The organism is Microbacterium sp. sgz311019, from assembly GCF_056135325.1.
The window spans coordinates 1-113,882 of the sequence record NZ_JBWAXO010000001.1; the positions used below are offsets into that span (position 1 = coordinate 1).

At 70.2% G+C, this 113,882-nt stretch carries 105 protein-coding genes (1 of these 105 running past the window's edge); 68 read left to right on the forward strand and 37 right to left on the reverse strand.

Going from position 1 to position 113,882, the window contains the following annotated elements; genetic code table 11:
• Positions 1-120: 120 nt before the first annotated feature.
• Entirely contained in the window at positions 121-687 is a 567-nt protein-coding gene (rsmD, locus tag AC0NZN_RS00005; RefSeq protein WP_474590216.1) for a 16S rRNA (guanine(966)-N(2))-methyltransferase RsmD, read from the reverse strand.
• A 72-nt stretch (positions 688-759) separates the two neighbouring features.
• Here rsmD and AC0NZN_RS00010 point away from each other — a divergent pair, with 72 nt between their 5' ends.
• From AC0NZN_RS00010 to mutM, 7 genes are all read left to right on the forward strand, one after another.
• On the forward strand, positions 760-2,097 hold the full coding sequence (locus AC0NZN_RS00010; RefSeq protein ID WP_474590217.1) for a serine hydrolase domain-containing protein: 1,338 nt from the start codon (positions 760-762) through the stop codon (positions 2,095-2,097).
• Positions 2,094-4,265, forward strand: a complete 2,172-nt coding sequence (locus AC0NZN_RS00015; protein WP_474590218.1) for an ATP-dependent DNA helicase RecG — start codon at positions 2,094-2,096, stop codon at positions 4,263-4,265. Before AC0NZN_RS00010 ends, AC0NZN_RS00015 begins: the two co-directional genes overlap by 4 nt.
• 31 nt (positions 4,266-4,296) lie before the next feature.
• On the forward strand, positions 4,297-4,794 hold the full coding sequence (coaD, locus tag AC0NZN_RS00020) for a pantetheine-phosphate adenylyltransferase (RefSeq protein ID WP_474590219.1): 498 nt from the start codon (positions 4,297-4,299) through the stop codon (positions 4,792-4,794).
• A gap of 115 nt (positions 4,795-4,909) precedes the next feature.
• On the forward strand, positions 4,910-5,401 hold the full coding sequence (locus AC0NZN_RS00025) for a YceD family protein (RefSeq protein ID WP_474590736.1): 492 nt from the start codon (positions 4,910-4,912) through the stop codon (positions 5,399-5,401).
• An 18-nt stretch (positions 5,402-5,419) separates the two neighbouring features.
• The gene (gene rpmF, locus AC0NZN_RS00030) at positions 5,420-5,629 is read left to right on the forward strand and encodes a 50S ribosomal protein L32 (RefSeq protein WP_005050211.1); all 210 of its coding nucleotides are present in this window, start codon (positions 5,420-5,422) and stop codon (positions 5,627-5,629) included.
• A gap of 10 nt (positions 5,630-5,639) precedes the next feature.
• Positions 5,640-6,338: a ribonuclease III gene (gene rnc, locus AC0NZN_RS00035; protein WP_474590220.1), complete on the forward strand. Its 699-nt coding sequence runs from the start codon at positions 5,640-5,642 to the stop codon at positions 6,336-6,338.
• Entirely contained in the window at positions 6,338-7,252 is a 915-nt protein-coding gene (gene mutM, locus AC0NZN_RS00040) for a bifunctional DNA-formamidopyrimidine glycosylase/DNA-(apurinic or apyrimidinic site) lyase (RefSeq protein WP_474590221.1), read from the forward strand. Before rnc ends, mutM begins: the two co-directional genes overlap by 1 nt.
• Positions 7,253-7,329: 77 nt before the next feature.
• Here mutM and AC0NZN_RS00045 read toward each other — a convergent pair whose 3' ends face one another.
• From AC0NZN_RS00045 to AC0NZN_RS00055, 3 genes are read right to left on the reverse strand one after another with little or no spacing between them, the layout of a single operon-like run.
• The gene (locus AC0NZN_RS00045; protein WP_474590222.1) at positions 7,330-8,418 is read right to left on the reverse strand and encodes an N-acetyltransferase family protein; all 1,089 of its coding nucleotides are present in this window, start codon (positions 8,416-8,418) and stop codon (positions 7,330-7,332) included.
• Positions 8,415-9,500 (reverse strand): GNAT family N-acetyltransferase, encoded by a 1,086-nt coding sequence (locus AC0NZN_RS00050; RefSeq protein WP_474590223.1) that lies wholly within the window; start codon positions 9,498-9,500, stop codon positions 8,415-8,417. Before AC0NZN_RS00050 ends, AC0NZN_RS00045 begins: the two co-directional genes overlap by 4 nt.
• Before the next feature lie 51 nt (positions 9,501-9,551).
• Positions 9,552-9,812 (reverse strand): hypothetical protein, encoded by a 261-nt coding sequence (locus AC0NZN_RS00055; RefSeq protein ID WP_474590224.1) that lies wholly within the window; start codon positions 9,810-9,812, stop codon positions 9,552-9,554.
• A gap of 895 nt (positions 9,813-10,707) precedes the next feature.
• Between AC0NZN_RS00055 and smc the strand changes: the two genes are divergently transcribed.
• From smc to AC0NZN_RS00070, 3 genes are all read left to right on the forward strand, one after another.
• Positions 10,708-14,229 (forward strand): chromosome segregation protein SMC, encoded by a 3,522-nt coding sequence (gene smc, locus AC0NZN_RS00060; RefSeq protein WP_474590225.1) that lies wholly within the window; start codon positions 10,708-10,710, stop codon positions 14,227-14,229.
• Positions 14,230-14,259: 30 nt separating this feature from the next.
• Positions 14,260-15,132 (forward strand): signal recognition particle-docking protein FtsY, encoded by an 873-nt coding sequence (ftsY, locus tag AC0NZN_RS00065; RefSeq protein WP_474590226.1) that lies wholly within the window; start codon positions 14,260-14,262, stop codon positions 15,130-15,132.
• 107 nt (positions 15,133-15,239) lie between these two features.
• Complete coding sequence (locus AC0NZN_RS00070; protein ID WP_474590227.1) at positions 15,240-15,740, forward strand: DUF2004 domain-containing protein; 501 nt, start codon at positions 15,240-15,242, stop codon at positions 15,738-15,740.
• 12 nt (positions 15,741-15,752) lie between these two features.
• On the opposite strand, the gene lipA is transcribed toward AC0NZN_RS00070, so the two are convergent.
• Genes lipA through AC0NZN_RS00085 form a run of 3 tightly spaced genes read right to left on the reverse strand, consistent with a single transcriptional unit; the run spans position 15,753 to position 18,139 of the window.
• Positions 15,753-16,751 (reverse strand): lipoyl synthase, encoded by a 999-nt coding sequence (gene lipA / locus AC0NZN_RS00075; RefSeq protein ID WP_474590228.1) that lies wholly within the window; start codon positions 16,749-16,751, stop codon positions 15,753-15,755.
• A complete protein-coding gene (lipB, locus tag AC0NZN_RS00080; RefSeq protein WP_474590737.1) occupies positions 16,748-17,431 on the reverse strand; it encodes a lipoyl(octanoyl) transferase LipB in 684 nt (227 codons plus the stop codon). Before lipB ends, lipA begins: the two co-directional genes overlap by 4 nt.
• 21 nt (positions 17,432-17,452) lie before the next feature.
• Positions 17,453-18,139 (reverse strand): ArsR/SmtB family transcription factor, encoded by a 687-nt coding sequence (locus AC0NZN_RS00085; RefSeq protein ID WP_474590229.1) that lies wholly within the window; start codon positions 18,137-18,139, stop codon positions 17,453-17,455.
• Positions 18,140-18,217: 78 nt separating this feature from the next.
• Between AC0NZN_RS00085 and AC0NZN_RS00090 the strand changes: the two genes are divergently transcribed.
• Positions 18,218-19,186 (forward strand): TetR family transcriptional regulator, encoded by a 969-nt coding sequence (locus tag AC0NZN_RS00090; protein WP_474590230.1) that lies wholly within the window; start codon positions 18,218-18,220, stop codon positions 19,184-19,186.
• 96 nt (positions 19,187-19,282) lie between these two features.
• Entirely contained in the window at positions 19,283-20,842 is a 1,560-nt protein-coding gene (ffh, locus tag AC0NZN_RS00095) for a signal recognition particle protein (protein WP_474590231.1), read from the forward strand.
• A gap of 97 nt (positions 20,843-20,939) precedes the next feature.
• Here the strand turns inward: ffh and AC0NZN_RS00100 are convergent, their stop codons facing one another.
• Positions 20,940-21,695 carry an SGNH/GDSL hydrolase family protein gene (locus tag AC0NZN_RS00100; protein ID WP_474590232.1) on the reverse strand — a complete coding sequence of 252 codons (756 nt, stop codon included), beginning with the start codon at positions 21,693-21,695 and terminating at the stop codon, positions 20,940-20,942.
• 86 nt (positions 21,696-21,781) lie between these two features.
• Positions 21,782-22,945 carry a glutamate--cysteine ligase gene (locus tag AC0NZN_RS00105; protein WP_474590233.1) on the reverse strand — a complete coding sequence of 388 codons (1,164 nt, stop codon included), beginning with the start codon at positions 22,943-22,945 and terminating at the stop codon, positions 21,782-21,784.
• Between the two features lie 185 nt (positions 22,946-23,130).
• Here AC0NZN_RS00105 and rpsP point away from each other — a divergent pair, with 185 nt between their 5' ends.
• The 5 genes from rpsP to AC0NZN_RS00130 all read left to right on the forward strand — a co-directional run bounded on the left by rpsP (position 23,131) and on the right by AC0NZN_RS00130 (position 29,245).
• Positions 23,131-23,553, forward strand: coding sequence for a 30S ribosomal protein S16 (gene rpsP, locus AC0NZN_RS00110; protein WP_474590234.1), 423 nt, complete (start codon positions 23,131-23,133; stop codon positions 23,551-23,553).
• Positions 23,554-23,555: 2 nt separating this feature from the next.
• Positions 23,556-23,786 (forward strand): RNA-binding protein, encoded by a 231-nt coding sequence (locus AC0NZN_RS00115; RefSeq protein WP_474590235.1) that lies wholly within the window; start codon positions 23,556-23,558, stop codon positions 23,784-23,786.
• Positions 23,786-24,421 (forward strand): ribosome maturation factor RimM, encoded by a 636-nt coding sequence (gene rimM, locus AC0NZN_RS00120; RefSeq protein WP_474590236.1) that lies wholly within the window; start codon positions 23,786-23,788, stop codon positions 24,419-24,421. The genes AC0NZN_RS00115 and rimM overlap by 1 nt, the downstream gene beginning before the upstream one ends.
• A gap of 40 nt (positions 24,422-24,461) precedes the next feature.
• A complete protein-coding gene (gene trmD, locus AC0NZN_RS00125; RefSeq protein WP_474590237.1) occupies positions 24,462-25,151 on the forward strand; it encodes a tRNA (guanosine(37)-N1)-methyltransferase TrmD in 690 nt (229 codons plus the stop codon).
• A 95-nt stretch (positions 25,152-25,246) separates the two neighbouring features.
• On the forward strand, positions 25,247-29,245 hold the full coding sequence (locus AC0NZN_RS00130; protein WP_474590238.1) for a molybdopterin-dependent oxidoreductase: 3,999 nt from the start codon (positions 25,247-25,249) through the stop codon (positions 29,243-29,245).
• Between the two features lie 133 nt (positions 29,246-29,378).
• Here AC0NZN_RS00130 and AC0NZN_RS00135 read toward each other — a convergent pair whose 3' ends face one another.
• The 5 genes from AC0NZN_RS00135 to nirB form a co-directional block, all read right to left on the reverse strand.
• Positions 29,379-30,803: an MFS transporter gene (locus tag AC0NZN_RS00135; RefSeq protein ID WP_474590239.1), complete on the reverse strand. Its 1,425-nt coding sequence runs from the start codon at positions 30,801-30,803 to the stop codon at positions 29,379-29,381.
• Between the two features lie 150 nt (positions 30,804-30,953).
• On the reverse strand, positions 30,954-32,087 hold the full coding sequence (locus tag AC0NZN_RS00140; protein WP_474590240.1) for a uroporphyrinogen-III synthase: 1,134 nt from the start codon (positions 32,085-32,087) through the stop codon (positions 30,954-30,956).
• Positions 32,084-32,854 carry a uroporphyrinogen-III C-methyltransferase gene (gene cobA, locus AC0NZN_RS00145; protein WP_474590241.1) on the reverse strand — a complete coding sequence of 257 codons (771 nt, stop codon included), beginning with the start codon at positions 32,852-32,854 and terminating at the stop codon, positions 32,084-32,086. Before cobA ends, AC0NZN_RS00140 begins: the two co-directional genes overlap by 4 nt.
• On the reverse strand, positions 32,851-33,216 hold the full coding sequence (gene nirD / locus AC0NZN_RS00150; RefSeq protein ID WP_474590242.1) for a nitrite reductase small subunit NirD: 366 nt from the start codon (positions 33,214-33,216) through the stop codon (positions 32,851-32,853). The genes cobA and nirD overlap by 4 nt, the downstream gene beginning before the upstream one ends.
• Positions 33,213-35,792: a nitrite reductase large subunit NirB gene (gene nirB, locus AC0NZN_RS00155; RefSeq protein ID WP_474590243.1), complete on the reverse strand. Its 2,580-nt coding sequence runs from the start codon at positions 35,790-35,792 to the stop codon at positions 33,213-33,215. Before nirB ends, nirD begins: the two co-directional genes overlap by 4 nt.
• Positions 35,793-36,070: 278 nt before the next feature.
• Between nirB and pyk the strand changes: the two genes are divergently transcribed.
• Both pyk and glgX (AC0NZN_RS00165) read left to right on the forward strand, forming a co-directional pair.
• Positions 36,071-37,492: a pyruvate kinase gene (gene pyk / locus AC0NZN_RS00160; RefSeq protein WP_474590244.1), complete on the forward strand. Its 1,422-nt coding sequence runs from the start codon at positions 36,071-36,073 to the stop codon at positions 37,490-37,492.
• A 10-nt stretch (positions 37,493-37,502) separates the two neighbouring features.
• Complete coding sequence (gene glgX / locus AC0NZN_RS00165) at positions 37,503-39,704, forward strand: glycogen debranching protein GlgX (protein WP_474590245.1); 2,202 nt, start codon at positions 37,503-37,505, stop codon at positions 39,702-39,704.
• A 15-nt stretch (positions 39,705-39,719) separates the two neighbouring features.
• Here glgX (AC0NZN_RS00165) and map read toward each other — a convergent pair whose 3' ends face one another.
• Positions 39,720-40,502, reverse strand: coding sequence for a type I methionyl aminopeptidase (map, locus tag AC0NZN_RS00170; RefSeq protein ID WP_474590246.1), 783 nt, complete (start codon positions 40,500-40,502; stop codon positions 39,720-39,722).
• Between the two features lie 117 nt (positions 40,503-40,619).
• On the opposite strand from map, the gene AC0NZN_RS00175 reads away from it, so the two are divergent.
• Together AC0NZN_RS00175 and rplS are read left to right on the forward strand one after the other, a co-directional pair.
• Entirely contained in the window at positions 40,620-41,126 is a 507-nt protein-coding gene (locus AC0NZN_RS00175; RefSeq protein WP_474590247.1) for an MFS transporter permease, read from the forward strand.
• Between the two features lie 169 nt (positions 41,127-41,295).
• Positions 41,296-41,646, forward strand: a complete 351-nt coding sequence (rplS, locus tag AC0NZN_RS00180) for a 50S ribosomal protein L19 (RefSeq protein ID WP_474590248.1) — start codon at positions 41,296-41,298, stop codon at positions 41,644-41,646.
• 55 nt (positions 41,647-41,701) lie between these two features.
• Here rplS and AC0NZN_RS00185 read toward each other — a convergent pair whose 3' ends face one another.
• Positions 41,702-41,893 (reverse strand): hypothetical protein, encoded by a 192-nt coding sequence (locus tag AC0NZN_RS00185; protein ID WP_474590754.1) that lies wholly within the window; start codon positions 41,891-41,893, stop codon positions 41,702-41,704.
• Between AC0NZN_RS00185 and lepB the strand changes: the two genes are divergently transcribed.
• The 7 genes from lepB (at position 41,802) to AC0NZN_RS00220 (ending at position 47,887) form a co-directional block, all read left to right on the forward strand.
• Positions 41,802-42,584, forward strand: coding sequence for a signal peptidase I (lepB, locus tag AC0NZN_RS00190; protein WP_474590249.1), 783 nt, complete (start codon positions 41,802-41,804; stop codon positions 42,582-42,584). The two genes, AC0NZN_RS00185 and lepB, sit on opposite strands and share 92 nt — an antisense overlap.
• 12 nt (positions 42,585-42,596) lie before the next feature.
• A complete protein-coding gene (locus AC0NZN_RS00195; RefSeq protein WP_474590738.1) occupies positions 42,597-43,256 on the forward strand; it encodes a ribonuclease HII in 660 nt (219 codons plus the stop codon).
• 58 nt (positions 43,257-43,314) lie between these two features.
• The gene (locus AC0NZN_RS00200) at positions 43,315-43,635 is read left to right on the forward strand and encodes a DUF2469 family protein (RefSeq protein ID WP_474590250.1); all 321 of its coding nucleotides are present in this window, start codon (positions 43,315-43,317) and stop codon (positions 43,633-43,635) included.
• Between the two features lie 92 nt (positions 43,636-43,727).
• Positions 43,728-44,084, forward strand: a complete 357-nt coding sequence (locus tag AC0NZN_RS00205) for a YraN family protein (RefSeq protein ID WP_474590251.1) — start codon at positions 43,728-43,730, stop codon at positions 44,082-44,084.
• Positions 44,081-45,613 (forward strand): YifB family Mg chelatase-like AAA ATPase, encoded by a 1,533-nt coding sequence (locus AC0NZN_RS00210; RefSeq protein WP_474590252.1) that lies wholly within the window; start codon positions 44,081-44,083, stop codon positions 45,611-45,613. The genes AC0NZN_RS00205 and AC0NZN_RS00210 overlap by 4 nt, the downstream gene beginning before the upstream one ends.
• Positions 45,610-46,839 carry a DNA-processing protein DprA gene (gene dprA / locus AC0NZN_RS00215; protein ID WP_474590253.1) on the forward strand — a complete coding sequence of 410 codons (1,230 nt, stop codon included), beginning with the start codon at positions 45,610-45,612 and terminating at the stop codon, positions 46,837-46,839. The genes AC0NZN_RS00210 and dprA overlap by 4 nt, the downstream gene beginning before the upstream one ends.
• A gap of 127 nt (positions 46,840-46,966) precedes the next feature.
• Positions 46,967-47,887: a tyrosine-type recombinase/integrase gene (locus AC0NZN_RS00220; protein ID WP_474590254.1), complete on the forward strand. Its 921-nt coding sequence runs from the start codon at positions 46,967-46,969 to the stop codon at positions 47,885-47,887.
• Between the two features lie 17 nt (positions 47,888-47,904).
• Here AC0NZN_RS00220 and AC0NZN_RS00225 read toward each other — a convergent pair whose 3' ends face one another.
• Positions 47,905-48,441 (reverse strand): murein hydrolase activator EnvC family protein, encoded by a 537-nt coding sequence (locus AC0NZN_RS00225; RefSeq protein WP_474590255.1) that lies wholly within the window; start codon positions 48,439-48,441, stop codon positions 47,905-47,907.
• A 310-nt stretch (positions 48,442-48,751) separates the two neighbouring features.
• On the opposite strand from AC0NZN_RS00225, the gene rpsB reads away from it, so the two are divergent.
• The 9 genes from rpsB to AC0NZN_RS00270 all read left to right on the forward strand — a co-directional run bounded on the left by rpsB (position 48,752) and on the right by AC0NZN_RS00270 (position 55,722).
• On the forward strand, positions 48,752-49,756 hold the full coding sequence (gene rpsB, locus AC0NZN_RS00230; protein WP_474590256.1) for a 30S ribosomal protein S2: 1,005 nt from the start codon (positions 48,752-48,754) through the stop codon (positions 49,754-49,756).
• Positions 49,757-49,853: 97 nt separating this feature from the next.
• A complete protein-coding gene (tsf, locus tag AC0NZN_RS00235) occupies positions 49,854-50,681 on the forward strand; it encodes a translation elongation factor Ts (protein ID WP_474590257.1) in 828 nt (275 codons plus the stop codon).
• A gap of 76 nt (positions 50,682-50,757) precedes the next feature.
• Complete coding sequence (gene pyrH, locus AC0NZN_RS00240; protein ID WP_474590258.1) at positions 50,758-51,477, forward strand: UMP kinase; 720 nt, start codon at positions 50,758-50,760, stop codon at positions 51,475-51,477.
• A gap of 89 nt (positions 51,478-51,566) precedes the next feature.
• Positions 51,567-52,121 (forward strand): ribosome recycling factor, encoded by a 555-nt coding sequence (frr, locus tag AC0NZN_RS00245; protein ID WP_474590259.1) that lies wholly within the window; start codon positions 51,567-51,569, stop codon positions 52,119-52,121.
• Positions 52,122-52,412: 291 nt separating this feature from the next.
• Complete coding sequence (locus tag AC0NZN_RS00250) at positions 52,413-53,336, forward strand: phosphatidate cytidylyltransferase (protein ID WP_474590260.1); 924 nt, start codon at positions 52,413-52,415, stop codon at positions 53,334-53,336.
• On the forward strand, positions 53,333-53,902 hold the full coding sequence (locus AC0NZN_RS00255) for a DivIVA domain-containing protein (RefSeq protein WP_474590261.1): 570 nt from the start codon (positions 53,333-53,335) through the stop codon (positions 53,900-53,902). Before AC0NZN_RS00250 ends, AC0NZN_RS00255 begins: the two co-directional genes overlap by 4 nt.
• 228 nt (positions 53,903-54,130) lie before the next feature.
• Positions 54,131-54,718: an aggregation-promoting factor C-terminal-like domain-containing protein gene (locus AC0NZN_RS00260; protein ID WP_474590262.1), complete on the forward strand. Its 588-nt coding sequence runs from the start codon at positions 54,131-54,133 to the stop codon at positions 54,716-54,718.
• Between the two features lie 3 nt (positions 54,719-54,721).
• The gene (locus AC0NZN_RS00265; RefSeq protein WP_474590263.1) at positions 54,722-55,006 is read left to right on the forward strand and encodes a hypothetical protein; all 285 of its coding nucleotides are present in this window, start codon (positions 54,722-54,724) and stop codon (positions 55,004-55,006) included.
• Positions 55,007-55,008: 2 nt separating this feature from the next.
• Complete coding sequence (locus tag AC0NZN_RS00270) at positions 55,009-55,722, forward strand: alpha/beta hydrolase (RefSeq protein ID WP_474590264.1); 714 nt, start codon at positions 55,009-55,011, stop codon at positions 55,720-55,722.
• Here AC0NZN_RS00270 and AC0NZN_RS00275 read toward each other — a convergent pair whose 3' ends face one another.
• Positions 55,723-56,787, reverse strand: coding sequence for an AI-2E family transporter (locus AC0NZN_RS00275; RefSeq protein WP_474590265.1), 1,065 nt, complete (start codon positions 56,785-56,787; stop codon positions 55,723-55,725).
• Positions 56,788-56,952: 165 nt separating this feature from the next.
• On the opposite strand from AC0NZN_RS00275, the gene AC0NZN_RS00280 reads away from it, so the two are divergent.
• A complete protein-coding gene (locus AC0NZN_RS00280) occupies positions 56,953-58,821 on the forward strand; it encodes a DUF8094 domain-containing protein (protein ID WP_474590266.1) in 1,869 nt (622 codons plus the stop codon).
• Positions 58,818-59,777 (forward strand): tetratricopeptide repeat protein, encoded by a 960-nt coding sequence (locus tag AC0NZN_RS00285; protein WP_474590267.1) that lies wholly within the window; start codon positions 58,818-58,820, stop codon positions 59,775-59,777. Before AC0NZN_RS00280 ends, AC0NZN_RS00285 begins: the two co-directional genes overlap by 4 nt.
• A gap of 19 nt (positions 59,778-59,796) precedes the next feature.
• Here the strand turns inward: AC0NZN_RS00285 and glgB are convergent, their stop codons facing one another.
• From glgB to glgX (AC0NZN_RS00300), 3 genes are read right to left on the reverse strand one after another with little or no spacing between them, the layout of a single operon-like run.
• Positions 59,797-61,980: a 1,4-alpha-glucan branching protein GlgB gene (gene glgB / locus AC0NZN_RS00290; protein ID WP_474590268.1), complete on the reverse strand. Its 2,184-nt coding sequence runs from the start codon at positions 61,978-61,980 to the stop codon at positions 59,797-59,799.
• On the reverse strand, positions 61,977-64,049 hold the full coding sequence (locus tag AC0NZN_RS00295; protein WP_474590269.1) for an alpha-1,4-glucan--maltose-1-phosphate maltosyltransferase: 2,073 nt from the start codon (positions 64,047-64,049) through the stop codon (positions 61,977-61,979). The genes glgB and AC0NZN_RS00295 overlap by 4 nt, the downstream gene beginning before the upstream one ends.
• Positions 64,050-64,094: 45 nt before the next feature.
• Positions 64,095-66,248 carry a glycogen debranching protein GlgX gene (gene glgX / locus AC0NZN_RS00300; RefSeq protein ID WP_474590270.1) on the reverse strand — a complete coding sequence of 718 codons (2,154 nt, stop codon included), beginning with the start codon at positions 66,246-66,248 and terminating at the stop codon, positions 64,095-64,097.
• A gap of 53 nt (positions 66,249-66,301) precedes the next feature.
• On the opposite strand from glgX (AC0NZN_RS00300), the gene AC0NZN_RS00305 reads away from it, so the two are divergent.
• The 5 genes from AC0NZN_RS00305 (at position 66,302) to AC0NZN_RS00325 (ending at position 73,003) form a co-directional block, all read left to right on the forward strand.
• Positions 66,302-67,450 (forward strand): cysteine desulfurase family protein, encoded by a 1,149-nt coding sequence (locus AC0NZN_RS00305; protein WP_474590271.1) that lies wholly within the window; start codon positions 66,302-66,304, stop codon positions 67,448-67,450.
• 59 nt (positions 67,451-67,509) lie between these two features.
• Positions 67,510-69,159 carry an FAD-dependent oxidoreductase gene (locus tag AC0NZN_RS00310; protein ID WP_474590272.1) on the forward strand — a complete coding sequence of 550 codons (1,650 nt, stop codon included), beginning with the start codon at positions 67,510-67,512 and terminating at the stop codon, positions 69,157-69,159.
• A 99-nt stretch (positions 69,160-69,258) separates the two neighbouring features.
• Positions 69,259-71,430: a RecQ family ATP-dependent DNA helicase gene (locus AC0NZN_RS00315; protein WP_474590273.1), complete on the forward strand. Its 2,172-nt coding sequence runs from the start codon at positions 69,259-69,261 to the stop codon at positions 71,428-71,430.
• A 55-nt stretch (positions 71,431-71,485) separates the two neighbouring features.
• Positions 71,486-72,568: an NAD(P)-binding domain-containing protein gene (locus tag AC0NZN_RS00320; RefSeq protein WP_474590739.1), complete on the forward strand. Its 1,083-nt coding sequence runs from the start codon at positions 71,486-71,488 to the stop codon at positions 72,566-72,568.
• Between the two features lie 45 nt (positions 72,569-72,613).
• Positions 72,614-73,003 carry a hypothetical protein gene (locus AC0NZN_RS00325; RefSeq protein WP_474590274.1) on the forward strand — a complete coding sequence of 130 codons (390 nt, stop codon included), beginning with the start codon at positions 72,614-72,616 and terminating at the stop codon, positions 73,001-73,003.
• A gap of 15 nt (positions 73,004-73,018) precedes the next feature.
• Here the strand turns inward: AC0NZN_RS00325 and AC0NZN_RS00330 are convergent, their stop codons facing one another.
• From AC0NZN_RS00330 to AC0NZN_RS00350, 5 genes are all read right to left on the reverse strand, one after another.
• Complete coding sequence (locus tag AC0NZN_RS00330; protein ID WP_474590275.1) at positions 73,019-73,792, reverse strand: FAD:protein FMN transferase; 774 nt, start codon at positions 73,790-73,792, stop codon at positions 73,019-73,021.
• On the reverse strand, positions 73,789-74,265 hold the full coding sequence (locus tag AC0NZN_RS00335) for an FMN-binding protein (protein WP_474590276.1): 477 nt from the start codon (positions 74,263-74,265) through the stop codon (positions 73,789-73,791). Before AC0NZN_RS00335 ends, AC0NZN_RS00330 begins: the two co-directional genes overlap by 4 nt.
• Before the next feature lies 1 nt (position 74,266).
• Complete coding sequence (locus AC0NZN_RS00340) at positions 74,267-75,640, reverse strand: ferredoxin reductase family protein (protein WP_474590277.1); 1,374 nt, start codon at positions 75,638-75,640, stop codon at positions 74,267-74,269.
• Positions 75,641-75,709: 69 nt separating this feature from the next.
• Entirely contained in the window at positions 75,710-77,014 is a 1,305-nt protein-coding gene (locus AC0NZN_RS00345) for a DUF6114 domain-containing protein (RefSeq protein WP_474590278.1), read from the reverse strand.
• Positions 77,015-77,084: 70 nt separating this feature from the next.
• A complete protein-coding gene (locus tag AC0NZN_RS00350) occupies positions 77,085-77,678 on the reverse strand; it encodes a DUF6230 family protein (protein ID WP_474590279.1) in 594 nt (197 codons plus the stop codon).
• 136 nt (positions 77,679-77,814) lie between these two features.
• Between AC0NZN_RS00350 and AC0NZN_RS00355 the strand changes: the two genes are divergently transcribed.
• Positions 77,815-78,429: a TetR/AcrR family transcriptional regulator gene (locus AC0NZN_RS00355; RefSeq protein ID WP_474590280.1), complete on the forward strand. Its 615-nt coding sequence runs from the start codon at positions 77,815-77,817 to the stop codon at positions 78,427-78,429.
• A gap of 45 nt (positions 78,430-78,474) precedes the next feature.
• Here AC0NZN_RS00355 and AC0NZN_RS00360 read toward each other — a convergent pair whose 3' ends face one another.
• Positions 78,475-78,858 carry a DUF3054 domain-containing protein gene (locus tag AC0NZN_RS00360; RefSeq protein ID WP_474590281.1) on the reverse strand — a complete coding sequence of 128 codons (384 nt, stop codon included), beginning with the start codon at positions 78,856-78,858 and terminating at the stop codon, positions 78,475-78,477.
• Between the two features lie 149 nt (positions 78,859-79,007).
• Between AC0NZN_RS00360 and AC0NZN_RS00365 the strand changes: the two genes are divergently transcribed.
• The 5 genes from AC0NZN_RS00365 (at position 79,008) to AC0NZN_RS00385 (ending at position 84,364) form a co-directional block, all read left to right on the forward strand.
• Positions 79,008-79,175 carry a hypothetical protein gene (locus AC0NZN_RS00365; protein WP_474590282.1) on the forward strand — a complete coding sequence of 56 codons (168 nt, stop codon included), beginning with the start codon at positions 79,008-79,010 and terminating at the stop codon, positions 79,173-79,175.
• The gene (locus AC0NZN_RS00370) at positions 79,172-79,822 is read left to right on the forward strand and encodes a PH domain-containing protein (protein WP_474590283.1); all 651 of its coding nucleotides are present in this window, start codon (positions 79,172-79,174) and stop codon (positions 79,820-79,822) included. The genes AC0NZN_RS00365 and AC0NZN_RS00370 overlap by 4 nt, the downstream gene beginning before the upstream one ends.
• Positions 79,823-79,995: 173 nt before the next feature.
• Positions 79,996-81,447, forward strand: a complete 1,452-nt coding sequence (rpsA, locus tag AC0NZN_RS00375) for a 30S ribosomal protein S1 (RefSeq protein ID WP_474590284.1) — start codon at positions 79,996-79,998, stop codon at positions 81,445-81,447.
• Positions 81,448-81,533: 86 nt separating this feature from the next.
• Complete coding sequence (locus tag AC0NZN_RS00380; RefSeq protein WP_474590285.1) at positions 81,534-83,213, forward strand: sensor histidine kinase; 1,680 nt, start codon at positions 81,534-81,536, stop codon at positions 83,211-83,213.
• The gene (locus AC0NZN_RS00385) at positions 83,210-84,364 is read left to right on the forward strand and encodes a hypothetical protein (RefSeq protein ID WP_474590286.1); all 1,155 of its coding nucleotides are present in this window, start codon (positions 83,210-83,212) and stop codon (positions 84,362-84,364) included. The genes AC0NZN_RS00380 and AC0NZN_RS00385 overlap by 4 nt, the downstream gene beginning before the upstream one ends.
• A gap of 3 nt (positions 84,365-84,367) precedes the next feature.
• Here the strand turns inward: AC0NZN_RS00385 and AC0NZN_RS00390 are convergent, their stop codons facing one another.
• Complete coding sequence (locus tag AC0NZN_RS00390) at positions 84,368-85,111, reverse strand: response regulator transcription factor (protein ID WP_474590287.1); 744 nt, start codon at positions 85,109-85,111, stop codon at positions 84,368-84,370.
• 113 nt (positions 85,112-85,224) lie between these two features.
• Here AC0NZN_RS00390 and coaE point away from each other — a divergent pair, with 113 nt between their 5' ends.
• The 3 genes from coaE (at position 85,225) to AC0NZN_RS00405 (ending at position 88,288) form a co-directional block, all read left to right on the forward strand.
• A complete protein-coding gene (coaE, locus tag AC0NZN_RS00395; protein WP_474590288.1) occupies positions 85,225-85,824 on the forward strand; it encodes a dephospho-CoA kinase in 600 nt (199 codons plus the stop codon).
• Positions 85,825-85,894: 70 nt separating this feature from the next.
• Complete coding sequence (gene uvrB, locus AC0NZN_RS00400) at positions 85,895-87,973, forward strand: excinuclease ABC subunit UvrB (protein WP_474590289.1); 2,079 nt, start codon at positions 85,895-85,897, stop codon at positions 87,971-87,973.
• 141 nt (positions 87,974-88,114) lie between these two features.
• A complete protein-coding gene (locus AC0NZN_RS00405) occupies positions 88,115-88,288 on the forward strand; it encodes a hypothetical protein (protein WP_474590290.1) in 174 nt (57 codons plus the stop codon).
• Between the two features lie 25 nt (positions 88,289-88,313).
• On the opposite strand, the gene AC0NZN_RS00410 is transcribed toward AC0NZN_RS00405, so the two are convergent.
• Positions 88,314-88,568: a hypothetical protein gene (locus tag AC0NZN_RS00410; RefSeq protein WP_474590291.1), complete on the reverse strand. Its 255-nt coding sequence runs from the start codon at positions 88,566-88,568 to the stop codon at positions 88,314-88,316.
• A gap of 36 nt (positions 88,569-88,604) precedes the next feature.
• Between AC0NZN_RS00410 and AC0NZN_RS00415 the strand changes: the two genes are divergently transcribed.
• The 11 genes from AC0NZN_RS00415 (at position 88,605) to AC0NZN_RS00465 (ending at position 100,517) form a co-directional block, all read left to right on the forward strand.
• Positions 88,605-89,045: a MarR family winged helix-turn-helix transcriptional regulator gene (locus tag AC0NZN_RS00415; RefSeq protein WP_474590292.1), complete on the forward strand. Its 441-nt coding sequence runs from the start codon at positions 88,605-88,607 to the stop codon at positions 89,043-89,045.
• A gap of 58 nt (positions 89,046-89,103) precedes the next feature.
• Positions 89,104-92,022: an excinuclease ABC subunit UvrA gene (uvrA, locus tag AC0NZN_RS00420; RefSeq protein WP_474590293.1), complete on the forward strand. Its 2,919-nt coding sequence runs from the start codon at positions 89,104-89,106 to the stop codon at positions 92,020-92,022.
• A gap of 3 nt (positions 92,023-92,025) precedes the next feature.
• Positions 92,026-93,933 (forward strand): excinuclease ABC subunit UvrC, encoded by a 1,908-nt coding sequence (uvrC, locus tag AC0NZN_RS00425; protein WP_474590294.1) that lies wholly within the window; start codon positions 92,026-92,028, stop codon positions 93,931-93,933.
• A gap of 42 nt (positions 93,934-93,975) precedes the next feature.
• A complete protein-coding gene (gene rapZ, locus AC0NZN_RS00430) occupies positions 93,976-94,845 on the forward strand; it encodes an RNase adapter RapZ (protein ID WP_474590295.1) in 870 nt (289 codons plus the stop codon).
• Positions 94,846-94,944: 99 nt separating this feature from the next.
• Positions 94,945-95,913 carry a DNA-binding protein WhiA gene (gene whiA / locus AC0NZN_RS00435; protein WP_474590296.1) on the forward strand — a complete coding sequence of 323 codons (969 nt, stop codon included), beginning with the start codon at positions 94,945-94,947 and terminating at the stop codon, positions 95,911-95,913.
• Between the two features lie 160 nt (positions 95,914-96,073).
• Positions 96,074-96,700 (forward strand): superoxide dismutase, encoded by a 627-nt coding sequence (locus AC0NZN_RS00440; RefSeq protein ID WP_474590297.1) that lies wholly within the window; start codon positions 96,074-96,076, stop codon positions 96,698-96,700.
• A 107-nt stretch (positions 96,701-96,807) separates the two neighbouring features.
• Complete coding sequence (gene gap, locus AC0NZN_RS00445; RefSeq protein ID WP_474590298.1) at positions 96,808-97,818, forward strand: type I glyceraldehyde-3-phosphate dehydrogenase; 1,011 nt, start codon at positions 96,808-96,810, stop codon at positions 97,816-97,818.
• 6 nt (positions 97,819-97,824) lie between these two features.
• The gene (locus tag AC0NZN_RS00450; RefSeq protein ID WP_474590299.1) at positions 97,825-99,039 is read left to right on the forward strand and encodes a phosphoglycerate kinase; all 1,215 of its coding nucleotides are present in this window, start codon (positions 97,825-97,827) and stop codon (positions 99,037-99,039) included.
• On the forward strand, positions 99,030-99,818 hold the full coding sequence (gene tpiA / locus AC0NZN_RS00455) for a triose-phosphate isomerase (RefSeq protein WP_474590300.1): 789 nt from the start codon (positions 99,030-99,032) through the stop codon (positions 99,816-99,818). The genes AC0NZN_RS00450 and tpiA overlap by 10 nt, the downstream gene beginning before the upstream one ends.
• Before the next feature lie 74 nt (positions 99,819-99,892).
• Positions 99,893-100,159, forward strand: coding sequence for a preprotein translocase subunit SecG (secG, locus tag AC0NZN_RS00460; protein ID WP_474590301.1), 267 nt, complete (start codon positions 99,893-99,895; stop codon positions 100,157-100,159).
• 1 nt (position 100,160) lies between these two features.
• Positions 100,161-100,517: an RNA polymerase-binding protein RbpA gene (locus tag AC0NZN_RS00465; RefSeq protein WP_474590302.1), complete on the forward strand. Its 357-nt coding sequence runs from the start codon at positions 100,161-100,163 to the stop codon at positions 100,515-100,517.
• Positions 100,518-100,575: 58 nt separating this feature from the next.
• Here the strand turns inward: AC0NZN_RS00465 and pgl are convergent, their stop codons facing one another.
• Genes pgl through tkt form a run of 6 tightly spaced genes read right to left on the reverse strand, consistent with a single transcriptional unit; the run spans position 100,576 to position 108,737 of the window.
• A complete protein-coding gene (gene pgl, locus AC0NZN_RS00470; protein ID WP_474590303.1) occupies positions 100,576-101,355 on the reverse strand; it encodes a 6-phosphogluconolactonase in 780 nt (259 codons plus the stop codon).
• The gene (locus AC0NZN_RS00475; protein ID WP_474590304.1) at positions 101,348-102,307 is read right to left on the reverse strand and encodes a glucose-6-phosphate dehydrogenase assembly protein OpcA; all 960 of its coding nucleotides are present in this window, start codon (positions 102,305-102,307) and stop codon (positions 101,348-101,350) included. The genes pgl and AC0NZN_RS00475 overlap by 8 nt, the downstream gene beginning before the upstream one ends.
• A complete protein-coding gene (gene zwf / locus AC0NZN_RS00480) occupies positions 102,304-103,854 on the reverse strand; it encodes a glucose-6-phosphate dehydrogenase (RefSeq protein ID WP_474590305.1) in 1,551 nt (516 codons plus the stop codon). Before zwf ends, AC0NZN_RS00475 begins: the two co-directional genes overlap by 4 nt.
• Before the next feature lie 13 nt (positions 103,855-103,867).
• The gene (locus AC0NZN_RS00485) at positions 103,868-105,493 is read right to left on the reverse strand and encodes a glucose-6-phosphate isomerase (RefSeq protein ID WP_474590306.1); all 1,626 of its coding nucleotides are present in this window, start codon (positions 105,491-105,493) and stop codon (positions 103,868-103,870) included.
• Positions 105,490-106,596, reverse strand: coding sequence for a transaldolase (gene tal, locus AC0NZN_RS00490; protein ID WP_474590307.1), 1,107 nt, complete (start codon positions 106,594-106,596; stop codon positions 105,490-105,492). Before tal ends, AC0NZN_RS00485 begins: the two co-directional genes overlap by 4 nt.
• Before the next feature lie 32 nt (positions 106,597-106,628).
• Complete coding sequence (tkt, locus tag AC0NZN_RS00495) at positions 106,629-108,737, reverse strand: transketolase (RefSeq protein ID WP_474590308.1); 2,109 nt, start codon at positions 108,735-108,737, stop codon at positions 106,629-106,631.
• A 316-nt stretch (positions 108,738-109,053) separates the two neighbouring features.
• On the opposite strand from tkt, the gene AC0NZN_RS00500 reads away from it, so the two are divergent.
• The 3 genes from AC0NZN_RS00500 (at position 109,054) to AC0NZN_RS00510 (ending at position 111,872) form a co-directional block, all read left to right on the forward strand.
• Positions 109,054-109,980 carry a heme o synthase gene (locus tag AC0NZN_RS00500; RefSeq protein WP_474590309.1) on the forward strand — a complete coding sequence of 309 codons (927 nt, stop codon included), beginning with the start codon at positions 109,054-109,056 and terminating at the stop codon, positions 109,978-109,980.
• Positions 109,981-110,205: 225 nt separating this feature from the next.
• Positions 110,206-110,559, forward strand: a complete 354-nt coding sequence (locus AC0NZN_RS00505) for a YciI family protein (protein WP_474590310.1) — start codon at positions 110,206-110,208, stop codon at positions 110,557-110,559.
• A 5-nt stretch (positions 110,560-110,564) separates the two neighbouring features.
• Complete coding sequence (locus AC0NZN_RS00510; RefSeq protein ID WP_474590311.1) at positions 110,565-111,872, forward strand: RNA polymerase sigma factor; 1,308 nt, start codon at positions 110,565-110,567, stop codon at positions 111,870-111,872.
• A 26-nt stretch (positions 111,873-111,898) separates the two neighbouring features.
• Here AC0NZN_RS00510 and AC0NZN_RS00515 read toward each other — a convergent pair whose 3' ends face one another.
• A complete protein-coding gene (locus AC0NZN_RS00515) occupies positions 111,899-112,363 on the reverse strand; it encodes a dinucleotide-utilizing enzyme (protein ID WP_474590312.1) in 465 nt (154 codons plus the stop codon).
• A gap of 128 nt (positions 112,364-112,491) precedes the next feature.
• A complete protein-coding gene (locus AC0NZN_RS00520; protein ID WP_474590313.1) occupies positions 112,492-113,466 on the reverse strand; it encodes a COX15/CtaA family protein in 975 nt (324 codons plus the stop codon).
• Positions 113,467-113,708: 242 nt separating this feature from the next.
• On the opposite strand from AC0NZN_RS00520, the gene sufB reads away from it, so the two are divergent.
• Positions 113,709-113,882 carry the beginning of a Fe-S cluster assembly protein SufB gene (sufB, locus tag AC0NZN_RS00525; RefSeq protein ID WP_474590314.1) on the forward strand. 1,245 nt of this gene lie beyond the right edge of the window, so only the first 174 of its 1,419 coding nucleotides appear in the window; the start codon lies at positions 113,709-113,711; the stop codon falls past the right edge of the window.

Below are 113,882 nucleotides of genomic sequence, written 5' to 3' on the forward strand. Positions count from 1 at the left end.
CCGGCTCAAGCAGTGGCGCGGCATCGCGATGCGATCCGACAAGCTCGTCCGCAGCTACCGAGCCGCCGTCAGCCTCGCCGCCACGCTGATCTGGATCAAATCAGACTTGATCAACACGGCCTAGACGCGCTCGGCCCACCAGAGCGTCGTGTCGCCGTACTTCTTGGACCGAGTGAGCCGCAGCGTCTCGGGCAGCGACGGCTCAGGGGAGCGGCTCGCCCGTTCGATCACGACGAGCGCTCCCTCCGACAGCCGCGGGGCGAGCCGGCCGAGGGTCATGGCCAGCTCGACCTCGCCGAGATCGTAGGGCGGATCGACGAAGGCGAGGGACCACGTCGGTGCACCGGCCGCGCCGGCGAGGAATGTGTCGGCCGGGAGGCGATGCACGCGGATCGCGGCCTGTCCGCCCGCCGACTTCGCGACGCGGGCCGCGTTGCGCTGCGCGACGCCTGCGGCCCGCGGGGACTTCTCGACGAGGTCAGCCGATGCGGCGCCACGGCTGATCGCCTCGAGCGCCAGCGCACCCGAGCCCGCGTACAGATCGAGCACGACGCTGCCGCGGAGGGCGTCGGCGGATTCGAGAGCGCCGAAGAGGGACTCGCGCACGCGGTCGCTCGTGGGTCGCGTCCCGGCGTCCGGCACATCGAGGCTCAGGGATCCGGCGCGTCCGGCGATGATGCGGGTCACAGCGACAACCTACCCGGGCGCCGACTCCGGCACGCACGGCCAGGTGTCGCGAGTCGCGGATAGTCTGGCGCGATGACTCAGCTTCTCCTGCCTCGCGCATCCCCCGAGTCGCAAGGCGTGGCATCCGCGGCCGTCGCCGACGTCGTCGCGCGGCTCGACGCCGTCCCCCACGTCCACACGGTCACCATCGTGCGCCACGGTCACGTCATCGGCGAGACCACCTGGGCGCCGTACGAACGGGATGCGCCGCAGCTGCTGTTCTCGGTGAGCAAGAGCTTCACCGCGACGGCGGTGGGGCTGGCGATCGCCGAGGGGCTCGTCGCGCTCGACGGCCGGGTCGTCGAGCTGCTGGCGGATGCGGCGCCCGCCGAGCCGTCGGCCGAACTGCAGGAGGTCCGCGTCCGCCACCTTCTGGAGATGACGGTCGGGCATGAGACGGAGCCCGCCGATTGGCAGGAGGGCGATTGGGTGCGCACCATCCTCGCCGCACCCCTCGCACATCGTCCGGGGATGCACTGGACGTACAACACCGCCGCGACCTACCTGCTCGCGGTGATCGTCCAACGGGCGGCGGGAATGCGCCTGGTCGACTACCTGCGACCGCGGCTCTTCGCGCCGCTGGGCTTCGGCGAGGTCACGTGGGAGCAGAGCCCGCAGGGCTATGACGTCGGAGGGTACGGGATGTCGGCGCGGCCGGAGGAGCTCGCGGCGTTCGGGCAGCTTCTCCTTCAGCGCGGAGTGTGGAACGGCGAGCAGATCGTGCCTGCGGCGTGGATCGACACCGCCACGAGCATGCACGCCGACAATTCGGCGGGCGGGCGCGTTCCGGACTCGCGGCAGGGTTACGGCTATCAATTCTGGCGCTGCCGTCACGGCGGCTATCGCGCCGACGGGGCCTTCGGGCAGTTCGTCATCGTGCTGCCGGAGCATGACGCGGTCATCGCGATCACGGCGGGCATGGAAGAGACGCAGGTACCCCTCGACATCCTGTGGGACGCGCTGCTGCCCGGCCTGGAGGGTGTCGGAGCTGGCCGGGTCGAGGTGCCGACGCGACTCGAGATCGCCCCGCTCGGCGGCGCCCTGCGCGCAGAGCCCGTCGAATACGCGTACGACCACGAGGTCCCGCGGATCCGCATCGCGGGCGGCTCCCTGCAGATCGGGCGGCAGGTGCTGGAGTTCGCTCCGCATGCGTGGGTCCCCGGAATCCGCCACGGGCGACCGGTCGCCTCCTCGGGAGGGTGGCAGGGCGACGAGTTCGTCGTCGACATGCGCCTGCTGGAGGAGCCCTTCACTCAGCGGCTCGCGATCGCTGCGGACGGCAGCGCGCAGCTTCGGACCGACGTCGGCTTCGACGGGCGCACCCTGCTGTGGGAGGGCACGCCACACGCGGCGGGAGCGGTGCGGGTGTGACCGGGTACACGCTCGACGCGCGCCTGGACGGCATCGTCGGCGGCAAGACGTCCAAAGCGCTCGAGCGCGCCTTCGGCATGCGCAGCGTCGGCGACCTCCTGTCGCACTACCCGCGCCGGTACGCGACCCGCGGCGAGCTCACACCCATCTCCTCCCTCAACGTCGGCGATCAGGTCACGATCGTCGCCCAGATCAAGAGCGCCGGCGAACGACGGATGCAGAACCGCAGAGGCAGCATCCTCGAGGTCGTCATCGGCGACGGCCGCGGCGAGGTCTCGTTGACGTTCTTCAATCAGGCGTGGCGCCTGGGCGAGCTGCGCCCGGGCCGCCGCGGCATCTTCGCCGGCAAGGTGGGGGAGTACCGCGGCGGCAAGCAGTTCGCGCATCCCGACTATCAGCTGTTCGACGACGAGGCCGAGGCGCAGATGAACGCCGAGGCGTACGCGAATCTGCCGATCCCGATCTATCCGGCGACCTCGGCGATGTCGACCTGGCAGATCCAGAAGGTGATCGCGCTCGTCCTCGAGGGACTCGGGGAGGTCGCCGACCCGCTGCCCGACGAGCTCCGGCAGCGGCACAAGCTCCTGTCGGCGCGCGACGCCATCGAGCGCATCCACCGGCCGGACTTCGAGGATCAGATCCCGCCCGCACGCCGGACCCTCCGCATGCACGAGGCCCTCGTGCTGCAGACCGCGCTCCTGCAGCAGCGGCAGTTCGTCCGCGCGCTGTCGGCCGTCTCGCGCGCGCCGGGCGGGCTGCTCGAGCGCTTCGACGCGGGCCTGCCGTTCCCGCTGACGCCCGACCAGCAGGCTGTCGGCGCCCAGGTCGCCGCCGACCTGCAGGGCGACTGGCCGATGAATCGTCTCGTTCAGGGTGAGGTGGGCTCCGGCAAGACCCTCGTGGCGCTGCGCGCCATGCTGCAGGTCGCTCAGTCGGGCGGGCAGTCCGCGCTCATCGCCCCGACCGAGGTGCTCGCGGCGCAGCATCTGCGCTCGATGACGCGGATGCTGGGACCTCAGCTGGCCCCCGAGCTCATGCCGACGCTGCTCACGGGACAGATGGGGGCGGCGGAGCGCAGGAAGGCGGCGCTCCGCGTGGCCGCCGGTCAAGCGCTCATCGTCGTGGGAACCCACGCGCTTCTCAGTGACCGCACGACGTTCGCCGACCTCGGTCTCGTCGTCGTCGACGAGCAGCACCGCTTCGGCGTCGAACAGCGCGAGACGCTGCGGGCCAAGGGCACGAGCCCGCACGCCCTGGTGCTGACGGCGACGCCCATTCCACGCACCGTCGCGATGACCGTCTTCGGCGACCTCGACGTCTCCACGATCCGCACCATGCCCGCTGGCCGTGCGGGAATCGAGACGTTCGTCGCGCCGCTGGACGAGAAGCCCGCGTGGTTCGCTCGGGTGTGGGAGCGTGTCGCCGAGGAGGTCGGCAAGGGCCACCAGGTGTTCGTCGTGTGCGCCGCGATCGATGCCGAGGCCTCATCGGCATCCGCCTCCACCGACGACGTGGAGGCGCCGGAGGCGACGGTCGCGGGGGAGTCCGCACGAGCCCGCTGGGGGGTCGTGCAGGCGGCTGATCTGCTGTCGCGGCATCCGCTGTTCGCCGATGTGCGCATCGCGATCCTGCATGGACGGATGTCGGCGGACGAGAAGGACACCACGATGCGCGCCGTCGCGGCGGGAGAGATCGACGTCCTCGTCGCCACGACCGTGATCGAGGTCGGCGTCGACGTGCCGAACGCCTCGACGATCGTCATCCTCGAGGCCGACAGATTCGGCGTCTCGCAGCTGCACCAGCTGCGCGGGCGCGTCGGGCGCGGTGAGGTTCCCGGTCTGTGCCTGCTTGTGACCGAGGCCCCGACGGGCTCGCCGGCGCGGGAGCGGGTGGACGCCGTCGCCGCGACCCTCGACGGCTTCCAGCTCGCCGAGGTCGATCTCGAGCTGCGCGGTGAGGGGGATGTGCTAGGCGATGCGCAGTCCGGAGCCCGCACGTCGCTGCGGCTGCTGCGCGTCGTCAAGGACGGCGATCTCATCGCCCTCGCGCGGCAGGAGGCGGAGCGCATCCTCGAGGCCGACCCCGCGTTGAAGTCCCATCGGGGTCTCGCCGCCGCCATCGAGCGGCGACTGGATGCCACCGAGCGCGCGGCGATGGCGCGCAGCTGAGCGCTCCGGACGTCCCGATAGGGTGGATGCCGTGAGCAACCGCATCGCGGTCGTGCCGGGATCGTTCGACCCGCCGACTCTGGGCCATCTGGACGTCATCCGGCGCGCGGCATCGCTGTACGACACGACCCACGTCGTGGTGGTGCACAACCCGGGCAAGGAGGCGATGCTGCCGATCGCGCAGCGCCTGACCCTGCTCGAGCAGTCGATCGCCGAGGGGGGCATCGACGGCGATGTGGTCGTCGCATCCTGGGCCATGGGGCTCCTGGTGGACTACGCATCCGACGTCGGAGCCGGGATCCTGGTCAAGGGCATCCGGTCGCAGGTCGATGTCGCCTACGAGACCCCGATGGCCATCGTGAACCGTCACCTCGCCGGCATCGAGACCGTGTTCCTGCTGCCCGACCCCGCGCACGCGCTGGTCTCCAGCTCGCTCGTCCGCCAGGTCGCCGGCCTCGGCGGCGACGTGTCGCCTTTCGTGCCGCCCGCCGTCGCGCGATTCCTGGACACGGGCTCTCGCGGCATCTGAGCCGCCTCCCCTCCGCCTTCGCACGCACAGCCCCCGCTAGAATTCCGGGGTGAGGAATCGCAGACCCGGCCCCTTCAGCGTCAACGTGCGCGACATCGTCCGACACCCCGGTGAGATGCGCGAAGTGGAACTCGACCCGGTGCTGACCGCGAAGTGGGGCGAGGGACTCGTCTCCATTCCGGGCGGCTCGACGCTCGAGATCGATGCGCGACTCGAGTCCGTGCACGAGGGCATTCTCGTCACCGCGGACATCCGTGGAACGTATGCCGGAGTGTGCGGTCGGTGCCTGACCGCGATCGCCGCGCCCGTCGAAGTCGAGTTCCAGGAGCTTTTCGCGTATCCTGGAGAAGAAGCGAGTGACTTCGAGGTTCAAGACGACCACGTGGATCTTGAAACCGCGGTCAGGGACACCATCGTCCTCTCGCTTCCGTTTCAGCCGGTCTGTCGGCCGGATTGCCCGGGACTCGATCCCGTCACGGGCGAACTGCGTGCCGACAACGCCGACGCGGAACCGCGAGAGCCCCTCGATCCACGCTGGGCAGCGCTCGCCGGATTCGCCGAGGAGCCGGCTGACGGCTCGGACCCCGAGCCGACACCCCGGACCTAGGAACGAAAGAGAAGAACCATGGCAGGCAACCCCCCGAAGCGCAAGGTTTCGCGCTCCAACACCCGCTCGCGTCGCGCGCAGTGGAAGGCCGAGGCCCCCACGCTCGTCAAGACCGTCGAGAACGGCAAGGTCGTCTACAGCCGCCCTCACCAGGCGAAGGTCGTCACCGACTCGCAGGGCACCGAGCTGTTCCTGGAGTACAAGGGCCGCAAGGTCGCCGACATCTGATCGGGCTCCGTTGACGGACAGAGCGCATCAGCGCGAACTCCTCGAGAAGCTCGGGGTCGATATCGACCCCGAGCTTCTTTCTCTTGCTCTGACGCACCGCTCCTGGGCGTACGAGCACGGCGGCGTGCCGCACAACGAGCGCCTCGAGTTCCTCGGCGACTCGGTGCTCGGGCAGGCGGTGACCGTCCTGCTGTACACGACGCTCCCCGACCTCGATGAGGGATCGCTGGCGAAGCGCCGCGCCAGTGTCGTGTCCACCGCGGCCCTCGCCGAGGTCGCTCGAGGCATGGGCATCGGTGCGTTCGTGCGCCTCGGCCGCGGCGAGAACCAGACCGGCGGCCGCGACAAGGATTCGATCCTCGCCGACACGACCGAGGCGCTCATCGGCGCGACGTACCTGTCGGCGGGTCCGGATGCCGCCGCCGGACTCGTGCAGCGACTGGTCGAGCCGCTGCTCGCGGACCCGGAGCGCTACGGCGCCGCGGTGGATCCGAAGACCGCGCTGCAGGAGGTCGCCGCCCGGCTCGGCCGGCACGCTCCGATCTACACCGTCACGTCGACCGGCCCCGACCACGACCGTACGTTCACCGCAGTGGTGACCGTGGGCGACCTCACGACGGACGGGATCGGGTCGAGCAAGAAGCACGCCGAGATGGCCGCGGCGCTGCGCGCGTGGCATCAGCTCAGCGGCCGCGCGACCGGAACCTGATGCCCGAGCTTCCCGAGGTCGAGGTCGTCCGCGCCGGCCTCGCGCCGGCGGTCATCGGCGCCACCGTGGTCGCGGCATCCGTCTTCGACGCGCGCGCCATCACCCGTCACGAGGGCGGTGCGGCCGACTTCGAGGCACGCCTCACCGGCCGCTCCTTCACCTTCGCCGCGCGCCGGGGCAAGTTCCTGTGGCTCGGCATCGACGACGGGACGCACGCGCTCATCGGCCACCTCGGCATGAGCGGCCAGCTGCTCCTGCGCCCCGCGGGTGCTCCGCCCGAGCGGCACGAGCGGGTGAGGCTCGACATCTCGCACCCCCAGCACGGCGAGGTGGCCGTCGTCTTCGCCGACCAGCGCACCTTCGGGTCGCTCGCGATCGATGGCCTGGTGCCGACTGCCGACGGTGCGGCCGCGGGATGGGGGACCGATGCTGCGCTCCTGCCCGGCCAGGTGTCGCATATCGCCCGCGACCCGCTCGATCCGGCGTTCGACGACCGGCTCTGTCGGGAGCTCCTCGCGCACAAGAGCTCCGCGATCAAGCGCGTGCTGCTGGACCAGACCGTCGTGAGCGGTGTCGGCAACATCTACGCCGACGAGTCGCTGTGGGCTGCCCGCATCCATCCCGAGACGCCGGCGAACCTGCTCTCGACGCGCGCCGTCCGGCGCCTGCTCACCGAGGTTCGCGCGGTGCTCGAGAAGGCGCTCGCCGAGGGCGGCACCAGCTTCGACGCCCAGTACGTCAACGTGAACGGCCAGGCGGGGTACTTCGCCCACTCGCTGAACGTCTACGGCCGCGCGGGCCAGCCGTGTGCGCGGTGCGGCCGGCCCATCGTCCGGGATGCGTTCATGAACCGCTCGAGCCACTTCTGCCGGCACTGCCAGCGGCTCGCGCTCGCCACCCGCGCGCTCGTTTGAGTGCGCGGGCGGCGCTCGCCACCCCAGCGCTCGCCTGAGCGCGCGGGCGACGTCCGGGGGGGTGAGCTGAATGCTCCTCAGGACAGCTCCTTCTCCCATGCGCCGGCGTACGAGATCGGGAGGAACCCGATGGCCTCGTTGATGTCGAGCATGGGCCGATTCTCCTCAGCGTTGAAGGTCGAGATCCGGGGCGATTGAGGGAACAGCCCACGCCAGCGCAGGATGTTGCCGCACTTGACGACCATCCCGAGGTGGTGGCCGCGGTGCTCCCGGAGCACCAAGGTGCCGAACTGAGAGGTCGCCGCCGTGGGGTCGCCGCCGATCACGAGCTCGTTGAACGCCACGATCCGGTTCGACGGCACGTGGATGACCGCGGCCACGGAGACGTTCAGGCCCTGCGCCTTCTGGCGGACGTCGCGCCGCCGGATGCGGTCGGCATCCCAGTGCTGGGGCTCGATGACCAGCGAGCCGGCGGGGATGTCCGTATCCATGCGAGAGATCGCGTACGCGAACCCGTCGAGATGCTCCTCCGGGGTCGGCGCGCTCCAGTCGACGTACCGGTAGTCCGGGCCCGCGAAGGCGACGGCCTCGTCGAAGGCGCGCTGGACGGGGGTGGGATCCGCCTGCAGATCGAAGGCGCTGGTGCGCTCGACCTGCCCGAGCCGGAAGCCGCTGGCGAGCATGAAGCGCGTCTGCGGATCGTCGGCCGGAATGGCGCCCCACCCGCTCGGCGGTCGCAGTTCGTGCTGCGGCGCATCCGGGCGGTGCAGGGTGAAGTTCTGCAGCCTCGTGCGGCCGTGCTCCCGCGCGGTGCGCTCGATCTCGGCCAGCAGCGCCTCCTCCGCACCCGATCCGCGGCTCCCAGGCAGCACGCACAGGTCCGCCTCGGCAGTGGTATGCCCCTCCTCGGTGGCGATCCGCACGACGGCGGCACCGACGATGGTCCCGTCGACACGGGCGATGAACGGGATGCTGGCCCAGTCGTCGGTCGCCCGCCAGAAGCCGAGGACCGACTCGGGCTCCTCCTGGAGCGCGTCGTGGCCGGCATCCGCCTCCGCACTCGCGTTCCAGATGCGCACCCACTCGCGCAGGTCGGCCGCATCCTCGGCATCCAGGGATTCCGGGACGGTCACCCGGCTGGTCTCGATCGTCGTCGTGACGCTCATGAGAGATCCTTCTTCCATTCGCCTTCGTATGAGACCGGAGTGAAGCCGAGCGCCTCGTTGATGTCGAGCATCGGTCGGTTCTCCTCCGCGTTGAACGTGATGACCCGGCGCGACTCGGGTGCGATGTCGCGCCAGGCGAGCAGGGCGGCCGACTTGACGAGCATCCCGAGCCGGTGACCCCGATGCGCCCGCGCGACGAGCGTGTCCTCCTGATGGGTCGTCGCCGACAGGTCGTGCCCGATGACGAGCTCGGTGAAGGCGACGAGCTCTCCCGTCGCGATGTGCTGGGCCGCGGTCACATGCAGCCGTCGGCCTGCGTCGACGTACCGGCGGGCGTGTGCGGCGACGCGATCGGCATCCCACACCTCCTCGTCGTACTCGATTCCGGCGGCGGGCGCATCGGTGCTCATCGCTGCCTTCACCGCGCCATAGCCGGCGGCGAACGCCGCAGGAGTCGGCGCATCCCACGACACGAGTCGGTAGTCTCGCGAGACCTCCTTCGCGACAGCCAGGTGGGCCGCGACTCGGGCGAACGTGTCGTCGTCGAGCGTGAGTGCACTCATGCGCACGACCTGCTCGAGCGAGTAGCCGCGGTCGCGCAGGAAGCGCGCGGCGCGGTCGGCGGGGATGCTGCCGAAGCCCGTCGGAGCCTCGAGGCGCGGGCCGTCCGCCTGTGGGTGCTCGGCCGACGTCTGGAGCACGGAGCGCCCGCGCTCCCGTGCGATGCGCTCGATGAGCTCGTACGCCGCGGTGCCCGCGCCCCGGCCCCAGGAATCGCGCCGCAGCTCCACGCGCCAGAAGCCGACGCGCGAGCCGTCCTCGAGCGGCAGATCGAGACCCGCCCGCCCGACGAGCTCGCCGTCGACCAGAACGTTCCAGAACATCCGGTCGGTGTACGGGGTCGGCTGCAGCGCGGGCAGCAGCTCGCCGGGCGTGACGTCGAAGTCGCCGTGCCCCGAGATCTCGCGGTAGACGAGGTTGCGGACGCGGACCATGTCGACGAAGTCGGCGGCATCCTCGGCATCGAGGGTGGCGGGTACAGGCATCGGCCGCAGTTCGAGGCCGAGAGTCGTGGTGTGCATGGATCGCTTCTTTCGTGTGGGGATGCGGCGGCGCGGTGCCGCGCCGCCGCATCAGTCGAGGTGACTGCCGAGGACGGTGGCGCGCAGCGCGTAGTGCTCGCGGTGCTCGCGGTCCCGGGAGTTCTCGTGGTGGCGGGACCGGTTCTGCCGGTCGGCCTGCGCGAGATGCGCGCTGTGGACGAGCAGCCAGACCGCCAGGCGCAGCGACAGGCGCTCGCCGAGGGGCAGGTGATGGTCGATGGTCGTGGGATCCACGACGTAGACGGTGGTGTCCTGATCGCTCGATCGGACGGTGGACAAGGCGGTATGCATGGGAATCCTTCAGAAGGTGAGGGCGACGGGCCCTCGGAGAGACGAGGTGGGTCGTGTCCGCTCGGAGCGAGCGGGAGGATACGCAGAAGCTGCGTGCTCAGCCGGAACGGCGATGCCGGGTCGCCGAGTGGCGACGGGCGGAGCGCTCCTGACGAGTCGTCAGATCGCGGTCAGAGCTGCGGAGCGGAACGCAGAGGTCACCGGGCAGACTCCTCCTGCGACGGCAAGGAATGCCGGCGGCGTCATACGCCGCGTGCGGGGAATGTTCGTGAGCATCATCGGTGACCTCCTTTCAACGCTGGATGCGGTCACCGACGCTAGCGCAGACATTCACAGGTCGTCAAGAGGTTGGATGAACGCCCGGCGTGTCGCGAGCGGCCGCGTAAGGCGCGTTCCGGTCAGCGGGATGCGGCAGTACGGCCGGTCGAGCCTGTGGCAGCAGTTGCGAAGGTATCGCCGAAACCTGCGCGCCCGACGATAGGGAGCGGCGATGACGGACCGATGACGTGGTGGGCGTCGGCAGATGGCCGATTTCCGCTGACGGGTTGCTGCATGCGCCACGAGAACCTGGAGCCACTGCCCATGTGCATCCGAGACGGAACGCCACCCGGGGCCCAGGATCCGGCACGCGCCGCCCGCCACGCGGCTGAGGCCGCCGACATCCGTCGTGGGCGGGATGCCGGGTGCGCAATCGAATTCCTGTTCGTCATCGTCGACGCCGCCCGACACGACTCGGGACGCAGAACCGCTCTCGAATGCGCTGCGCGCGAAGCGAGGCTCATCGGCGTGTCGCGCCGATCCGCGGGGGCGCGGGAGGCGTCCGGTACCGTGGTGAGCGGCCGACGCAGACCGCGCCGGTGCGGTTGTGCGCGCGGCGGTGAGGGAGGGCGCATCCATGCACCTCAAGAGCGTGACGCTCAAGGGCTTCAAGTCCTTCGCCCAGCCGACGACGTTCGCGTTCGAGCCCGGCGTCACGTGCATCGTCGGCCCCAACGGCTCCGGCAAGTCCAATGTCGTCGACGCCCTCGCGTGGGTGATGGGCGAGCAGGGCGCCAAGACGCTGCGCGGCGGCAAGATGGAGGACGTCATCTTCGCCGGGACGTCCACGCGCGGACCGCTCGGGCGCGCGGAGGTGCAGCTCACGATCGACAACAGCGACGGTGCGCTGCCGATCGAATACGCCGAAGTGACGATCAGTCGCACCCTCTTCCGCAACGGGACGAGCGAGTACGCCATCAACGGCGACACCTGCCGCCTGCTGGACGTGCAGGAGCTGCTGAGCGACTCCGGGCTGGGCCGAGAGATGCACGTCATCGTCGGGCAGGGGCGACTGGACTCCGTCCTGCAGGCGTCGCCCGAGGATCGCCGCGGATTCATCGAGGAGGCCGCCGGCATCCTGAAGCACCGTCGCCGCAAGGAGAAGACGCTCCGCAAGCTCGAGGCGATGGAGGCGAACCTCACGCGCCTGAGCGACCTCGCCGGCGAACTCCGTCGTCAGCTGAAGCCGCTCGGGCGCCAGGCCGAGATCGCCCGGGAAGCGGCGACCATCGCCGCGGTCGTCCGCGACGCGAAGGCGCGGCTGTTCGCCGACGAGCTGGTGGGCCTGCGCTCCGAGCTCGCCGCATACGCGCACACCGAGCAGGAGCGCCATGCCGACCGCCTCGTGCTGCAGGAGCAGGTCGAGACGGTGCGCGTGCGCATCGAGCACCTCGAGGAGCAGCAGCGCGCCGAGGGGGTCGACGACGCCCGGCGCGTCGCTTTCGCTCTGGAGCAGGTGCAGGAGCGCCTGCGGGGCCTCTACTCGCTCACGGGCCAGCGTCTGGCACTGCTCGCCGCCGACGACGACGGGATCGGCCCGCAGACGACCGTGACGCAAGCCGTCATCGACGAGGCGCGTGCGGAGATCGACGAGATCTCCGCCGGCCTCGGCGCGGCCCAGGATGCGGCGGCCGCTGCCGCGCGCGACGTCACGCGGGCTCGGGCAGAGCTCGACGCACTGGATGCCGACATCGCCGCGCAGAGCGCACTCGTCTCCGAGCACGACATGCGGATCACGTCGCTGCGCGGACAGGCGGATGCTGCGGCATCCGCCCTCGCCGCCGTCGAGGCCGCCGTCGCCCGCCAGCAGACGGCTCTCGACCAGGCGCTCACGCGTCGCGCGCAGGCGGAGGATGCGCTCGAAGGGCTCGACCCCGATCTCGTGCCCGAGGGCACGTCCGCCGAGCACGCCGCGACGTACGAGCGCGCTCAGCGCGCCGCGACGGAGGCTGAGACAGGTGTCGGCCAGCTGCGCGAGCGGCTGCACGCCACCGAGCGTGAGATCGATGCGCTGCGCGCGCAGTCGACGGCGCTCGGGCGTGCGCTGGACGTGCGCAACGGCGCCACCGAGCTCATCGCCGCCGGCGGCCACGGCATCCGCGGTCTGGTCGGCGATCACGTCCAGGTGCGTCCCGGGTACGAGGCAGCCATCGCCGCCGTCCTCGGGCCGCTGGCCGAGGGCGTCCTCGTCGGCACGCCCGCGGACGCGCGCTCTGCAGCGGACGCCGTGCGCGGCTCCGACATCGGCGTCGTCGAGATCGCCCTCGCCGAGCCCGGCGCGGTCCCCGCGACCACAGGCATCGAGGGGATCGAGGGTGCGGTCGCCGCAGGCGACGTCGTCGCGGCCCCGGACGGCGTGCTCGGACTCCTGTCGCACGTGGCGATCGTCGATGACCTGGATGCGGCGCTCACCGCCATCGCGCGACTCGCCGAGGCGGGATCGGGCCGCCCCGTCACCGTCGTCACACGGGCGGGCGAGGTCATGACCGAGTACGCCCTCCGCGTCGGATCGGGCGCCGGCAGGTCGCGCCTGGAGCTCACGGCGGAGAGGGATGCTGCGACCGAGCGCCTCGAAGAGATCACCGTCGTCGCCGACTCGCTGCGCGAGGCGCTCACCGAGCGCTCGCAGGAGTTGGAAGCCGCCCGCCGGCACACCAAGGAGGCGCTCGAGGCGCTCCGCGCCCACGACGCCGCGCTCGCCGCGCACACGGAGCGGGTCAACCGCGCGAGCGTGACCTACGAGGCGGCGGTGTCGGAGTGCGAGCGCCTGGAGGCGGGTCTGCGGCAGGCGCAGACGGCGGTAGCGGATGCCGAGGCTGCCGCGCACGCCGCACGGACGCGCCTGAACGCGGCGCTGGAGGCGCCGCGTCCGATCCTCGACGCCTCGGCGCGCGACGGCGTTCTCGACACACTGGAGCAGACGCGGGACGCGGACATGCGCGCGCGGCTGGACGTCGAGACGATGAAGGAGCGCATCCGCGCCGGCGAGGCCCGCGTCACGGGCCTGGAGCGCCAGCGCGAGCGCGAGCGGGCGGCTGCAGAGGAGTCGGCGCGCCGCTCGGCCATCCGCCGCCTGCAGCGGGAGGTCGCGGCATCCGTCGCCGAGCGCCTGCCTCCGCTCCTCGACTCGGTGGACCGCTCCGTCACCCAGGCCCGTATCGAGCTCGCGACGGCCGAGAGCGCCCGGACCGCGGTGACCGCCGAGCTGTCCCAGTTGCGCGGTCAGGAGCTCGCGGCGCGGGAGCGGCTCAGCGGCCTGACCGAGAGCGTGCACGGGCTCGAGCTGCAGATCCACGAGAAGCGGTTGCACGTCTCGAGCCTGATCGAACGCATCCAGTCCGAGCTCGGGCTCGAGGAGAGCGTGCTCATCGCGGAGTACGGCCCCGACCAGGAGATCCCGGCGGGGGAGGAGGATGCCGAGCCCGTCGCGTTCGACCGAGCCCAGCAGCGCCGCCGCCTGCAGGACGCCGAGCGCAAGCTCGCTCAACTCGGGCGGGTCAATCCGCTCGCTCTCGAGGAGTTCGCGGCGCTGGAGCAGCGCCACAAGTTCCTCGTCGAGCAGCTCGCCGACCTCACCCAGACGCGCAAGGACCTCCTCACGATCATCGAGGAGCTGGACGAGCGGATGGTGGCGATCTTCCTCGCCGCGTTCGACGACACCAGGGCCGCGTTCACCCAGGTCTTCCCGATCCTGTTTCCCGGCGGCACGGGGCAGATCGCCCTCACCGACCCGGAGAACCCGCTGACGACCGGCATCGAGGTGTCGGTGCGCCCCGTCGGCAAGAAGATCGAGCGGCTGTCGCTGCTCTCCGGCGGCGAGCGGTCGCTTGCGGCCGTGGCCCTGCTGACCGCGATCTTCATGGCACGGCCGAGCCCGTTCTACATCCTCGACGAGGTCGAGGCAGCCCTCGACGACGCCAACCTCGGGCGCCTGCTGGGCGTCTTCGAGGAGCTCCGCGCCTCGAGCCAGCTGATCGTCATCACGCACCAGAAGCGGACCATGGAGATCGCAGACGCCCTCTACGGCGTCTCGATGCGTCAGGACGGCGTCTCGGCCGTCGTTGGTCAGCGCGTCGCCCGCGAGCGCGCCTCGGCCTGACGCTCAGGCGCGCTCTCGTAGGCTGGGGGGATGGCAGAGAGCTCCTGGTCGCTCGGCCGCGCGCTGCGTGGCCTGTTCGTCAAGCCCACGATCGATGAGACCACCTGGGACGACCTCGAGACGGCGCTCATCACGGCCGACTTCGGTCCCGACATCACCGAGCGGATCGTCGACGAGCTCCGCGCGAAGGTCGACCGGTACCGCACGACGGATCCGAAGGACCTGCAGCGCATGCTGAAGGAGACCCTCGAGGAGCACTTCGCGAAGTTCGACACGACGCTCAAACTCACGGAGCGCCCGGCGGTCGTGCTCGTCGTCGGGGTCAACGGCGTCGGGAAGACCACGACGATCGGAAAGTTCGCGAAGTTCCTCCGCCGGTACGAGCGAAGCGTGGTGGTCGGCGCGGCCGACACGTTCCGTGCTGCGGCCGTCGACCAGCTCGCGACGTGGGCCCAGCGTTCCGGGGTCGCGATCGTGCGGCCCGAGCGCGAGGGGCAGGATCCGGCATCCGTCGCCTTCCAGACCATCGAGTACGCCCAGCGCACCGGCACCGAGATCGTCATCGTCGACACCGCGGGTCGCCTGCACACCAAGGGCGGCCTGATGGATGAACTCACCAAGATCCGCCGCGTCATCGAGAAGCAGGCGCCGATCAGCGAGGTGCTGCTCGTCCTGGATGCCACGACCGGCCAGAACGGCGTGATGCAGGCCGAGGCGTTCCTCGAGCATGCCGGTGTGACGGGCCTCGTGATCACCAAGCTCGACGGCTCCGCGAAGGGCGGCTTCGTGCTCGCTGTGCAGGAGCGCACCGGCATCCCGGTGAAGCTGCTGGGGCAGGGCGAGGGCATCGACGACCTCACCGGATTCACGCCGCACGTGTTCGCGGCATCCCTCGTCGACTGATCCCCATCGTTTGTCCGAATAGGCCTGTCGCGGGCCCGTTCGGAATGAGGGCCGACGCGCCGAGCGACGGTCTACCGCATCCGGCCCGACCCTGGTTCTATGGGGTCATGGCCATCGAGCACGACTTCTTCGGACTCCTCGAATCCGGACCCGACGGGTCCATCTTCTGGTCCGAGACCGTCGAGCTCGGCGACCAGGCGGTGACGGTCGATCTCACCGCGCCGGATCAGGACGACGTCTCGCAGGCGGCGCTGGATGTGGCCGCGGCCATGGTGTCATCGCTCGAGTCGCTCGATGTCGCCGCACGCAACGCGATGGTGTCCGAGCTCGACGACCGCACGAGCGAGGTGACCGAGTACATCCTGCAGCAGCAGGAGGAGCTCGGCGACGACATCGAGGGCCTGCTCGTCGACGTCTCGGGCGACCTCCACATCGACGTCATCCGCTCGCTGCAGTTCATGAGCATGACGATCCTCGCCGACGAGCACGGCGGATCCGACCCGTTCGCGGTGCTCGAGTACGCGCTCGATCCGGATGCCACGGACGACGTGCTGCTGGTGAACCTCGACTCCGACGGATCGGTGCTCTCGGTCACGAGCGCCGACTGAGTCCGCCGGGTCTCAGACGGCCTGCGCGAACCCGAGGCCGTGCTCGGCGATGTCGCGCGCGAGGTGGGACAGGTGCGGCGGGATGTCGCGGCCCTTCGAGATCATCGACTGCGCCCACAGGCGCCCCGCCCGGTACGACGAGCGCACGAGCGGACCGGCGAGCACACCGAGGAAGCCGATGCGCTCCGCCTCCTCCTTGAAGCCGACGAACTCGTCCGGGCGCACCCAGCGCGCGACGGGCAGGTGGCGCGGCGAGGGACGCAGGTACTGCGTGATCGTGACGATGTCGGTGCCGGCGTCGTGCAGGTCCTGGAGGGCCTGGACGACCTCCTCCGGCTCCTCGCCCATCCCGAGGATGAGGTTCGACTTCGTGATCAGCCCGGCATTGCGCGCCTGCGTCAGCACGTCGAGCGAGCGCTCGTAGCGGAACGCGGGGCGGATGCGCTTGAAGATGCGCGGGACCGTCTCGACGTTGTGCGCGAAGACCTCCGGCCGCGCCTCGAACACCTCGCGCAGCAGCGCGGGGTCGCCGTTGAAGTCCGTCGCCAGCAGCTCGACCCCGGTGCCGGGGTTCTGCGCGTGGATCTGGCGCACCGTCTCCGCGTTCAGCCACGCACCGCCGTCGGGCAGGTCGTCGCGGGCGACGCACGTCACGGTCGCGTAGCGCAGCTGCATCCGCTGCACGCTCTCGGCCACGCGCCGCGGCTCGTCGACGTCGTAGTCGGCGGGCTTGCCCGTGTCGATCTGGCAGAAGTCGCATCTCCGGGTGCACTGCGAGCCTCCGATGAGGAACGTCGCCTCCCGGTCCTCCCAGCACTCGTAGATGTTCGGGCAGCCGGCCTCCTGGCACACCGTGTGCAGGCCCTCGTCCTTCACGAGGGAGTGCAGCGCCTGGTACTCCGGTCCGAGCTTCGCCTTGGTCTTGATCCACTCGGGCTTGCGCTCGATCGGCGTCTCGGCATTGCGTACCTCGAGGCGCAGCATCCGGCGCCCCTCGGGTGCGGCGCTCACGCCGCGACCCCTGCGTACTCGGTCTCGAACGCACGCGAGACGGTGTCGAGCACGTCGGCGGGGGAGATCTCCGCGCCGGCGACCTCGCTGAGCGTCGTCACGCCGGCGTCGGAGATGCCGCACGGGACGATGCTGCGGAACGCGGCGAGCGAGTTGTCGCAGTTGAGCGCGAAGCCGTGCATCGTCACCCCCCGCTGCACGCGGACGCCGATCGCGGCGACCTTGTCCTCGCCGAGCGGCCGGCGCACCCACACGCCGCTGCGTCCCTCGACCCGGTAGCCCTCGACTCCGTAGGTCGCGAGCACGCCGATGAGGACGTGCTCGAGCGTCCGCACGTGCGCCACGACGTCGATCGGCTCGTGCAGGCGGACGATCGGGTAGCCGACGAGCTGTCCGGGGCCGTGCCACGTGATCTTGCCGCCGCGGTCGACGTCGACGACGGGAGTGCCGTCGGCCGGGCGCTCATGCCGCGCCGTGCGCGCGCCCGCGGTGTAGACGGGCTCGTGTTCGAGGAGCAGCAGCGTGTCGGGTCGCGTTCCTGCGACGACATCGGCATGGATGCTGCGCTGCAGCGCCCATCCGTCGAGAAAGGGGATGTAGTCCGGGGCGAGGCCGACGGTCTGGATCTCGAGCACGCTGCTCCTTCGCTTGTGGCGCGTTTGTGGATCGCGTCCAACAATACCCCTGGCGACGGAGCCCGGTCAGGCTGCGAGAGCGGCGAGCTCGACGCCCCACAGCTCGCGCAAGGCGTGTCGGCCTTCGTCGGTGACGACGAGCCCGCGTCCGCCCGGTACCCGCCGCACCCAGTCCTCGGCGAGGAACCTGTCCCCGATCGCGGCGCCGAGGGCGCCGGCGAGGTGCGGTCGGCGCTCGGTCCAGTCGAGGCAAGGCCGGGTGATGCGCCTGCGCGTGGCCGGCACGGAGACGTCGACCCCGAGTTGCTCCAGGGCGGCACGGCCCGCATCCGTCAGATCCAGGTCCTGCGGTGTCAGCCATCCCCGGCTGACCATCGCCCCGGCCAGGTTCACGCCGAGCCGTCCGGCGAGGTGGTCGTAGCAGAATCGCGCCTCTGCCAGCGACGCCGCCTCCCTCGAGCGACGGTACGTGAGGGGCGCGGTGTCCGGGCACAGATGCCCGAGGTGCTCGAGCGCGGCAGCGACCTCCCCGTCGGCGAGGCGGTACATCCGGTGCCTCCCCGCCGGGGAGCAGTCGACGAGCCCCGCGTCCAGCAGCACGGAAAGGTGCTCGCTCGTCGCGGAGGCGCCCAGGCCCGCCGCCTGCGCCAGTTCGCTCGCCGGACGGCTCGAGCCGTCGAGCAGGAGATTGAGGATGTCCGAGCGGGCCGGCGCGGAGAGCGCGCGCCCGATGGCGGTGAGATCCTTCGTCATGCACGTGACGATAGTCCGGAACGTTTCGGTCGACGCCGAAGCATCACCGCCCGCACTGCACGGTCCTAGGGTGGGAGCATGTCGAGCGAGTCCCGGGCGGGCCGGCCGAAGGCGTCGTCCCGCGAGACCCTGGCGGAGGCCGCCTGCGAGCTCTTCCTCGAGCGCGGCTACGCCGCCACCTCGGTGGGCGACATCGCTGCGCGCGCGGGCGTCAGCCGCTCCAGCTTCTTCAACTACTTCTCCTCGAAGTCCGACATCCTGTGGTCCGGTCTCGACGAGCGGCTCGCGGATGCGGCGGCCCGGCTGGACGCGGCCGATGCCCAGCCCGTCGGCACCGCCCTGGCCGATGCACTGAGGGGGTTCGTGCCGGACAGCCTGGCTCTCGCGATCGTGAACGCCGAGGCGATGGGGCTCGAGGAGGAGCTGTCGCGCGAGGCGTCGGTGCGCCGGACGCGCATCGCCCATGCCGTGTCGCGACACCTGGAGCGCGACGGTGCCGAGACGATGCGGGCGGAGATCGCCGGAGCGGCGTACGCCGCCGCGGTCCTCGCCGCCGTCTGGTCGTGGGCGCACGACGGCGCCGGCCGCGCGCCGCTGGAGCCGACCGTCCTGCGCGCCCTGGCCATCGCGGCCGAGGCGGCACCGAGCCGCGTGTCGCAGCTGCGGGTCGTGGTCGCCGCCGACGACCTGGACGCAGCCCTCGCGTTCTACCGAGACACGCTGGGACTCGTGGAGCAGGAGTCGTACGACGGCGAGGGCGGCGCGCGCGTCGCGATCCTCGGTGCGGGTCGGGCGACGCTGGAGCTCGCCAACGCGGCCCAGGTGCGCTTCATCGATCGCGTCGAGACCGACGGCGTGGCGAGCCCGCACATCCGCCTGGCGTTCGAGGTCGCCGACTCGGTCGAGGAGACGCGGCGGCTGGAGGCTGCCGGGGCGACGGTCCTCGCCCCCGTCCGTCAGACGCCCTGGCGATCGCTCAACGCGCGCCTCGCAGGCCCGGCGGACCTGCAGCTCACGCTCTTCCAGGAGCTCGGCGCCGGCGAGTGAGTGCGGGCTGAACGCGGATCGAGCACAGCACGGCCCCTTCGGGTCCGAATCCGGTCCGACAGGGCGCCCGGAAGGCTCCCGTAGAATCGGGGGATCATGGCTACCTTCGGCACGCTCTCCGATCGGCTCACCGAGACCTTCCGCAACCTCCGCACCAAGGGCAAGCTCACGCCCGCGGACGTCGACGGCACCGTGCGCGAGATCCGGCGCGCGATGCTCGACGCCGACGTCGCGCTGCCGGTCGTCAAGGAGTTCACCGCGAAGGTGCGCGAGCGCGCCCTCGGCGACGAGGTCAACCGAGCGCTGAACCCTGCGCAGCAGGTCGTGCAGATCGTCAACGAGGAGCTCGTCGCGATCCTCGGTGGCCAGCAGCGCCGTCTGCAGTTCGCGAAGAACCCGCCGACCGTGATCATGCTCGCCGGACTCCAGGGGTCAGGCAAGACGACCTTCGCGGGCAAGCTCGCGAAGCAGCTGGAGAAGGACGGGCACACGCCGCTCCTGGTCGCCGCAGACCTCCAGCGACCGAATGCCGTCAACCAGCTGCAGGTCGTGGCGCAGCAGGCAGGGGCCGCGATCTACGCGCCCGAGCCCGGCAACGGCGTCGGCGACCCGGTGAAGGTCGCCAGGGACGGCGTAGAGCAGGCGCGTCGGGCGCAGCACGACATCGTCATCATCGACACGGCCGGGCGCCTCGGCGTCGACGCCGACATGATGAAGCAGGCGGCCGACATCCGCCGTGCCGTCGACCCGGACGAGGTGCTGTTCGTCATCGACGCGATGATCGGCCAGGATGCCGTCAACACCGCCAAGGCCTTCCAGGAGGGCGTCGACTTCACCGGCGTCGTCCTCTCCAAGCTCGACGGCGACGCGCGCGGCGGTGCCGCGCTCTCGGTCGCCTCGGTGACCGGCCGCCCGATCATCTACGCGTCGATGGGTGAGGGACTCGACGACCTCGAGCCCTTCTACCCGGATCGCATGGCCAGCCGCATCCTGGATCTCGGCGACATCCTCACCCTCATCGAACAGGCACAGGCCGCCTTCGATGAGGACGAGGCCCGCAAGGTCGCCGAGAAGCTCGCCAACGAGCAGTTCACCCTCGAGGACTTCCTCGACCAGCTTCAGCAGATGAAGAAGATGGGGTCGATGAAGAAGATGCTCGGGATGCTCCCGGGCATGGGCCAGATGAAGCAGCAGATCGAGAACTTCGACGACAGCGAGATGGACCGCACCGAGGCGATCATCCGTTCGATGACGCCGGGCGAGCGCCGCAACCCGAAGATCCTCAACGGCTCGCGCCGGCTGCGCATCGCGCGCGGTTCGGGGATGACGGTCACCGACGTCAACCAGCTCGTGCAGCGCTTCGACCAGGCCGCGAAGATGATGAAGACCGTCGCCCGAGGCGGCATGCCGAACATCCCCGGCATGGGTCCGGTGGGCAAGCCCGGCGCGTCGAGCAAGCGCGGCAAGGCGCAGCAGAAGGGCCGTTCCGGATCGCGCTCGGGCAACCCGGCGAAGCGGGCAGCGGAGAACGCCGGCATCGCGGCGGCTCCCGCCACCCCGACCGGCTCGGGCTTCGGGCTCGGGGGAGCGGCTCCCCAGGGCGCGCCGACCGAGGCCGACATGGCCGAGATCCAGAAGCTGTTCGGCAACCGCTGAGCATCTTGCCGTCTTCCCCCGCGAGCCCGCGGCCGACCTGAAGGCGGCTGCGAACCGGCGGAGGCTGCCGCGGTCGCGAGTTTGATCCGATCCCGCGTCAGAGAGCGAGACCGACCTCGGCGAGCGCCCGGCGCACCGAGTCGGCGAGGACGCGCTGTCCGTCGATCGTCGGGTGCACGTCGTCGGACTGCATCCATTCCGGGTGCCCCTCGAGGGGCTGCCCGAGATCCAGGTACAGGGCGTGCTGGACGGATGCGGCGCGCTCGATCGACGTCGATGATGACGTGACCTCCTCGGGCCACGAGTCCTCGTCGTTCCACACCGTGCTCAGCGCGACGATCGTCGCATCGGGCACGGCGGTGCGGAGCGCCGCCATCGTCGCCTGCGTCGCCTTGTCGATCGCGGCGTCCGTCTGCCCGATGTCGTTGCTCGAGGACTCGACGATCACCAGGTTCGGCCGGGCCTGCGCGGCCTGCCCGATGAGGCCGGCATAGTTCGTGCCGCACCCGCCGACCGCGATGAAGCCGGCGCCGCTGCAGGCGAGGTTGACCAGCTTCGTCGGCGTTCCCGTCGCCAGCAGCGACGGCCACGCGTACTGCTCGTCGAGGCCGAGGCCGGCCATGATCGAGTCGCCGATGGTGACGACGACCTGGGTCTGCGCCACGGATGCCGGTGCCGATGGGACGCTCGCGGACGACGAGGGCGACGGCGTCGTGCCCCCTGCCGCGGAGCGCGCGACAGCGGCGGCCGTGCCCGTGGGTGAGCTGGTGGCGACGGTGGTCGCGCAGCCGGTGAGGATCACGGCGAGGGCGGCGAGGACGACGGTGGTACGGGCGCGGCGGGGGAACAGCACCTGCTCCACGGTACGCCTGGATGGGGGACAGGACCGCACCCGGCCGGCCATCCATAGCGGACGCGTAGGAGCGGGATGGCTCGCGCTCAGCGCCCGAGTGCGGCGAGGTGAGCCCGCAGCGTCGGACCCTCACGGAACTCCCCGATGAGGTGCTGGACGACGGCGCGCAGATCGCCTTCCGTGGCATCGGCGACCATCGTCTGACGCGCGTAACTCGCGCCCTGGGTCATGATCTCCTGGAGCCCGGCGAACTCCCGCGAGCACTTGAGCTCCGCTGCGACGTCGGCGAGATCCTCCATCGTCTCCGCAAGATGATCGCGCACAGAGCGCTGCGTGCCCACGGCGTCGACGATCACCCGCGCGTCCAGGCCGTACCGGGCCGCGCGCCACTTGTTCTCACGCAGGAACCACGGCTGCAGGGAGGGCAGGAGCGCGCCGTCGTCCAGCTGCCGCGAGAAGTGCTCAACAAGCACCTGGGTGAGTGCGGCTACGGCGGCCAGCTCCGGCAGCGTGGACATGCCGTCGCACGCGCGCACCTCGATCGTGCCCCAGCGCGGCGCGGGCCTGATGTCCCAGCGCACCTCCGTGGCATCCGCTATGACCCCGGTGCGGACCATGTCGTCCAGATACCCCTCGAACTCCGCCCAGTTCTGGAGCGGCCAGGGCAGCCCTGCGGTCGGCAGCTGCTGGAAGACGAGGGCGCGATTCGACGCATATCCGGTGCGCTCGCCGGCCCAGAACGGGCTGGATGCCGACAGCGCCTGCAGGTGCGGCAGGTACATGGCGAGGGCGTTCATGATCGGGAACACCTTCTGCACGTCGTCGACGCCGACGTGCACGTGGATGCCCCAGATCATCATGTTGCGGCCCCACCACTGCGTGCGCTCGATGAGCTTGTGGTAGCGCGACTTGTCGGTGACGCCCTGGTCGAACCATTGCGCGAACGGGTGGCTTCCCGCGCACAGCAGCTCGACCTCGAGCGGATTCGTGACGCGCCGCACAGCCGAGATCGCATCGGCGATGTCGTCGACGGCGGTGGCGACCGTGTCGCCGACGCCGCTCGTCACCTCGACCGTGTTCGTCAGCAGCTCGGCCGTGACGCTGAACCGCTCGTGGGCCGTCTCCTCGGCCAGGGTGGTCAGGATCTCGGGGGCGTGGGGGACCAGGGCTCCGGTCTCGCCGTCGGCGAGCATGATCTCCCACTCGATCCCCACGGTCGAGCGCGCGGATGGCGCGAATGGCACCGTCATGCGCACAGTCTGACACGCGGGAAGTCGCCGGTTCGCGGCATCCGTCATGATCTGGCAGAATTGATGGTTGGACCGCCGCCCGACCCTCTAATCCGGCGCGCGGACCGACCCACAGAGCTTCCGCCGGGTGTGCACCCCACGCTTCTGGCGACGTTCGTCGTTCACACACACCATTCAGGAGAACCGTGGCTGTCAAGATCCGCCTCAAGCGGCTCGGCAAGATCCGTGCCCCGTACTACCGCATCGTCGTCGCCGACTCGCGCACCAAGCGCGACGGTCGCGTCATCGAAGAGATCGGCAAGTACCACCCCACCGAGGAGCCCTCGTTCATCGAGGTCGACTCCGAGCGTGCGCAGTACTGGCTGGGCGTCGGCGCGCAGCCGACCGAGCAGGTGCTCGCCATCCTCAAGCTCACGGGCGACTGGGGCACCTTCAAGGGCGACAAGAACGCCGTCTCGACCGTGAAGACGGCCGAGGTCAAGGGCGAGTTCCAGGTCGACGCGGCCAAGAAGTCGGTCATCAAGCCCAAGGCTGAGAAGAAGGCCGAAGCGCCTGCTCCCGCCGCGGACGAGGCCGCTGAGGCCGAGTCGACCGAGTCGGCCGAATAGTCGTGCTGGCCGCCGCGCTCGAGCACGTCGTCAAGGGGATCGTCGATCACCCCGATGACGTGCGGATCGTCTCGTCCACGTCGTCCCGCGGGGACGTGCTTCAGGTGCACGTGCACGCCGACGACCGTGGTCGCGTGATCGGGCGCGGCGGCCGTACCGCCAAGGCCCTGCGCACGCTCATCGGCGCTCTCGCGGATGGGCGGCGGGTGCGCGTCGACGTCGCGGACGACTGATGGCCGAGGTCAAGGTCCCGCGTCCCTCCTCCGAGTCCAAGCCCGCGCGCACGCAGCTGCGCGTCGGGCGGCTCCTCAAGGCCCACGGCCTCAAGGGCGCCTTCAAACTCGAGCTGTACACCGACGACCCGGATGGGCGCTTCGTCCCCGGTGCCGTCTTCACCCTGCAGGTGCCCGAGTCCTCGCCGTGGCACGGCAGGTCGGTCACCGTGCGCGAGTTCCGCTGGATGAACTCGCATCCCGTCGTCTTCCTCGAGGACGTCGACGACCGCACGGCCGCGGAGAGCCTCGTGCGCGCCATCCTCTGGATCGACCAGGATGCGACCGCGGAGTCATCTGAGGACGACGCGTGGTACGACCACCAGCTGGTGGGTCTCGACGTGGTCCGCGACGGCGAGACCATCGGCCGCGTGCTGCGCGTCGACCACTTCCCGGCGCAGGATCTGCTGATCGTCCGCAGCGGCGACCGCGAGGTGCTCGTGCCGTTCGTGAAGGCGATCGTGCCCGAGGTCGACATCGCCGCCGCTCGTGTCGTCGTCACGCCGCCTCCTGGCCTCTTCGAGGAGCTGGCCGGCGACGAAGACGAGCCGGATTCGTCTGAGGCCCCCGCGGACGAGGCCGCCGACGAGGACTGAGCCACCCGGCCAGCCCCCGACTCCCGGCTAGCATCGTCGGGTGCGCATCGACGTCCTGACGATCTTCCCCTCCTTCTTCGACGTGCTCGAGGTGTCGCTCCTCGGAAAGGCGCGCGGGGCAGGGCTCCTCGACGTCCGCGTGCACGACCTGCGCGACTGGACGCACGACCGTCACCGCACCGTCGACGACACGCCGTACGGCGGGGGCGCGGGCATGGTCATGAAGCCGGAACCCTGGGGCGAGGCGCTGGATGCCGTGACGGCAGGCTCCGAGCATCCTGTGATCGTCTTCCCCTCGCCGGCCGGTGAGGTTTTCACGCAGCGCACCGCGAGGGCCCTCCTCGACGCCGACCATCTCGTCTTCGGCTGCGGCCGGTACGAGGGCATCGACGAGCGCGTCTTCGCGTACGCCGCGACGCTCGGCGAGGTGCGGCTGCTGAGCCTCGGCGACTACGTCCTCAACGGGGGAGAGGTCGCGGCCATGGCCATGATCGAGGCCGTCGGGCGACTCATCCCCGGCGTCGTCGGCAACCCCCACAGCCTCGTGGAGGAGTCGCACGAGGACGGCCTGCTCGAGTACCCGTCGTACACGAAGCCCTCGGCCTGGCGCGGCTACGAGGTGCCGCCCATCCTGTTGAGCGGCAACCACGGTGCGATCGCCGCGTGGCGGCGCGAGCAGCAGGTGATCCGCACGCGGGAGCGCCGGCCCGACCTGTTGGCGGAGGAGTGACCTCACATTCCCGAGAGGGCGACTGTGGGATGGAGTTGATGCCGGGGTAATCCGGCACACGATAGGCCGGAACGTTCGGCGCCCATCATCGGAGCATGCCGGAGGCCCGCACCGTCTGCTCATACTGCGGGGTCGGTTGCGGCATCGCCGTGGTGACAGCGCCCGCCCCTCTTTCGCTGAAGGTGACGGGCGACAAGGCGCACCCGACCAATCGCGGGCGGCTCTGCACGAAAGGCGCGACGCACGCCGACCTGATGAAGGCACCGGGGCGGCTGGCATCCGCTCTCGTCCGTCCCGCGCGCGGCGAGGAGCCTGTTCCCGTCCCGCTTGACGATGCCGTCTCGGATGCCGCGGCGCGGCTGAGCGCGATCGTGGCGGAACACGGTCCGGATGCGGTCGCCCTCTACGTCTCGGGGCAGCTGAGCACCGAGGCGCAGTACCTGGCGAACAAGCTCGTCAAGGGATACCTACGCGGTATGCACATCGAGTCCAACTCGCGCCTGTGCATGGCGTCGGCGGGAACCGGCTACAAGCAGTCGCTCGGAGCGGACGGGCCGCCCGGCTCCTACGAAGACCTCGACCGCGCCGACCTGTTCTTCGTCATCGGCTCCAACATGGCGGACTGCCACCCGATCCTGTTCCTGCGCATGGCCGATCGACTGAAGCAGGGAGCGCGCCTCATCGTCGTCGACCCGCGCCGGACGACCACCGCGGAGCGGGCCGATCTCTTCCTCCAGATCCGCGCAGGCACCGATCTCGCCCTGCTGAACGGCCTGCTCCACCTGCTCGTCGAGTCCGGGTCCATCGACCGCGAATTCATCGCCGCCCACACCGAGGGATGGGATGCCATGCCCGCATTCCTCGCCGAGTACCCGCCGGCGCGGGTCGCCGAACTCACGGGGCTCGCCGAGGAGGACGTCCGGACGGCCGCGCGCTGGATCGGGGAAGCAGGCGAGTGGATGACCCTGTGGACGATGGGTCTCAACCAGTCGACACACGGCACGTGGTCCACGAACGCGATCTGCAACCTGCACCTGGCGACCGGCGCGATCTGCCGGCCGGGAAGCGGCCCGTTCTCCCTCACCGGCCAGCCCAACGCGATGGGCGGCCGCGAGATGGGCTACATGGGACCGGGGCTCCCCGGACAGCGATCCGTGTTCAGCGCCGACGACCGAGCCTTCGCGGAGGAGGTGTGGGGCCTGGAGCCGGGCGCCATCCGCGCGGACTCGGGCACGGGGACCATCGACATGTTCCGGCGGGTGGCGGCGGGCGAGATCAAAGCCGTCTGGATCATCTGCAGCAACCCCGTCGCATCCGTCGCCAATCGCAGCACCGTGATCGAGGCGCTCGAGGCGGCCGAGCTCGTGATCGTCCAGGATGCGTACGCCGAGACCGCGACGACCGCCTACGCGGACATCGCACTGCCGGCCGCGATGTGGATCGAATCCGACGGGGTCATGGTCAGCAGCGACCGCACGCTCACTCTGGTGCACGAGGTGCTGGAGGCCCCGGGCGACGCCCAGCCGGACTGGCTCACGATCTGCCGGGTCGCGCACGCGATGGGCTACGCGGAGGGATTCGACTTCACGACCACTGCGGAGGTGTTCGAGGAGATCCGCCGGTTCTGGAACCCACAGACCGGGTGGGACCTCCGCGGCGTGACGTACGAGCGTCTGCGGCGGGGCCCGGTCCAGTGGCCGGCGCCACCGGACGATGCCGGCGACCGGCACCCCATCCGCTACCTGAACGACGGCGTGAGCCAGACGCTGCGCGTCGCCGAGGACGGATCGATCCCGGCGCTCGCCTTCCCGACGCCGTCACGGCGCGCGCAGTTCCTCGCACGTCCGCACATGGACGCTGCGGAGCTGCCCGATGACGACCACCCGTGGGTGCTGAACACCGGCCGGCTGCCGCACCAATGGCACACGATGACGAAGACCGGCAAGATCGCGGCGCTCACCAAGCTGAACCCCGGTCCGTTCGTCGAGCTGCATCCGATGGATGCGCAGGCCCTCGGCATCGCCGACGGCGACCAGGTCGAGGTCGCCTCGCGCCGGGGGCGATTCGTCGTCCCGGCGGTCCTGACCGATCGCGTTCTGCCCGGCAACCTCTTCGCACCCTTCCACTGGAACGACGAGCACGGCGAGCACCTCGCCGTCAACGCCGCCACGAGCGACGCCGTCGACGAGCACTCGGCGCAGCCCGAGCTCAAGTACGCGGCCGTGTCCGTTCGGCGCGTCGCTCCCGCCGCGGAGGCGACGGATCCGGCGCAACCGGGGGTGGCGTCGACGACACCGGTGCTCGCGGCCGCCGGGCTCGCCCCGCCGCCGCTCACCGAGGTCGAGAGGGCCTACCTCGCCGGGTTCCTGACGTCGGCGGATGCCGCCGAGGGTGCGCCTGTCATCCCCGGCCCTGCGCCGCTGTCGCCGCTCGCGCGCGCGTGGGCGGAGGGGCTGCTCGCCGGTGCACGGGCCGGCTCGCGCGACGCTGTCGAGGCGCTGGACGAGGTGATCCTCGCGTGGGGATCGCAGACCGGCTCGGCGGAGGAGTTCGCGGCCGGGGCAGCCGAGACCATGCGGGCCAACGGCATCCCGGTGAGCGTTCGCAGCATGGCGGATCTCCGCGCGCACGAGCTTGTCGAAGCACGTCGCCTCCTCGTCGTCACGTCGACCTTCGGCGACGGCGGGCCGCCGGACAACGCGGCGGCGCTGTGGAGCGAGCTCGCCGCCGAGAACGCACCCCAGCTGTCCGGCCTGAGCTATGCCGTGCTGGCGCTCGGCGACTCGAACTACGACGACTTCTGCGCGCACGGCCGCCGGCTGGACGAGCGTCTCGGCGCGCTCGGGGCATCGGCCCTCCTGGAGCGCGTGGAAGTCGAGCCGGACTCGACCGGCTCGCGCGACGCGTGGCTGGAACGGGTTCTCGGAGTGCTGGGCGCCGGCGTTACTCCCGTCGAAGCCGCACGATCGACCCAGCGGCTCTTCACTCGCGCGAACCCCGTTCGCGCCTCGCGGGTGCGCAACGACCTGCTGAGCGGCCCGGGGTCGGCGAAGGAGGTGCGGCGCATCGCCCTCGACATCGCCGACACCGGCGCGGCCTACGCGGCGGGCGACTCCCTCGGCGTCGTGTGCGCGAACGCCCCCTCCGTCGTCGCGGAATGGCTCGAGGCCACCGGCATCCCGGCAGGAACCATCGTCGAGGTCGACGACCGGGAGCGCTCGTTCGGCGATGCGCTGCGGACCCGGCTCGACATCACCCGCACCCCGCTCGACCTCGTGCGGTTCGTCGCGGACCGCAGCGGCGACAGCACGCTCGCGACCCTCCTGCGCCGGGAGAACAAGGGGCGGCTGGAGCAGTACCTGTGGGGGCGCCAGGCGATCGACCTCGTGCGCGAGTTCCCCGTGGACGCCTCGGCTGCGGAGTGGGTCGGTGTGCTCAAGCGCCTGCAGCCGCGGCAGTACTCGATCTCGTCGAGCCCGAAGTCCGGCGCCGACACCGTCGAGCTCACCGTGTCGGTCGTGCGATTCGACACGGATGCGGGCACCCGGCGCGGCGGCGTGTGCTCGACCTTCCTCTCCGACGGCGAGGAGGCGGGGATTCCCGTCTTCCTGCAGCGCTCCACGGATTTCCGGCCTCCGAGCGACCCCGGCGCGCCGATGATCATGATCGGCCCGGGCACGGGGGTCGCCCCCTTCCGCGGATTCCTCCACGACCGCCGCGCCGACGGCCACGGCGGGCGCAACTGGCTCTTCTTCGGCGAGCAGCACGAGTCCACCGACTTCTACTACCGGGACGAGCTCGACTCGATGCGCGCCGATGGGTTCCTGACGCGCCTCGACGTCGCGTTCTCACGGGATCAGCGCCAGAAGGTCTACGTGCAGGACCGCATGGTCGAGCACGGCTCGGAGTTGTGGCGCTGGCTCGAGGACGGCGCCCACGTCTACGTGTGCGGGGATGCGGCCCGAATGGCGCCCGACGTCGAGGCGGCGCTCGTCTCGATCGCGCAGCAGCATGGCGGCCTGTCGTCGGACGGGGCGGCGGAGTACATCCAGCGGATGGCATCCGACCGCCGCTACGTCCGCGACGTCTACTGATCTCCGCGAGCCTCTACCGCAAAGCCTCGTGCCTGTTGGTCACTCGTCCGCCCCCGACGCGACGGCAGGGCGCGGGCACACGAGAAAGAGGGATGCGCCGGTGCGACGCATCCCTCTTCCGCCGGAAGTCGGGTCAGATGCGCTGGTTCGCGAGCGACGCGCGCGGGATGACGTAGACGACCACGGTCAGCGCGAACAGCGCCGCGTACGCGATGACGAAGCCCGTGAAGGCCGCCGTGTAGCCGCCCGTCGCGGCCTGCGACGCGTTCAGGATCTGCGGGACGATGAAACCTCCGTAAGCGCCGATGGCGGCGACGATGCCGAGGGATGCCGCGGCCCGCCGCTGCACCGTCACGGCTTCGGGGGATCCGCCGACGATGCCCTTCGCGTGCGCACGGGCGGCGAAGATGCTCGGGATCATGCGGTAGGCCGCCCCGTTGCCGAGGCCGGTCGCGGCGAAGAGCACGAGGAAGCAGACGAGGTAGGCGCCGAAGGCGTGCAGCGGCATCATCAGCATGAGCGCCACCGTGGCCGCGGCCATCAGGGCGAACGCGCCGGCGGTCACACGAGCGCCGCCCCAGCGGTCGGCCAGTCGGCCGCCGAACGGCCGGGCGAGCGAGCCGACGAGCGCGCCGAGGAAGGCGAGCGAGACGATGGCGCCGCCGACGTGGATGGTCGACATCGCCGGGAACTGATCGGTCATGAGCTTCGGGAAGACGCTCGCGAAGCCGATGAACGACCCGAACGTGCCGATGTACAGGAGCGCCATGATCCACAGGTGCGGCTCGCGCAGGGCACCGGCGGATCCCCGGATGTCGGCCTTCGCCGACGACAGGTTGTCCATGCAGCGCCAGGCCCCGACCATCGCGACGAGGATCAGGGGCACCCACATCCATCCCGCCAGCGGGAGGCGGATCGTCGCGGCGGCGCCGATCGTCACGACGATCGGCACGGCGAACTGCGCGACGGAGGTGCCGAGGTTGCCGCCGGCCGCGTTGAGCCCGAGTGCCCAGCCCTTCTCGCGCTGCGGGAAGAAGTAGGTGATGTTCGCCATCGAGCTCGCGAAGTTGCCGCCGCCGACACCCGCGAGGGCCGCGACGAGCAGGAGCACCCCGAACGGCGTCTCGGGGTTCGACACGACGATCCCCAGCAGCACCGTCGGGATGAGGAGCAGGCCGGCCGACACGATCGTCCAGTTGCGGCCGCCGAAGATCGCGACCATGAACGTGTACGGGAACCGCAGCGTGGCGCCGACGAGGCTCGGCAGGGAGATCAGCCAGAACGCCTCGGAGGTGGTCAGGTGGAAGCCTGCCGCGGGCAGCATCACGACGACGATGCTCCACAGCTGCCAGACGATGAAGCCGAGGAACTCGGCGAAGATCGACCAGCGCAGGTTGCGGTGGGCGATCGCCCGGCCTCCGGACTGCCAGAAGTCGGTGTTCTCGGGGTCCCATCCGTCGATCCAGCGGCCGGGCCGTCGGGTGAGGGACAGGCCGGCAGCGGCCGGTGTCGAGCCGGGTGCGGTGCCGGGTGCGGTGGGTGTGGCGGTGGTGGTCATTGCGCCTCCTCGAGGGTCAGCGGGTGAGTTCAACTCACGCTACGAACCGCGCGTTTCCGCCGATCGGGCGCCGTCTTGCGTCGACGTCACGTCTTCGTCACCGGATGCGGCGGCATCCCGTGGGGGATTCGTCACACGCGCGAAACACGCTCACGCGGCCTCGACGACGTCGAGCCGGTAACCCCGTTTGATGACCGTGCGCACGAGTCCGGGCGCGTCGAGCGACTCGCGCAGGCGCGCGATGGCCATCTCGACGGCGTGCGTGCTGTCGCCCGAGCGGGGCAGGACGGCGTGCAGGCGGTGGCGGGTGACGACGGCGCCGGATGCGTCGAACAGGGCCGCCATGATGCCGGTGGCGCTGGGGGAGAGCGGGATGTGCCGGCCGTCGAGCACGACCCCGGCACTGCGCAGCTCGAGCGTCCCCGCGGTGGTCGGCAGAGAGGCGGCGGAGCCGCCGCTGTAGTGCGTCACCACCGCCCGCACGAGCGATCCGAGTCGGCCGCGCTCGGCGATGAGCGTCTCTGCGCCGGTCGACTGGAGCGGGCCGGCGGTGATGGGACCGACAGCGGCCAGGAGCAGTCTGCCGCGGAGCGACCGCGCCACGATGTCCTCGAGCGCATCCTCGCGCTCGGCGGCCGCGACCCACTCCGCTGCCCCGGGCGCGGAGGTGAAGAGCACCGCGTCGACCTCCCCGCGCGCTGCCGCCGCGACCGAGCGCGACACGGCCACCGCATCCGGCGGCGGCCCCCAGCGGTACACGGTGAGGCTGACGACGTCGGCGCCGGCGTCGGAGAAGAGCTCGTCCAGCCCGTCCGCGCCGGATCCGTGGTGCTGCACGGCGATGCGCCGTCCGGCCACGCCCGCTGCGATCAGGTATTCGCCGAGCTCGGCGGAGGTCTCCGACTCGGCGACCCAGTCGGCCGTGAATCCGGCCTGCTGGATCGCGCCCCGCGCCTTCGGCCCGCGCGCGACGATCTGCGCCCGCTCGAGCACCGTGTGGAGCTCATCCACGAGGCCGGCTTCGTCAGCCGCCTCCATCCAGCCGCGGAATCCGACCCCGGTCGTCGCGACGACGATGTCCGGCGGTCGCGCGATGAGCTCGCGCGTCGCCGCCAGCAGGGCGTCGTCGTCGATGTGCGGCACGATCGACAGTGCGGGCGCGTGGCGCACCACAGCCCCGTGCCGCTGCAGCGCGGCCGCCAGCTCGCTCGAGCGCCGATCGACCGCGATGACGATCGTGCATCCCTCCAGGGCGGAGGACAGCGCAGGCCGTGGATCGCTCATCGGGCCCCCAGATCCAGGGTGGCTTCGCTCGCGAGGTCGATCGCGTCCAGGAGCCCCGCGCGCGCGACCTCCCCGATCACGATCACCGCGGGGTTGCGCACCCCGGCGACGGCTGCGGCCGTCACGGCCTCGCCGATCGTCGTGCGGGTCGTCCGCTGCGATGGGGTGTGCCCGCCCTCGACGATCGCGACCGGGCGCTCCGGCCGCGCCCCTGCGCGCAGTGCCGCGGCGATCAGCCGCGGCAGCGCCGACACGCCCATGAGCACCACTGTCGTGACCGCCTCGTCGGCGAGGGCGGACAGGGTCGACGAGGTGAGTTCCGCCTGGCCGTTGACCACGTGGAAGCCGCACGAGAGCCCGCGGTGCGTGACGGGGATGCCGGCGGCCTCCGGCACCGCGACGGCGCTCGTCACGCCGGGGACGACCTGGACGGGCACGCCGGCGACTTGGCACGCCGCGACCTCCTCGCCGCCGCGGCCGAAGACGAAGGGGTCTCCGCCCTTCAGCCGTACGACCCGCATGCCCTCCCGCGCCCGCGCGACGAGGATCGCGTTGATCTCGTCCTGGGGGACGGGGTGGTGGCCCGGGTGCTTGCCGACGTCGATGATCTCCACGCCGGGACCGAGCAGTTCGTCGATATCGGTCGGACCGAGGCGGTCCATGACCACGACGTCGGCACGCGCCAGCAGGCGCCAGGCGCGCACGGTCATCAGATCGAGCGCGCCCGGGCCGCCGCCCACGATGTCCACACGTCCCGTGACCGTCATCCGGCGCCTCCCCACTTCACCAGCACCCGGTCGCCGTCGACGGCCACGGGCCAGACGACGAGGGATGCCGCATCCTTTCCCTGCGTGTCCACGCACATCCCCGTGCGGAGGTCGAAGATCTGCTTGTACATGGGCGACGCGACGGTCGGGGCATCCCCGCGGGTGCCGACGATCCCGCGGGACATGACGTTCGCGCCGCTGTAGGGGTCGAGATTCGACACGGCATGCACGCGGCCGCCGTGGACGAGGAAGAGGGCGATCTGCGTCCCCTCGACAAGGGCGGCCCGGCCGCGCTCGAGCTCCAGGTCGTCGAGGCTGCACACCTCGATCCAGGTCGTCACGCGCTCGGCCACATCGGTCATCGCCGCACCTCCAGGGTCGTGCCGGCAATGAGGACGCGTCCGCTGTCGCGCTCGTCGGCGGTGGCCGGCCGCGGCTGTCCGCGCTCCGCGGTGTACGCGAGGGACGGATCCGGGGTCGTCGGCTCGTTGACGAACGAGGCGAACCGACGGAGCTTGTCCGGGTCCTCGAGCGTCGCCTTCCACTCGTCCTCATAGCTGTCGAGGTGAGCGGCCATGGCCGCATCGAGGTCGGCGCAGATGCCCAGGCTGTCCTCGAGGACGACCGCGCGCAGGCCGTCGACGCCGCCCTCGAGCTCCTCCAGCCACGGGGCGGTGCGCTGGAGGCGGTCGGCCGTGAAGATGTAGTACATCAGGAACCGGTCGATCGTCGTCACGAGCTCGTCGTCGCTCAGGCCCTCGGCGAGGAGCACCGCGTGACGGGGCGTGAAGCCCCCGTTGCCGCCGACGTAGAGATTCCAGCCTGCCTCCGTCGCGATGACGCCGACGTCCTTGCCGCGCGCCTCGGCGCACTCGCGGGCGCACCCCGACACGCCGAGCTTGAGCTTGTGGGGGGAGCGCAGCCCGCGGTAGCGCAGCTCGAGCGCAACCGCCATGCCGACGGAGTCCTGGACGCCGTAGCGGCACCACGTCGACCCGACGCACGACTTCACCGTGCGCAGCGATTTGCCGTACGCGTGGCCGGACTCGAACCCGGCGTCGACGAGCCGCCGCCAGATGTCGGGCAGCTGCTCGAGCCGGGCGCCGAACATGTCGATGCGCTGACCGCCCGTGATCTTCGTGTACAGCCCGAAGTCGCGGGCGACCTCGCCGATGACGAGCAGCCCCTCGGGGGTGATCTCGCCCCCCGGAATGCGCGGCACGACGGAGTAGCTGCCGTCCTTCTGGAGGTTCGCCATCACGTGATCGTTGGTGTCCTGCAGTGTCGCGTTCTCGCCGTCGAGCACGTGCCCGTGGACGAGGGTCGAGAGGATGCTGGCCAGCACGGGCTTGCAGATGTCGCAGCCGCGCCCGCGGCCGAAGCGCTCGATGACGGCGCTGAACGTCGCGAGCCCCGAGACGCGGACCGCGTCGAAGAGCTGACGGCGGGACAGATCGAAGTGCTCGCACAGCGCGGTGCTCACGGTGGCGCCCGCCTTCACGAGCTCCACCCCAACGATCTTCTTGACCGTCACGAGGCACGACCCGCAGGCGGCGCCGGCCTTGGTGCACGCCTTCACTCCGGCGACATCGGTGCAGCCGTCCTCGTGCACGGCGGCCCTGATCGTTCCCGCGCTGACGCTGTTGCACGAGCACACGAGCGCGGCATCGGGCAGTTCGCCCGTCGGGGCCGCGCCGGCAGCCTCGGGCAGGAGGTAGGCGGCAGGGTCCGCGCCGAGTCCGGCGCCGAGCAGCGGTCTCAGCGATCCGTAGGCCGCCGCGTCGCCCACGAGGATGCCGCCGAGCAGCGTCTTCGCGTCATCGGAGAGCACGAGCTTCTTGTAGACCCCGGCGATCGGGTCGGCGTACACGACGTCGAGCGCGCCGGGCGTCTCGGCGAAGGCGTCGCCGAAGCTCGCCACGTCGACGCCCGACAGCTTGAGCTTCGTCGACAGGTCGTAGCCGGGGAATGATGCGTCGCCTCCGAGGAGCCGCGTCGCGGCCACCTCGGCCATCGCGTACCCGGGCGCGACGAGCCCGACGCACATCCCCGCGTAGTTCGCGACCTCGCCGATCGCCAGGATGCGCGGGTCCGACGTCTGGCAGCCGGCATCGATGAGGACGCCGCCGCGGGGGTGCACGTCCAGCTCCGCCCCCCGGGCGAGCTCGTCCCGCGGACGGACGCCGACCGTGAACACGACGACGTCGGTCGCGGCGTAGCCTCCGTCGCGGAACTCCAGCCCGGCGACCGATCCGCCGCTGTCCGGGTCGAGCCGGGTGGTGACGGCATCCGTCTTCACCGCGATCCCTCGCGCCTCGATGAGCCGGCGCAGCGCATCCGCCGCCGGCTGGTCGAGCTGTGCCGACATCAGGCGGCTCGACGACTGCACGACGGTGCAGTCCACTCCGAGCCCCTGCAGCGCCCCCGCCGCCTCCAGCCCCAGCAGTCCGCCGCCGATGACCGTTCCGACGAGGGGCCGGCCGAGCTCGGCCGACCGCCGCTGCACGAAGTCCTCCAGCGCCTCGACATCGGCGAGCGTGCGGTAGACGAAGCATCCCGGGAGGCCATAGCCCTCGACCGCGAGCCGCGCCGGCGATGACCCCGTGGCGAGAACGAGGGCGTCGTAGCCGACGCTCATACCGGCCTTCGTCGTCACGCGTCGAGCGCGCCGATCGATGCGCGCCACCGCGTCGCCGCGGAGGAAGCCCACGCGCTCGTCGTCGAAGAGGCTGCGGTCCAGGGTGAGGTCCTGCGCGCTCGCCCCGGCGAAGAACGAGGTGAGCCCGACGCGATCGTACGGGTCGCGGTCCTCCTCGCCGATCAGGGTCAACCGCCAGTCGTCGCCGGCTCGGCTGAGGAGGCTCTCGGCGAAGCGGTGCGCGACCATGCCGGCGCCCACCACGACGATGCGTGGTCCGGGGCCGGAGGGGCGTCGCATCCCGTCACCGTAGTCAAGCGATGTTGCCTGGTTGTCAGCGTCATGTTTCCGGCTCTTGACGTGCGCGTGCCGTGCCATGGTTCCTCCTCCGTGGGCGGTGCTCGTGCAGCGACCGTACGGCGACGGTGTTTCCGGCCCGGCGGAGCCTCGATTACCTCGAGGCAACGATTCGTTCACAGCACCGGCCGCACGGTTGTGAGGCGCCCTCCCCGCACGCGTGCGCAGATGGAAGACTGAACGGATCGTCGGCTATGGCGCCGACGGGAGGGGACGGCGGGATGCGACGCGCGAAGATCGTGGCGACCCTGGGGCCGGCGACGACAGATGAAGAGACCGTGGATGCCCTCGTGCGTGCGGGGATCGACATCGCGCGCATCAATTTCGGCCACGGCGACAACGACCGGCATCGAGAGCTGTACGACTCGGTGCGCCGGGCCTCCGCCGCCAGCGGCCGGCCGGTCGGCATCCTGGCGGACCTGCCCGGCTCCAAGATCCGCATCGGCACGTTCGCCGAGAACCCGCAGCACCTCGTCGAGGGTGCCGTGTTCACGATCACGACCGACGATGTACCAGGCACGAACGAGGTGGTCAGCACCGCATTCCCCGCACTCATCACGAGCGTCGCGCCGGGAGACGACATCGTGCTCAACGACGGCCGGGTGCGCCTGCGCGTGCTGGAGACCGACGACCGGAGTGCGCGGACCGCGGTGGTCCTCGGCGGAATCGTGCACGACCACACCGCGGTCAACCTCCCCGGCGTCGATCTGACGTCCCCGCCGCTCACCGAGAAGGACGTCGCCGATCTGCGGTGGGCGCTCCGACTGGGCGTCGACATGGTCGCGCTTTCGTTCGTGCGCGGCCCGAAGGATGCTCTGCGCGTGCAGGTCGTGATGGCGGAGGAGGGGCGCCAGATCCCCGTCATCGCCAAGATCGAGCGCCCCCAGGCCGTCGATCAGCTGCAGGAGATCATCGACGCCTTCGACGGGGTCATGATCGCGCGGGGCGATCTCGGCGTCGAGCTGCCGCTCGAGTCCGTCCCGATCGTGCAGAAGCACGCGATCGAGCTCGCCCGGCGCTGGGCCAAGCCCGTGATCGTCGCGACGCAGATGCTCGAGTCGATGCTCGCCAGCCCCGTCCCGACGCGGGCCGAGACGAGCGACGTCGCGAACGCCGTCATCGACGGGGCGGATGCCGTCATGCTCTCGGGCGAGACCAGCATCGGGCTGCATCCGGTGCGGGCGGTCGAGACGATGGCCCGCATCATCGAGTCCACCGAGCAGCGCGGGCTCGACCGCATCCCGCCGCTCGGCACCCGCCCGCACACGCAGGGAGGTGCTCTCACGCTCGCGGCGCTCGAGATCGCGGAATTCGTGGATGCCTCGTACCTGTGCGTGTTCACCCACGCCGGCGACTCCGCCCGGCGTCTCTCGCGGCTGCGTCACGCGACCCCGATCGTGGCCTTCTCCGACCTCGCATCGACGCAGTCGCAGCTCGCCCTGGTCTGGGGTGTCGAGCCGCTCCTCATGCCGCGTGCGCAGAGCACGGACGACCTCATCCGCGGTCTCGACGAGATGATGCTCGCCGCCGGCCATGTGCGGGAGGGCGATCGGGTGGTCGTCATCTCCGGAGCCCCGCCGGGAATCTCGGGGTCGACGAACAATGTCCGGGTCCACACGATCGGCGCACTGGGTGGCGCGTGAGGGGATGACGATGCACACGTGGCCGGGATCGCCGTACCCGCTCGGAGCGACGTTCGACGGGAGCGGCACGAACTTCGCGCTGTTCAGCGAAGGCGCCGAGCGCGTCGAGCTGTGCCTCTTCGGGGCGCGCGCGGCGGAGTCGCGCATAGAGCTCGACGAGGTCGACGCCTTCGTCTGGCACACGTATGTGCCGAACGTGCAGCCGGGCCAGCGGTACGGCTACCGGGTCCACGGCCCGTACGATCCCGCGAAGGGCGTGCGGTTCAACCCCGCCAAGCTGCTGCTCGACCCGTACGCCAAGGCCGTCGAGGGTGAGATCACGTGGGGGCAGCCGGTGTACGGGTACACCTTCGGCGACCCCGACTCGCGCAACGACGAGGACTCTGCGGCGCACATGATGAAGGGCGTCGTCGTCAACCCGTACTTCGACTGGGCCGGCGACCGCCGGCCCGCGACCCCGTACTCCGAGACGTTCATCTACGAGGCCCACGTGCGCGGCCTCACGATGCGGCATCCCGACATCCCGGCGGAGATGCGCGGCACCTTCAGCGGGATCGCTCACCCGGCGATCATCGAGCACCTGACGAAGATCGGGGTCACGGCCATCGAACTCATGCCGGTGCACCAGTTCGTCAACGACTCCGTGCTCCAGGACAAGGGTCTGTCGAACTACTGGGGCTACAACACGATCTCGTTCTTCGCACCGCACAACCGCTATGCCGCCACCGGCGATGCGGGGCAGCAGGTGCAGGAGTTCAAGGCGATGGTCCGTGCGCTGCACGCCGCCGGCATCGAGGTCATCCTCGACGTCGTCTACAACCACACCGCCGAGGGCAACCACCTGGGGCCGACGTTGTCGATGCGAGGCATCGACAACGCGGCGTACTACAAGCTGGAGGACGACCAGCGGTACTACACGGACTACACCGGCACTGGAAACAGCCTCAACGTGCGCAACCCGCACTCCCTGCAGCTCATCATGGACTCGCTGCGGTACTGGGTGCTCGACATGCACGTCGACGGCTTCCGGTTCGACCTCGCGTCGGCGCTGGCCCGCGAGTTCTACGACGTCGACCGCCTGGCCGCGTTCTTCGAGCTTGTGCAGCAGGATCCCGTGGTGTCGCAGGTGAAGCTCATCGCCGAGCCGTGGGACGTCGGCCCCGGCGGCTACCAGGTGGGCAACTTCCCGCCGCAGTGGACGGAATGGAACGGCAAGTATCGCGACACCGTGCGCGACTTCTGGCGCGGCGAGCCCCAGGCCCTGGGCGAGTTCGCGTCGCGCCTCACCGGGTCGAGCGATCTCTACGAGCACTCGGGACGCCTGCCCGTGGCGTCGGTCAACTTCGTCACCGCGCACGACGGATTCACCCTGCGCGACCTCGTGAGCTACGTCTCGAAGCACAACGAGGCCAATGGCGAGGACAATCACGACGGCGCCGACGACAACCGCTCGGAGAACTTCGGCGTCGAGGGCCCCACGGACGATCCGTCGGTGCTCGCGGCGCGCGCCCGGCAGCAGCGCAACGTCATCGCGACGCTGCTGCTCAGCCAGGGCGTGCCCATGCTGCTGCACGGCGACGAGCTCGGCCGCACCCAGCAGGGGAACAACAACGCCTATGCCCAGGACAACGAGATCACGTGGATCGACTGGGAGGCGGCCGATCGCCCGCTGCTCGAGTTCACCGCGGCGATGTCCCGCCTTCGGCGCGATCACCCCACATTCCGCCGCCGCCGATTCTTCGAGGGACGACCGGTGCGGCGCGCGGAGGGAGCGCCGGTGCAGGACATCGCGTGGCTCCGGCCCGACGGCACGCTCATGCAGCCGGAGGACTGGGACTCCGGGTTCGGACGGGCCATCGGCGTGTTCCTCAACGGCCTCGGCATCCAGGAGCGCGACCGTCGCGGTGAGCCGATCCGCGACCGCCACTTCATCATCCTGTTCAACGGCGGCGACGACGGCATCGACTTCCATGTGCCGGAGGTCGAATTCAGCCCCGATTGGGAGGTCGTGATCGACACCGCGGGTCAGCGGGCGGATTCGGCACTGGTCCGACCCGGCGACGATGTCCGACTCGCGGCGCGCTCGCTCATCCTGCTGTGCGAGCACCCGCGCATCGAGCACGAGCCGGACCATTCGGTCGCCGCCTCGCTGGCGGCCCTGGCCGCGATCACGACGCCCGTGCACGCCCCGAAGACCGAGGCGCGCGTCTGAGGCCGAAACCGGGTGTCAGTCGACGCCGAGCCAGGAGCGGTCGGTGAGGATGATGGGGCCGTCGTCGGTGATCGCGACGGTGTGCTCCGAGTGGGCTCCGCGGGAGCCGTCGACGCTGCGCAGCGTCCAGCCGTCGGGGTCGGTCACGAGCTCGTCGGTCGTCGCGAGCAGCCACGGCTCGAGGGCGAGCACCAGGCCCGCGCGCAGGGGGTAGCCGCGGCCGGGCTTGCCGTCGTTGGGCACGTGCGGGTCGCCGTGCATGACGCGACCGACGCCGTGTCCGCCGAAGTCCGTGTTGATCTCGTAACCGGCGCCGTGCGACACGGCGGCGATCGCCGCGGAGAGATCCCCGATGCGGTTGCCCACCGTTGCGGCCGCGATCGCCGCAGCCAGCGCCCGCTGCGTCGTGTCGATGAGCCGCAGGTCCTCGTCGCGGGGGGTGCCGACGATGAACGAGACCGCCGAGTCGGCGACCCATCCGTCCACCGACGCCGCGAAGTCGAGGGAGACGAGGTCGCCGTCGCGGAGGGCGTAGTCGTGGGGGAGGCCGTGCAGCACCGCGTCGTTGATGGAGGTGCAGATGACCTTGCCGAAGGGGCTCGCCCCGAATGACGGGTGGTAGTCGATGTAGCAGGACTCCGCGCCGGCACGGCGGATGAGATCATGCGCGCGGCGGTCGATCGCGAGCAGGTTCGTGCCCACCTTCGTCTCGTCGCGCAGGGTGGCGAGCGTCTCGGCCACGAAGCGGCCGGCGGGTCGCATCTGCTCGATCTCGGCGGGCGTGCGCAGCTCGATCATCGGTTTCCTTCCGTCGTCATTCCATTCTCCCGGATGCGATGCGGCCTCGCTGTGAGGATGCCTCGCGCCACGCGGCACGGGGTCCGCGGAGGACCGCTCCGGCGTAGCATCTAAGGCATGTGGCTGCGGCGTGCGTTCTTCGGGTGGCTCATCCCTGCCGCCTTCCTGCTGCCGTTGTGGCTTCTCGTCGGCTGGGGCGTCTTCAATGCGGGCGGGTGGGCCTTCCTCTGGGTGCTGTTCCTCGCGATCCCGTCGGTCTTCATCGGCGAGCTCGTCCTCACACTGCTGGTGCGCGCGCGGGGAACCGTGCGGGCGCAGCGGGCCGTGTCGTGGTGGGATGTGCTGGGCTTCACCGTCTGGCACTGCCTGACGATCGCACTCGGCTTCTACAACCCCGCGTGGTGGGCGCCGGTCTTCGTGCTCACGATCGCCGTCTTCGTGGGTCTGTTCTGGCTCGTGCTGTGGGAGCTGTGGCGCGAGGCCCGGCCCGCCGGCATCGTGCAGTACACGCGCGCCGGCGTCGGCTTCATCGCCGCCGAGCAGCCCGCCGAGGCTCCGGGGGACGTACGGGCGGAGCCCGAGATCATCGTCATCACCGAGGCCAAGAAGCCCACGGCTCCCTAGCGTTTTTGCCGCGCGCAGCATCCATGGCAGAATGGATGCTTGTGCCCTGAAAGGTTCTGCCTCAGGGGAATACAGCTGCCAGGCCTGTGCCGGTGGCGCCGGGCACACGAATCCTTTCCGAATACGAATCTCGCAGCCGACCTGTGGCGGTTGCAGGAAGTGATCGATCATGCAGATCCTCGACGCCGTCGATGCGGCTTCGCTCCGCTCCGACATCCCCGAGTTCGCCGCGGGCGACACCGTCAAGGTGCACGTCAACATCACCGAGGGCAACCGCTCCCGCATCCAGGTCTTCCAGGGAGTCGTCATCGGCCGCTCCGGCGACGGTGTGCGCGAGACCTTCACGGTTCGCAAGATCAGCTTCCAGGTGGGCGTGGAGCGCACCTTCCCGGTGCACAGCCCGGTGATCGACCACATCGAGCTGGTCACGCGTGGTGACGTGCGCCGCGCGAAGCTCTACTACCTGCGCAGCCTGCGCGGCAAGAAGGCCAAGATCAAGGAGAAGCGCGACCACTCCTGAGTCCGCCTCCACGAACGCCCCGGCATAGCCGGGGCGTTCGTCGTTCCTAGCTGCTTCACAGCCGGATGACGGCCGCCGCGGTGCGTCGCACGCCGATCGATGTGGGACGCTTGAGAGGCTGGCTGCGCGACGCCGCCGCATGCACGAAGGATGCCATGACGACCGAGAACTCGGCTGAGCCTGCCGCGACGCCCACACGGGCGAGCCGCTCATCCTCCGCGGCCGTGAGAAGGCGCGGATGGGTCACGCTGCTGCGGGACATCGTCGTCATCGTCGCCATCGCGATCCTCGTGTCGCTGGTCGTCAAGACGTTCCTCGTCCGCTCGTTCTACATCCCGTCTGCGTCGATGGAGAACACGCTCCAGATCCAGGACCGCATCCTCGTCGACGAGATCACGCCCCGCGTCGGCGGCTACCAGCGCGGCGACGTGGTCGTGTTCCGCGACCCGGGCGGCTGGCTGCCGCCCTCGACGGCGCCCGCGAGGCCGTTCATCGTCGAAGCGGGGGATTGGCTGCTCTCGCTCGTCGGGCTGTCCGCCCCCGACAGCGACGACCACCTCATCAAGCGCGTGATCGGAGTGGCCGGCGATCACGTCGTGTGCTGCAATGCACTCGGGCAGATCACCGTGAACGGGACGCCGCTCGACGAGTCCGCCTACGTCAAGCTGTCGCCGGGGGAGACGGCACCACGGCCGGTGCCGTTCGACGTCGTGGTGCCGAACGACTCCCTGTGGGTGTTGGGCGACAACCGCGACCGCTCGCAGGACTCCCGGTACCACATCGACCAGCCCGGCAAGGGGTTCGTGCCTCTGGACAACGTCGTCGGCCGTGCCTTCGTCGTCACGTGGCCCTTCGACAGATTCGGCCTCATCGACTTCCATCATGAAGTCTTCGCCTCCGTCCCGTCGCAGTCCGCGAGTCCGAAGCCCTCGCCGTAAGCTGGCGACGTGATGACCGTCGTAGAGCCGCGCCTCACCGTCGAGCGGCGACTCCTGCGCGAGCATGCGCTCGTGATCGCGTGCGACGAGGTCGGCCGGGGCTCGCTCGCCGGGCCGGTCGCCGTTGGTGCGACGGCAGTGGATGCGGCGCGCGCCCGCAAGCGCGTGCCGTCGGGCCTGCGAGACTCCAAGCTCGTGCCGGAACTGCGCAGACCCGGGGTCGCAGCGCTTGCGGCCGCGTGGGTGGGGGCGAGCGCCGTCGGCTGGGCCAGTGCGGCCGAGATCGACGAGGTCGGCATCATGCGGGCCCTCGGCAACGCCGCCCTGCGGGCCCTCGCGGACCTGCGCGCACAGGGCGTCGTCCCCGAGGACGCGATCGTGCTCCTCGACGGCAACCACGACTACATCACCCCGGCCGGCGCGAGCGGTCTGACCGTCCGCCCCATCATCAAGGCCGACCGCGACTGCGCGAGCGCGGCCGCGGCATCCGTCATCGCCAAGGTGGCACGCGACGACGTCATGCGCGACCTGCATGTCCAGGCGCCGGTGTACGGCTGGGATCGCAACAAGGGGTATGCCAGCGCCGATCACCGGGAGGCGATCCGCGTGTACGGGCTCAGCGAGCATCACCGCGCATCCTGGGCGATCGCGGATGCGCCCACCCTCTTCTGACCACGGTCGCCGCGGCAGCGCATCGCGGGCGTTCGGGTCGCCGTAGGATGGACAGACCATGGACGAGGATTTCGACGACTACGACCGTGAACTCGAGTTGGCGCTCTACAAGGAGTACCGGGACGTCGTCTCGCAGTTCCAGTATGTGATCGAGACCGAGCGCCGGTTCTACCTGGCGAACGAGGTCAACGTCGTCCGCCGCGACACCGAGCACGATTTCTACTTCGAGATCTCGATGAACGACGTGTGGGTGTGGGACATCTACCGCGCCGACCGGTTCGTGAAATCCGTGCGGGTTCTGACGTTCAAGGACGTCAACGTCGAGGAGCTGTCGCGCCGCGACTTCCACCTGCCCGAAGAGCTGTCGCTCGACAACTGACGTCTCCTCCCCGTCCCTGGGGTCGTCCCCGGTTTCTGACAGCCGGTTCGACGGGAGCCTCCGGGGACTCGCTGACCGGCGAGCATCGTCTCATGGCAGCGAAGGACGACCTCGGGCGCGCGGGCGAGGACCGCGCGGCCGCGCATCTCGAAGCGGCGGGCTACCGCATCCTCGATCGCAACTGGCGGACGCGCGGGGGTGAGATCGACATCGTCGCCGAACGTGACGAGGCCATCGCCGTCGTGGAGGTGAAGACCCGTCGCGGCGACCTCTTCGGCGACCCGCTCGAGGCGATCGATGCGCGCAAGCGCGCACGGCTGTGGCGTCTCGCCGTCGCATGGCGGCAGGCGCATCCCGATTCGACGGGTGAGCTGCGCCTCGACGCGATCGCGATCACGGGTCCCGATCCCGCGTCCGCCGCCCTCGTGCACCTCGAGGACCTGCGGTGAGCGTCGCACGCACCTGGTCGGTCGCTCTGACCGGCATCGACGGCGCGATCGTCGAGGTCGAGGCCGACCTCACCAAGCAGACGCCCGACTTCCGCCTGATCGGCCTTCCCGACAAGGCGCTCGGCGAGGCGGTGCAGCGCGTACGCAACGCGTGCGACAACAGCGAACTGGCGCTCCCGCGCCGCCGGCTGACCGTCAATCTCTCGCCGGCGAGTCTTCCCAAGCAGGGATCGGGCTTCGATCTCGCCATTGCGATCGCATCTCTGGCGACGGAGGGGATCATGGATGCCGCCTCGGTCGGCTCGACGGTGCACCTGGGCGAGCTCGGTCTCGACGGGCGCCTGCGCCCGGTGCCGGGCGTGCTCCCCGCAGTGCTGGCCGCCGCACGGGCGGGGTTCGACAAGGTCGTGGTGCCCGAGGCCAACCGGCGCGAGGCCGAGCTCGTGGACGGGATCCGCGTCATCGGCGCGGCCTCCCTTGCGGAGGCCGCCCGTTTCCACGGTGCGAGCGTCGAAGTGCCGGTCGTCGCCCCCATCGCGCCCGGCGGAGCACCGGTTCAGCCCCTCGATCCCGAGACGCTGGACCTCGCCGACGTGATCGGCCAGCCGGAGGCCGTCGAAGCGCTCCAGGTGGCGGCCGCGGGCGGCCACCACGTCATGATGAGCGGGCCGCCGGGCGCCGGCAAGACGATGCTGGCTCGGCGGCTGCCCGGCATCCTCCCGCCGCTCGAGGACGACGCCGCGCTGGCCGTCGCTTCCGTGCGATCGCTGTCCGGCGACACCGTGACCGACCTCTCGCGAACGCCGCCCTTCGAAGCTCCCCATCACACGGCGAGCGTCGCGGCTCTCGTCGGCGGCGGCTCGAAGATGATCCGGCCGGGCGCAATCGCGCGGGCCACCGAGGGCGTCCTGTTCCTCGATGAGGCGGGCGAGTTCACGAGCAGCGCGCTCGACGCACTCCGGCAGCCTCTCGAGAGCGGGTCGATCGTCATCCATCGCTCGGGGCTCACCGCCGAGTTCCCGGCGCGATTCCAGCTCGTGCTCGCCACGAATCCGTGCCCATGCGGCGATTACGGCGTCCGGGGCGGAAGCTGCACCTGCGCTCCCTACTCCATCCGCCGCTATCACAGCAGGCTCTCCGGGCCCCTGCTCGATCGCGTCGACATCGAGTTCGCGATGACCCGCGTGTCCGTCGCGCACACCCCCCGCGGGTCGTCGGGCGTGACGACGGCGACGGCTCGTGAGCGGGTGAGCGAAGCGCGGGCGCGGACCGCATCCCTGCTGCGCGAGACGCCGTGGCGGCTCAACGCTCAGGTGTCCGGAACATGGCTGCGACAGGGACCGTACGCCCCGCCGCCGGCGGTCCGCCGCCCCCTGGACAACGCCCTCGCGCGCGGTTCGCTGACGCTGCGCGGGTACGACCGTGTCCTGCGCCTGGCCTGGAGTGCCGCGGCGCTCGACGGCCGAGACCGACTCGCGATCGATGACATCGGCAGCGCCCTGTTCCTCAAGAAGGGAATCCGCACGTGACCCGTTTCACCTTCTCGCCCAGCCACGCTCGTGCGATGGTCGCGCCGCTCGTCGCCGACGGTTCCGGCGATCACGAGGACGTCTACGCGGCCGCCGTCTGGAGCGCGATCGCCGAGGCGGGCGACCGCGTCGCGGGATCGCTCGTCGCAGCCCTCGGCGCCGTCGAGGCCCTGCGCCAGGTGCTCGCCGGAGAGGACGCCCGCGAGGCGGCAGGAGTGGGGGAGAGGGAGTGGTCCGACGCGACGAAGCGCTGGCATCCGCGGCTCCTCCAGGGCGAGCTCGACGCACCGTTCGAGGCCGCCCGTCGGAATGCGGTCGGGCTCGTCGCGCCGGGTGATCCGTGGTGGCCTTCGGCTCTCGACGATCTGGGCGTCCACGCTCCGGCGTGCCTCTGGATCCGCGGTGAGCGCGACGCGCTGATGCGCCTGCATCCGGCCGTCGCCCTCGTCGGCGCCCGTGCCGCGACCGCGTACGGCGAGCATGTGGCGCGTGAACTCGCATCGGACCTCGCCGGCCGCGGGGTCGCCATCATCTCCGGCGCGGCCTACGGCATCGATGGCGCAGCCCACCGCGCCGCACTCGACGCGGGCGGACTGACGGTGGCGTTCCTCGCCGGCGGAGTCGAGCGACCGTACCCAGCGGGTCACCTCGAACTTCTGGAGCGCATCGCACTGTCCGGGGTCGTTGTCAGCGAGGTGCCTTGCGGCGGGGCTCCCACCAAGTGGCGCTTCCTCGCCCGCAACCGCCTGATCGCAGCGGTCTCCGACGCGACTGTGGTCGTCGAGGCGGGTTGGCGCAGCGGTGCTCTGAACACCGTGAACCACGCTTCCGACCTCGTCCGGCCCGTCGGAGCGGTGCCGGGTCCCGTCACAAGCCCTGCCTCCGCGGGGTGCCACCGCCTCCTGCGCGACACCGACAGGGACGTGAGGTGCATCACCGGCGCGAGCGACGTCCTCGAACTTCTGGAGGGCGACGGCCTGTTCCGGATGCCGGCAGCCGACGGCTCGGGCTCCTCGACCCCTCCCGCGGATCGACGTCCGCCGACGGACGACAGGACGCGCGTGGGCGACGCGCTGAGCCTGCGCGGCAGTCGCACGGTGGCTGAGATCGCACGACGCAGCGGCATGGCGATAGACGACGTCCGGGTCCATCTCGGCCTCATGCACCTCGACGGCGAGGCCGAGGCGGATGCCGCGGGGTGGCGCCGGCTCATCCCGAGTCGCTGACTGCGGCCGTTCGGCGCGCGCCGTCCGCGATCGCGGTGGCCGCCCGACCTCGACGGCGTGTCATCGGGACCCCCGAAAGACCGCGCGCCCCCCTGCGTCACCGCCGGGCGGGTCGCAAGATGGAGGCATGCAAGTCATGGCCGCGGTCGACCGCTACACGGCGCACCTCGCCGATGTGCGCCGCCTCTCGCCGGCGACGGTGCGGGCGTATCGGTCCGACCTCGCGGGCCTGGCGGCCTCGACCGGGGACGTCCCGCTCGAAGAGATCGACCTCGAGCATCTCCGCTCCTGGCTGTGGGAGCGCACGCAGCATGGTGACGCGCGCTCGTCCATCGCCCGCCGCGCTGCCGCCGCACGCGGTTTCTTCGGCTGGGCGCTCGAGCAGCAACTGGTGCCATCCGACCCCTCGCTGCGCCTGGTCGCACCGAAGCGCAGCAGGCCCCTGCCGAAGGTCGCGACGGCCGCGGGCGTCTCCGGTGCGCTCGACGCGCTCGCCCGCACGGCGCAGGGCGGGGATGCGGTCGCCCTGCGCGATCACGCGATCCTCGAGCTGCTGTACGCGACCGGTGTGCGCGTCTCGGAGCTCTGCGGCCTGGACATCGAGGACCTCGATCGCGGCCGCGCCACGGCGCGCGTGCTCGGCAAGGGGTCGAAGGAGCGGGTCGTGCCGTACGGGATGCCGGCGGCCCACGCCCTTGATGCGTACATCGTCCGGGGACGACCGACTCTGTTCGCGCGCGCCGAGGCTGCAGACACCCGCCGCGTGGATCGCGCAGCGCTGTTCCTCGGAGTCCGGGGCGGTCGCTTATCGCCGCGGACCGTCTACGACCTCGTCACCCGCGTCATCGGTCCGGTCGTCGGATCCGCCGGCGTGGGCCCCCACCTCATGCGTCACTCGGCGGCCACCCACCTCCTCGACGGGGGAGCCGACCTCAGGAGCGTGCAGGAGCTGCTCGGACACGCGAGCCTCGGCACCACGCAGGTCTACACGCACGTGTCGGGCGAGCGGCTCGCCGCCGCGTACAGGCTCGCGCATCCTCGCGCCTGATACCGACCCCGACCCCGCTAACCGCAGCAGGGCAGCAGGATCGCCCTCGGCGCGCCCCCGAGCAGCAGCAGCGGGTTGATGTACTCGCCGTTCCGCCGAACCCCGAAGTGGATCGTCCCGGGCGCCGCATGACCGCCGAGTGCGATCTCGCCGACCACCTCACCGCTGCTCACGGTGTCGCCGGGGTGGAGCTCCGACGCTATCGGCTCGAGTGTGGTGACGAGACCGCCGTCGTGCTCGATCGTGAGGATTCCTCGGCCCGCGATGGTGCCCGAGAACGCCACGACGCCGTCGGCCGGGCTCCGAACGTGCACGTCGTCGCGCCGCGGCTCGAGGTCGATGCCGCGGTGGCCCGGACCGTAGGCACGGGCCGGGGCGGCATAGGCCGCCGTGATGCGCGGCTCGCTCACCGGCCACAGCCACCGGTGCGCCGCGAGCCCGTCGGACGGCGCCGCGCCGTCACGCACAGCCGACGATGCCGCCGCGCCGCCGGGAACAGCGACCAGTCCGATGAGCACCAGAACGAGCACGAGGGCTCGGGTGAGCGAGGTCATCTGGCGATCCTCCTCGCCGGGGCCTCCGACGGAGCGATCGGCGCTCGATCGGTGGATGGCAAGCACGGGGACGGAGCGGGGGAGAGATCATGTGCCAAGGCCTCGACTGCTACACTTGTCATGCACCCCGCTCGTCGGGGTGACTCCGCGTGCCCAGAGTCCGAGCGGAACCCGCCTCGGATGGCATCCACTCCCCACGGTCCCCAGCATTGCTGCGGGTGGGAGTGCGCCGGGCACCAGGCGTGGCGATCGCCGATCGTCTCGAACAACCGCACAAGGCGCCGCGAGGCGCCGGAACAGGAGAACGGCCATGGCCGTCGTCACCATTCGCCAGCTGCTCGACAGCGGCGTCCACTTCGGACACCAGACCCGCCGGTGGAACCCGAAGGTCAAGCGCTTCATCCTCACGGAGCGCAGCGGCATCCACATCATCGACCTCCAGCAGTCGCTGGCCTACATCGACAAGGCCTACGAGTTCGTCAAGGAGACGGTCGCCCACGGTGGCACCATCCTCTTCGTCGGCACGAAGAAGCAGGCGCAGGAAGTGCTCGCCGAGCAGGCGACGCGCGTGGGCCAGCCCTACGTCAACCAGCGCTGGCTCGGTGGTCTGCTCACCAACTTCAGCACGGTCAGCAAGCGCCTCGCGCGCATGAAGGAGCTCGAGGAGCTCGACTTCGAGGACCCGGCTGCAAGCGGTCTCACCAAGAAGGAGCTCCTGCTCAAGCGTCGTGAGCTCGACAAGCTGCACAAGTCGCTCGGCGGAATCCGCAACCTCCAGAAGACGCCGTCGGCGCTGTGGGTCGTCGACGCCAAGCGCGAGCACCTCGCCATCGACGAGGCCAAGAAGCTCGGCATCCCCGTGATCGGCATCCTGGACACCAACGCCGACCCGGACGAGTTCCAGTACCCGATCCCCGGCAACGACGACGCGATCCGCTCCGTGTCGCTGCTGACCCGTATCATCGCCGACGCCGCCGCCGAGGGCCTCATCCAGCGCCACCAGCCGGCCGCCGACGAGACCCCGGCCGAGCCGCTGGCCGAGTGGGAGCGCGAGCTGCTCGAGCAGGGTGCCGCCGCCGCTGAGGCCGACGCCGTCGAGCTCGCCACCGAGGCCGTCGTGGCCGAGGAGGTCGCGGAGGAGCTGGCTGCCGAGGCCGTCGCCGCCGCCGAGGCGGGCGACGAGGAGGCTGCCGAGGAGCTGGCTGTCGAGGCCATCGTCGCCGAGGAGATCGCCGAGGAGCTGGCCGCCGAGGCCATCGCCGACGAGATCGTCGCCGAGGAGCTCGCCGCCGAGGCCGAGAGCACCGAGGCCTGATCGGACCCCTCAACCCGTCTTGCGCCCGGCGGAGTCGTCTGCGGACGGCTCCGCCGCGGCATCCATGAGAACTGACACGAACAAGGAGCCGCCACCCATGGCAAACTTCACCATCGCCGACATCAAGGCTCTCCGCGAGCAGCTCGGCACGGGCATGGTCGACACGAAGAAGGCCCTCGAAGAGGCCGACGGCGACATGGACAAGGCCGTCGAGATCCTCCGTCTCAAGGGCGCGAAGGGCAACGCGAAGCGTGCCGACCGCTCGACGAGCGAGGGGCTGGTCGCCGCCCGCGAGAGCGACGGCAAGGTCACGCTGATCGAGCTGAACACCGAGACCGACTTCGTCGCGAAGAACGAGAAGTTTATCGCCCTCGCCGACAAGGTCGCCGACGCCGCCGCCGCGGCCGCCGCCGACTCGGCCGAGGCCGCCCTCGCCGCGCCCGCCGGTGCGCAGACCGTCGCCGAGCTCATCTCGGACGAGGCCGCGATCCTCGGCGAGAAGGTCGAGCTGCGACGCGTGCGCACGCTGACCGGTGACAACTTCCAGGTCTACCTGCACCGCACGAGCAAGGACCTGCCGCCGCAGGTCGGCGTCGTGGTCGCCTACTCGGGCGACGACGCGGAGACCGCGCGCAGCATCGCCCAGCACGTCTCGTTCGCGAACCCGACCTACCTCTCCCGCGACGACGTGCCCGAGGCCGACGTCCAGAAGGAGCGCGAGATCGTCACCGAGATCTCGCGCAACGAGGGCAAGCCCGAGGCCGCGCTCCCGAAGATCGTCGAGGGCCGCGTGAACGCGTACTTCAAGCAGGTCGCCCTGCTCGACCAGGACTACGCGAAGGACAACAAGCTGTCCGTCGCCCAGGTCGCGAAGGACGCCGGCATCACCGTCACCGACTTCGCCCGCTTCAAGGTCGGCGCGTAGTCATCGCTCAAGGGCCCGCACCTGCTTGGTGCGGGCCCTTGGCATGTAGATTTTGACTCGCGACGAGAGGAACAACGTGATCAACGAGAACACCGGGCGCCGCCGCGTCCTTCTGAAGCTCTCCGGAGAAGCCTTCGGCGCCGGTCAGCTGGGCGTGAACCCCGATGTCGTCAGTCAGATCGCGCGAGAGATCGCCGCGGCCGTCGATCGCGTCGAGATCGCCGTCGTCGTCGGCGGCGGCAACTTCTTCCGCGGGGTGGAGCTCAGCGAGCGCGGCATGGACCGCGGTCGCGCGGACTACATGGGCATGCTCGGCACCGTGATGAACGCGCTCGCCCTCCAGGACTTCCTCGAGCAGGCGGGCGCTGCGACCCGGGTGCAGTCCGCCATCTCCATGACGCAGGTCGCGGAGCCGTACATCCCCCGTCGCGCCGAGCGCCACATGGAGAAGGGCCGCGTCGTCATCTTCGGCGCCGGCGCCGGCCTCCCGTACTTCTCGACCGATACCGTCGCGGCGCAGCGGGCCCTCGAGATCGGCGCAAGCGAGGTCCTCGTCGCGAAGAACGGCGTCGACGGCGTGTACACCGCGGATCCGAAGATGGATGCCTCCGCCACGAAGATCGACACCATCACCTACCTCGAGGCGCTCCAGCGCGGGCTCCGCGTCGTCGATTCGACCGCGTTCAGCCTCTGCATGGACAACAAGATGGACATGCGCGTGTTCGGCATGGAGCCTGCGGGCAACGTCACCCGGGCGCTGCTCGGCGAGAGTATCGGAACGCTCGTCACCGCCTGATCGGCGACCTGCCGAGGCATCCGTCGTCCCTGAGCGCGCGGAACGCGCCGACTAGACTGATGTGAACCTCTGGATCGAATGGAGCCCCCGTGATCGCCGACATCCTGTCCGAGACCGCAGCCCGCATGGACCGCGCGGTGGAGGCCGCGAAGGAGGACTTCGCGACCGTCCGCACAGGCCGTGCGAACCCGCAGATGTTCCAGAAGGTCATGGTCGACTACTACGGCACGCCGACTCCGCTGGCGCAGCTCGCCTCACTGAGCAACCCGGAGGCGCGCACGCTCGTCGTGAACCCGTACGACAAGTCGGCCCTCAAGGCGATCGAGCAGTCGATCCGCGACATGCCGAACCTCGGTGCGAACCCCACGAACGACGGTGCGCTCGTGCGCGTCACGCTTCCGGAGCTCACGGCCGACCGTCGCAAGGAATTCGTGAAGATCGTCCGCGGCAAGGGCGAGGACGCCAAGGTGCACGTGCGCGGCATCCGTCGCAAGGCCAAGGATGACCTCGACGCTCTGAAGGGTGAGGTGGGCGAGGACGAGCTGACGCGTGCCGAGAAGGAGCTCGACGCCGTGACGCGGTCGCACGTCGATGACATCGACGAGGCGCTCAAGCGCAAAGAAGCCGAACTCCTGGAGGTCTGAGGCGCGCCGATGACCGATGCTCCCGCTGACCGCCCACCCGGCGAGGAGGGTGCGCAAGCGCCGTTCCGTCGCAATCGGGACAGGCCAGAGCGCCCGGACACCGGATCGACGGCGCCTCCCGCCGTGCCACCGCTTCCCCCGCTGCCGCCGCCGCCTGCCGTTCCTTCGGCAGAGGGGCTGACCCCGCCGTCGACGGATGAACCTCGGGCCGCCGACGGCGACGAAGCCGACGAAACCGGCGACCTCGATGATGGCGCACCGCCGCCTCCTTCCGGGCCGCACGGCGTGCCCGTGAGCCGTACGCCGCGCAACGAGTTCGAGCAGCACATGGCGCAGGCTCGCGCCGACTTCGAGGTCGCGAACGAGCGGATCAAGGAGCGCACAGGACGCGATCTGATCCTCGCCATCCTGATCGGCCTCGGGATCGGCGCCGTTGTGCTCGCGTCCCTGCTGTTCATCTCATGGCTGTTCGCACTGATCGCGCTGGCCGCGTGTCTTCTCGGCACCTTCGAGTTCTCGCGCGCGCTGCAGGCATCGGGACGCCGCATCGACGTCGTCCCCCAGTTGATCGCGTGCGCGGGGGTGATCGTCGCGGGATTCCTCTACGTCGACTGGGTGCACTGGGTCGTCGTGTTCGTCGCGGTCGCATTCATCATCGTCTGGCGCTTGCTCGGCCAGATGGCCTCACGCGACGGCCGCACGTACGGAGATGTGCTCGACGACATCCTCGTCGGGGTCTTCGTCTTCCTGTACGTGGGCTTCCTGGGCAGCCTCGGCGTCGTCCTGCTGCGCGAGCCGAACGGCCAGTGGTGGGTGCTCGCGGGCATCATCGTGGTGGTGGTCGCGGACACCGCCGCCTATGCCGCCGGTCTGACGTTCGGCCGCCACCCGATGGCACCGCGCATCAGCCCCAAGAAGACGTGGGAGGGCTTCGCGGGAGCCGCCGTCGGCGTGCTCGTGGCGGGCCTCCTCCTCGCCTGGCTGATGCTTCATGTGCCTCTCTGGGCGGGACTCGTGTTCGGCGCTGCGATCCTTGCCACCGCGACGATCGGCGACCTCGGCGAGTCCATGATCAAACGCGACCTCGGCATCAAGGACATGAGCTCGTGGCTGCCAGGCCATGGGGGAGTCCTCGACCGCCTCGACTCGATTCTTCCCTCCGGTGTCGCCGTCCTGGCGCTCTTCTACCTCCTCTCTCCGTTGGTGCACGCATGACCTCTCACGACAACACGACAACCCCCGCGCTCTTCCCTCTCGAGAAGGGGCGTGCGAAGGGGTACGAGCGTCGCGCGGTCGACGCGTTCCTCATCCGCGCACGCGCGGCCTTCGAGACCGGTGAGCAGGGCGGGGTCGACGCCGCGACGATCCGTGCCGTCTCCTTCCCGATGGTCCGTCACGGGTATTCGGTCGTGGCCGTCGACACAGCGCTGGCGCGGATCGAGAACGCCTTCGCGTCCCGGCAGCGCGAGCAGGCGATCGCGGAGGGCGGCACGGCCGCGTGGCTCGACATGACGCGGCACGAGGCTCAGGTGATCCTCGATCGCCTGAGCCGGCCGAAGAAGGAGCGGTTCGATCGCGTCGGGTTCGGGCACTGGGGATATCGGATCGACGAGGTCGACGTGGTCGCGGACAAGATCGCGGGATACTTCTCCTCGGGAGCACCCATATCCGCCGACCAGGTGCGCTCGGTCGCGTTCCGCATGCAGCGCGGGGGATACCGCGAAGTGCAGGTGGACGCCGTCCTCGACGCCGTCGTCGAAGTGATGCTCGCCGTCGCCTGAGCGGAGACGGCTGGGCAGTCCGGCGACACGGCGCGGCCTCGGATGGCGCGACCCGTCCCGGCTCGCTAGACTCGCAACACTGTGACTTCCGGCAACGAGATGACTCCCGAAACATCCCGGCGGATGCTGCGTCATGCGGCCAAGACTGCTCCGGCGGTCGCCCCCGCCCCGAAGACGGCGCCCGCACGAGCCCGCAAGCCGACACGATGGTCGCGTCGTCGAGGCGTCATGACGGGTTTCGCGGCCATCGCCGCCCTCGGATTCGTCGCCGCCTACATCGGCCCTCTCGGTGCGGTGCTGACGCCGCACGCCGAGGCTGCAGTGACGCCGGTGACGCTCTACACCTCGACCCTCCACAACGCGCAGACGTTCGTCGCCGCCGACGCGGCCACGAGCACCGACACCCTTCAGCGTGACACCTATTCGGTGTACGTGCCGCCGAAGCCCAAGCCGAGTCGCACCCCGTCAACCTCGACCGCATCCACTTCGTGGAAGGTGCCGTTCGTGGTGCCGAGCCCCGGCAGCGCCCAGGCGATCGCCCGCGAGATGCTCCAGGCACGCGGCATGGGCGACGACCAGTTCGCCTGCCTCGTCGCGCTGTGGAACCGGGAGTCCGGCTGGCGCGTCAACGCCTACAACTCCAGCGGCGCGTACGGCATCCCGCAGGCGCTTCCGGGAAGCAAGATGGCGGCATACGGCGCCGACTGGCAGACCAACCCTGCGACGCAGATCGCGTGGGGACTCGGATACATCACGGGCCGCTACGGCACCCCCTGCGGAGCGTGGGGCCACTCGCAGAGCAGCGGCTGGTACTGAGTCGTGCCGCGGGCCAATCGGCGGCGGCCCGATCCGCCGGATGACGGCTCGCTCGACAAGATGATCGCGGGCTTCAAGCGCACAGAGATCAAGCGCGGAGCAGAGTGGTCGGTGCAGCCGGTCGGCGCGGCGCAGGCGGTCAAGTCGTACACGTGCCCGGGATGCGGTCGCCCCGTCGAGCCGGGCACCGCCCACCTCGTGGCGTGGCGGGCCGACGGCGTGCTCGGGGATGCGGCGGACCTCGCCGCGCGCCGGCACTGGCACTCGCACTGCTGGAAGGTGTTCTGAACATGGAGATCCGTGGTCCCGTCCTCCTGCCGGCTGTCCGGGAGGACATCGAGCTGCACACGTTCGACGGGCTGACACTCGTCGGCGAGCTCGCCCTGCCCGTCGACCGCGAGCCCGTGGCGACGCTGGTGACGCTGCATCCACTTCCCACCGCCGGCGGATTCATGGACTCGCACATCCTGCGCAAGGCGGCCGGACGTCTGCCGGCCCTGGCGGGGATCGCCGTGCTGCGTTTCAACACCCGCGGCACGTCGTCGCCGCGGGGAACGAGCGAGGGCGCCTTCGACGGCGGCGAGTCCGAGTCCTTCGACGTCGCCGCGGCCATGGACTACGTGATCGAGCACGGCCTGCCGCATCCGTGGATCCTCGGCTGGTCGTTCGGCACGGAGCTCGCCCTGAAGTACGGGCGCGATCACGGCGCTGAGGGCGTCATCCTGCTCTCACCTCCGCTGCACCGGACGACCTCGGCGGAGCTCGCGGCATGGGCGGACGATCCGCGCCCGGTCGTGGCGCTCATCCCCGAATTCGACGACTACCTGCAGCCGGATGCGGCGGCGGATCGCTTCGCCGTCGCCCCGAACATCCGCGTCGTGCCGGTGGCGGGTGGCAAGCACCTCTGGGTCGGTGAGAACCAGACTCGCCGCGTGCTCGACGAGGTGGTCGCCGCGATGAACCCGGATGCCCTGCCGCTGCCCACCGAGTGGGACGAGGCGTAGCTACCTCTCGTTCTGGCGCGGGATGACGACCTGCCGATAGATGATCAGGATGCTCGCGGCCACGGGGATCGCGACGAGGGCTCCGAGGAGACCGAGGAGAGAACCGCCGGCGAGGGCCGCCACCACGACGACCGCGCCGGGTACCGACACCGCGCGGTTCATGATGCGCGGCGAGAGCACGTACGCCTCGATCTGCATGTAGACGATGTAGTAGATCGCCGCGATCAGCGCCGTCGTGGGGGAGCCGAACCCGAGGCAGGTGAGGACGATGATGGTCGAGCCGGTGATCGTGCCGACCAGCGGGATCAGCGAGAAGAAGAACGCGATGACCGTGAGCACGGCGGGGAACGGCGCCTGGATGATGGTCAGGAAGATCGCGCTCAGGACGCCGTTGATCACGCCGAGGGTCACCTGGCCCATGACGTAGTACCCGACCGAATCGATGATCTGCTCGGCGAGGTCGACGAATCGCTCGCGCTTGGACGCCGGAACCAGCTGGTACACGGCGGTCTTCAGCGAAGGAGTGGATGCGGTGAAGTAGATCGTCAGGATGATGACGATGAAGGCGCCCACCATGCCGGCGATGACGGCGCCGCCGACGGCGATGATGCCGCTTCCGACCTGCTCGCCGATCTTCGCGAGGTCGAGCGAGTTGTACCAGTTCTCGATGTACGTGAAGAGCTGGTCGACGTTGAGGCTCGGGAATGTCGTGTGCAGCCACGTCCGGATCGCGTGCACCGGATCGAACCCGCCGTGCGCGACCAGGTCTTGGATCGTCGTGACGAGCTGGCTGATCTGGCCGGCGATGATCGGCACGATCATCAGGACGATGCCTGCGAACACGGCCAGGACGATCAGTATGGTGACGAGGACGGCGAGCCAGCGCCGCAGCTTGCGCCGCTCGAAGAAGGCGACGATCGGCTCGAGACCGAGCGACAGGAACAGGGCCGTTCCGACGTAGAGCAGGATCGTCGACAGGTTCTGCATGCTGCCGATGAGCAGGAGCCCCAGACCGACTCCGAGCGTCGCCAGAAACGCGGTGCGGAACGGACTCTGCAACTTCACAAGGCATCCTTCGGCGGCTGGTGCGTGTCCCGACAGGATACTGACAAGGTCCGCGAATCCCGGCAGTGGCATGCTCCCACGTGACATTCAGGTCGTCTTCGATAACCTGAAACGTCGGCTGACAGCCCTGCGCGCCCGAGCGCGGGCACTGAAGGATGTGGTTTCGTGCGTTTCGTTTGGGCCGTGGCGGCGTTCGTTCTGGCCGCCGTCATGATCGGTGCGGGGATCGCTGAGCGAACGGTCTTCCAGGGTCCGACCAGCACCAGCGCCTCGGTGCCCGCCGGTTCCACGGCGCCCTTCGTCCTCATCGACGGCGCCGTGCTGAACTCGCGCGAGGGCACGCAGACTCTGCGCGCACAGGGCAGCGGCACGCTGTTCGCGTCCTACGCCCGGACGTCCGACCTCAAGGCCTGGCTCGCAGACACCTCGTACGACGAGGTCTCGGTGAACAAGGCCGGCAAGCTGACGACCACGGCCGTCGCACCGAGCGTGACGAGCTCCGACGGCACCGGCGGCGGCTCCGGCGGCGGCGACGCGAGCGGCGGCGGAGACGGGGGCGGCGGAGACGGGGGCGGTGACGCGGCTGCGCCTACGAAGCCGTCGCACAGTCCGGTGGGCTCCGACCTGTGGCTCGATGAGTTCCAGCAGGACCGCGTCCTGATCGCGCCGATGAACCTGCCGGCCGGAACGAGCGTGCTCGTCGCCACCGACGGCCAGAAGCCCGCTCCGAGCGTGATCTCGATCTCCTGGCCCCTCCAGACCGCCACGCCGTGGGCCGGTCCGCTCATGGTCGGCGGCGCCATCCTCATGGCTGTCGGTGTGCTGCTGTACATCCTCGCCATCCGTCACATGCGCCGCTCGCGCGGACCTCGCCGCAAGGCGCTTCCGCCGCTGCCCGTGACCGAGCCCATCGATCTCTCCGAATTGCAGGCCGACAAGGGCGTCATCAGCTCCGGCAGGACGGGCGATCGCCGCGCTCTCTCCGGACGACGTGCCTTCGCGATCCTGCCCGTCGTCGCGCTCTCCGCTCTCGCCTTCACCGGATGCTCGTCCGACGCGTGGCCGCAGTTCGCCGGCTCCGCGACTCCGACGCCCAGCGCATCCGTCATCGTTCCCGAGGGTCAGCAGCTTCCGGCGGTCACCGAGGGGCAGGCGGGACGCATCCTGACCCGCATCTCGAAGACCGTCGCACAGGCCGACGACAAGAAGGACGACACGATCGCCGCCACGCGCCTCGACGGTGCGATGCTCGCGGAGCGCGTGACGAACTACACGCTGCGCTCAAAGATCGCCGACTACAAGGCGCTGCCGGCGATCCCGTCGCAGCCGCTCAAGGTGATCCTGCCCCAGTCGTACAACGGGTGGCCGCGGACGGTCCTCGCGGTGGTGAGCGATCCGACCGACAAGAAGGTCGCGCCGACGATGATGACCATGACGCAGCAGGACCCGTGGTCGGAGTACAAGCTCACGTACGCTGCCGCGATGGAGCCGGCCGCGCAGCTGCCGAAGGTCGCGCCGGTCTATGTCGGTGCTCCGCAGGTGCAGCCCGACTCGCCGTTCCTCATCATGGAGCCGGGTGAGCTCGCCGCAGCCTACGCAGACCTGCTCACCAACGGCGCCAAGAGCACCTACGCGTCGACGTTCGACAGCGAGACCGACAAGCTGCGCGCGGCGGTGGATGCGAACCGCAAGCAGCGCCTCGACGACTTCAACAAGACCGGCGCCCAGACGGGCCAGATGTCGTTCACGGTCGCCGCGGGCGACCAAGACCCCGTGGCGCTCGCCACGCTGGCGAGCGGCGCCATCGTCGCGGTCAACGTGGACGAGAGCGAGAACGTCAAGCCGACGCAGGACGGTGCCCAGATCAAGGCGAGCGGGGCGACGAAGGCGCTGGCGGGGGACAGCTCGTCCACGGGTTACTCCACCACGTACAGCGACCAGCTGTTCTTCTACGTGCCGGCGCAGGGATCCACCGACAAGATCCGCCTGCTCGGCTACACGAGCAACATCCACGATGCACAGGTGATCAAATGACCGATGCCGCTTCCGGTGCCGCGATGCGCGGCGCCGTCGACCTCTCCGCGCTCCGCAACCGTCCGCAGCCGCCTGCTGCGCCCGCGGGCGGGCCGGCCGACAACGCCGGAGCCGGCGCCGTCGCGGTGCCGTCGCTCGTCGTCGACGTCACCGACGAGACGTTCGGGCAGATCCTCGAGCTGTCCCGCACGGTGCCCGTCGTGGTCGACCTGTGGGCCGAGTGGTGCGGGCCGTGCAAGCAGCTGAGCCCCATCCTCGAGCGGGTCGTCGTGGAGCTCGGCGGTCGACTCCTGCTCGCGAAGGTCGACGTCGACGCCAACCCGCAGCTCTCGCAGGCGTTCCGCGCCCAGTCGATCCCGATGGTGGTCGCCCTGGTCGGCGGCCAGCCTGTGCCGCTGTTCACCGGCGCCGTCCCCGAGCAGCAGGTGCGGGAGGTCTTCGCCCAGCTGCTGCAGGTCGCCGCACAGAACGGCGTGACCGGGACCGTCGCCGTGGATGGCGAAGAGCAGGGTGCCGTGGAGGCGACGGATGCCGAGCCGCCGTTGCCGCCCCTGCACGCCGAGGCGTTCGACGCCATCGAGGCGGGCGACTACGGTCGCGCCGTCGCCGCATACGAGAAGGCGTTGGCCGAGAATCCGCGCGACACTGACGCGCGCACCGGCCTCAGCCAGGTGCGACTGCTCCAGCGCGTCCAAGATGCCGACCTGCAGCAGGCGCGCGATGCCGCGGCTGCGAACCCGACGGATGTCGACGCGCAGCTGCTCGCCGCCGACCTGGACCTGTCCGGCGGGCACGTCGACGACGCATTCGGGCGTCTGCTCGACCTGTTCGCCGACGTCGACCCGGCCGAGCGCGGACCGGTCCGCCAGCGCCTGCTCGAGCTGTTCACGCTCGTCGGTGACAGCGACCCCCGCGTGATCCGCGCGCGGGGCCGCCTCGCCAACCTCCTGTTCTGACGGTCGCTCGGAGGCCGGGTCAGCCGTTCGCGCTGTGCGCGAGCCACACGACGCCGAGCGGGGGGATGCGCAGCACTGCCCGGCCCGACGCATCCGTCGTCACCTGACCCGCGTTGCCGACCCCCGAGCCGCCGTAGGCGTCGGCGTCGGAGTTGAGCACCTCGTGCCACGTGCCCGGCTGGGGGAGATCGAGGGCGTGGTCCTCCAGCGGCGTGCCGCCGAAGTTGCACACGACGACGACGGTGTTGCCATGGTTGTCGCGGCGGGCGAGGACCTGGACGTTCGGGTCCCAATGCGGCGCGCCGAGACGTGAGAATGCGGCGCCGTCGGCATCACGCGCCCACAAGGCGGAGTGCGCCCGGTACACGCGGTTCAGCTCGGCGACGTACGCCTGCAGCTGCGCGTGCGACGGCTGGTCCAGCATCCACCAGTCGAGGCTACGGCCCTCGGACCACTCCGAGAGCTGGCCGAACTCCTGGCCCATGAACAGCAGCTGCTTGCCGGGGTGCCCCCACATGTAGGCGAGGTAGGCGCGCATGTTCGCGAGCTTCTGCCAGTGGTCGCCGGGCATCTTGGCCAGCAGGCTCCCCTTGCCGTGGACGACCTCGTCGTGCGAGATCGGCAGGATGAAGTTCTCGCTGAAGGCGTACACGTACGAGAACGACAGCTCGCCCTCGTGGTGCGAGCGGTGAACGGGATCGCGCTCGATGTAGGCGAGCGAGTCGTTCATCCAGCCCATGTTCCACTTGAACCCGAAGCCGAGTCCGCCCGAGCTCGTCGGAGCCGTGACGCCGGTGAAGCTCGTCGACTCCTCGGCGACCATGATGATCCCCGGATACCGCTTGTAGGCGGTGGCGTTGACCTCCTGCAGGAAGCCGATCGCCTCGAGGTTCTCCCGTCCGCCGAAGATGTTCGGCTCCCACTCGCCGTCGTTGCGGGAGTAGTCGAGGTAGAGCATCGAGGCCACCGCATCCACCCGCAGTCCGTCGACGTGGAACTCCTCGATCCAGTACAGCGCGTTCGCGACCAGGAAGTTGCGCACCTCGCTGCGGCCGTAATCGAAGATCAGGGTGCCCCAGTCCTTGTGCTCGCCGCGCCGAGGATCGGCGTGCTCGTACAGTGCCTCGCCGTCGAAGCGGGCCAGGGCGAAGGAGTCCTTCGGGAAGTGGCCGGGGACCCAGTCCATGATCACGCCGATACCGGCCTGGTGCAGCCGGTCGATGAGGTAGCGCAGGTCGTCCGGCGTGCCGAAGCGGCTGGTCGGCGCGTAGTAGCCGCTGACCTGGTAGCCCCACGATCCACCGAACGGGTGCTCGGCCAGCGGCAGGAACTCCACATGCGTGAAGCCCTGGGCCGTGACGTAGTCGACGAGCGGATCGGCCGCGTCGCGGTACGAGAGCCCCGGCCGCCACGAGCCGAAATGGAGCTCGTAGACGGACATGGGCTGCGAGATCGGGGTCGACCGGGAGCGCTGCTCGAGCCACGCCGCATCCCCCCATTCGTGCGCGGAGGGCGCGGCGACGACGGATGCGGTCGCCGGCGGCACCTCGGCGAACCGCGCCATCGGGTCGGCCTTCGTGATCCACCCGCCCCACCGGGTGAGGATCTCGTACTTGTACACGGCGCCGGCGTCGAGGTCGGGGACGAACAGCTCCCACACACCCGACGAGCCCAGGGACCGCATGGCGTGGCCCTGCCCGTCCCATCGGTTGAAGTCGCCCACCACGCGCACAGCCTGTGCGTTGGGCGCCCACACCGTGAACGCGACGCCCGTCGACCCCGAACTCTCACGCACATGCGCGCCCAGCGCGTCCCACAGCTGCTCGTGACGGCCCTCGCGGATGAGGTGCAGGTCGAGCTCCCCGAGCGTCGGCAGGTGCCTGTACGGGTCGTCGGCCTCATAGTCGATGCCGTCGGGATAGGTCGTTGCGAGCCGATAGGGTCCGGGGGAGCCCTCGTGCACGCCCTCCCACACGCCGCTTCGGGTGTGCGTCAGCGACGTGCTCGTGCCGTCGGCGAACACCGCGGTCACCGTCTTCGCGAGCGGGCGGCGCGCGCGGACGACCCAGCGATCCGCGCCCGCGGGATGCAGGCCGAGCACATCGTGGGGGGCGTGGTAGGCGCCGGCGGCGACGGTATCGAGCAGTCCGGGATCGATCTTCCCGGGGGTGTTCTCGTCGGTGTTCTCCTCGGTGGTGGTCATCGCCGCTCCTTCACGTGCAGGATGTGGACCGGCTCGGCGAACGCGTCGAGACGGACGAAGTTGTGGTCGGCCCACGTCCAGGTGGCTCCGGTGACGAGGTCCTCGACCTCGTACGATGTGCCGGGCTCGACGCCCCACACGCGCGTATCGAGGTGGACGGTCGTCTCGCGGACGGAGTGCGGGTCGACGTTGGCGACGACGACGATCGTGTCGTCGACGCCATCGGGGGACAGCGCCGCCGGCAGGTGCTTGCTGTAGACGAGGACCGCGTCGTCGTCGCTCCAGTGCACGCTGAGGTTGCGCAGCTGACGCAGCGCGGGGTGCGCGCGCCGGATCTCGTTCAGGCGTCGCAGGAACGGGGCGAGCGAGTCGCCGCGGGCCTCGGCATCCGCCCAGTCCCGTAGCTTGTACTCGTACTTCTCGTTGTCGATGTTCTCTTCGGAGCCCGGGCGCGCCACGTTCTCGTAGAGCTCGAAGCCGGCGTACACGCCGTACGTGGGCGCGGCGGTCGCGGCGATCGCGGCGCGGACGCGATACGCCGGACGGCCTCCGAACTGCAGGTACTCGGTGAGGATGTCCGGGGTGTTGACGAAGAGGTTCGGCCGCAGGAAGTCGTCCGTCTCGTGAGCGAGGCTCGTGAGGAACTCCTCGAGCTCAGCCTTCGTGTTGCGCCAGGTGAAGTAGGTGTAGCTCTGCTGGAAGCCGGCCATCGCCAACGCCCGCATCGGCGCCGGTCGGGTGAACGCCTCAGCGAGGAACACCGTGTCTGGGTGGTCCCTGCTCACCTCGCGGATGAGCCATTCCCAGAATTGCAGGGGCTTGGTGTGCGGGTTGTCCACCCGGAAGATGCGCACCCCCTGCGCGATCCAATGGCGGACGATGCGCAGGGCCTCCGCCCGGATGCCCGCCGGATCGTTGTCGAAGTTGATCGGGTAGATGTCCTGATACTTCTTCGGCGGATTCTCCGCGTAGGCGATCGAGCCGTCGGGGAGTGTGGTGAACCACTCGGGGTGCTCGTCCACCCAGGGGTGGTCGGGGGATGCCTGCAGCGCGAAGTCGAGCGCGACCTCGAGCTTCTGCGCGCGCGCGGCTTTCACGAACCGGCGGAAGTCGGCGAGCGTGCCCAGGTCGGGATGGATGGCGTCGTGACCACCTGCCGCCCCGCCGATGGCCCAGGGAGAGCCGGGGTCGTCGGGCTGCGGGTCGAGCGTGTTGTTGCGGCCCTTTCGGTTGGTCTCGCCGATCGGGTGGATGGGCGGGAGGTACAGCACGTCGAAGCCCATGCCGGCGACTCCGGGCAGCCGCGCGGTCGCGGTCGCGAACGAGCCGCTCTGGATCGTCCCGTCCTCGCGGCGTGTGGCCCCCTCGGACCGGGGGAAGAACTCGTACCAGGCGCCGACGCCTGCCCGCTCGCGTTCGACGAGGACGGTGAGGTCAGGGCCGATCGTCATGAGGGCCGTCAGCGGCCGTGCGGCGAAGCGCTCGGCATGCGCCGGATCGCGCACGATCGCGAGAGCCGCCTCGTCGTCGACGCTCTTGCGGCGCAGGGCGGTGGCGGCCGACTTCAGCGCCTTCCGCTCAGCGGCGGGGCGGTCGGTCTCCTGCGCGGCCCGGGTGAACAGCAGCGCACCCATCTCGCGCATGAGCGGTGCATCCACGCCCGCTGCGATCTTGAGGTCGGCTGCATGCTCCCAGGTCGCGAACTCGTCGGCGAAAACCTCGAAGCGGAACGTCCACACGCCCTCCTCGAGCAGCGCGATGTCGGTCTGCCAGCGGTCGAAGCCCGGATCGACCGGACTCAGGCGATGCAGCGACTCCTGACCGCTCGGGCTCGTGAGCCGCACGTGCACCCCGATGAGGTCGTGCCCCTCGCGGAACGCGGTCACCTCGAAGGGCACGACCTCGCCGGAGTAGGCGGACGGGCGGAACCGGCGGTCGGGAGCCGCAGGAAGCGGTGACAGGAGCGGGATCCGGGAGGACAGCGTGTCGCGAGCGGCCTCCCACTCGGACGCCGCTCGGACGGGGATCGCCGAGGCGCTGCGCCACGGCTTTGCGGGGGTGGGGCTCACGCAACGAACATAGCGCGGCACCGCCGCGGCCCGAACCCCGTTTCGTCAGTCATCCTCGACGGTGTCGGATGCGGGCTCGGCTGCCGTCGCGTCCGCGATCGCGGCATCCTCGTCCAGGATCACCGCATCCGGATCCAGATCGACGCGGAACAGGCGCATCGATGTCGGCGGCATCTCGACGACCTCCCCCGCTCGGAGGGACTCGCCATCCGGCGTCGGGCTCTCGTCGGCGCTCGACCACAGCGGGACGAACAGGGCACCGGGCAGATCGGGGAGAGTGACGTCGATCGGCGTCTCACGGCCGTGCACGACGAGCAGGATGCGGTTGGCCTCCTCGAACTCAGGGGTCGACGCCGCGACGTATTGCAGCGTCCGGTGCGCGGGGCTGTTCCACTTGTCGATCGACATGGTCTCGCCATGCTCGTCGTACCACTCCATGACGGATGCCGACGGAGTGTGCTCGCCGAGCCGCGCGAACCGGATGGGCCGCAGGGCGGGGTTCTCCGATCGCACACGCGTGAGGCGGCGCACGTGCGCGAGGAGGTCCTCCTGCCAGGGCGCGTGCTCCCACGAGAGCCAGGTGAGCCCGGAGTCGTGGCAGTAGGCGTTGTTGTTGCCGCGCTGCGAGCGCCCGAATTCGTCGCCGGCGGCCAGCATCGGGACACCGGCCGACAGCAGCAGCGTGCCGAGCAGGTTGCGCATCGCCTTGCGGCGCGTGGCGAGGATGACGCTGTCGTCGGTCGGCCCCTCGACGCCGTGATTGAAGGAGCGATTCGTGTCGGCGCCGTCGCGGTTCTGCTCGCCGTTGCCCATGTTGTGCTTGACGTCGTACGACACGAGGTCGCGCAGTGTGAAGCCGTCGTGCGCCGTCACGAAGTTGATGCTCGCGAGCGGACCGCGCTCCGCGCTGAACGTGTTCGCCGAGCCGGCGAGGCGATGCGCGAATCCGCCGATGCCGTCCGGTGCGATGCCGGCCCGGCGGGCGTAGTCGATGTCGCTCAGCCAGAAGTTCCGGACGCGGTCGCGGTAGCGGTCGTTCCACTCGAGCCACCCGTCGCCGAAGCGACCGGTCTGCCAGCCGCCCATGCCGACATCCCACGGCTCGGCGACCATCTTGACATCGGCCAGTTCGGGGTCGTCGATGATCGCCCGCAGAAGCGGATGCTCGGGCGTGAAGTGATTGTGCTCGTCGCGGCCGAGCGTGGTCGCGAGGTCGAATCGGAAGCCGTCGATCTGCACCTCGCGCGCCCAGTACCGCAGAGAGTCGAGGACGAGGCGGGCCGCGGCATCCGTCGACGTGTCCAGAGAGTTGCCGCATCCCGTGACGTCGACGTACACGCCCTCGTCGGTCTGTCGGTAGTAGGAGCGGTTGTCGATGCCGCGCAGGCTGGAGCGCGGGCCGCCGATGCCCTCCTCGGCCGTGTGGTTGTAGACCACGTCGAGGATGACCTCGAGCCCCGCCTCGTGCAGGAGCTTGACCATGCCCTTGAACTCGCGCAGGATCGCATCGGGCCCCGCTCGCCGGGCCGCCTCGCTCGCGTACGGGGCGTGCGGGGCGAAGAAGCCGAGCGTGTTGTAGCCCCAGTAGTTCGCGAGCCCGTGGCGAACGAGGCGCTCCTCCGATGCGAACGCCTGCACGGGAAGGAGCTCGACGCTCGTCACGCCGAGCGCCGTCAGATGCTCGATCATCGCCGGGTGCGCCAGTCCGGCGTACGTGCCGTGAAGGGCCGGTGGGATGCCGGGATGCCTCTTGGTCAGTCCGCGCACGTGGCCTTCGTAGATCACGGTGCGATCCAGCGGCACCCGCGGCTTCCCGACTCCGCCCCAGTCGAAGCCCGCGTCCACGACCACCGAGCGGTAGCCGTCGCGGTGGCTCAGGATGCTCCGCGCATACGGGTCGAGCAGGAGTGTGCGGGGGTTGAACGTGTTGCCGTGCCCGGACGGCCCCGAGACGCGGAGCGCGTACGGCGTGCCGGGGCGGAGGAGTGGGGTGGATGCCGACCACACGCCGTCGCCGACGTTCTCCAGAGCGACCGAGTCGATGATCCAGTCGAGGTCGACGTCGTCGAGGACGACGAGCTCGACGGCGTCCGCATGCGCCGACCAGACCCGGATGGTTCCGCCGCCGTCATGGAGGGTGACGCCCAGGTCGTCCAGGTCGCTGCGCAGCAGGTCGGGTGTCTCGGCGGCGATGGCCATGGGAGTACCCTAACTGCCGCGCCGCCAATGGCGTGGCGTGCGAGAGTGGACGGGTGAGCGTCTACCTCGACCACGCGGCGACGAGCCCCCTGCGCCCCGAGGCCCGGGACGCGTGGCTCGCCGCCTCGGAGGTGGTCGGGAACGCGTCGTCGATCCACGGCGGAGGACAGGCTGCACGGCGGGTTCTCGAGGAGGCCCGCGAGCATCTCGCCGGTGTGCTCGGGTGCGACCCGATCGAGGTCGTGTTCACCTCCGGCGGGACAGAATCCGTCAACCTCGCTCTCAAAGGACTGTGGTGGGGGCGCGCAGCCGGCACGGACGCGGTCGTGCTGCCCGACGGCGAGCACCACGCGACACTCGACACGGTGGAGTGGCTCGCGACGCACCAGGGCGCTCGCATCGAGGCCGTTCGCATCGACAGCATCGGCCGCATCCCCGTCGACGCGTTCGCCGCGGCCCTCCCCGGAGCCGCGGTCGCCACCGCGCTCGTCGCGAACAACGAGATCGGCACCGTGAACGACGCGGCGGGTCTCGCGGCGGCGGCCCTGGATGCGGGTGTGCCGCTGCATCTCGACGCGATCGCAGCCCTCGGGCATGTGCCCGTGTCGTTCTCCGCCTGGCGCGGCACGAGCGCCCTCAGCGTCTCGGCCCACAAGATCGGCGGGCCCGTCGGCGTCGGAGCGCTCGTGGTCGGGCGGGCGGCGCATCCCGTCGCCCTCCTGCATGGCGGCGGACAGCAGCGCGGCCTGCGATCGGGCACCCAGGATGTGCCGGGGGCGGCGGCCTTCGCCGCCGCGGCCGTCGCGGCGGAACGGGAGCGGCTCGCGGAGGGGGAGCGACTGACGGCTCTGCGGGAGCGCCTCATCGCGGGGGCGAGGACTTCCATCCCGGGGGTCGAACTGCTCGGCGATCCCGTCGATCGGCTGCCGGGGAACGTGCATCTGCTGTTCCCGGGCGCCTCCGGCGAGACGCTGCTCTTCCTCCTCGACCAGGCCGGTATCTCGGTGTCCACGGGTTCCGCCTGCCAAGCCGGGGTCGCCGAGCCCTCGCACGTCGTCCTCGCCATGGGACGCTCGGACGCACAGGCGCGGTCGGTCCTGCGGCTGACCCTGGGACGCACGAGCACGGTGGCCGACGTGGACGCGGTCGTGGCCGCGCTGCCCGAGGCATACGCGCGAGCCGTGGCATCCGCATCCCGCTGACGCCGCCCGATCTGCACGGAACCGCCCGACGTGTCCTGAGCGGTGGCTAGCCTGACCGTGTGGAAGAGACTGCGGCAGCCCCGTTCCCGACCGATCCGATCCAGCGCCCCGTTCTGAGCGATGCCCAATGGGTGCGCCTGACCGCGTTCGGCACTGCGGAGGACGTGGCCGCGGGCGACTACGTCTTCCGGTCGTCCGACCGGGATTACGACCTCGTGCTGGTGGAATCGGGTGAGGTCGAGGTGGTGCGCGACACGCTGTTCTGGCTCGAGGAGGAGATCATCGCCCGCATGGGGCCGCGCTCCTTCGTGGGTGAGCTGGGCGTCCTCAACGGGCAGGGCGCGTTCCTGTCCGCGCGCGCCAGTCAGGCGGGCCGGATCCTGCGCGTGTCCCGCACCGATCTGCGCAAGCTCATGGCCGAGGACGACGAGCTGTGCGACCTCATCCTGCACGCGCTCTGGGCGCGCCGCGAATCGCTGCGGCGCGGTCCGGCCGCGCTCACCCTCAAGCTCGTCGGGCCGACGGGGTCGAGCGAGCTGCTCGCTCTGCGCCGCTTCGCCGAGCGGCTCGACCTCGTGCACACAGCCATCGAGGTGAGGCCCGCCGAGCTCGAGGCGTACACCGGGGGCCACGGCATGTCGGCGGATGACCTGCCCGTCGCATTCATCCAGGGCGAGCCGCTGCTGCACGCGACGCCCGGCCTCGTCGCCGACCGGCTGGGACTCAGCTATCAGGGCCAGGCCGACGAGGTCGTGGATCTCGTGGTCATCGGCGGCGGCCCGGCGGGGCTGGCCGCCGCCATCTACGGCGCGTCCGAGGGGCTCGAGACCGTGCTGCTGGATGCCGTGGCGCCGGGCGGCCAAGCCGCGTCGACCTCCCGCATCGAGAACTTCCTCGGGTTTCCGTTCGGCGTGTCGGGCGGCAGCCTCATCGACCAGGCATGCCTGCAGGCGCTGAAGTTCGGTGTCCGCGTGTACGCGCCGTGCGAGGCTGTGCGGCTCGAGCCCGTCGACGACGGCCTCGACGTCACCCTCGCCGACGGCCGGATCGTCCGCGCGCGCTCCGCGATGGTGACCTCGGGCGCGGCCTATCGGCGCCTGAATCTCGATCGCTGGGGAGACTTCGAGCGGGCCGGCATCCACTACGCGGCCACCCAGCTCGAGCTGCGCCAGGTGATGGACAAGCCCGTCGTGGTGGTCGGCGGAGCGAACTCGGCCGGGCAGGCGGCGCTGTACCTCGCCGGAAACGGCTGCCCCGTCCACATGGTCGTGCGCGGCGACGACCTGGGCGTCCGCATGTCGTCGTACCTCGTCGACCGGCTCGTGGAGGACCCGCGCATCGACATCCACACCGCCTCGAACGTCGTCGGGCTGGACGGCGAGCACACGTTGGAGCGCGTCACGATCGATAGCGTCGGCGAGGTGGATGCCGCCGGTCTCTTCTGCTTCATCGGCGCCGACCCGGCGACCGGCTGGCTGGCGTCGCTCGATCGGGACGCCGACGGATTCCTGCGCACGGGGACCGATGTCGCCATCCAGACTCTCGAGCACTGGCAGGCGCTCGGGCGCGAGCCGCTTCCCTTCGAGACATCCCTGCCGCGCGTGTTCGCCGCAGGCGACGTCCGCCGCGGTTCGATGAAGCGCGTCGCGGCCGCCGTCGGGGAGGGGTCGAGCGCGGTGGCCTCGGTCCACCGCGCTCTCGCGTTCTGATCAGCCCGCAGAGGTCGCCAGTGGATGCCGGCGAGGCAGGACGATGACTGCGCGAGCGTGGGACGGCCTCCCGCGACCGGGTTGTCGGAGGAATGAGGCATGGTGGAAGCCATGACCGCGACGACCACCCGCGCCGAGGCCCAGGACGTGCTGCGCGCCCTTGTCGGCCGCGACGACGCCGACTTCCACGACGGCCAGTTCGAGGCGATCGAGGCCCTGGTCGACGGCCGTCGGCGGGCACTCGTCGTCCAGCGCACCGGCTGGGGCAAGTCGGCGGTCTACTTCGTCGCCACGATGCTGCTGCGCAGGCGGGGTTCCGGGCCGACCGTGCTCGTCTCGCCGCTCCTCGCCCTCATGCGCGATCAGATCGCCGCCGCCACGCGGGCGGGAGTGCGGGCGGTGAAGATCGATTCGACGAACGCGCACGAGTGGGACGAGGTCCTCGCCCGGCTCGCCCGCGACGAGGTCGACGTCCTGCTCGTCTCGCCCGAGCGGCTCAACAACCCTGCGTTCCGCGACGAGCAGCTGCCGCAGCTCGTCGCGCGCATCGGCCTCCTCGTCGTCGACGAGGCGCACTGCATCAGCGACTGGGGCCACGACTTCCGTCCCGACTACCGACGGCTGCGCGAGCTGATCGCCCGCATGCCCGCGGGGCCGACGCGGCCCGACGCCCCGGATGCCGGTGGAGAGGCCGTGCGGAGCGTCCCCGTGCTCGCGACCACCGCCACGGCGAACAGCCGAGTGGTGGCGGATATCGCGGAGCAGCTCGACGCCGGATCGGGAGAGGGGGATGCGGGCGTCCTCACGATCCGAGGACCGCTGGGGCGCGCATCCCTCCGCCTCGGCGTGCTGCGCGTCCCCGGCGCCGCGCAGCGGCTCGCGTGGCTGATCTCCCACCTCGGCGATCTGCCCGGTTCGGGCATCATCTACACCCTCACCGTCGCGGCCGCGAACGACACGGCGCGTCTGCTGCGCGAGCGGGGCCACGACGTGCGCGCCTATACGGGTCAAACCGAGCCGGACGAGCGCGAGGAGTCGGAGGCCGCGCTCAAGGAGAACCGGGTGAAGGCACTCGTCGCCACGAGCGCGCTCGGCATGGGCTTCGACAAGCCCGACCTCGGGTTCGTCATCCATCTCGGCGCGCCGTCCTCTCCGGTGTCCTACTACCAGCAGGTCGGCCGCGCCGGCCGCGCGACGGCGTCTGCCGACGTGCTGCTCCTGCCCGGCCCCGAGGACCGGGACATCTGGCGCTACTTCGCCACTGCCTCGATGCCCGATCGCGGGAGGGCTGAGCGCGTGCTCCGCGCCCTCGCCGACGCCGGCGCACCGCTGTCCACTCCTGCGCTGGAGGCGATCGTCGACATCCGGCGGACTCCGCTCGAGCTGCTCCTGAAGGTGCTCGACGTGGACGGCGCGGTCGCGCGCGTGAAGGGCGGCTGGGTCACCACGGGGGAGTCGTGGACGTATGACGAGGATCGCTACCGGCGCATCGCGGCCGAACGGATCGCTGAGCAGCAGCACATGATCGAGTACGAGGAGACCGGGCAGTGCCGGATGGAGTTCCTCCAGCGCTGCCTCGACGACGAGTCGGCCGCCCCGTGCGGCCGCTGCGACAACTGCGCCGGCACCTGGTTCCCGGCCGAGATCGCGGCGGGTGCGGCGGATGAGGCCGCAGCCGCCCTCGATCGTGTCGGCGTGCCGATCGAGCCGCGCCGCCAGTGGCCGACAGGAGCGGATCGCCTCGGCGTTCCCGTTCGCGGGCGCATCGCCGCGGACGAGCAGGCGGCGGAAGGGCGCGCTCTCGCCCGGCTGACCGACCTCGGCTGGGGCGGGGCGTTGCGCGAGGTCTTCGCGGCGGGTGCGGCGGACGGCCCCGTTCCTCCGGGGATGCTCTCCGCGTGCGTCCGCGTGCTCGCCGAGTGGGGATGGCACGAACGGCCGGTGGCGGTCGTCGCCGTGCCGTCGCGCTCCCGGCCTCAGCTCGTCGGGTCGCTCGCCCGCGGCATCGCCGAGATCGGGCGCCTGCCGTTCCTCGGGGTCCTCGACCTCGTCGACGGCGGCCCCACGGGAGAGCCCGGGGGCAATAGCGCGTTCCGGGTGTCCGGCGTGTGGGGCCGGTTCTCCGCAGCCGGCCTCGATGTGCCGCCCGGCCCGGTGCTCCTCGTCGACGACCGGGTCGACAGCGGATGGACGCTCACCGTTGCAGCACGAGAACTGCGCCTGGCCGGTGCGAGCGCTGTCCTGCCGTTCGCTCTCGCGCTGCGAGGCTGACTCCTGAACCACGGGAATGCGCGGTCCCCGGCATCCGTTCATTGCATTCGTGAGCATGCATCTCGTGGAGGTCGTGGTGATCGGCGCAGGTCAGGCCGGTCTGTCGGCGGCGTACCACCTGCGACGACGCGGCTACACGACGGAGACGGAAGCCGGCGAGCGCACCTTCGCCGTGCTCGATGCGGATGTCGCGCCGGGCGGTGCCTGGCAGCACCGCTGGGAGTCGCTGACGATGGCGACGGTGAACGGCATCTACGAGCTGCCCGGGATGCCGGTGCCCCCGGCAGACCCTGCGGCTTCGAGCCGTGACATCCTGCCGCCCTACTTCGCCGCATACGAGGAGCAGTTCGCGCTCGACGTGCAGCGTCCGGTGCGGGTACTCGCGGTCACGCGCGCCGACGACGATCCCGAGGGGCGACTGATCGTCCGCACCGACAGTGGCACCTGGGCGGCCCGACACGTGATCAACGCCACCGGGACGTGGACCCGGCCGTTCGTGCCGTTCGTTCCGGGTGCGCGCAGCTTCCGCGGACGACAGCTGCACGTCGCCGACTTTCGCTCCCGAGACGAGTTCGCCGGCCAGCGGGTGGTGATCGTGGGCGCGGGTGTGTCGGCGATCCAGCTGCTCGAGGAGATCTCTCACGTGGCGGAGACGGTCTGGGTCACGCGCCGCGAGCCCGTGTGGATCGACGACGACTTCGACGTGCCCGCGCGCGTGGCAGCGATCGCCGGGGTCGAGGAGCGCGTGCGCCAGGGGCTGCCGCCCAGCAGCGTCATCTCGGTGACGGGACTCCACTGGACGCCGTGGGCCCGGAAAGCGCAGGAGCGCGGCATCCTGAACCGCCATCCGATGTTCACCGCGATCGAGGCCACGGGCGTGCGCATGCCCGACGGCACTCTCATCGAGGCGGACGTCATCCTGTGGGCCACCGGGTTCCGCGCGGCGATCGACCACCTCGCGCCTCTGCACCTGCGCACGCCGTCCGGCGGCATCCGCGTCTCGAACGGTCGGTCGATCGACGAGCCGAGGCTCTTCCTGATCGGGTACGGGCCGTCGCAGTCCACGGTCGGCGCGAACCGCGCAGGCCGGGAGGCGGTCCGCGCGATCCTCGCAGACGACGTCCGTGTCGCCGCGTGATCGGCATCCCCGACCGAGCAGCGTCGTGCCACTAGGCTTCTCCGCATGGCATCAAGCGGATCGCGCACGTCATCGCAGCAGCGGCAGCAACAGTCGACGGGCGGCGTCCTCAGCGAGGACAGCGACCGTCACGGACTCTGGGGCTTCCTGATCGGAGTCATCGTCGCGGCGTTCATCGCCGTGCCGCTCGCTTCGGCGGTCGCGTTCGCGACCCACCCGACCACGCAGGCGCTCTTCGGTGTGCACCTGAAGAACGCGAGCCCCGGTGGCTACGCCGCGTTCTGGTGGACCGTCGCCCTGTTCCTCGCGGCTCTCCCGTTCCTCGTCGGCTTCGGCGTCGCAAAGCTCTCCACCCGCACCCTCGGCATCATCGCGGGCATCGTCGTCGTGTTCATCATCGCCTTCGTCGTCCTGGGCCAGCTCTTCCTCCTCTGAGCGGTCCGGCGCCGTTCAGGACGCCGAGTCGACCGACACCTCTACGCCCGAGATCCCACGGCGGATGCGTCCGTCCTCCGCGACCAGGAGCACGGTGCCCGCCGGGGGGAGCGGCGCGTCGAAACCTGCGACGACGGATGCGGTCGCCCACACGTCCGCGATCTCGAGAGTGGATGCCACGACCGTGGCACTGGCCACTCCGGTGGCGGCGCCCCCTGTGCGCGGGTCGAGGATGTGTGTGCCGCGTTCGGCGATTCCCGAGGTCGCGATCGCCCCGGTGCGCAGCGGCACGGTGGCGATGACCGCGCCCCGGCGACGCGGATCGGCGATGCCGATGTTCCACGTCCTGTCGAGGTCGGGGTGGGTGAACACGAGGACGTCTCCACCCGCATCGACGCCGATGGCACCGACGGACGCGCCGTCCACCAGGGGGGCGAGGTGGCGTGCCGCGGCTCGGTCGATCGCCCATCCCTTGACCAGTCCCGTGGGATCGAAGCATCCGCGCCAGTACGCGCTGAACAGGCCGCCGGTCTCGCCCTCGTACGTGGCGCACCGCGCGGCGACCTCCTGCACGAGCGGGTCCGCGTCGCCGAGCGCGAGCCGGCCGTCGGCGATGCGCGAGACCTCCGACTCGGGCCGGTACGGTGAGAAGATGCGATCGACCTCGTGGAGCTCCGCGAAGAACGCGCCGACGGCATCGGGCTGGGGCGTTCCGACGGTCTGGACACTCACGACCGTTCCCCACACGTGCTCCACCGCGGCGTGCGGCGCATCCTGCGGCGTCATCATCGTGCCTGGTCGATCGCGCTCTGCAGCGAGGCCGTGTAGCCCTCGCTGGTGTAGGTCGCACCGGACACCATGTCGATCTGAGCGCTCTGCGCCTGAAGCGTCTCATTCTGCAGCTGCGGGATCGCGTACTGGTTGATCTGCTGATCGCGGCCGTTGTTCATGGGGTAGTCGATCGCGTCGGCAGCCGTGATGCGGCCGCCGGAGACCGTGATCCGCACCTGCACCGGCCCCCAGCGGGTGTCGGTCGAGGGCCCCGTGTACGTGCCGTCCTTGAGGGTCGCCGATGACGAGCCCCCCGACGAGCCCCCCGATGAGCCGCCGGACGAGCCGTTCGACGTGCCGCCGGAGACGGCCCCCGACGTCGTGCCGCCACCGGCGGCGGTGGGAGGAACCACCTGGAGCGAGGTGCGGTAGCTGAACAGCAGCACGAGACCTGCGAAGGTCCCGAGCACGGCGTAGACGATGCGCTTCATGTCAGACCTCGAACGATTCGGTGTGGATGCGGGTACGGGGAAGGCCGGCGGCGCGCAGATCGGCGGTGACGGCATCCATCCAGGCGGGCGGCCCGCACACGTACGCGTCGTACTCCTGGATGTCGGGCGCGAGATAGGCGATGAGCTGCGGACCGGTCCACGCGTCGTGCGTGCGGGGGAGCCATGACCGTCCGCGCGCACCGTCGAGAGCGGCGTGGCGCAGGCCACGGCGTTGAACGAGAGCGGCGATCTCCGGTGCGCGCATCGCGGTCGCGGGGGTGTTGTCACGCGTCACCAGCACGGCATCACCGGGTGCGAACGACTCCGCCTCGAGGATCGCCACGAGCGGTGCGACACCCGCACCCGCGCCGATCATCAGGAGCTTCGTGCGCTCGCGCGCATCCCCGGTCGTCGTCCCGTACGGGCCCTCGATGTGCACACGCGTGCCGGGCCGCAGTGCGGCGAGGCGCGCGGAGCCGTCGCCTGCGAGGCGGGCCGAGAGCACGAGGTCGCGTCCCGGGGCGCTCGCGAGCGAGAACGGGTGACCGCGGGTCCAGCCCGGGCCGTCGAGGAACCGCCAGATGAAGAACTGGCCGGCGCGGGCGCGGGGTGCACCGCTGCGCCCGGCGACCCGCACCGCGACCCCCCGGTCGCCGTCGCGCTCGACGCCGACCACCCGCAGACCGTGACGGAGAGACCGCACGGTGGGCACGCCGAGGCGGAACACGAGGACGGATGCGGCGGCCAGCGCCCACAGCGTCCACCAATACGCCGTCGCGACCGGCGAGGAGAGGAAATCCGCTCCGGTCCAGAGCTCGTGGGGGAGCGCGAGCCCGACGCCCACGTATGCATAGAGGTGCAGCAGGTGCCAGGACTCGTAGCGCAGCCGCGCGCGAGCGCGGCGGATGCTCGTGACCACGACCAGGATCAGCAGCGCCGTGCCGGCAGTCGCGAGGAGCATCGCCGGATAGTCCACGATGAAGTCCCACGTCTGCACGAAGATGTTGACGCCGCTCGCCGCGGAGTACCCCGCGACGACGAGCACGATGTGGGCGAGCATCAGCCAGAACGACCAGAAGCCCACCAGGCGGTGCATGCGCGTCATCGCATCGCGGCCGAAGCCGCGCTCGAACAGCGGGACCCGCGCCATCAGCAGCACCTGGTACAGCAGGAGGTTCGCGGCGACGAGGCCCGTCAGGCGTCCGAGCGTGGTCAGGGAGCCGGCATCCATCGCCAGCAGATCGCGGATGCCGCCCCCCGAGATCCACAGCGCGACCACGAAGAGACTCGTCAGCCAGATGACGGCGACGGCGCCGAGGTGCCACGCCTCGCGGGTGCGCAGGCGTCGTGAAGACCTGGCGGCGGTCGTCGTCATGCGTTCGACTGTGCACCACGCCAGTGAGGGATTCCTATGACATGGCTTGCCGCTTCCTGTGGCGGCCGGCTACTTCGGCGTGATGTGCGAGGCGGTGAGCACCTGGCCGCCGGCGTCGAAGTAGACGAGCTCCACGGTGACGTCGGTGAACGGCGGCATCGGCACGCCGACAGGAGGCGGCGAGTCGACATTCCAGGAGAGAGGCAGGACGCCGAACGCCTTCCCCGAGAACGCGGCGGCGTAGAAGTGGATCGGACCGGCCACATCGAGCTGCGACGCGTCGATGCCTGCGCCGTGGTGCCCACCCGCACCATGGAGGCGCATGTTCTTCAGCAGCGCGGCATCGCCGAGGATCTTCAGCGCGCGGACCGTCGAGCCGTCGGGGCGGCGGAGCAGCACCGTCTCGACATAGCGACCGTTGGTCTGGGAGAGGGAGGTGGCCGTGAGCGTCGCCGATTCGGTGGCGACCACGGGCGCGCCCGAGTCGACCGCGACGCTCGTGTCGGCGAGCTGCGGCACGATCAGGGCCGACGCCGACGGGGGAACGCCCGGGGGCAGCGTCGGCGACGGGCTCGGCGTTGCGCCCGGCTGAGGAGTGAGAGGAGCGGATCCCCCGGGCGCGCCGACCGAGGGCCGCGGGAGGGGGACGGGGGAGCCCGTCGGGGACCCGGACGGGGAGGCGCTCGGAGACGGCGAGGACGCCGGGGGACACAGGATGCCGAACAGCCCGCTGCACAGCGAAGACTCGGCATGCGCCGCCTGGGCGGGCAGGCCCGTGGCGATACCCACGCCGCCGATTCCCACTGCAGCCGCCAGCGCGAAGCTCCGGACGCCGCGGCGCGTCTTGCGGCCGGCGTCAGCCGGCCGCAACACGAAAGGGCGCGGCTCCGGGGCGGGGGACTCGTCGTGGGCGACGGCGGTTGACGTGGACCCCATGAGGTCGTCCAGACCGAAGGGGTCGGCATCCATCGCGTCCCCCACCGTCGGCTCGGCGCTCTCCGCGGAGTCGGTGGAGGTGGCGGGGGGTGGCATCCACGAGAGCGCCACGACGGCGCCTGCGATGCCGAGGATCGTGCCGACGAGGAAGCCCCCGAGGTTCACCCCGACGACGGCGTAGACGGCGACGGCCAGGGCGAGGACGCCATAGAAGATGCGGTGCCCGGGATCGACGACGATGAGCACGCCGAGGACGACCAGCGCGACCGGGATGACGAGGGCTTGGAAGCCCTCGATGCCGACCTGGACGTGGATCTTCCCGAGGTCGAGCTGCGTCGACAGGAAGACGGCGAGGCCGGCGATGACGATGAGCGAGCCGCCGATGAGCGGACGCGATCGGTAGAAGCCGGCGAAGCGGCTGGGGGCGCTGGGAGACACGTTTCCTCGTTCGTTCGAGCGTGCGACCGGAGAGCGGCTGGGGATCCGCCCTCCGGCGCGCGGGCGATGGCTAGAAGCACTCCTGACCGTTGGTCAGCTGCAGGTGCATGCCGGTCAGTGTGAAGGTGCCGGCGGTGGTGCTCCACGCCGTCTGCCTCACGTTGTCGATGTCCAGCGAGGAGGCGTCCTGCGCGAAATCGCCCGCCGTGCCCTTGGCGCCCGTGATGACGGAGGATGCGTCGACTCCGATGCGGATGTTGTGGAACGTGGCGTTGCCCTGCAGGTCCGTCATGCCGATCTGCAGATCGGAGGCGGTCGCGGGGTTGCCGCCGCCGCCGGCGTTGATGAGCAGGCCGAGCTTTCCGAGCGGGGTATCCGTCACGACGGACTGGCAGAGGTTCGCGAGCGATGCGGTGCCGATGTTGGCGATCGCGACCGGGTGCACGGCCCCGCCCTTCTCCTGGGCGACGCCGCTGTACTGCGAGAAGCTGTCGCCGTGAAGGTGTGATGCGCTGATCTTGAACGGCGATCCGGACACCGCGAACGACACGGGGACGGCGCCATAGGCGACCGCGGTCATGAGCGCGCTGACGGCGAGGGTCGCGGGGACGGCCGCAAGCGCGACGCGTCCCCCTCGGGAACGGGTGAGGCGTGACAGCTTCATCGATCTCCTTCGATCAGTTGGCGGCGCGCCGTCCTCGGCGGCCTCTAGCGAGGCTAGACACGTTACTGGCGGAGTGTCAATACGCTATTGGCGGAGCGCCAACAACGCCCGCCGATCATCGCCCTAAGCTCGTGGCATGGGGCGTAGCAGGCTCAGTTCCGATGAGCGACGGGCGCAGCTCATCGCGCTCGGCGTGGCGGCGCTCGCCGATCGCCCGCTCGAAGCACTCACCACGGAATACATCGCCCGCGAGGCGGGCGTGTCCCGCGGCCTGTTCGCCTATTACTTCGGATCGCGCGACGGATTCCACCGCGAGGTGGTGCGCACCGCCGGCGACGCGCTGCTGCATGCGACCGAACCGAACGACGATCTCGGCCCGGTCGATCGCCTGCGCGACACGCTCACGCGCATCGTGGAGTTCGTCGAGGAGCATGAAGGCACGTTCTTCTCGCTCGTGCGCGGGGCGGCCAGCGGCGACACCGAGGTCCGCGAGATCGTGGAGGGCGTGCGCGTCGTCGAGAGCGAGCGCGTCATGGCGGTCGTCGCCGAGCTCGGGTGCCCCGATTCCACGCTGCTGAGGACGTCCCTGCGCTCTTGGGTGGCGTTCGCGGAGCAGATGCTCATCGACGGCGTCATCACACACCGCATGGAGAAGCTCCCGCTGGTGGACTTCCTCGTGCAGAGCCTGTTCTCGATCGTCGTGACGGTCGAGCCGGAGCAGGCCTCGACGTTGTCGGGCTTCATCCACTGACGTCGTTCTGCCCGGTCAGGGCCTTCGTGGATGCGGCGCAGACTCCTACGCCGCGTCGACGCTCGCGCGGCGGCGGGTCACGAGTCGGGCGACGGCGCGCCAGCCCACGAGGAACACCAGCAGGACGATCGATGCCACGACGACGAACGCCAGGACGACTCCCTGCCCGCCGACTGCGCGCAGCACCATGCCGGCCACGACCGTGACAGCCCACACCGGCAGCCCCGTGCGCACCGGCGCGAGGGGAGCGCGCCAGGCGCGCGAGAGCATCCAGCCCAGCGCCAGGCCCACCAGGAACGGCCACGCCGTCTCGAGCAGCCCGGAAAGGACCGCTTCGTGGTGGCTGGCACGGCCGATCGCGGCGAACACCACGACGAGGGCCACGTCCGCAGCGAAGGGGAGCAGGACGGTGCGAAGGGGATGACGCATCCATCCATCCTCTCAGCCTTCGTTCGGGGCATCGCCCGCCACCGCGTGTCGGATGGGCGGGGCGGCCTCATACACGGTTTAATCGACAGTTGGCGTCCGGGGGGATCGCTTTCGACCCGACAGCAAGACGACCCGGAAGGACCCTGCCCGTGAAGATCCTCAAGCGCATCGTCATCGTGTTCGTCATCGCGTTCGCGCTCTTCTACCTCGTGACGCGGCCGCAGGATGCCGCGAACGCCGTCCACGGCGCAGTCGCCATGGTGTGGGGCGCCGGCGAGGCCGTCGCCCACTTCTTCACCTCGCTCGCAGGTTCATGATCGAGGTCGATCCGCGCACGGCCAAGCACCTGATCTCCGATCAGGGCGAGGTCGTGATCGACGAGGTCCGCAAGCATTGGGCCGCAGTCGTCGGCGCGTCGCTCGAGCTCGCCGGGGGTCTGGTGCTGACCTGCCTCGCCGTGGTCATGCCGGCTGTCTGGTGGCTGCCGGTGCTGGTCGGCGGCGCGCTCGTGCTGCACGCCGCCTGGCGGTTCCTCGATCGCCGGCGCGACCGCTTCGTCATCACGAACATGCGGGTCTTCCGCATCCACGGCATCCTCACGGAACAGGTCGCGACGATGCCGCTCTCGCGCATCCTCGACATCTCCGTCTACAAGCCCTTCGTCGGCCGCATCGTCGGCTACGGGCACTTCGTGTTCGAGTCGGCCGCTCAGGATCAGGGCCTGCGCGACATCCGGTTCGTCGGCCGCCCCGACGAGCGCGGCCTCACGATCCAGCGGGTCATCGCCCAGGCGGGGCTGCGCGGCTACGCCGGACCACGCCCAGTGATGGACGACGGGATGGGGACTCCGCCGGTGCCGCCGCGACCGCCTGCCCCGCCCGCTCCGGTCAATGACACGGTCCCGTACTACGGGTCGTTCGACCCCGACCGCGCGACGACCGACCCCATCCAGCTGCCGCGCTGACCGCCTCCCGGGCGGACCATCGGACGGGCCCCCGGGTTCTGATACCCTGGGGTGTCACTCGTGGGCGCTGATTCGGCATGCGCGAGCGACGCCTCAAGAAATCCATCTGCTCCGCCTGTGCTGTCGTGCGCGTTCGGAGCCCGACGAAATCATCCAAAGGGACTACCCACTACATGACTACCGCAACGACCGCCCCGGCCACCAAGCAGGTCGCGATCAACGACATCGGCTCTGCTGAGGACTTCCTGGCCGCGGTCGAGAAGACCCTGAAGTTCTTCAACGACGGCGACCTGATCGAGGGCACCGTGGTGAAGATCGACCGCGACGAGGTCCTCCTCGACGTCGGCTACAAGACCGAGGGCGTCATCCCCTCGCGCGAGCTTTCCATCAAGCACGACGTCGACCCGAACGAGGTCGTCAAGGTCGGCGACCACGTCGAGGCGCTGGTCCTCCAGAAGGAGGACAAGGAAGGCCGCCTCATCCTGTCGAAGAAGCGCGCACAGTACGAGCGCGCCTGGGGCGACGTGGAGAAGATCAAGGAGACCGACGGCGTTGTCACCGGTCAGGTGATCGAGGTCGTCAAGGGCGGCCTCATCGTCGACATCGGCCTGCGCGGCTTCCTGCCCGCATCCCTCATCGAGCTGCGCCGCGTCCGCGACCTCACGCCGTACCTCGGCCAGGAGATCGAGGCGAAGATCCTCGAGCTCGACAAGAACCGCAACAACGTCGTGCTCTCGCGCCGCGCCCTGCTCGAGCAGACGCAGTCCGAGTCGCGCACCACGTTCCTCAACAACCTGCACAAGGGCCAGGTCCGCAAGGGCGTCGTCTCGTCGATCGTCAACTTCGGTGCGTTCGTCGACCTCGGCGGCGTGGACGGCCTCGTGCACGTCTCCGAGCTGTCGTGGAAGCACATCGAGCACGCGTCCGAGGTCGTCGAGGTCGGCCAGGAGGTCACCGTCGAGATCCTCGAGGTCGACCTGGACCGCGAGCGCGTCTCGCTGTCGCTGAAGGCGACCCAGGAGGACCCGTGGCAGGTCTTCGCCCGCACCCACGCCATCGGCCAGGTCACCCCGGGCAAGGTCACGAAGCTCGTCCCGTTCGGCGCCTTCGTCCGCGTCGCGGATGGCATCGAGGGCCTCGTGCACATCTCGGAGCTGTCGGGCAAGCACGTCGAGCTCGCCGAGCAGGTCGTGTCGGTCGGCGAAGAGGTCTTCGTCAAGGTCATCGACATCGACCTGGAGCGTCGCCGCATCTCGCTGTCGCTCAAGCAGGCGAACGAGGCTGTCGACCCGTACGGCACCGAGTTCGACCCGGCCCTCTACGGCATGGTCACCGAGTACGACGAGAACGGGGAGTACAAGTACCCCGAGGGCTTCGACCCGGAGACCAACCAGTGGAAGGAAGGCTTCGACGAGCAGCGCGAGAAGTGGGAGCAGGAGTACGCCGCCGCCCACGCGCGCTGGGAGGCCCACAAGGCGCAGGTCGCCAAGGCCCTCGAGGCCGAGGCGAACAACGCCGGTGGCGTCGACGTCCCGTCGACGTTCTCGAGCGACTCGTCCCCGGCCGGCACGCTGGCCGACGACGAGGCTCTCGCCGCACTGCGCGAGAAGCTCTCGGGTCGCTGATCCGCATCCCGTGACGCGGAGCCGGAGCCTTCGGGCTCCGGCCCCGCGTTCGTTGTTCCCGGGTCTCCGCGCGGTACGGTCGTCCCATGACTGCGGTGACCGAGCATCCGCGCCTCCCCTCGCGCGCGCCGCGGCGCGCGCCGCTTCCCGATCGCACTCGCAGTCGTGCGGCGGTGCTCAACCAGGCACTCCTCGCCAGCGTCGTGCTCGTCCTGTCCGTGCTCGTCGCCATGGACACGTTCTCCGGCGACGGTCCGCTCTTCTTCGCCGGTGCGCTCGTGGTGTTCGCCGGACTCGCGGCGGCCCTGGTCATCCCGTGGGACCGCCTTGCCTACGGGCTGACGGCGATCGTCCCCGCCGCCGACATCATCGCCATCACCGTGATGCGGGCGTCGGCACCCAACTCGCGTCTGGGGCTCCTGTGGGTCTTCCCGACGATGTGGATCGCGGCGGGCTTCGGTCTACTCGGCATGTTCGGCGCCATCACGGGCGTCTGCCTCCTCTTCTGGGCGACCATGGTCCTGCAGCCGAGCGGAGCCCTCACGTACGACAACGTGCTGCTGCCGCTGATCGTGCTGGCGGTGGGGGTGACGAGCTTCCTCACCGCGCGTCGCACGGCGGCGCAGCGCACGCTCTTGGCCACTCAGGCGCTGCTCTTGAGCCGCGTCCTCGAGCGGACGCGGCGGCAGGAGCAAGAGGTGACGGAGGTGCTGGACGCCGTGGACTTCGGGGTCATCCGAGTCGGCGCCGACGGAGACACCGCCGTGACGAACGACGCGTACGGACGGCTCCACACGCTCGACATCGACGACACGCGGGAGGGCGCAGCTCCGGTGTTCCGCGAGGACGGCGAGACTCCGGTGCCGGCGGGCGAGATGCCGCTCGAGCGCGCCCTGCGCGGTGATGCGTTCGATGACGAGGTCGTGTGGTTCGGCGAACCCGGGCCGGCGCGGCGGGCGCTCAGCGTGTCGGCGCGGCGGCTCACCGACGACACGGGAGCGGATGCCGGGGCGGTCGTGGTCTCGCGCGACGTGACCGGCGAGCTGACGGCGCTGCGCGCCCGCGACGAACTCGTCGCATCGGTCTCGCACGAGCTGCGCACGCCGCTGACCTCCATCCTGGGCTATCTGGAGCTGGCGCTCGATGCGGACGGCCTGCCCGACGGGGCGCGGGCCAATCTCCGCATCGCCGAGCGCAATGCGGAGCGGCTCCTCGGCATCGTGGGTGACATCCTCGCGGCATCGAGCAGCTCCGCTTCGCCGGCGCTCACGATGTCCCCGCGCGAGCTCGACGTCGCCGACATCGCCCGGGCCTCGGCGGAGTCGCTGTCGCCTCGCGCGAACCGCAAGGCTGTCGTCCTGGATGCGAGCGGCATCGAGGAGGCGACCGCCTACGCCGATCCGCTGCGCCTGCGCCAGGTCGTCGACAACCTGATCGCGAACGCCATCGCCTACAACCGAGACGGGGGCACGGTGACCATCGGCACAACGACGGACGGCACATCGACCTGGGTGCTCGTGCGCGACACGGGGGTCGGCATCCCCGACGATGAGCAGGAGAGGATCTTCGAGAGGTTCTACCGGGCCGAGGGCGTGCGCGGCCAGCGCCGCGGATCGGGCCTCGGTCTCGCGATCAGCCGTGACTTCGTCCGGGCGCAGGGCGGGGACATCACGCTGCGCAGCACCGTGGGCGTGGGGTCGACCTTCATCGTCCGCCTGCCCGCCGGCCCGCCCATGCCCGCCAGCACCTCCGGGGAGGAGCAGTGATACTCGACCCGGCATCCGTCTCGGCGATGACATCGCTCGTCGTCATCGTCTGCGCGCTGATCTTCATCGCCGGGGCGATGGTCCGACGCGACGACAGCACGGGCGCGATCTGGTCGCTCGCCTTCGTCGCAGCCATCGTGACCACGCTCGCGTACTCGCTGTGGGCCGCCTATCCGATGACGGCGTGGCTCGTAGGCGTCGGCAACAGCGCGTTCGTCGCGGGCACCGGATGCCTCTGGCTGGGTGCTCGGCGCTTCAACGGCCGGCGCATGAGCTGGGCTGTCGCGGTCGTCGTCGTCGCCACGGTGGGCACGGGCGCAGCGGTGGTCCTGACTGCCCCGCGTACGGACGGGTGGCAGGGCGCGCTGGCGATGTTCCTCAGTCTCATCGTCACGGGCGCGGCCGGGGCTGCGGAATGCCTCCGCGGAGAGCTCGTGACGCGTCGGCCGGCGTGGGGGTTCGCCTTCGTCATGGGGCTGCTCGCCCTGTACTACGTGTCGCGCACCACCGCGCTCCTCGTCGTCGGCCCCGACAGCGCACTGTTCACCAGCTGGTTCGGCACAGTGACGACGAGTCTCATCACCGTGGTGCTCATGATCGTCGCGACCGTCGCGACCTCCGTCCTCCTCGCGGAGCGGGCACCGGAGCGCGCAGAGCCCGTCGTTGAGGAGGGTGATCTGGATATCGTCTCGGCGGCGCGGTTCGAGGCGTGGCTCCGCGTCCTCGGCCGTCGCGCGAGCTGGCGTCGCGAGCTCGTCGCGGTGGTGTCGGTGCGCATCGAGGACCTCGAGCAGATCGCGACCGCGTTCGGCGGTGACACGGCGCGCGATGTCGTGCAGACCTGGCGTGCGGCGGTCCGCCGCTACGCGCCGGCACAGGCGGTGGTCGGCACGGACGGCGAAGCCGGCATGATCTTCGCGACCGTCGCCGAATCGCCCGTGGACGCGCGGCGGCGCGCATCCGTCGTCTATCGCGGCGTGTTCGACGAACTCGGCCGCGTGAGCGGGGGAGTGATCCCTGTCCTCGGCGTCGGCGTCGGCCTCAGCACGACCGCGGGATACGACGCGCAGACACTGATCGAGACGGCGCGCGATGCCGCGCGCCGGGCGGCGTCGAGCGTCGAATCGTCGGTTCTCATCGCCGAGGCGTGAGACTCAGCCGGCGGGGAGCCGGTAGCCCACGCCGCGGACCGTCTCCACCCAGCGCGGACTCGACGGCGAGTCGCCGAGCTTGCGCCGCAGGTTGGCGACGTGCACCTCGATGGCGCGTGTGTCGTTGTCGTTGACGTACGCTCCGGGGTTCGTCTCTCCGCGCAGCAGCAGGGCGAGCTGCGACTTGGACACGACTCTGCGGCCCGAGCTCAGCAGCTCGGCGAGGATGTCGAACTCGCTGCGGGTCAGCTCGATGTTCCGGCCGTCGGCGACCACCAGGCGCATGGCGGGGTTCGCCCGCAGACCGTCGTGCTCGAGCCAGGACTGCCGGTCGGCCTCCGAGGGCGGCTCGGGCGCTGACGCCACGGCGGACCGCATCCGGGGCCGCCGCAGCATCGCGTCGATGCGGGCGCGCAGCTCACGGGGACGGAACGGCTTCGTGATGTAGTCGTCCGCACCGGCGTCGAGCCCCTGCAGGGCATCGATCTCCTCGGTCCGTGCGGTGAGCATGACGATGTAGGCCGAGCTGATCTGGCGGATGCGCCGTGCGGTCTCGAAGCCGTCCATGCCGGGGAGACCCACATCCACGGTCGTCACGATGGGATTGTGCGTGCGGACCAGGTCGAGGGCGTCGACCGCGGTCGACGCGGTGTGCACATCGAATCCCGCCTGCTCGAGGACAGCAGCGAGAAGCGCGCGGATGTCCTCGTCGTCCTCGATGACCACCGCTACGCGTGCCACATCCATCGATCGGGCCTCCCACCACGACGCGTCCGCGCGTCCCCCCGCGGGTGCGCAACATCCGTCATGCTAACGGGCAGGCGGCCGGCCGTGCCATTCATCCGTGCCATGCTCGTCACATGCCTCTCATCGCGCTCACCGGGGGCATCGCCTCCGGCAAGTCGACGATCGCCCGCCGCCTCGCCGAGCACGGCGCGGTCATCGTCGATGCGGATCAGATCGTCCGGGACGTGCAGAGCCCGGGGTCGCCCGTGCTGGAGAGCATTGCGGCGGAGTTCGGCGAGGGGATGCTGCGCGCCGACGGAGCGCTCGACCGCGCGGCCCTCGGAGCGGTCGTCTTCGGCGACCCCGCCGCGCTGTCGCGGCTGAACGCCATCGTCCACCCGGCCGTTGCGGCCGAGTCCCACCGGCGGTTCTCCGCGGCCTTCGAGGCCGACCCGGATGCGGTGGTCGTGTACGACGTACCGCTTCTGGCCGAGGCCCGCGCCGGCGACCGCTGGGACCTCGTGGTGGTGGCGCACGCTCCCGTCGACGCCCGCGTGGAGCGGCTGGTCGCCCTGCGCGGCCTCACCGAGCAGGACGCGCGCGCGCGGATCGCCTCGCAAGCCGACGATGACACCAGACTCGCCCTCGCCGATGTCGTCATCGACACGTCGGGAGCCCTGGAGGAGACGATCGCGCAGACCGACGCACTGTGGGAGCGCATCGCCGCGTCCTGACGCTGCCCCGATGTCGGTGCTGCTTCGAGACCCGGCCCCGATGTCGGTGACCCGGCCTACGCTGGAATGCATGCAGACGACCCGATCCGTGCGCCCGTTCGAGGTCGTGAGCGAGTACGTGCCCAGCGGCGACCAGCCACGGGCCATCGCCGATCTCGCGGCGCGCATCAATGCCGGCGAGACGGATGTCGTGCTCCTCGGTGCGACGGGAACGGGCAAGTCGGCGACGACCGCCTGGCTCATCGAGCAGGTGCAGCGGCCGACGCTCGTGCTCGCGCACAACAAGACGCTCGCGGCCCAGCTGGCCAATGAGTTCCGCGACCTGATGCCGCACAACGCCGTCGAGTACTTCGTCAGCTACTACGACTACTACCAGCCTGAGGCGTACGTCCCGCAGACCGATACCTTCATCGAGAAGGACTCGTCGATCAACGCCGAGGTCGAACGACTGCGTCACTCGACGACGAACTCGCTGCTGAGCCGCCGCGATGTCGTCGTGGTCAGCACTGTCTCGTGCATCTACGGCCTGGGTGCGCCCGAGGAGTATCTGCGCAACATGGTGGCGCTGCAGGTGGGGGAGCGGTACGACCGCGACGCCCTCATCCGCCAGTTCATCGCGATGCAGTACAACCGCAACGACGTCGACTTCTCGCGCGGCAACTTCCGCGTCCGCGGCGACACGATCGAGATCATCCCGGTCTATGAGGAGTTCGCGATCCGCATCGAGCTCTTCGGCGACGAGATCGAGGCGCTGTACATGCTGCATCCCCTGACCGGCGATGTGGTGAAGCGCCTCGACGCCGTGCCGATCTTCCCCGCCTCGCACTACGTCGCGGGCGCCGACGTCGTGCAGCGCGCGATCGGCACGATCGAGGCCGAGCTGGCGGAGCGCCTGACGGAGTTCGAGCGGCAGGGCAAACTGCTCGAGGCGCAGCGTCTGCGCATGCGCACGACGTTCGACCTCGAGATGCTGCAGCAGCTCGGCTTCTGCTCGGGCATCGAGAACTACTCGCGCCACCTCGACGGCCGGGTGGCCGGAGAGCCGCCGCACACGCTGCTGGACTTCTTCCCCGACGATTTCCTGCTCGTGATCGACGAGTCGCACGTGACGGTCCCGCAGATCGGAGCGATGTACGAGGGGGATGCATCCCGCAAGCGCACGCTCGTGGAACACGGATTCCGACTGCCGAGCGCCATGGACAACCGCCCCCTGCGCTGGGACGAGTTCAAGAACCGGATCGGTCAGACGGTCTACCTGTCCGCGACCCCCGGGCGCTACGAGATGGGGATCGCCGATGGGGTCGTCGAGCAGATCATCCGCCCGACGGGTCTCGTCGACCCGAAGATCGTGGTAAAGCCGTCGAAGGGTCAGATCGACGACCTGCTCGAGCAGATCCGCATTCGGGCGGCACGCAACGAGCGCGTGCTCGTCACAACCCTCACGAAGAAGATGGCGGAGGAGCTGACGGACTTTCTCGGCGAGCACGGTGTGCGAGTGCGCTACCTCCACTCCGACGTCGACACCCTCCGCCGCGTGGAGCTGCTGACCGAGCTGCGGGCGGGCGTGTACGACGTCCTCGTGGGCATCAACCTCCTCCGCGAGGGCCTCGACCTTCCGGAGGTCTCGCTCGTGGCGATCCTGGATGCCGATAAGGAGGGCTTCCTCCGCTCTGGCACGTCCCTCATCCAGACGATCGGCCGTGCGGCGCGAAACGTCTCCGGTGAGGTGCACATGTACGCCGACTCGGTCACCGACTCCATGCGCAATGCGATCGACGAGACCGAGCGGCGCCGCGACAAGCAGCTGGCGTACAACGCGGCGAACGGCATCGACCCGCAACCGCTGCGCAAGCGGATCGCGGACATCACGGAGGTGCTGGCCCGCGAAGCCTCGGACACCGACCGCATGATGCGCGGGCGGGATGCGTCGAAGAACAAGAGCGGCAAGGGCAAGAGTCCGACACCGCGACTGGGGATCGGCATCGCGGCAGAGGGCGCGGCGCAACTCGAGGCGACGATCGCAGATCTGTCGTCGCAGATGCTGTCGGCGGCCGGCGAGCTGAAGTTCGAGCTGGCGGCGCGGCTGCGCGACGAGGTCCAAGACCTCAAGAAGGAGCTGCGTGCCATGGAGCGCGCCGGCCACGTCTGACGGCGACGCCTTGTTCCTCGATCCACGGACGCGGGTCCGATGTGGGGCAGGAGTCGGCACGTGGAAATTCCCTCCGGATCAGGGAGGCAGTGGTCGGACGACCCCTGTGTTCAGCGCCAGCCGAGTGGGACAATTAGGCCCATGAGCGATGCATCACAGCCGGACCCCGCGTCCGCCGATGACGCTCCGGCGGCGGATGGCCAATGGCAGCCACTCCCGTCGGGCATGAAAGTCAACGAGAACCAATTCCTGTTGGCCGACGCCCCGTCGGAGGTGCAGGAGCAGGAGCCTCCGAACCTGGACCGCAACGCGTGACGGGCCAGGGCTGACCCCACTGGGCTCACGGGCAGTGCATGAGCGGCTTCGGCCCCGTCCGGTCGAACTCGTGGGCGGACATCGGCGCACCGCACAGCGGACAAGGGCGCCCGCTGCGCTCGGGCTCGGGCTCGGTGTCGTAGGGGCCGACGGCGGCAGGGCCGGCGAGGCGGATCAGCCTCGAGTTCAGCCATGCGTACCAGCCACCCGCCTGTCGGACGCGGGTGCGCAGCGAAGTCCGAGGGAGCGGGGTGGCGGGCGGAACCGTGTTCATATTCATTAGTGTACTAACGATTTGTGCCCGTAGGATAGAGGCGTGGACCCGCGTGACGATCTCCTGAGGCTGGACAATCAGCTCTGCTTCGCTCTGGTCACCGCGGCACGGAATGTGGTCGCGATCTACCGGCCTGTCCTCGAGCCGCTGGGCCTCACCCATCCGCAGTATCTCGTCATGCTCGCATTGTGGGAGGAATCCCCCAGATCGCTGCGGGATCTGGCTGAGGAGCTCGCGATGGAGCCGGCGACGCTGTCGCCGCTCGTGAAGCGGCTCGAGGCACAAGGACTGATCAGTCGTGTCCGCAGGGCCGACGACGAGCGCCGGCTCGCGATCGGGCTGACGGACGCGGGGCGCGACCTGCGCGAGCTCGCGCTCGACGTCCCGGGACGCATCATGGAGCGGGTCGGCATGGACGCGGCGCAGGTTGCCGCACTGCGCGATGGCCTTGCGCCCTTCGCCGGCCGCCGTCCCGCACTCTGATCGGAGGATCGAACAGGTGTCCGAAGCCGGTGTCCGAGCCCCCACCTAGACTTGACGGGTGCCCATCGTCCCCCTCGCCAATTCCGGATTCACCAGCGGAAGACTCAGTGTCCGCGGGGCCCGCGTCCACAACCTCAAGAACGTCGATCTTGACATTCCCCGCGACTCGCTCGTCGTCTTCACGGGCCTGTCCGGCTCGGGCAAGTCGAGCCTGGCATTCGACACGATCTTCGCCGAGGGCCAGCGCCGCTACGTCGAGTCGCTGAGCGCCTACGCCCGTCAGTTCCTCGGTCAGGTCGACCGGCCTGACGTCGACTTCATCGAAGGGCTCAGCCCGGCGGTCTCGATCGACCAGAAGTCCACGAACCGCAACCCGCGCTCGACCGTCGGCACGATCACCGAGATCCACGACTACATGCGCCTCCTCTGGGCGCGCATCGGAGTCCCGCACTGTCCCGAGTGCGGCGAGGTGATCCAGCGGCAGACCGTGCAGCAGATCGCCGACCAGCTGATGGATCTGCCCGACCGCACGCGGTACCAGATCGTCGCGCCGGTGGTCACGCAGAAGAAGGGCGAATTCGTCGACCTCTTCCGCGAGCTGAGCGCCAAGGGCTACGCCCGTGCCGTCGTCGACGGCGAGCTGATCCAGCTCGCCGAGCCCCCGGTCCTGAAGAAGAGCTACAAGCACGACGTGGCCGTGGTCGTCGACCGGCTCGTCGCCAGCGCCGACATCCTCGGCCGGGTCACGGACTCCGTCGAGACGGCCCTCGGCCTCGCCGGCGGCATCATGCAGGTCAACTTCGTCGACGAGGAAGGCGACGCCGCCTGGCAGTCCTTCTCGGAGAAGCTCGCGTGCCCCAACGGACACCCGCTGCAACTGACCGAGATCGAGCCGCGCACGTTCTCCTTCAACGCACCGTTCGGCGCGTGCCCGGCGTGCTCGGGCCTCGGCACTCGCATGTCCGTCGACGTCGAGCTCATGCTCGGCGATGAGGACCTCTCCATCGCCGAGGGCGTGATCATCCCGTGGACGACCCAGGGCAAGGGTCTGTTCCAGTACTACGAGCGGCTCCTCCAGGGACTCGCTGAGGACCTCGGGTTCTCCCTCGACACGCCGTGGCGCCGCCTGCCGCAGGAGGTCAAGGAGGCGGTCCTGCGAGGGGAGAACTACAAGGTCACAGTGCGCTGGAAGAACCGGTACGGGCGTGAGATGCGCTACTCGTCCGGCTTCGAGGGTGTGGTGCCCTACATCGAGCGCCAGTATGTCCAAGCGGAGTCGGATGCGCAGCGTCAGCGCTGGGCCGAGTACCTGCGGGAGGTGCCCTGCCCCGTCTGCAACGGGGCCCGGCTCAAGCCGGAGGTGCTCGCGGTGAAGGTCCACGGGCATTCGATCGCGGACGCGTCGAGCCTGAGCCTGGCCGACGCCCAGCGCTACTTCGCCGAGCTGAAGCTCACCGCCCGCGAGGCGAAGATCGCCGCGCAAGTGCTGCGCGAGATCCGGCTGCGCCTCGACTTCCTCATCCAGGTCGGATTGAACTACCTGAACCTCAGCCGGTCGGCGGGCTCGCTGTCCGGCGGCGAGGCTCAGCGTATCCGCCTCGCGACGCAGATCGGATCGGGCCTCACAGGCGTGCTGTACGTGCTCGACGAGCCGTCGATCGGTCTCCATCAGCGTGACAACCGGCGCCTCATCGAGACCCTGGTAACGCTGCGCGACCTCGGCAACACGCTCATCGTCGTCGAGCATGACGAGGAGACGATCCACGCGGCAGACTGGATCGTCGACATCGGTCCTCGGGCCGGCGTCGACGGGGGAGAGGTCGTCCACTCCGGGCCGCTCTCCTCGCTCCTCGCCGATGAAGGGTCGATCACCGGCGACTACCTGGCGGGCAGGCGCAGCATCCCGACGCCGGCGAAGCGTCGGCGCATCGACCGCAAGCGCATGCTCACCGTCGTCGGCGCGCGAGAGAACAACCTCCGCAACGTGACGGCGGAGTTCCCACTCGGCGTGATGACAGCGGTGACCGGGGTGAGCGGGTCGGGGAAGTCGTCTTTGGTCAACGACATCCTGTACCAGGTGCTGGCACAGCGGCTCAACGGTGCCCGCACCGTCCCGGGCAAGCACACGCGCATCACGGGGCTCGACGATCTCGACAAGGTGGTGCATGTCGACCAGGCGCCGATCGGGCGCACGCCGCGCTCGAACCCGGCCACCTACACGGGGGTCTTCGACCGCATCCGCACGCTCTTCAGCGAGACACCCGAGGCGAAGGTCCGCGGCTATCTGCCGGGACGTTTCTCGTTCAACGTCAAAGGCGGGCGCTGCGAGGCGTGCGCGGGCGACGGCACGATCAAGATCGAGATGAACTTCCTCCCCGACGTCTATGTCGACTGCGAGGTCTGCCACGGCAAGCGCTACAACCGCGACACGCTCGCGGTGCACTACAAGGGCAAGAACATCGCCGAGGTGCTCGAGATGCCGATCTCCGAGGCCGCGGACTTCTTCGAGCCTATCCAGGCGATCCATCGGTACCTGCGCACCCTCGTGGACGTGGGGCTCGGCTACGTCCGGCTCGGTCAGTCCGCGACGACCCTGTCGGGCGGCGAGGCGCAGCGCGTCAAGCTCGCGACCGAGCTCCAGCGCCGCTCGAACGGTCGCAGTATCTACGTCCTCGACGAGCCGACGACCGGCCTCCACTTCGAGGACGTCCGCCGGCTGCTCGAGGTCCTCGGCGGTCTCGTCGACAAGGGCAACACGGTCATCGTGATCGAGCACAACCTCGACGTCATCAAGTCGGCCGACTGGGTCATCGACCTGGGTCCCGAGGGCGGTTCCGGCGGCGGCCAGATCATCGCGACGGGCACCCCGGAGAAGGTCGCGCGCGCCGAGGGCTCGCACACGGGTGTGTTCCTCGCGGAGGTGCTCAGGGTGGAGAACGCGACGGTGCAGGAGTCGCTCGCGCGCAAGGCCGGCTGAGCGATGGCAGACCAGCTCCCGTACAAGCCGAAGCAGGGGGAGATCCCCACCGACCCCGGGGTGTACCGGTTCCGCGACCGGGACGGCCGCATCCTGTATGTCGGCAAGGCGAAGAACCTGCGCGCGCGCCTGTCGAACTACTTCGCTCCGCTGCGCACGCTCCACGAGCGCACACGTCGCATGGTCACGACGGCTTCCTCGGTCGAATGGACCGTGGTCGGCAGCGACGTCGAGGCGCTGCAGCTGGAGTACATGTGGATCCAGGAGTTCTCGCCTCCCTTCAACGTGCGCTACAAAGACGACAAGTCGTACCCATTCATGGCGATCACCCTGGCCGATGAGGCCCCGCGGGTCATCGTGACCCGCAACCGCCGCATCCAAGGCGCGAAGTACTTCGGCCCGTACCCGAAGGTGTGGGCGGTCCACGACACGATCGATCTGATGATCAAGGTCTTCCCGATCCGCACGTGCAGCGACGCCTCGTACAAGCGCGCGATGCAGACCGGACGGCCGTGCTTCCCCGGACAGATCGGGCGGTGCGGCGGCCCGTGCTCGATGAAGGTCACGGTCGAGGAGCACCGCGCCATCGTCGACGACTTCGTCGCGTTCATGGCCGGTGGCGACGAGCGCTTCTCCCGTGAGCTCACACGACGGATGCGCGAGGCCTCGGCCGCGATGGACTACGAGTCGGCGGCCGGATTCCGCGACAAGCTGCAGGCGATCGACGCGGTGCTGAGCCGCAGTGCGCTGGTTCTCTCCGACGACACGGACGCCGACCTGTTCGGCATCGCCGAGGACGAGCTGTCGGCGGCTGTCCAGCACTTCGTCGTGCGCGGCGGCCGCGTCCGCGGCGTGCGTGCGTCGACCGTCGACAAGGAGATCGACATCGGCGGAGCCGAGCTCGTCGACCAGGTGCTCCAGCGTGCCTACGGCAACGCGACCGCCATCGAGATCCCGCGCACGGTCATCGTGCCGCAGCTGCCGGATGACACCGCCGAGCTCGAGCAGTGGCTGCGCGAGCGCCGAGGCAAGGCGGTGTCTCTGACCGTTGCGCAGCGCGGTCAGAAGGCCGACCTGATGCGCACGGCCACGCTCAACGCGCAGCAGGCGCTCATGCTGCACAAGACCCGGCGCACGAGCGACTACGTCGCGCGGTCGCAGGCGCTCACCGACCTGCAGGAGGCGCTCGGCCTCGCCGAGGCCCCTCTGCGCATCGAGTGCTTCGACATCTCCCACCTGTCGGGTACGAACGTGGTCGCATCCATGGTCGTGTTCGAGGACGGCCTGCCCCGCAAGGACCAGTACCGCTCCTTCTCCATCCCCGAGACGACCGACGACACGGACTCGATGCATCAGGTGCTCATGCGGCGACTGGCATATCTCGACCGCCCCGAGGAGCCGGAGCCCGATCCCGTTGCTGCAGCGGTCGCCGACGACGGCGAGCCGGTCGTGACCACCCGCAAGCGGGCGCGCTTCGCGTACCGGCCGCAGCTGCTGGTGGTCGACGGCGGCCAGCCGCAGGTCGCGGCCGCTCAGCGCGCTCTCGAGGAGTCGGGCCACCCCGAGGTCGCGCTGTGCGGCATCGCGAAGCGGCTCGAGGAGGTGTGGCTGCCGGGCGAGGACTACCCGGTCATTCTGCCGCGCACGTCGGAGGCGCTGTACCTGCTGCAGCGTCTGCGCGACGAGGCCCACCGCTTCGCGATCACGCATCAGCGCAAACGACGGCGGAACGACATCACGACCGTGCTCGCGGAGGTGCCGGGACTGGGGGATGCGCGCATCAAGGCGCTCCTGCGCCATTTCGGCTCCGTGACCGCGTTGCGCGATGCGACACCCGAGCAGATCGCGGAGCTCCCGGGCATCGGTCCGAAGCTGGCGTCCTCTGTGCACGCGCATCTGGCCTCTCGCTAGGCTGTCACCGTCGGTTCCGGACGAAGACGAGGGGGACGGGGCATGACGGACGCGGGCGAGATGCTCATCGTCACCGGGATGTCCGGCGCGGGGCGATCGACGGCGGCGAATGCCCTCGAGGATCTCGGCTGGTACGTCGTCGACAATCTGCCGCCGCAGATGCTGAAGCCGCTCCTGGAGCTCACGCAGTACGCGGGGTCGGCACTGCCGAAGGTGGCCGTCGTCGTCGATGTGCGCGGCGGCGATCTGTTCACCGAGCTGCCTGACGTGACGCGCGCGCTGCGCGATGCGCGCCAGCAGCTCCGGGTCGTCTTCCTGGATGCCTCCGACGACGTGCTCGTGCGTCGCTTCGAGGCCGTGCGGCGGCCCCACCCCCTCCAGGACGAGGGCACGATCCTCGACGGCATCCGCCTCGAGCGGGAGCGGCTGGCAGCGATCCGCGAGAGTGCGGACATCGTCATCGACACCTCGGGGTTCAACATCCATCAGCTGGCGACGACCGTCGTCGACATGTTCTCCGAGCAGGGCGCGGCCCGGCACTCGCTGACGATCGTGAGCTTCGGCTTCAAGTACGGCCTGCCACCGGATGCCGACCTCGTCGCGGACATGCGCTTCCTGCCCAACCCGTTCTGGGTCGAGGAGCTGCGCCCGTTGACGGGCGAGGACGACGCGGTACGGGCGTACGTCCTGGAGGCTCCGGGGGCCGAGGACTTCATCGACGCCTACGAGCAGGCGCTACGGCCCGTCCTCGAGGGCTATCAGCGCGAGAACAAGCGGCACTCGGTGCTGGCGATCGGGTGCACTGGCGGCAAGCACCGCTCGGTGGCCGTCGCCCGCGAACTCGCACAGCGGCTGACGACGATCCCCGGTGTCGCCGTTCGGGTGGCGCACCGTGACCTCGGTCGTGAATGACGGCCGGTGGATGACGGGCCCTGGATGACGGCACCGCAGCACGCCCCCGGTCCGGGTAGGCTGGACGATCGTCCCGACCGCCGATCTGCAAGGAGTCCCGTGCCCCTCACCGCCGACGTGAAGGCAGAGCTCATCGCGCTGCGCGACCCTCGACCGACCGTTCGCGCGTCGGAGCTCACAGCGCTGCTGCGGTTCTCCGGGGGGCTGCACTCGATCGCGAACCGCATCGCGGTCGAGGCGGAGCTCGACTCCGAGGCCCTCGCCCGGCGCACGGCTCGCGAGCTCGTCGAGCTGTACGGCGTGCGTCCCGAGCTCGTGCAGGTGCAGGGGTCGGGCCCGAGCGGCCCGGGCGTCTACGCTGTGCGCGTCATCGACGGGGGCGAGACCCTCGCCCGGCAGACGGGTCTCCTGGACCAGCGTCGCCGCGCCGTGCGGGGACTCCCGAACCGTGTCACCACGGGCAACCGCCAGGATCTCGCCGGAGTGTGGCGGGGCGCGTTCCTCGCCGCAGGCTCGCTGTCCGACCCCGGACGCTCGGCGGCGCTCGAGATCTCGTGCCCGTCCAGCGAGGCGGCGATGGCGCTCGTGGGAGCCGCCCACCGGATCGGCATCGCCGCCAAGGCGCGGGAGGTTCGCGGCGTGCCCCGCGTCGTCGTCCGCGAGACCGATGCCATCCGCATCGCGCTCCAGGCCATGGGCGCTGCGCGCACAGCGGTCCACTGGGACGAGCTGCGCGAGCGCCGCGAGGTGCGCGCCGGCGTCAATCGCCTGGTCAACTTCGACGACGCGAACCTCCGCCGCTCGGCCCAGGCCGCCGTGGCGGCGTGCGCCCGCGTGGAGCGCGCGATGGAGATCCTCGGCGACGAGATTCCCGACCACCTGCGGGAGGCCGGCGAGCTGCGTCTGGCACACCGCGATGCGAGCCTCGACGAGCTGGGGCATCACGCCTCCCCTCCGCTGACGAAGGATGCCGTGGCGGGCCGCATCCGTCGCCTGCTGGCCATGGCGGACAAGAAGGCTGCCGTCGAGGGCCTTCCCGGCACGGCCGTCGCCGTCCCCGGCGCCTGACAGGCCGCGCCTGACGGAGCATGGCCTCCGCGTCCCGGGCGGATCCCCCGTCATGGACGGAAGCAACCGCGGGGCCGCGGTGTTGCCGCTCAGTAGGATGAACACGTCACCCTCGCTGCACCGGGGAGCCTCGGCGCGGCGCCGATAGGAAGAAGCGATAATGGCGAAATACACGCTGCCCGACCTCCCCTACGACTACGCGGCGCTCGAGCCGCACATCAGCGCGACGATCATGCAGCTGCACCACGACAAGCACCACGCGGCGTATGTCGCGGGCGCGAACACCGCCCTGGAGCAGCTCGCGGAGGCGCGGGACTCGGGCAACCTCGCGAACGTGAACAAGCTCGAGAAGGACCTCGCCTTCAACCTCGGCGGTCACACCAACCACTCGATCTTCTGGACGAACCTCTCGCCTGAGGGCGGCGACAAGCCGACCGGCGACCTCGCGTCGGCCATCGACGACCACTTCGGCTCCTTCGACAAGTTCCAGGCGCACTTCACCGCCGCAGCGCTGGGCGTGCAGGGGTCCGGCTGGGCCGGCCTGTTCTGGGACTCGATCGGGGAGAACCTGATCATCCAGCAGTTCTTCGACCAGCAGTCGCAGTTCGCCGCCGGAAGCGTCCCGCTCCTCCTGCTCGACGTGTGGGAGCACGCGTATTACCTGGACTACAAGAACGTCCGCGCCGACTACGTGAAGGCGTTCTGGAACATCGCCGACTGGGCCAACGTCCAGCTGCGGTTCTCGACCGCCCGTGAGCAGACGTCGGGCCTGCTGGTACTGTCATAGCGAGTAGGGCGTCCCGGCAGGGATCGCCCTGCCGGGACGCCGTTGTCCGCTGTCTGGAATCGTTACAACCGCGCTCCGGCGCATGACACCCCCTCTGGAGACATTCCGTGACCGTCAAGATCGGAATCAACGGCTTCGGCCGCATTGGACGAAACTTCCTCCGCGCCGCCCTCGCGCAGGGCGCGGACATCGACATCGTGGCGGTGAACGACCTCACCGACAACAAGACTCTGGCCCACCTCCTGAAGTACGACTCGGTCGGCGGCCAGCTCTCCGAGACCGTCTCGTACGACGGCGACTCCATCACCGTCGGCGGCAAGGCCATCAAGGTGTTCGAAGAGCGCGATCCCGCCAACCTGCCCTGGGGCGAGCTGGGTGTCGACATCGTCATCGAGTCGACCGGCCGCTTCACGAAGGCGACGGATGCGGCGAAGCACATCTCGGGCGGCGCCAAGAAGGTCATCATCTCCGCGCCCGCCAGCGGCGAGGACGGCACGTTCGTGATGGGCGTGAACGAGGAGACCTACGACCCGGCGACGATGAACATCCTCTCGAACGCCTCGTGCACCACGAACTGCCTCGCGCCGCTGGCGCAGGTCTTCGAGGAGGCATTCGGCATCGAGCGCGGCTTCATGATGACCGCTCACGCCTACACGGCCGACCAGAACCTCCAGGACGGCCCGCACAGCGACCTGCGTCGTGCGCGCGCCGCCGCGATCAACATCGTCCCGGCCTCGACCGGTGCCGCGAAGGCCATCGGCCTCGTGCTGCCGGAGCTCAACGGCAAGTTGAGCGGCTCGTCGTACCGCGTTCCGGTCCCCACCGGCTCGATCGTCGATCTGACGATCATCACGCCGACGGAGGGCCTCACGATCGAGCAGGTCAACGAGGCGTACAAGGCTGCGGCCGCCAGCGGTCGCCTTGAGGGCATCCTCGAGTACACCGACGACCAGATCGTCTCGAGCGACATCCAGCTGAACCCGCACTCGTCGATCTTCGACGCGGGCCTGACGAACGTCAGCGGCAACCTGGTCAAGGTCTCGAGCTGGTACGACAACGAGTGGGGCTACTCCAACCGTCTCGTCGACCTGACCGAGTACGTCGCCGAGCGCCTCTGACGCACGATGGCACTGCGCACCCTGGAATCACTGGGCTCGCTCGCCGGCACACGTGTCATCGTCCGCTGTGATCTGAACGTTCCCCTGAAGGACGGCGTCATCACGGACGATGGCCGGGTGCGCGCGTCGCTGCCCACGCTCAACGCCCTGATCAACCAGGGCGCGCGGCTCGTCGTCTGCTCGCACCTGGGCCGGCCCGACGGAGCTCCGGACCCGAAGTACAGCCTCGAGCCGGTCGCACAGCGCCTGTCCGAGCTGCTCGGCAAGCCCGTCGCCTTCGCCCGCGACACCGTGGGCGAGTCGGCGCACGAAGCGGTGGCGTCCCTCGAGGACGGCGGGGTCGCGGTGATCGAGAACCTGCGCTTCAACGCGGGGGAGACGGCGAAGGATGACGCGACCCGCGCCGCCTTCGCGGCTCAGCTCGCCGAGCTCGGGGACGCACTCGTCTCGGACGGCTTCGGCGTCGTCCACCGCAAGCAGGCGAGCGTCTACGAGCTCGCCGAGAGGCTCCCTTCGGCGGCCGGTCTGCTCATCGAGCAGGAGCTCAGCGTGCTCGACCGCCTCACCGAGAACCCGGAACGCCTGTACACGGTGGTGCTCGGGGGATCGAAGGTCAGCGACAAGCTGGGCGTCATCGAGCACCTGCTGCCGCGCGTCGATCGTCTCCTCGTGGGCGGGGGGATGATGTTCACCTTCCTCGCGGCGAAGGGCCACAAGGTCGGCGCGAGCCTCCTCGAGGCCGACCAGCTCGACACGGTCCGCCGCTACATCGCGACGGCGAGCGAGCGCGGCATCGAACTGGTGCTGCCCGTCGACGCGGTGGTCGCAGCATCCTTCTCCGCCGACGCCGAGCACGTCGTGGCAGATGCCACCGCGCTGGAGGACACCCCGTTCGGCGCCTCGGGGCTCGGTCTCGACATCGGGCCGGCGACGTCCGTGCTGTTCGCCGAGCACATCCGCAGCAGCGCCACGGTGTTCTGGAACGGCCCGATGGGCGTGTTCGAGATGCCGGCGTTCGCCGCCGGGACGCGCGCGATCGCGGATGCGCTGACCGACGTCCGGGGCCTGAGCGTGGTCGGCGGCGGAGACTCCGCAGCGGCCGTGCGTCAGCTCGGCTTCGCGGACGATCAGTTCGGCCACATCTCGACAGGTGGCGGCGCAAGCCTCGAGTTCCTCGAGGGCAAGAAGCTCCCCGGACTGGAGGTCCTCGGATGGCAGTGACGACCCGTACACCGCTCATCGCCGGCAACTGGAAGATGAACCTCGACCACCTGCAGTCGGTCGCGTTCATCCAGAAGCTGCACTGGACGCTGAGGGATGCGAAGCACGACGGCGGCGTGGAGGTGGCGGTCTTCCCGCCCTTCACCGACCTGCGCACGGTCCAGACGCTGATCGACGCGGACAAGATCCCGTTCGCCCTCGGCGCGCAGGACCTGTCGCAGTACGACTCCGGTGCCTACACCGGTGAGGTCTCGGGCGCCTTCCTGACGAAGCTGCGCTGCCGCTATGTGATCGTCGGTCACTCCGAGCGTCGCGAGTACCACGCCGAGACCGACGAGGTCGTGGCCGCCAAGGTGCGCGCGGCGATCCGCAACGGCCTCGTCCCGGTGATCTGCGTGGGCGAGACCGCGGAGGACCTCGAGACGCACGGCGCCAGCGCCGTTCCGGTGGGTCAGCTGCAGAAGGCTCTGGAGGGTGTTCCCGCCGGCACCGAGGTCGTCGTGGCCTACGAGCCGGTGTGGGCCATCGGCTCCGGTCAGGCGGCGACGCCCGACCAGGCGCAGGACGTCTGCGCGAAACTCCGCGGCGTGGTGTCGCAGTCGCTCGGCGCCGACGCGGCCGCGGCGACGCGCATCCTCTACGGCGGTTCGGTGAAGGCTGCGAACATCGCGAGTTTCATGCGCGAGCCCGATGTGGACGGCGCCCTTGTGGGCGGCGCCAGCCTCCTCGTCGACGAGTTCGCGGCCATCGTCCGCTACCAGAAGCACGTCGGCGTCTGACAAGCCGAGCGAGTCCCCGGCCCACGCGCCGGGGACTCGTATAATGGTCCCTTGTGCGCGCTCCGACGGGCGGCATGGAAAGGCTTTCCGTGGTTGACATCATCCAGTTCGTCCTCGAGGTGCTGCTCGGCATCACGAGCCTCCTGCTGACGCTGCTGATCCTGCTCCACAAGGGTCGCGGAGGCGGTCTGTCCGACATGTTCGGCGGCGGCCTCACCTCCGCCCTCGGCTCCTCGGGTCTTGCCGAGCGCAATCTCAATCGCTTCACGGTGGTACTCGCCCTCGTGTGGTTCGTCTCGATCGTGGCCCTCGGCCTGATCACCAAGTTCCAGGGACTCTGACATGGCAACAGGCGGAAACGCCATCCGGGGCACGCGCGTCGGCGCCGGCCCGATGGGCGAACAGGACCACGGCTACCACGCAGAGCGCATCGCGATCTCGTACTGGGATGCCCTCGGCAACGAGACCGTGCGCTACTTCGCGGCCGGAATTCCCGACGAGGAGATCCCGGACATCATCGACTCCCCGCACTCGGGTCTTCCCGCGGGTCGCGACCAGACGAACCCGCCGGAGCTCCCCAAGACCGAGCCCTACAAGACGCACCTCGCATACGTGAAGGAGCGCCGCACCGAGGAGGAGGCCGAGCAGCTGCTCGACGACGCGCTGCAGCAGCTGCGCGAACGGCGCGGCCAGGCCTGATCCGACTCGGATACGACGAAACGAAGCGGATGCCCCGACAGGGGCATCCGCTTCTTCGTCAGTACTCGGGGTCGATGAGCTCGGGCGGCACCTTCGCCGCCGCGGCCTCATCGACGAAGAACACCGTGCGACGGCGACCCTTCGCGCCTGCAGCCGGCACGCTCGGGTAGCTGGCGCCCGCGAGGGCCAGGCCGAGAGCGGACGCCTTGTCCGCTCCCGTGAGGACCAGCCACACGCGCCTCGAGCCGTTGATCACGGGCCGCGTGAGCGTGATGCGCTCCGGCGGAGGCTTGGGGGAGTCGCGCACCGCGAGCGTCGCACGATCCGTGACGAGGATCTCCCCGCGGTCGGGGAAGAGCGATGCGATGTGCCCGTCCGGCCCCACTCCCAGGAAGCAGACGTCGAAGGACGGCCATGGCTCGTCGGCAGAGCCGAAGGCCGCCAGCTCGCGTGCATACGCCTCGGCCGCGGCATCCAGATCCAGACCGCCGTCGGACGCGCCCATCGGGTGGATGTTGCCCGCCGGGATGTCGAGGTGATCGAGCAGGGCGGTGCGCGCCTGCAGGTCGTTGCGCTCCGGGCTGTCGGCCTCGACGAAGCGCTCGTCGCTCCACCAGAAGTGCACATCCGCCCAGTCCACCTCCGACACGCGGCGATGGGTGCGGACGGCGGCGAGCACCGCTCGTCCCATCGATCCGCCGGTGAGAGAGACGTGGACCGTCGCGCCGGCATCCGAGCGGCGGATCAGCCGCTGGATGAACCGCCCCGCGACCGCCTCGGCGAGGGTCGACGGGTCAGCGTGTACGACCACGCGCTTCTCGGCGGATGAATCAGCCATGCGTCTCCTGCGTCAGCTCCGGCGAGGCTGTCTCCAGCAGAGACCAGCCTTCGGTGATGACCCGACCATACAAGACGTCGGGATCAAGACGCCGGAGCTCCTCGGCGAGACACTCGCGGAGTGTGCGCCGCGGGAACGCGAGATCGTGCGACGGCTGCCCGGGCTGCGTCAGGACGGCGACGCCGGGGGAGGGCCGCTCGAGGAGCGTATCGCCGCTGTCTCGGACGAGACGCACCGACTTGATGCCGCCGGCCCACTCGTCGGCGGGGAGGTACCTCCAGTCGACGGGGACCTCGAGTTTCAGCCCCAGCCAGGCGGCCAGCAGCGCGGTGGACGGGGAGTCGGATGCGCCGCGCACCTCGACCGCTGTCACCGGCTCGTAGGGGGGCTGATCGAGCACCGCGGCGAGCTGCTCGCGCCAACGCGTCAGGCGCGTCCACGCGAAGTCGGTGTCACCGGGGGCATAGTGGCCCGCGAGCCCGCCGACCCAGGCTGTGGGGTCGGGCTGGGTCGCGGCATCCGTGATGCGTCGTTGCGCGATGCGGCCGATCTCCGAGCGCGACGGCATCGGGGGCGTCTCGCGCGGCCACCAGGCGACGACGGGCGCGTCCGGCAGCAGAAGGCCGGTCACGAGGCTTTCCGCATTCGATCCCGCGAGGCCGTACGGGTGCAGCACGACGACCTCGCTGGCACCGGCGTCGCCGCCGACGCGGATCTCGGCGTCCAGTCGCGGAGGCGCGTCGGCATCCCCGAACATCACCACGATGACACGCATCGGATGCTCGCGGGATGCGTCGTTCGCCGCCTCGATGACCTCTTCCGCGGTGTCGTGGCTCGCGACGATGATGAGAGTCAGCACGCGGCCGAGGGCGACAGCACCGCCCTCCTCGCGGACGCTGACCAGCGCCCTCGAGATCTTGCTGACGTTGGTGTCGGGCAGGTCGATGATCACGGGCGCCTCCACGTGCGGCCATCGCGGGCGAGGAGATCGTCGGCCGACGACGGTCCCCACGAGCCTGGTGAGTACTGCTCCAGCGGTCCGCCCTCGTGCGCCCAGAACTCCTCGATCGGATCGAGGATCTTCCAGCTGAGCTCGACCTCCTCATGGCGGGGGAAGAGCGGCGGGTCTCCGAGGAGGACGTCCAGGATGAGGCGCTCGTAGGCCTCGGGGCTCGCCTCGGTGAACGCATGGCCGTAGCCGAAGTCCATCGTGACGTCGCGCACCTGCGTCCCGGCGCCGGGCACCTTCGACCCGAAGCGGATCGTCACGCCCTCGTCCGGCTGCACGCGGATGACGAGCGCGTTCTCGCCGAGGCCGGACGTCTGGTTGCGCGTGAACAGGTGCTCGGGCGCGCGCTTGAACACGACAGCGATCTCGGTGACACGTCGTCCGAGCCGCTTGCCGGTGCGCAGGTAGAACGGGACGTCTGCCCAGCGGCGCGTGTTGATGGCCAGCTTGATCGCGGCGAAGGTCTCGGTGGTGGACTCGGGGTTCATCCCGTCCTCCTCGAGGAACCCGACGACGCGATCCCCGCCCTGCCATCCGCCCGCGTACTGGCCGCGAGCCGTCGCGCGCGACAGGTCGTCGGGCAGCGTGACGGCCGCGAGCACCTTCTCCTTCTCGGCGCGCAGGTCCGTCGCGTTGAAGGAGATGGGCTCCTCCATCGCCGTCAGGGCCAGCAGCTGGAGGAGATGGTTCTGGATGACGTCGCGCGCTGCGCCGATGCCGTCGTAGTAGCCGGCGCGACCGCCGACGCCGATGTCCTCCGCCATCGTGATCTGGACGTGGTCGACGTAGTTGCGGTTCCAGATCGGCTCGTACAGCTCGTTCGCGAAGCGCAGCGCCAGGATGTTCTGGACCGTTTCCTTGCCCAGGTAGTGGTCGATGCGGAAGATCGAGTCGGCCGGGAACGCGGTGCGCAGCGCGTCGTTGAGCGCCTGGGCGGACTCCAGGTCGTGACCGAAGGGCTTCTCGATCACGACGCGACGCCAGCGGTCCGGCTTGTCCGCCGTGTCGTCCACGAGGCCGGAGCTCTTGAGCTGCTCCGCGACGATCGGGAAGTCCTTCGGCGGGATCGACAGGTAGTACGCGTGGTTGCCCATCGTGCCGCGCTCGACGTCCAGCCTCTCCACGGTCTCGCGCAGCTTGGCGAACGCAGCGGGGTCCTGGAACTCGCCCGAGACGAAGCGGATGCCCTGCAGGAGCTCCTGCCACGTCTCCTCGCGGAACTCGGTGCGGGAATTCGCCTTCACCGCGTCGTACACGACTTGGGCGAAGTCCTCGTCGGCCCAGTCGCGGCGCGCGAATCCGACCAGCGCGAATCCCGGGGGCAGGAGCCCCCGGTTCGCGAGGTCGTAGACGGCGGGCATCAGCTTCTTCCGGGAGAGGTCTCCCGTGACCCCGAAGATGACGAGCGCGCTCGGACCGGCGATGCGGTTGAGACGGCGGTCGTCGGGGTCGCGCAGGGGATTGTTCCCGCGCGAGATGTCGACGGTCATTGGTCGGCGTCTCCTATTGGGCTGCCTCGAACAGGCCGAGGACCTCGGTCTGCGGATCGGTCAGGGTGATCGTGACGACGGGGCGGCCGTGTCCCTCGGCGAGGACCTTGGCATCGCCCGCGGCCTGGGCCTGGATCAGCTGGCCGAATGTGAACGGACGACCCGGGATCTCGAGGTCGACGTCGGTCGCCTCGGTGATCTGCAGGTAGACGCCGTCGGCAGGGCCGCCCTTGTGGTACTGGCCGGTCGAATGCAGGAATCGCGGTCCCCATCCGAACGTCGTCGGACGGCCGGAGTCCGCGGCGACCAGTTCGCGCAGCCCGTCGAGCTGGGGCAGCTCGATGCGGTCGACGTACGCCTGGATCGACACGTAGCCGTGCTCGGGGATGCGGGCCCACAGAGCTTCGAGGACGCCCGCGACGGTGCCGGATGCGGCGAGGGCCGGGTCGGATACCCGAACTTCCACGCCCTCCGCCGTGAACGCCGGCGGCGTCGGCGCGGGGCGATCGTCCAGGAGGCCGCGAGCGGCATCCTTGGCGGACTCGACGTCGGGCTGGTCGAAGGGATTGATGCCCAGCATCCGTCCCGCGATCACCGTCGCGTACTCCCACACGATGAACTGCGCGGCGAGCGAGCCGCTGACGAGGATCTCGCCGTCGTGATGCTCGAACAGGTGGAACTTGTTCGCGTCATCCACGAACCGGACGATCTGGAGATCATCCGGCTTGTTCTCGACCTCGGGCGAGACCGGCAGCAGCACGACGGGCAGGATGCCCGTGCCCTCCTTGCCGGTGGATTCGGCGACGAGCTGCTCGATCCAGTCGGGCAGGCCCACGATGTGGGTGCCGTCGGTGATGAGCCCGAGCTTGTCGCGGCGGGCGTCGCCGCCCCCCGCGATGGCCGCCGCGAGCACCAGCGACGGGTTCGACGGACTGTCGATCGCCACCTCGAGCAGCGTCGCGTCGGCCTCGTCGAGGAGCTCGCCGAGATCGACCCCCGCGAGACCCGAGGGCACGAGGCCGAAGGCCGTGAGCGCCGAGTACCGGCCGCCCACGTTCGGATCGGCGTTGAACACACGGTATCCGTCGGCACGCGCGGACTGGTCCAGCGGCGAGCCCGGATCCGTGACGACGACGATCCGCTCGGCGGGGTCGATCCCGAGGTCGCGGAAGGCGGCCTCGAACGCGCGCTTGGCGGAGTCGGTCTCGATGGTGGACCCGGACTTGCTGGAGACGACGAGCACCGTCTTGTCGAGCCCGCCCGACTCGGCGTCCCCGTCAATGGCGTCGAGCACCTGTCCCGGAGCGGTCGCGTCGAGGATGATGAGCGGCACTCCGGCCGTCTGGGTGATCACCTCCGGGGCGAGCGAGGAGCCGCCCATGCCGGCGAGCACGACCCGCGTCACACCGCGGGCGTGGAGTTCGGCCCGCAGCGCCTCGATCTCCGCGACCAGGGGCCGCGACACGGTCACCGCATCCAGCCAGCCCAGGCGCGTGGAGGCCTCGGGCTCGGCCTCCGGACCCCACAGGGTGGGGTCACCGGCGGTGACTCCTGAGGCGACGAGGTCGGCGACGAGACCGGGAAGGGTCTCGTCGACGAGATTCTTGACGTGGCCCGAGACGTGGATCTCGAAGCTCACCGGTCGGCTCCCGCGAGAGCGCCCGTGACGGTCTTCTGAAGGTCGTGCCACGAGGCGATGAACTTCTCGACGCCCTCGTCCTCCAGCACCTGGGTGACGTCGGCGAAGTCGACGCCCACATCGGCGAGGCTGTCGATGACACCGTGCGCGTCTGCGTAGTTCGACGTGACCGTGTCGCCCTCGATGACGCCGTGGTCGAACGTCGCCTCGAGCGTCTTCTCCGGCATCGTGTTGACGGTGCCGGAGGCCACGAGCTCGGTCACGTACAGGGTGTCGGGAAGGGACGGATCCTTGACGCCTGTGGACGCCCACAGGGGACGCTGGACCGTCGCGCCGGCGGCGGTGAGAGCCTTCGCCCGGTCGGAGGCGAACTCCTTCTCGAAGAGCTCGTAGGCGAGCCGCGCGTTGGCGACACCCGCCTTCGAGGCAAGTCCGGCGGCCTCGTCGGTGCCGATCGCGGCGAGCCGCTTGTCGACTTCCGTGTCCACGCGCGACACGAAGAACGAGGCGACCGAGTGGATGCCGGAGATGTCGTGTCCGTTCTCCTTGGCCTGCTCGATGCCGGCCAGGAAGGCGTCGATGACGGCGGCGTAGCGCTCCAGGCTGAAGATCAGCGTCACGTTCACGGAGATGCCCTGCGCGAGGACCGCTGTGATGGCGGGGATGCCGGCCTTGGTGGCGGGGATCTTGATGTGGATGTTCGGCCGGTCGACGGCCTGCCACAGTTGTCGGGCCTGCGCGATCGTCGCGTCGGTGTCGTGCGCGAGATCGGGGGAGACCTCGATCGACACGCGGCCGTCGACGCCGTTCGTCTCGTCGTACACGGGGCGGAGGATGTCCGCCGCATCCCGCACATCGTCGGTGGTGATCCGGAAGATCGCGTCGTCCGCGTTCGCGCCGCTGCGGGCGAGCTCGGCGACCTGATCGTCGTAGCCGTGACCGGCCAGGGCGCCGGCGAAGATCGTCGGGTTGGTGGTGACGCCGCTCACGTTGCGGGTGCGGATCAGTTCGGCGAGATTGCCGGAGGTGATCCGACTCCGCGACAGGTCGTCGAGCCAGATGCTCACGCCGGCGGCGGTGAGCTGTTCGGTGGGGGTGCTCATGGTGCTCCTCGGTTGCTCGGGTTCGTGGATGCTCAGCTGTTCGACCCGTTGACGGCGGCGATCGTGGCGCGGGCGGCGTCCACGACGGCGTCGGTGGTGATGCCGAACTTCTCGAACAGGGTCTTGTAGTCGGCGGAGGCGCCGAAGTGCTCGATCGATACCGAGCGGCCGCGGTCGCCGACGATGCCGCGCCACGACAGCGCGAGACCGGCTTCGACGGAGACGCGGGCGGCGACGGATGCCGGCAGCACGTGCTCCCGGTAGGCCTCGTCCTGCTCCGCGAACCACTCCAGCGACGGCGCGGAGACGACCCGCGCGCCCACGCCGTCGGCCTTCAGCGCTTCGCGCGCGGCGACCGCGAGCTGGACCTCGGAGCCCGTCGCGATGATGATGACGTCGACGGTCCCCGTCGGCGACTCGGCGAGGATATACGCCCCCTTGGCGGTGTGCGCCGCCGACGCGAACGTGTCACCCTCAGCGTCGCCGTCGCCGCGCTCGTAGACCGGGATGTTCTGACGCGTCAGGGCGAGGCCGGCGGGGCCTCCCTGGCGGCGCAGCAGCTCCAGCCACGCGTGCGCGGTCTCGTTGGCATCGGCGGGCCGGACCACGGCGAAGTTCGGGATCGCGCGCAGCGACGCGAGCTGCTCGATCGGCTGGTGCGTCGGGCCGTCCTCGCCGAGAGCGACGGAGTCGTGCGTCCAGACGAAGATCGACCTGATGTCCATCAGCGCCGACAGGCGGACGGAGGGTCGCTGGTAGTCGCTGAAGATGAGGAACGTGCCGCCGAATGCGCGCGTCGGGCCGTGCAGGACGATGCCGTTGACGATCGCGGCCATCGCGTGCTCGCGGATGCCGAAGTGCAGCACACGCCCGTAGGGGTCCCCGGACCACTCGTGCGTGGACCACTCCTGCGGGATGAACGACTTCGCGTCCTTGATCGTGGTGAGGTTCGACTCTGCGAGGTCCGCCGAGCCGCCCCACAGCTCGGGCAGCTGCGCGGCGAGCGCATTGATGACGGCCCCCGATGCGGCGCGCGTCGAGACGTCCTTGCCGGCGGGGAAGACCGGGAGGGCGTCGCCGATGCCGTCCGGCAGCTCGCCGGCCAGCAGACGGTCCAGCAGCGCCTTTCGCTCCGGGTTCGCCTCGGCCCACGCATCGAACGAGGTCTGCCACTCCGCATGGGCGGCCGCCCCGCGCTCGCCCAGCTTGCGGGTGTGCGCGATGACATCCTCCGGGACGACGAAGGACTTCTCCGGATCGAAGCCGAGCACCTTCTTCGTCGCCGCCAGCTCGTCGCCGCCCAGTGCGGAGCCGTGGATCTTGCCGGTGTTCTGCTTGCCGGGCGCCGGCCAGCCGATGATCGTCTTCAGGATGATCAGCGACGGCTTGTCGGTCACGCCCTTGGCAGCCTCAACGGCATCGAACAGCTCCGGCACGTCCTCGACGTACTGGCCGGTGCTCTTCCAGTCCACGGTCTGCACGTGCCAGCCGTAGGACTCGTAGCGCTTGGCGACGTCCTCGGTGAACGCCACATCGGTGTCGTCCTCGATGGAGATCTGGTTGGAGTCGTAGATCGCGATGAGGTTGCCGAGCTCCTGGTGGCCGGCGAGGGACGAGGCCTCGCTCGTCACGCCCTCCTGCAGGTCGCCGTCACTCGCGATGACGTAGATGAAGTGGTCGAACGGGCTGGTGCCCGCCGCGGCATCCGGGTCGAACAGCCCACGCTCGTAACGGGCCGCATACGCGAAGCCGACCGCTGAGGACAGCCCCTGGCCGAGCGGCCCGGTCGTGATCTCCACGCCCTTCGTGTGCCGGTACTCGGGGTGACCGGGTGTCAGCGACCCCCACGTGCGCAGCGCCTCGAGGTCGGACAGCTCGAGCCCGAACCCGCCCAAGTAGAGCTGGATGTACTGCGTCAGCGATGAATGACCCGCGGAGAGGATGAACCTGTCGCGGCCGAGCCAGTGCGTGTCTGCGGGGTCGTGGCGCAGCACCCGCTGGTACAGCAGATACGCGGCCGGCGCGAGGCTCATCGCGGTGCCGGGATGGCCGTTGCCGACCTTCTCCACCGCGTCCGCCGCCAACACGCGCACCGTGTCCACGGCGCGTCCATCGATCTCTTCCCACTGCAGTTCCGACACGGGACCGCCTTTCCTGGAGGGGCGCCCGGTCGAACCCTCAACGCACGCCGCTTCGGTACGGAAAGGGGGGTGGACGTCGACGCTTGGGCGCGCGTGTTGTCTCAGCATAGCGAAGGGGCATTCCGTCCCGTCGGGCCTTGACATTGTGTGACGACAGCCTCCCAGCGGCCGATCGCCAGGCCATGACGGCCGCGAGTCCGGCGAGTGTCGGGATGATCACGGCCGCGCTCACCGCGAGGTGATGCGCGCCGGACCCCGGCGCCCGATGCCATAGACTCGAGGAGGTTTTCGAAGGCACTCAGGGGGCTCGCGCAGCATGACGACCACGCACGGAGCGACATCGACGGCGCCTGCCACGCGCCACTCGCTCGGTCGCACCATCCGCGCATACGTCGCCCTCACCAAGCCCCGCGTCCTCGAGCTGCTGCTGGTGACGACGGTGCCCGTGATGATCCTCGCCCAGGGCGGCTTCCCGAGCCTGTGGCTCGTGCTCGCCACGGTCATCGGCGGTTCGATGAGCGCCGGCTCGGCCGCCGCCTTCAACATGTATCTCGACCGCGACATCGACGCGCACATGCAGCGCACCGAGAACCGCCCGCTGGTGACGGGCGAGGTCTCGCCCCGGGGCGCGCTGATCTTCGCGTGGACGCTCGCCGCGCTCTCGACCGTGTGGCTGTGGCTCACGACGAACTGGCTCGCCGCCGTCCTCTCCGCTGTCGCGATCTTCTTCTATGTCGTCATCTACACGATGATCCTCAAGCGCCGCACCGAGCAGAACATCGTGTGGGGCGGCATCGCCGGCTGCTTCCCGGTGCTCATCGGCTGGACGGCCGTCACCGGCTCGCTGGCGTGGCCGCCCGTCATCCTGTTCCTTCTCGTGTTCCTCTGGACTCCGCCTCACTACTGGCCGCTGTCGATGAAGTACGGCAAGCAGTACGACGATGTGGACGTGCCCATGCTGGGAGCCACCCGCAGCGGATCGCAGGTCGGACTGCAGGTGATCCTGTACGCCTGGGCCACCGTCGCATGCTCGCTGCTGCTGATCCCCGTCTCGCAGATGGGCCTCGTGTACACGGCATCCGCCTTCGTCTTCGGCGGATGGTTCGTCTATGAGTCGCACCGTCTCTACAACCGCGCCGTGCGCGGCACGGAGCCGCGTCCGATGCGGGTGTTCCACGCATCCATCACCTACCTGACGTTGCTGTTCGTCGCGATCGCGATCGACCCGCTGCTGCCCTTCTGAGTCGCCTCGGGCCGCTCGCGCCGAGATCGTCCTCCGTCAGCGAGGAGCCTTGACGGACGCGGCGCGTCTTGGGCAGAGTGTCACCGAACCGCACCGTGATCGGGCGCGTCCGCACTCAGAGCCCGACGATCTCGCCACGCTGTCGATTCACGGCGGTCCCCGTTCGTCGGTGAAGTGAGGGGCACGATGCCTCTCGACGATTGCGATCGACGGAAGAGGGAAGACATGGCGCAATATCTGATCCTGATCTACGGCGACGAGGCGCGGTGGGATGCCGCGACCCCGGAGGAATGGCGGCAGATCGACGAGGGCCACCGCGCGTTCCGTGCGCGCGCCGGCTCGGCGATCGTCGGCTCCGGGCAGCTCGAGTCGAGCAGCATGGCCACGACGCTCCGGCCGCACGGCGAGCGGCCGCTCGTCACCGACGGGCCGTTCCTCGAGACGAAAGAGGTGCTCGGCGGGTTCTACGTGGTCGACGTCGCCGACCTCGACGGGGCACTGGAGCTTGCGGGCGTGCTGGGCGAGCTGCAGCACGACCACAGTGCGGTGCAGGTGCAGCCGCTCGTCTCGCACGGCTGACGACCGTGGTCCCCACAACGCCTCCCCACGTCGGCGCGTCGTCCGACGCATCACGGCAGCGGGGGCCCGCCGCACCCCGGCCGGCCTCGACCGGCGACGTCGCGGTCGGCGACGTGCCGGCCGCGCTGTCCGCGGCTCATCGCGACGAGTGGTCGGCGGTGGTCGCAGCCACGGCGGCGCTCACGGGCGATCTCGACCTCGCCGAGGAGAGCGCGCAGGAGGCGTTCGCCCGCGCGGTCGAGGTGTGGCCGACGCGCGGCATCCCGGACCGGCCGGGTGCGTGGTTGACGAAGGTCGCCGCCAATCACGCGCGGGACGTGCGCAGACGTCAGGCGGCCCTCGCACGGCGGCTGCCGCTGCTGGTGCGCGACGACGTCGCGGGCGGCGATGACGCGTGGCCCGCGGACGACCGACTGCGCCTGATCTTCACGTGCTGCCACCCGGCGCTCGCCCGGGAGGCGCAGGTCGCGCTCACCCTCCGGCTGGTCTGCGGCATCCCGACCGGCGACATCGCGGCCGCGTTCCTCGTGTCGGAGCCCACCATGGCGGCGCGGTTGACGCGGGCCAAGCGCAAGATCGCGGTATCGCGCATCCCGTTCCGCGTGCCGGATGCCCGGGAGCTGCCCGCCCGTGTGACCGCCGTGTGCGACGTCCTCCACCTGGCGTTCACGGTCGGTCACGCGCCGCCCTCGGGCGACGACCTCGTGCACGCCGGGCTCGTGGATGCGACGGTCGCCCTGACGCGGATGCTGCACGATGTGCTGCCGCGAGACCGCAGCGTGGCGGGGCTCCTCGCTCTCATGCTGCTCACCGACGCCCGCCGCGAGACCCGGGACCAGCTGCTGCCCGACCAGGACCGATCGCGGTGGGATCGCACGCGGATCGAGGACGGGCTGGCCCTTCTGGAGACGGCGGCATCGGGTCCGGTCGACCGCTTCGCCATCTCGGCGGCGATCGCCGCCGTGCACGCGCAGGCCCCGACCTGGGCCGAGACGAACTGGGACCGGATCGTCGAGCTGTACGGCATCCTGGCCGCAGCGTGGCCGAGTCCCGTCGTCGAGCTCAACAGGGCCGTGGCCCTGGGCATGCGCGACGGGCCCGCCATCGGTCTCGCCGCCGTCGATGCCGTGGCAGACGACCCGGTCCTCGCCCACTACGAGTACCTTCCGGCGGCCCGCGCGGCGTTCCTCGCGGATCTCGGGCGCTGGTCCGAGGCCGCGGACGCCTACGCGGAGGCCGCAGCGCTGACCGGCAGCGCCGCCGAGAGGGCTCGCCTGCACGCGCAGACGACGAGGGCGCGGTCGCGGGCCTGAAGCCCGGGACCGCGCCCTCGGAAGGATCAGCGCTGAGCGCCCGGTTCCGCGGACGGCGTCTCGTCCACGGTGGCCGAGGCGCCGGCAGGAGCGGCCTCGGCGTCGGCGGGCGGCGCGACCGGGATCGCGGTGGCGTCGGCGACAGGAGCGGCTGCCGGCGCCGCGGATGTGACGTCGAGCAGCGTCGCCGCATCCTCGGCCGGGACAGCGGCCGCCGTCTCGGCGGCGGGGACGAAGCGCACCAGCACTCCGAGGAGGAGGGCGATGATGAGGCCGATGAGGCCCGCCCCGACCAAGGCGGCGCCCAGGACGACCCACGACTGGCCGGTGTAGACCGTGATCGCGGCGGTGGCCGATTGCGACTTGATGTCTGAGGCCATTCCCGAGATGTTGCTCACGACCATGAGCACGCCGACCGCGGCACTCACGAGCGATCCGACGAACAGGATCCAGAACGGGATGCTGCGAGCGAGGTGGGGGCGGGTGAGCATGCGTGACTCCTGGGGAAAGGGGGTGAGTGAGGGGGTTGAGGAAGGCTGCGGCGACGGCCGCGCGTGACCTAGTCTGCCTCACGGCGTCCGACGCGCTCCATGGAACGCCGATGAACTTCCGATGAGCGTCAGGCCGTGACCGAGGTCGAAGAGGCGGGCACGGACGAGTCCGCGACGATCGCGGGTCGCTTGAGGTGCAGCACGACGGCGGTCATCGTCGCCGCCGTGAGCGCCGCCACGATCATGTGGATGCCGACGAGCAGCGGCGGCAGCTCGGTCCGCGCCTGCAGCACACCGACGCCGATCTGGACGATCTCGAGGGCGACGAGCACCATGAGCCAGCGCCGGATCGGCAGCTGCAGGGTCATCGCCGCGATGAGGAGCAGGAGGCTGAGCGCGAAGAGCGTGTACCCGGGCCACGAGTGCACGTGTGCCAGCAGCGTCGCGTCGAATCCGTGGCGGATCACGTTCGGGTCGCCCGAGTGCGGGCCGTTCGCCGTCGTGAGCACGCCGAACAGGAGCGTGAGCGCCAGCACGAACGACGTGATGTGCGTGAGGATCGCGAACCACCGCGGAACCGCTCGCTCCCGCGGGCCCGCAGGCGCGTTCATGCGGACGAGGAACGCGGCCGTCACGCACACCAGGACGACCGAGGCCACGTAGTGGAACGACACGATGCCTGCGTTGAGCGCGGTGCGCACCGTGACGCCGCCGACGATGGCCTGCAGCAGGACGCCGAGAACGACCACGAGCGCCAGCCACCAGAGATCGCGGCGGGTGCGGCGCATCCGCCACACGAGGATCAGCACGATCAGCGCGACGATTCCGACGACGCCGCTCATCATGCGGTTGCCGAACTCGATGAACGAGTGGATGCCCATCGCCGGGGTCGGGGCGAGGGAATCGGGCGTGCACAGCGGCCAGCCGCAGCCGAGGCCCGAGTCGGTGAGACGCACCGCGCCGCCCGTTCCGACGATGATCGTCTCGGCCAGGAAGGACAGCCACGCGAAGACGCGGACCCGACGGTCGACCGTGTCGGGGAGCCAGGCGACGATCCGTCGCCACACTCCCTGTCGCGCGCCGCTCGCGGGGGTTGCGGACATCGTCTCGCCTCCTGGGAGGCCCCGCGCCGGCGGTCATGTGCCGACCGAGGGCAAGGCGGAGCCTATAGAATCGTGGGGTGGAGATGCGGCGCGCCAGCGCACGCACCACTGACAGTGTAGGCGCGCAGTCCGTGCGGCTACTGATCTGGCCCGCAGAGCGGCTTTTCCCCTCCGTGACTCCGCGCAGGGCGATGGAAAGCCGGGACGGATGACACCGTTGCAGGCTGAAGGAGAGTGACGTCATGTCCGATGTGCTGATCGATCGGCCCGAACTCGACGGGCTGGGGGTGTACGAGTTCGGCTGGCACGATGCCGACTCCGCCGGGGCGAGCGCGAAGCGCGGCCTCAACGAGGCGGTGGTGCGCGACATCTCCGCCTTGAAGAGCGAACCCGAGTGGATGCTCAAGAACCGGCTC

Excerpts from the sequence above, each read along its gene's own strand:
- AC0NZN_RS00010 (WP_474590217.1), top strand. The coding sequence starts at position 760 with ATGACTCAGCTTCTCCTGCCTCGCGCATCCCCCGAGTCGCAAGGCGTG.
- AC0NZN_RS00025 (WP_474590736.1), top strand. The coding sequence starts at position 4,910 with ATGCGCGAAGTGGAACTCGACCCGGTGCTGACCGCGAAGTGGGGCGAG.
- rpmF (WP_005050211.1), top strand. The coding sequence starts at position 5,420 with ATGGCAGGCAACCCCCCGAAGCGCAAGGTTTCGCGCTCCAACACCCGC.
- mutM (WP_474590221.1), top strand. The coding sequence starts at position 6,338 with ATGCCCGAGCTTCCCGAGGTCGAGGTCGTCCGCGCCGGCCTCGCGCCG.
- AC0NZN_RS00045 (WP_474590222.1), bottom strand. The coding sequence starts at position 8,418 with ATGAGCGTCACGACGACGATCGAGACCAGCCGGGTGACCGTCCCGGAA.
- AC0NZN_RS00050 (WP_474590223.1), bottom strand. The coding sequence starts at position 9,500 with ATGCACACCACGACTCTCGGCCTCGAACTGCGGCCGATGCCTGTACCC.
- AC0NZN_RS00055 (WP_474590224.1), bottom strand. The coding sequence starts at position 9,812 with ATGCATACCGCCTTGTCCACCGTCCGATCGAGCGATCAGGACACCACC.
- smc (WP_474590225.1), top strand. The coding sequence starts at position 10,708 with ATGCACCTCAAGAGCGTGACGCTCAAGGGCTTCAAGTCCTTCGCCCAG.
- ftsY (WP_474590226.1), top strand. The coding sequence starts at position 14,260 with ATGGCAGAGAGCTCCTGGTCGCTCGGCCGCGCGCTGCGTGGCCTGTTC.
- AC0NZN_RS00070 (WP_474590227.1), top strand. The coding sequence starts at position 15,240 with ATGGCCATCGAGCACGACTTCTTCGGACTCCTCGAATCCGGACCCGAC.
- AC0NZN_RS00085 (WP_474590229.1), bottom strand. The coding sequence starts at position 18,139 with ATGACGAAGGATCTCACCGCCATCGGGCGCGCGCTCTCCGCGCCGGCC.
- AC0NZN_RS00090 (WP_474590230.1), top strand. The coding sequence starts at position 18,218 with ATGTCGAGCGAGTCCCGGGCGGGCCGGCCGAAGGCGTCGTCCCGCGAG.
- ffh (WP_474590231.1), top strand. The coding sequence starts at position 19,283 with ATGGCTACCTTCGGCACGCTCTCCGATCGGCTCACCGAGACCTTCCGC.
- AC0NZN_RS00105 (WP_474590233.1), bottom strand. The coding sequence starts at position 22,945 with ATGACGGTGCCATTCGCGCCATCCGCGCGCTCGACCGTGGGGATCGAG.
- rimM (WP_474590236.1), top strand. The coding sequence starts at position 23,786 with ATGGCCGAGGTCAAGGTCCCGCGTCCCTCCTCCGAGTCCAAGCCCGCG.
- AC0NZN_RS00130 (WP_474590238.1), top strand. The coding sequence starts at position 25,247 with ATGCCGGAGGCCCGCACCGTCTGCTCATACTGCGGGGTCGGTTGCGGC.
- AC0NZN_RS00135 (WP_474590239.1), bottom strand. The coding sequence starts at position 30,803 with ATGACCACCACCGCCACACCCACCGCACCCGGCACCGCACCCGGCTCG.
- AC0NZN_RS00140 (WP_474590240.1), bottom strand. The coding sequence starts at position 32,087 with ATGAGCGATCCACGGCCTGCGCTGTCCTCCGCCCTGGAGGGATGCACG.
- cobA (WP_474590241.1), bottom strand. The coding sequence starts at position 32,854 with ATGACGGTCACGGGACGTGTGGACATCGTGGGCGGCGGCCCGGGCGCG.
- nirD (WP_474590242.1), bottom strand. The coding sequence starts at position 33,216 with ATGACCGATGTGGCCGAGCGCGTGACGACCTGGATCGAGGTGTGCAGC.
- nirB (WP_474590243.1), bottom strand. The coding sequence starts at position 35,792 with ATGCGACGCCCCTCCGGCCCCGGACCACGCATCGTCGTGGTGGGCGCC.
- pyk (WP_474590244.1), top strand. The coding sequence starts at position 36,071 with ATGCGACGCGCGAAGATCGTGGCGACCCTGGGGCCGGCGACGACAGAT.
- glgX (WP_474590245.1), top strand. The coding sequence starts at position 37,503 with ATGCACACGTGGCCGGGATCGCCGTACCCGCTCGGAGCGACGTTCGAC.
- map (WP_474590246.1), bottom strand. The coding sequence starts at position 40,502 with ATGATCGAGCTGCGCACGCCCGCCGAGATCGAGCAGATGCGACCCGCC.
- AC0NZN_RS00175 (WP_474590247.1), top strand. The coding sequence starts at position 40,620 with ATGTGGCTGCGGCGTGCGTTCTTCGGGTGGCTCATCCCTGCCGCCTTC.
- rplS (WP_474590248.1), top strand. The coding sequence starts at position 41,296 with ATGCAGATCCTCGACGCCGTCGATGCGGCTTCGCTCCGCTCCGACATC.
- lepB (WP_474590249.1), top strand. The coding sequence starts at position 41,802 with ATGACGACCGAGAACTCGGCTGAGCCTGCCGCGACGCCCACACGGGCG.
- AC0NZN_RS00195 (WP_474590738.1), top strand. The coding sequence starts at position 42,597 with ATGACCGTCGTAGAGCCGCGCCTCACCGTCGAGCGGCGACTCCTGCGC.
- AC0NZN_RS00200 (WP_474590250.1), top strand. The coding sequence starts at position 43,315 with ATGGACGAGGATTTCGACGACTACGACCGTGAACTCGAGTTGGCGCTC.
- AC0NZN_RS00205 (WP_474590251.1), top strand. The coding sequence starts at position 43,728 with ATGGCAGCGAAGGACGACCTCGGGCGCGCGGGCGAGGACCGCGCGGCC.
- AC0NZN_RS00220 (WP_474590254.1), top strand. The coding sequence starts at position 46,967 with ATGCAAGTCATGGCCGCGGTCGACCGCTACACGGCGCACCTCGCCGAT.
- AC0NZN_RS00225 (WP_474590255.1), bottom strand. The coding sequence starts at position 48,441 with ATGACCTCGCTCACCCGAGCCCTCGTGCTCGTTCTGGTGCTCATCGGA.
- rpsB (WP_474590256.1), top strand. The coding sequence starts at position 48,752 with ATGGCCGTCGTCACCATTCGCCAGCTGCTCGACAGCGGCGTCCACTTC.
- tsf (WP_474590257.1), top strand. The coding sequence starts at position 49,854 with ATGGCAAACTTCACCATCGCCGACATCAAGGCTCTCCGCGAGCAGCTC.
- AC0NZN_RS00255 (WP_474590261.1), top strand. The coding sequence starts at position 53,333 with ATGACCTCTCACGACAACACGACAACCCCCGCGCTCTTCCCTCTCGAG.
- AC0NZN_RS00260 (WP_474590262.1), top strand. The coding sequence starts at position 54,131 with ATGACGGGTTTCGCGGCCATCGCCGCCCTCGGATTCGTCGCCGCCTAC.
- AC0NZN_RS00270 (WP_474590264.1), top strand. The coding sequence starts at position 55,009 with ATGGAGATCCGTGGTCCCGTCCTCCTGCCGGCTGTCCGGGAGGACATC.
- AC0NZN_RS00285 (WP_474590267.1), top strand. The coding sequence starts at position 58,818 with ATGACCGATGCCGCTTCCGGTGCCGCGATGCGCGGCGCCGTCGACCTC.
- glgB (WP_474590268.1), bottom strand. The coding sequence starts at position 61,980 with ATGACCACCACCGAGGAGAACACCGACGAGAACACCCCCGGGAAGATC.
- glgX (WP_474590270.1), bottom strand. The coding sequence starts at position 66,248 with ATGGCCATCGCCGCCGAGACACCCGACCTGCTGCGCAGCGACCTGGAC.
- AC0NZN_RS00315 (WP_474590273.1), top strand. The coding sequence starts at position 69,259 with ATGGTGGAAGCCATGACCGCGACGACCACCCGCGCCGAGGCCCAGGAC.
- AC0NZN_RS00320 (WP_474590739.1), top strand. The coding sequence starts at position 71,486 with ATGCATCTCGTGGAGGTCGTGGTGATCGGCGCAGGTCAGGCCGGTCTG.
- AC0NZN_RS00325 (WP_474590274.1), top strand. The coding sequence starts at position 72,614 with ATGGCATCAAGCGGATCGCGCACGTCATCGCAGCAGCGGCAGCAACAG.
- AC0NZN_RS00330 (WP_474590275.1), bottom strand. The coding sequence starts at position 73,792 with ATGATGACGCCGCAGGATGCGCCGCACGCCGCGGTGGAGCACGTGTGG.
- AC0NZN_RS00335 (WP_474590276.1), bottom strand. The coding sequence starts at position 74,265 with ATGAAGCGCATCGTCTACGCCGTGCTCGGGACCTTCGCAGGTCTCGTG.
- AC0NZN_RS00340 (WP_474590277.1), bottom strand. The coding sequence starts at position 75,640 with ATGACGACGACCGCCGCCAGGTCTTCACGACGCCTGCGCACCCGCGAG.
- AC0NZN_RS00350 (WP_474590279.1), bottom strand. The coding sequence starts at position 77,678 with ATGAAGCTGTCACGCCTCACCCGTTCCCGAGGGGGACGCGTCGCGCTT.
- AC0NZN_RS00355 (WP_474590280.1), top strand. The coding sequence starts at position 77,815 with ATGGGGCGTAGCAGGCTCAGTTCCGATGAGCGACGGGCGCAGCTCATC.
- AC0NZN_RS00360 (WP_474590281.1), bottom strand. The coding sequence starts at position 78,858 with ATGCGTCATCCCCTTCGCACCGTCCTGCTCCCCTTCGCTGCGGACGTG.
- AC0NZN_RS00370 (WP_474590283.1), top strand. The coding sequence starts at position 79,172 with ATGATCGAGGTCGATCCGCGCACGGCCAAGCACCTGATCTCCGATCAG.
- rpsA (WP_474590284.1), top strand. The coding sequence starts at position 79,996 with ATGACTACCGCAACGACCGCCCCGGCCACCAAGCAGGTCGCGATCAAC.
- AC0NZN_RS00380 (WP_474590285.1), top strand. The coding sequence starts at position 81,534 with ATGACTGCGGTGACCGAGCATCCGCGCCTCCCCTCGCGCGCGCCGCGG.
- AC0NZN_RS00390 (WP_474590287.1), bottom strand. The coding sequence starts at position 85,111 with ATGGATGTGGCACGCGTAGCGGTGGTCATCGAGGACGACGAGGACATC.
- coaE (WP_474590288.1), top strand. The coding sequence starts at position 85,225 with ATGCCTCTCATCGCGCTCACCGGGGGCATCGCCTCCGGCAAGTCGACG.
- uvrB (WP_474590289.1), top strand. The coding sequence starts at position 85,895 with ATGCAGACGACCCGATCCGTGCGCCCGTTCGAGGTCGTGAGCGAGTAC.
- AC0NZN_RS00405 (WP_474590290.1), top strand. The coding sequence starts at position 88,115 with ATGAGCGATGCATCACAGCCGGACCCCGCGTCCGCCGATGACGCTCCG.
- AC0NZN_RS00410 (WP_474590291.1), bottom strand. The coding sequence starts at position 88,568 with ATGAATATGAACACGGTTCCGCCCGCCACCCCGCTCCCTCGGACTTCG.
- uvrC (WP_474590294.1), top strand. The coding sequence starts at position 92,026 with ATGGCAGACCAGCTCCCGTACAAGCCGAAGCAGGGGGAGATCCCCACC.
- rapZ (WP_474590295.1), top strand. The coding sequence starts at position 93,976 with ATGACGGACGCGGGCGAGATGCTCATCGTCACCGGGATGTCCGGCGCG.
- AC0NZN_RS00440 (WP_474590297.1), top strand. The coding sequence starts at position 96,074 with ATGGCGAAATACACGCTGCCCGACCTCCCCTACGACTACGCGGCGCTC.
- AC0NZN_RS00450 (WP_474590299.1), top strand. The coding sequence starts at position 97,825 with ATGGCACTGCGCACCCTGGAATCACTGGGCTCGCTCGCCGGCACACGT.
- tpiA (WP_474590300.1), top strand. The coding sequence starts at position 99,030 with ATGGCAGTGACGACCCGTACACCGCTCATCGCCGGCAACTGGAAGATG.
- secG (WP_474590301.1), top strand. The coding sequence starts at position 99,893 with ATGGAAAGGCTTTCCGTGGTTGACATCATCCAGTTCGTCCTCGAGGTG.
- AC0NZN_RS00465 (WP_474590302.1), top strand. The coding sequence starts at position 100,161 with ATGGCAACAGGCGGAAACGCCATCCGGGGCACGCGCGTCGGCGCCGGC.
- pgl (WP_474590303.1), bottom strand. The coding sequence starts at position 101,355 with ATGGCTGATTCATCCGCCGAGAAGCGCGTGGTCGTACACGCTGACCCG.
- zwf (WP_474590305.1), bottom strand. The coding sequence starts at position 103,854 with ATGACCGTCGACATCTCGCGCGGGAACAATCCCCTGCGCGACCCCGAC.
- tal (WP_474590307.1), bottom strand. The coding sequence starts at position 106,596 with ATGAGCACCCCCACCGAACAGCTCACCGCCGCCGGCGTGAGCATCTGG.
- AC0NZN_RS00500 (WP_474590309.1), top strand. The coding sequence starts at position 109,054 with ATGACGACCACGCACGGAGCGACATCGACGGCGCCTGCCACGCGCCAC.
- AC0NZN_RS00505 (WP_474590310.1), top strand. The coding sequence starts at position 110,206 with ATGGCGCAATATCTGATCCTGATCTACGGCGACGAGGCGCGGTGGGAT.
- AC0NZN_RS00515 (WP_474590312.1), bottom strand. The coding sequence starts at position 112,363 with ATGCTCACCCGCCCCCACCTCGCTCGCAGCATCCCGTTCTGGATCCTG.
- AC0NZN_RS00520 (WP_474590313.1), bottom strand. The coding sequence starts at position 113,466 with ATGTCCGCAACCCCCGCGAGCGGCGCGCGACAGGGAGTGTGGCGACGG.